This window comes from Acidovorax sp. (assembly GCF_021287135.1).
Taxonomy (GTDB): Bacteria; Pseudomonadota; Gammaproteobacteria; order Burkholderiales; family Burkholderiaceae_C; genus Acidovorax.
This window is the reverse complement of the sequence record NZ_JAJTBB010000031.1, coordinates 1-115343: the sequence shown is the minus strand read 5'-3', so window position 1 is coordinate 115343 and position 115343 is coordinate 1. Positions and strand designations below refer to the sequence as shown.

98 protein-coding genes and 1 tRNA gene (1 of these 99 running past the window's edge) are annotated in these 115343 nt (G+C 67.7%); 51 read left to right on the top strand and 48 right to left on the bottom strand.

Annotation, left to right across the window (positions count from 1 at the left end):
* On the top strand, positions 1-455 hold the 3' portion of the coding sequence (locus LWW96_RS08595) for an ankyrin repeat domain-containing protein (protein WP_291485960.1). It extends 172 nt beyond the left edge of the window; only the last 455 of its 627 coding nucleotides appear in the window; its start codon lies off the left edge, out of view; its stop codon occupies positions 453-455.
* Positions 456-474: 19 nt separating this feature from the next.
* Here LWW96_RS08595 and msbA read toward each other — a convergent pair whose 3' ends face one another.
* Positions 475-2280: a lipid A export permease/ATP-binding protein MsbA gene (gene msbA / locus LWW96_RS08590; RefSeq protein WP_291485958.1), complete on the bottom strand. Its 1806-nt coding sequence runs from the start codon at positions 2278-2280 to the stop codon at positions 475-477.
* A 240-nt stretch (positions 2281-2520) separates the two neighbouring features.
* Here msbA and tolB point away from each other — a divergent pair, with 240 nt between their 5' ends.
* The 6 genes from tolB to LWW96_RS08560 all read left to right on the top strand — a co-directional run bounded on the left by tolB (position 2521) and on the right by LWW96_RS08560 (position 7867).
* The gene (gene tolB, locus LWW96_RS08585; RefSeq protein ID WP_291485956.1) at positions 2521-3849 is read left to right on the top strand and encodes a Tol-Pal system beta propeller repeat protein TolB; all 1329 of its coding nucleotides are present in this window, start codon (positions 2521-2523) and stop codon (positions 3847-3849) included.
* A gap of 44 nt (positions 3850-3893) precedes the next feature.
* On the top strand, positions 3894-4430 hold the full coding sequence (gene pal, locus LWW96_RS08580; RefSeq protein ID WP_291485954.1) for a peptidoglycan-associated lipoprotein Pal: 537 nt from the start codon (positions 3894-3896) through the stop codon (positions 4428-4430).
* Positions 4430-5224 (top strand): tol-pal system protein YbgF, encoded by a 795-nt coding sequence (gene ybgF, locus LWW96_RS08575; protein WP_291485952.1) that lies wholly within the window; start codon positions 4430-4432, stop codon positions 5222-5224. The genes pal and ybgF overlap by 1 nt, the downstream gene beginning before the upstream one ends.
* Before the next feature lie 2 nt (positions 5225-5226).
* Entirely contained in the window at positions 5227-6012 is a 786-nt protein-coding gene (locus tag LWW96_RS08570; RefSeq protein ID WP_291485950.1) for a tRNA threonylcarbamoyladenosine dehydratase, read from the top strand.
* A gap of 42 nt (positions 6013-6054) precedes the next feature.
* A tRNA-Lys gene (locus LWW96_RS08565) sits at positions 6055-6130 on the top strand.
* A 387-nt stretch (positions 6131-6517) separates the two neighbouring features.
* Complete coding sequence (locus LWW96_RS08560) at positions 6518-7867, top strand: HD domain-containing protein (RefSeq protein ID WP_291485948.1); 1350 nt, start codon at positions 6518-6520, stop codon at positions 7865-7867.
* Positions 7868-8000: 133 nt separating this feature from the next.
* Here the strand turns inward: LWW96_RS08560 and LWW96_RS08555 are convergent, their stop codons facing one another.
* Positions 8001-9056, bottom strand: a complete 1056-nt coding sequence (locus LWW96_RS08555) for an AI-2E family transporter (RefSeq protein ID WP_291485946.1) — start codon at positions 9054-9056, stop codon at positions 8001-8003.
* Between the two features lie 257 nt (positions 9057-9313).
* On the opposite strand from LWW96_RS08555, the gene LWW96_RS08550 reads away from it, so the two are divergent.
* The 5 genes from LWW96_RS08550 to LWW96_RS08530 all read left to right on the top strand — a co-directional run bounded on the left by LWW96_RS08550 (position 9314) and on the right by LWW96_RS08530 (position 17012).
* Positions 9314-12193 carry a 2-oxoglutarate dehydrogenase E1 component gene (locus tag LWW96_RS08550; protein ID WP_291485944.1) on the top strand — a complete coding sequence of 960 codons (2880 nt, stop codon included), beginning with the start codon at positions 9314-9316 and terminating at the stop codon, positions 12191-12193.
* A 51-nt stretch (positions 12194-12244) separates the two neighbouring features.
* Positions 12245-13519 carry a 2-oxoglutarate dehydrogenase complex dihydrolipoyllysine-residue succinyltransferase gene (gene odhB, locus LWW96_RS08545; RefSeq protein ID WP_291485942.1) on the top strand — a complete coding sequence of 425 codons (1275 nt, stop codon included), beginning with the start codon at positions 12245-12247 and terminating at the stop codon, positions 13517-13519.
* A 90-nt stretch (positions 13520-13609) separates the two neighbouring features.
* Entirely contained in the window at positions 13610-15067 is a 1458-nt protein-coding gene (gene lpdA / locus LWW96_RS08540; protein ID WP_291485940.1) for a dihydrolipoyl dehydrogenase, read from the top strand.
* Positions 15068-15150: 83 nt separating this feature from the next.
* Complete coding sequence (gene zapE, locus LWW96_RS08535; protein WP_291485938.1) at positions 15151-16248, top strand: cell division protein ZapE; 1098 nt, start codon at positions 15151-15153, stop codon at positions 16246-16248.
* The gene (locus LWW96_RS08530) at positions 16245-17012 is read left to right on the top strand and encodes a hypothetical protein (protein ID WP_291485936.1); all 768 of its coding nucleotides are present in this window, start codon (positions 16245-16247) and stop codon (positions 17010-17012) included. The genes zapE and LWW96_RS08530 overlap by 4 nt, the downstream gene beginning before the upstream one ends.
* Positions 17013-17151: 139 nt before the next feature.
* Here the strand turns inward: LWW96_RS08530 and LWW96_RS08525 are convergent, their stop codons facing one another.
* Positions 17152-17958, bottom strand: a complete 807-nt coding sequence (locus LWW96_RS08525) for a protein phosphatase 2C domain-containing protein (RefSeq protein WP_291485935.1) — start codon at positions 17956-17958, stop codon at positions 17152-17154.
* Positions 17959-18155: 197 nt separating this feature from the next.
* Here LWW96_RS08525 and LWW96_RS08520 point away from each other — a divergent pair, with 197 nt between their 5' ends.
* On the top strand, positions 18156-20210 hold the full coding sequence (locus tag LWW96_RS08520) for an ATP-dependent DNA helicase (RefSeq protein WP_291485932.1): 2055 nt from the start codon (positions 18156-18158) through the stop codon (positions 20208-20210).
* Here LWW96_RS08520 and LWW96_RS08515 read toward each other — a convergent pair.
* Entirely contained in the window at positions 20173-20973 is an 801-nt protein-coding gene (locus LWW96_RS08515) for an outer membrane protein assembly factor BamD (protein ID WP_291485931.1), read from the bottom strand. The two genes, LWW96_RS08520 and LWW96_RS08515, sit on opposite strands and share 38 nt — an antisense overlap.
* A 193-nt stretch (positions 20974-21166) precedes the next feature.
* Here LWW96_RS08515 and dnaE point away from each other — a divergent pair, with 193 nt between their 5' ends.
* The 4 genes from dnaE to LWW96_RS08495 all read left to right on the top strand — a co-directional run bounded on the left by dnaE (position 21167) and on the right by LWW96_RS08495 (position 28213).
* Positions 21167-24706: a DNA polymerase III subunit alpha gene (gene dnaE / locus LWW96_RS08510; protein ID WP_291485929.1), complete on the top strand. Its 3540-nt coding sequence runs from the start codon at positions 21167-21169 to the stop codon at positions 24704-24706.
* A 122-nt stretch (positions 24707-24828) separates the two neighbouring features.
* Positions 24829-25197, top strand: a complete 369-nt coding sequence (gene clpS / locus LWW96_RS08505) for an ATP-dependent Clp protease adapter ClpS (RefSeq protein WP_291485927.1) — start codon at positions 24829-24831, stop codon at positions 25195-25197.
* A gap of 59 nt (positions 25198-25256) precedes the next feature.
* Entirely contained in the window at positions 25257-27608 is a 2352-nt protein-coding gene (clpA, locus tag LWW96_RS08500; protein WP_291485925.1) for an ATP-dependent Clp protease ATP-binding subunit ClpA, read from the top strand.
* Between the two features lie 347 nt (positions 27609-27955).
* Entirely contained in the window at positions 27956-28213 is a 258-nt protein-coding gene (locus LWW96_RS08495; protein WP_291485923.1) for a DUF2789 domain-containing protein, read from the top strand.
* A gap of 34 nt (positions 28214-28247) precedes the next feature.
* On the opposite strand, the gene LWW96_RS08490 is transcribed toward LWW96_RS08495, so the two are convergent.
* Positions 28248-29666 carry a lytic murein transglycosylase gene (locus LWW96_RS08490; RefSeq protein ID WP_291485921.1) on the bottom strand — a complete coding sequence of 473 codons (1419 nt, stop codon included), beginning with the start codon at positions 29664-29666 and terminating at the stop codon, positions 28248-28250.
* Positions 29667-29874: 208 nt separating this feature from the next.
* Here LWW96_RS08490 and sbcB point away from each other — a divergent pair, with 208 nt between their 5' ends.
* From sbcB to LWW96_RS08475, 3 genes are all read left to right on the top strand, one after another.
* On the top strand, positions 29875-31320 hold the full coding sequence (sbcB, locus tag LWW96_RS08485; protein ID WP_291485919.1) for an exodeoxyribonuclease I: 1446 nt from the start codon (positions 29875-29877) through the stop codon (positions 31318-31320).
* A gap of 234 nt (positions 31321-31554) precedes the next feature.
* A complete protein-coding gene (locus LWW96_RS08480; protein ID WP_291485918.1) occupies positions 31555-32802 on the top strand; it encodes a cystathionine gamma-synthase family protein in 1248 nt (415 codons plus the stop codon).
* A gap of 31 nt (positions 32803-32833) precedes the next feature.
* Positions 32834-34126 carry a serine/threonine-protein kinase gene (locus LWW96_RS08475; protein ID WP_291485916.1) on the top strand — a complete coding sequence of 431 codons (1293 nt, stop codon included), beginning with the start codon at positions 32834-32836 and terminating at the stop codon, positions 34124-34126.
* A 131-nt stretch (positions 34127-34257) separates the two neighbouring features.
* On the opposite strand, the gene LWW96_RS08470 is transcribed toward LWW96_RS08475, so the two are convergent.
* Positions 34258-35487 (bottom strand): spore maturation protein, encoded by a 1230-nt coding sequence (locus tag LWW96_RS08470; protein ID WP_291485914.1) that lies wholly within the window; start codon positions 35485-35487, stop codon positions 34258-34260.
* A gap of 119 nt (positions 35488-35606) precedes the next feature.
* Complete coding sequence (locus LWW96_RS08465) at positions 35607-35804, bottom strand: hypothetical protein (RefSeq protein ID WP_291485912.1); 198 nt, start codon at positions 35802-35804, stop codon at positions 35607-35609.
* A gap of 95 nt (positions 35805-35899) precedes the next feature.
* Here LWW96_RS08465 and LWW96_RS08460 point away from each other — a divergent pair, with 95 nt between their 5' ends.
* The 11 genes from LWW96_RS08460 (at position 35900) to LWW96_RS08410 (ending at position 49617) form a co-directional block, all read left to right on the top strand.
* Positions 35900-36739, top strand: coding sequence for a DUF1566 domain-containing protein (locus tag LWW96_RS08460; RefSeq protein WP_291485910.1), 840 nt, complete (start codon positions 35900-35902; stop codon positions 36737-36739).
* 292 nt (positions 36740-37031) lie between these two features.
* The gene (locus LWW96_RS08455; protein ID WP_291485908.1) at positions 37032-38480 is read left to right on the top strand and encodes an IPTL-CTERM sorting domain-containing protein; all 1449 of its coding nucleotides are present in this window, start codon (positions 37032-37034) and stop codon (positions 38478-38480) included.
* Between the two features lie 387 nt (positions 38481-38867).
* Positions 38868-39581 (top strand): YebC/PmpR family DNA-binding transcriptional regulator, encoded by a 714-nt coding sequence (locus LWW96_RS08450; RefSeq protein ID WP_291486007.1) that lies wholly within the window; start codon positions 38868-38870, stop codon positions 39579-39581.
* A 174-nt stretch (positions 39582-39755) separates the two neighbouring features.
* Complete coding sequence (locus LWW96_RS08445) at positions 39756-40055, top strand: DnaJ domain-containing protein (RefSeq protein WP_291485906.1); 300 nt, start codon at positions 39756-39758, stop codon at positions 40053-40055.
* Positions 40052-40627 (top strand): hypothetical protein, encoded by a 576-nt coding sequence (locus LWW96_RS08440; RefSeq protein ID WP_291485903.1) that lies wholly within the window; start codon positions 40052-40054, stop codon positions 40625-40627. The genes LWW96_RS08445 and LWW96_RS08440 overlap by 4 nt, the downstream gene beginning before the upstream one ends.
* 5 nt (positions 40628-40632) lie before the next feature.
* On the top strand, positions 40633-41400 hold the full coding sequence (locus LWW96_RS08435) for a hypothetical protein (RefSeq protein WP_291485901.1): 768 nt from the start codon (positions 40633-40635) through the stop codon (positions 41398-41400).
* Positions 41401-41644: 244 nt separating this feature from the next.
* Positions 41645-42937 (top strand): hypothetical protein, encoded by a 1293-nt coding sequence (locus LWW96_RS08430; RefSeq protein WP_291485900.1) that lies wholly within the window; start codon positions 41645-41647, stop codon positions 42935-42937.
* A gap of 202 nt (positions 42938-43139) precedes the next feature.
* Complete coding sequence (locus LWW96_RS08425) at positions 43140-44363, top strand: GGDEF domain-containing protein (RefSeq protein ID WP_291485898.1); 1224 nt, start codon at positions 43140-43142, stop codon at positions 44361-44363.
* Between the two features lie 271 nt (positions 44364-44634).
* The gene (locus tag LWW96_RS08420; RefSeq protein ID WP_291485896.1) at positions 44635-45744 is read left to right on the top strand and encodes an HlyD family efflux transporter periplasmic adaptor subunit; all 1110 of its coding nucleotides are present in this window, start codon (positions 44635-44637) and stop codon (positions 45742-45744) included.
* Complete coding sequence (gene rbbA / locus LWW96_RS08415; protein WP_291485895.1) at positions 45741-48482, top strand: ribosome-associated ATPase/putative transporter RbbA; 2742 nt, start codon at positions 45741-45743, stop codon at positions 48480-48482. Before LWW96_RS08420 ends, rbbA begins: the two co-directional genes overlap by 4 nt.
* A 1-nt stretch (position 48483) precedes the next feature.
* The gene (locus tag LWW96_RS08410; RefSeq protein ID WP_291485894.1) at positions 48484-49617 is read left to right on the top strand and encodes an ABC transporter permease; all 1134 of its coding nucleotides are present in this window, start codon (positions 48484-48486) and stop codon (positions 49615-49617) included.
* 418 nt (positions 49618-50035) lie between these two features.
* Here the strand turns inward: LWW96_RS08410 and LWW96_RS08405 are convergent, their stop codons facing one another.
* The gene (locus tag LWW96_RS08405; protein WP_291485893.1) at positions 50036-51304 is read right to left on the bottom strand and encodes an amidohydrolase family protein; all 1269 of its coding nucleotides are present in this window, start codon (positions 51302-51304) and stop codon (positions 50036-50038) included.
* Between the two features lie 76 nt (positions 51305-51380).
* Here LWW96_RS08405 and LWW96_RS08400 point away from each other — a divergent pair, with 76 nt between their 5' ends.
* Positions 51381-51740 carry a VOC family protein gene (locus LWW96_RS08400; RefSeq protein WP_291485892.1) on the top strand — a complete coding sequence of 120 codons (360 nt, stop codon included), beginning with the start codon at positions 51381-51383 and terminating at the stop codon, positions 51738-51740.
* Between the two features lie 34 nt (positions 51741-51774).
* Here the strand turns inward: LWW96_RS08400 and LWW96_RS08395 are convergent, their stop codons facing one another.
* The 10 genes from LWW96_RS08395 to LWW96_RS08350 form a co-directional block, all read right to left on the bottom strand.
* A complete protein-coding gene (locus LWW96_RS08395; RefSeq protein ID WP_291485890.1) occupies positions 51775-52698 on the bottom strand; it encodes an ABC transporter permease in 924 nt (307 codons plus the stop codon).
* A 114-nt stretch (positions 52699-52812) separates the two neighbouring features.
* Positions 52813-53874, bottom strand: coding sequence for an ABC transporter permease (locus LWW96_RS08390; protein WP_291485888.1), 1062 nt, complete (start codon positions 53872-53874; stop codon positions 52813-52815).
* A 118-nt stretch (positions 53875-53992) separates the two neighbouring features.
* Positions 53993-55540, bottom strand: coding sequence for an ABC transporter ATP-binding protein (locus tag LWW96_RS08385; RefSeq protein WP_291485887.1), 1548 nt, complete (start codon positions 55538-55540; stop codon positions 53993-53995).
* Positions 55541-55902: 362 nt separating this feature from the next.
* Positions 55903-56814 carry a 5'-methylthioadenosine/S-adenosylhomocysteine nucleosidase gene (locus LWW96_RS08380; RefSeq protein ID WP_291486006.1) on the bottom strand — a complete coding sequence of 304 codons (912 nt, stop codon included), beginning with the start codon at positions 56812-56814 and terminating at the stop codon, positions 55903-55905.
* Between the two features lie 174 nt (positions 56815-56988).
* The gene (locus LWW96_RS08375) at positions 56989-57999 is read right to left on the bottom strand and encodes a BMP family protein (protein ID WP_291485885.1); all 1011 of its coding nucleotides are present in this window, start codon (positions 57997-57999) and stop codon (positions 56989-56991) included.
* Between the two features lie 228 nt (positions 58000-58227).
* Positions 58228-58857 (bottom strand): uracil phosphoribosyltransferase, encoded by a 630-nt coding sequence (upp, locus tag LWW96_RS08370; protein WP_274113290.1) that lies wholly within the window; start codon positions 58855-58857, stop codon positions 58228-58230.
* Positions 58858-58935: 78 nt separating this feature from the next.
* Positions 58936-59910, bottom strand: coding sequence for a threo-3-hydroxy-L-aspartate ammonia-lyase (locus LWW96_RS08365; RefSeq protein WP_291485881.1), 975 nt, complete (start codon positions 59908-59910; stop codon positions 58936-58938).
* Positions 59911-60184: 274 nt separating this feature from the next.
* Positions 60185-61027, bottom strand: a complete 843-nt coding sequence (locus LWW96_RS08360) for an enoyl-CoA hydratase-related protein (RefSeq protein ID WP_291485879.1) — start codon at positions 61025-61027, stop codon at positions 60185-60187.
* 134 nt (positions 61028-61161) lie between these two features.
* On the bottom strand, positions 61162-61977 hold the full coding sequence (locus LWW96_RS08355; protein WP_291485877.1) for a hypothetical protein: 816 nt from the start codon (positions 61975-61977) through the stop codon (positions 61162-61164).
* 145 nt (positions 61978-62122) lie between these two features.
* Positions 62123-63661 carry a helicase HerA-like domain-containing protein gene (locus LWW96_RS08350; protein WP_291485875.1) on the bottom strand — a complete coding sequence of 513 codons (1539 nt, stop codon included), beginning with the start codon at positions 63659-63661 and terminating at the stop codon, positions 62123-62125.
* A gap of 286 nt (positions 63662-63947) precedes the next feature.
* On the opposite strand from LWW96_RS08350, the gene LWW96_RS08345 reads away from it, so the two are divergent.
* From LWW96_RS08345 to LWW96_RS08310, 8 genes are all read left to right on the top strand, one after another.
* Positions 63948-64667: a YebC/PmpR family DNA-binding transcriptional regulator gene (locus tag LWW96_RS08345; RefSeq protein WP_291485873.1), complete on the top strand. Its 720-nt coding sequence runs from the start codon at positions 63948-63950 to the stop codon at positions 64665-64667.
* Between the two features lie 220 nt (positions 64668-64887).
* Positions 64888-66168 carry a phosphoribosylamine--glycine ligase gene (gene purD, locus LWW96_RS08340; RefSeq protein ID WP_291485871.1) on the top strand — a complete coding sequence of 427 codons (1281 nt, stop codon included), beginning with the start codon at positions 64888-64890 and terminating at the stop codon, positions 66166-66168.
* Positions 66168-67139, top strand: coding sequence for an oxygen-dependent coproporphyrinogen oxidase (gene hemF, locus LWW96_RS08335; protein WP_291485869.1), 972 nt, complete (start codon positions 66168-66170; stop codon positions 67137-67139). The genes purD and hemF overlap by 1 nt, the downstream gene beginning before the upstream one ends.
* Positions 67140-67333: 194 nt before the next feature.
* On the top strand, positions 67334-68086 hold the full coding sequence (rsfS, locus tag LWW96_RS08330; protein WP_291485867.1) for a ribosome silencing factor: 753 nt from the start codon (positions 67334-67336) through the stop codon (positions 68084-68086).
* A gap of 79 nt (positions 68087-68165) precedes the next feature.
* Positions 68166-68633, top strand: coding sequence for a 23S rRNA (pseudouridine(1915)-N(3))-methyltransferase RlmH (rlmH, locus tag LWW96_RS08325; RefSeq protein ID WP_291485865.1), 468 nt, complete (start codon positions 68166-68168; stop codon positions 68631-68633).
* Positions 68634-68734: 101 nt separating this feature from the next.
* On the top strand, positions 68735-69349 hold the full coding sequence (locus LWW96_RS08320; protein ID WP_291485863.1) for a Maf family protein: 615 nt from the start codon (positions 68735-68737) through the stop codon (positions 69347-69349).
* Between the two features lie 112 nt (positions 69350-69461).
* Positions 69462-70949 carry a ribonuclease G gene (gene rng, locus LWW96_RS08315; protein WP_291485861.1) on the top strand — a complete coding sequence of 496 codons (1488 nt, stop codon included), beginning with the start codon at positions 69462-69464 and terminating at the stop codon, positions 70947-70949.
* 129 nt (positions 70950-71078) lie between these two features.
* Positions 71079-72338 (top strand): sodium:proton antiporter, encoded by a 1260-nt coding sequence (locus LWW96_RS08310; protein WP_291485859.1) that lies wholly within the window; start codon positions 71079-71081, stop codon positions 72336-72338.
* A gap of 69 nt (positions 72339-72407) precedes the next feature.
* On the opposite strand, the gene LWW96_RS08305 is transcribed toward LWW96_RS08310, so the two are convergent.
* The gene (locus tag LWW96_RS08305) at positions 72408-73016 is read right to left on the bottom strand and encodes a glutathione S-transferase family protein (protein ID WP_291485857.1); all 609 of its coding nucleotides are present in this window, start codon (positions 73014-73016) and stop codon (positions 72408-72410) included.
* Between the two features lie 93 nt (positions 73017-73109).
* Between LWW96_RS08305 and LWW96_RS08300 the strand changes: the two genes are divergently transcribed.
* A complete protein-coding gene (locus LWW96_RS08300) occupies positions 73110-74114 on the top strand; it encodes a YafY family protein (RefSeq protein WP_291485855.1) in 1005 nt (334 codons plus the stop codon).
* On the opposite strand, the gene LWW96_RS08295 is transcribed toward LWW96_RS08300, so the two are convergent.
* The 11 genes from LWW96_RS08295 to lptF form a co-directional block, all read right to left on the bottom strand.
* Complete coding sequence (locus tag LWW96_RS08295; protein ID WP_291486004.1) at positions 74096-74794, bottom strand: response regulator; 699 nt, start codon at positions 74792-74794, stop codon at positions 74096-74098. The genes LWW96_RS08300 and LWW96_RS08295 overlap by 19 nt on opposite strands.
* A 35-nt stretch (positions 74795-74829) precedes the next feature.
* The gene (locus LWW96_RS08290; RefSeq protein ID WP_291485853.1) at positions 74830-77550 is read right to left on the bottom strand and encodes a DUF4118 domain-containing protein; all 2721 of its coding nucleotides are present in this window, start codon (positions 77548-77550) and stop codon (positions 74830-74832) included.
* A 67-nt stretch (positions 77551-77617) separates the two neighbouring features.
* Entirely contained in the window at positions 77618-78235 is a 618-nt protein-coding gene (gene kdpC / locus LWW96_RS08285; RefSeq protein ID WP_291485851.1) for a potassium-transporting ATPase subunit KdpC, read from the bottom strand.
* Between the two features lie 57 nt (positions 78236-78292).
* Positions 78293-80374 (bottom strand): potassium-transporting ATPase subunit KdpB, encoded by a 2082-nt coding sequence (gene kdpB, locus LWW96_RS08280; RefSeq protein ID WP_291485849.1) that lies wholly within the window; start codon positions 80372-80374, stop codon positions 78293-78295.
* 21 nt (positions 80375-80395) lie between these two features.
* Positions 80396-82189, bottom strand: a complete 1794-nt coding sequence (kdpA, locus tag LWW96_RS08275; protein ID WP_291485847.1) for a potassium-transporting ATPase subunit KdpA — start codon at positions 82187-82189, stop codon at positions 80396-80398.
* Positions 82186-82266: a K(+)-transporting ATPase subunit F gene (gene kdpF / locus LWW96_RS08270; protein WP_291486002.1), complete on the bottom strand. Its 81-nt coding sequence runs from the start codon at positions 82264-82266 to the stop codon at positions 82186-82188. The genes kdpA and kdpF overlap by 4 nt, the downstream gene beginning before the upstream one ends.
* A gap of 336 nt (positions 82267-82602) precedes the next feature.
* Entirely contained in the window at positions 82603-83754 is a 1152-nt protein-coding gene (locus LWW96_RS08265; RefSeq protein WP_291485845.1) for a pyridoxal phosphate-dependent aminotransferase, read from the bottom strand.
* 47 nt (positions 83755-83801) lie between these two features.
* Positions 83802-84743, bottom strand: coding sequence for a CysB family HTH-type transcriptional regulator (locus tag LWW96_RS08260; RefSeq protein WP_291485843.1), 942 nt, complete (start codon positions 84741-84743; stop codon positions 83802-83804).
* 72 nt (positions 84744-84815) lie between these two features.
* Positions 84816-85220 carry a CbiX/SirB N-terminal domain-containing protein gene (locus tag LWW96_RS08255; protein ID WP_291485841.1) on the bottom strand — a complete coding sequence of 135 codons (405 nt, stop codon included), beginning with the start codon at positions 85218-85220 and terminating at the stop codon, positions 84816-84818.
* On the bottom strand, positions 85217-86323 hold the full coding sequence (lptG, locus tag LWW96_RS08250; protein ID WP_291485839.1) for an LPS export ABC transporter permease LptG: 1107 nt from the start codon (positions 86321-86323) through the stop codon (positions 85217-85219). The genes LWW96_RS08255 and lptG overlap by 4 nt, the downstream gene beginning before the upstream one ends.
* Entirely contained in the window at positions 86320-87423 is a 1104-nt protein-coding gene (gene lptF / locus LWW96_RS08245) for an LPS export ABC transporter permease LptF (protein ID WP_291485838.1), read from the bottom strand. Before lptF ends, lptG begins: the two co-directional genes overlap by 4 nt.
* Positions 87424-87446: 23 nt before the next feature.
* On the opposite strand from lptF, the gene LWW96_RS08240 reads away from it, so the two are divergent.
* The 4 genes from LWW96_RS08240 to LWW96_RS08225 all read left to right on the top strand — a co-directional run bounded on the left by LWW96_RS08240 (position 87447) and on the right by LWW96_RS08225 (position 91243).
* Positions 87447-88943 (top strand): leucyl aminopeptidase, encoded by a 1497-nt coding sequence (locus LWW96_RS08240; RefSeq protein ID WP_291485836.1) that lies wholly within the window; start codon positions 87447-87449, stop codon positions 88941-88943.
* 17 nt (positions 88944-88960) lie between these two features.
* Entirely contained in the window at positions 88961-89395 is a 435-nt protein-coding gene (locus LWW96_RS08235; RefSeq protein ID WP_291485833.1) for a DNA polymerase III subunit chi, read from the top strand.
* Positions 89395-89985, top strand: coding sequence for a hypothetical protein (locus tag LWW96_RS08230; RefSeq protein WP_291485831.1), 591 nt, complete (start codon positions 89395-89397; stop codon positions 89983-89985). The genes LWW96_RS08235 and LWW96_RS08230 overlap by 1 nt, the downstream gene beginning before the upstream one ends.
* A 130-nt stretch (positions 89986-90115) precedes the next feature.
* Positions 90116-91243, top strand: a complete 1128-nt coding sequence (locus tag LWW96_RS08225) for a branched-chain amino acid ABC transporter substrate-binding protein (protein WP_291485829.1) — start codon at positions 90116-90118, stop codon at positions 91241-91243.
* Between the two features lie 114 nt (positions 91244-91357).
* Here the strand turns inward: LWW96_RS08225 and LWW96_RS08220 are convergent, their stop codons facing one another.
* The 3 genes from LWW96_RS08220 to lexA form a co-directional block, all read right to left on the bottom strand.
* The gene (locus LWW96_RS08220) at positions 91358-92365 is read right to left on the bottom strand and encodes a D-2-hydroxyacid dehydrogenase family protein (RefSeq protein ID WP_291485827.1); all 1008 of its coding nucleotides are present in this window, start codon (positions 92363-92365) and stop codon (positions 91358-91360) included.
* Positions 92366-92639: 274 nt separating this feature from the next.
* On the bottom strand, positions 92640-93173 hold the full coding sequence (locus tag LWW96_RS08215; protein ID WP_291485825.1) for a hypothetical protein: 534 nt from the start codon (positions 93171-93173) through the stop codon (positions 92640-92642).
* Between the two features lie 172 nt (positions 93174-93345).
* Positions 93346-94020, bottom strand: coding sequence for a transcriptional repressor LexA (gene lexA / locus LWW96_RS08210; protein ID WP_291485823.1), 675 nt, complete (start codon positions 94018-94020; stop codon positions 93346-93348).
* Positions 94021-94109: 89 nt separating this feature from the next.
* Here lexA and LWW96_RS08205 point away from each other — a divergent pair, with 89 nt between their 5' ends.
* On the top strand, positions 94110-95069 hold the full coding sequence (locus tag LWW96_RS08205) for an asparaginase (RefSeq protein ID WP_291485821.1): 960 nt from the start codon (positions 94110-94112) through the stop codon (positions 95067-95069).
* Between the two features lie 92 nt (positions 95070-95161).
* Here the strand turns inward: LWW96_RS08205 and adk are convergent, their stop codons facing one another.
* The 6 genes from adk to LWW96_RS08175 form a co-directional block, all read right to left on the bottom strand.
* Positions 95162-95818, bottom strand: a complete 657-nt coding sequence (gene adk / locus LWW96_RS08200; protein ID WP_291485819.1) for an adenylate kinase — start codon at positions 95816-95818, stop codon at positions 95162-95164.
* A 208-nt stretch (positions 95819-96026) separates the two neighbouring features.
* Positions 96027-96848, bottom strand: a complete 822-nt coding sequence (kdsB, locus tag LWW96_RS08195) for a 3-deoxy-manno-octulosonate cytidylyltransferase (protein ID WP_291485817.1) — start codon at positions 96846-96848, stop codon at positions 96027-96029.
* Positions 96845-97027: a Trm112 family protein gene (locus LWW96_RS08190; RefSeq protein WP_291485815.1), complete on the bottom strand. Its 183-nt coding sequence runs from the start codon at positions 97025-97027 to the stop codon at positions 96845-96847. Before LWW96_RS08190 ends, kdsB begins: the two co-directional genes overlap by 4 nt.
* 75 nt (positions 97028-97102) lie before the next feature.
* A complete protein-coding gene (gene lpxK, locus LWW96_RS08185) occupies positions 97103-98170 on the bottom strand; it encodes a tetraacyldisaccharide 4'-kinase (RefSeq protein WP_291485814.1) in 1068 nt (355 codons plus the stop codon).
* 66 nt (positions 98171-98236) lie between these two features.
* Positions 98237-98671 carry a biopolymer transporter ExbD gene (locus LWW96_RS08180; protein WP_291485812.1) on the bottom strand — a complete coding sequence of 145 codons (435 nt, stop codon included), beginning with the start codon at positions 98669-98671 and terminating at the stop codon, positions 98237-98239.
* A 46-nt stretch (positions 98672-98717) separates the two neighbouring features.
* On the bottom strand, positions 98718-99350 hold the full coding sequence (locus tag LWW96_RS08175) for a MotA/TolQ/ExbB proton channel family protein (RefSeq protein WP_291485810.1): 633 nt from the start codon (positions 99348-99350) through the stop codon (positions 98718-98720).
* A 351-nt stretch (positions 99351-99701) separates the two neighbouring features.
* Between LWW96_RS08175 and xseA the strand changes: the two genes are divergently transcribed.
* Together xseA and LWW96_RS08165 are read left to right on the top strand one after the other, a co-directional pair.
* Positions 99702-101027, top strand: coding sequence for an exodeoxyribonuclease VII large subunit (gene xseA, locus LWW96_RS08170; RefSeq protein WP_291485808.1), 1326 nt, complete (start codon positions 99702-99704; stop codon positions 101025-101027).
* Positions 101028-101220: 193 nt separating this feature from the next.
* Positions 101221-101802: a Fe-Mn family superoxide dismutase gene (locus LWW96_RS08165; RefSeq protein ID WP_291485806.1), complete on the top strand. Its 582-nt coding sequence runs from the start codon at positions 101221-101223 to the stop codon at positions 101800-101802.
* A gap of 110 nt (positions 101803-101912) precedes the next feature.
* On the opposite strand, the gene LWW96_RS08160 is transcribed toward LWW96_RS08165, so the two are convergent.
* Together LWW96_RS08160 and LWW96_RS08155 are read right to left on the bottom strand one after the other, a co-directional pair.
* A complete protein-coding gene (locus tag LWW96_RS08160; RefSeq protein WP_291485804.1) occupies positions 101913-102416 on the bottom strand; it encodes a DUF192 domain-containing protein in 504 nt (167 codons plus the stop codon).
* A gap of 139 nt (positions 102417-102555) precedes the next feature.
* Positions 102556-102747: a hypothetical protein gene (locus LWW96_RS08155; RefSeq protein ID WP_291485802.1), complete on the bottom strand. Its 192-nt coding sequence runs from the start codon at positions 102745-102747 to the stop codon at positions 102556-102558.
* Between the two features lie 202 nt (positions 102748-102949).
* Between LWW96_RS08155 and icd the strand changes: the two genes are divergently transcribed.
* Entirely contained in the window at positions 102950-104209 is a 1260-nt protein-coding gene (gene icd / locus LWW96_RS08150) for an NADP-dependent isocitrate dehydrogenase (protein WP_291485800.1), read from the top strand.
* A 91-nt stretch (positions 104210-104300) separates the two neighbouring features.
* Here icd and chrA read toward each other — a convergent pair whose 3' ends face one another.
* Positions 104301-105665: a chromate efflux transporter gene (chrA, locus tag LWW96_RS08145; protein WP_291485798.1), complete on the bottom strand. Its 1365-nt coding sequence runs from the start codon at positions 105663-105665 to the stop codon at positions 104301-104303.
* 242 nt (positions 105666-105907) lie between these two features.
* Between chrA and LWW96_RS08140 the strand changes: the two genes are divergently transcribed.
* Positions 105908-107800, top strand: a complete 1893-nt coding sequence (locus LWW96_RS08140; protein WP_291485795.1) for a propionate--CoA ligase — start codon at positions 105908-105910, stop codon at positions 107798-107800.
* A gap of 60 nt (positions 107801-107860) precedes the next feature.
* Here LWW96_RS08140 and LWW96_RS08135 read toward each other — a convergent pair whose 3' ends face one another.
* On the bottom strand, positions 107861-108070 hold the full coding sequence (locus tag LWW96_RS08135; RefSeq protein WP_366117933.1) for a GNAT family N-acetyltransferase: 210 nt from the start codon (positions 108068-108070) through the stop codon (positions 107861-107863).
* Between the two features lie 8 nt (positions 108071-108078).
* On the opposite strand from LWW96_RS08135, the gene LWW96_RS08130 reads away from it, so the two are divergent.
* The gene (locus LWW96_RS08130) at positions 108079-108351 is read left to right on the top strand and encodes a hypothetical protein (protein ID WP_291485792.1); all 273 of its coding nucleotides are present in this window, start codon (positions 108079-108081) and stop codon (positions 108349-108351) included.
* Here the strand turns inward: LWW96_RS08130 and LWW96_RS08125 are convergent.
* The 5 genes from LWW96_RS08125 to LWW96_RS08105 all read right to left on the bottom strand — a co-directional run.
* Positions 108338-108577 (bottom strand): hypothetical protein, encoded by a 240-nt coding sequence (locus LWW96_RS08125; RefSeq protein ID WP_291485790.1) that lies wholly within the window; start codon positions 108575-108577, stop codon positions 108338-108340. The genes LWW96_RS08130 and LWW96_RS08125 overlap by 14 nt on opposite strands.
* 130 nt (positions 108578-108707) lie before the next feature.
* Positions 108708-112532: an EAL domain-containing protein gene (locus tag LWW96_RS08120; RefSeq protein ID WP_291485788.1), complete on the bottom strand. Its 3825-nt coding sequence runs from the start codon at positions 112530-112532 to the stop codon at positions 108708-108710.
* Positions 112533-112696: 164 nt separating this feature from the next.
* Positions 112697-113611 carry an EamA family transporter gene (locus LWW96_RS08115; RefSeq protein WP_291485785.1) on the bottom strand — a complete coding sequence of 305 codons (915 nt, stop codon included), beginning with the start codon at positions 113609-113611 and terminating at the stop codon, positions 112697-112699.
* The gene (locus LWW96_RS08110; RefSeq protein ID WP_291485784.1) at positions 113568-114221 is read right to left on the bottom strand and encodes a methylated-DNA--[protein]-cysteine S-methyltransferase; all 654 of its coding nucleotides are present in this window, start codon (positions 114219-114221) and stop codon (positions 113568-113570) included. Before LWW96_RS08110 ends, LWW96_RS08115 begins: the two co-directional genes overlap by 44 nt.
* Before the next feature lie 58 nt (positions 114222-114279).
* Positions 114280-115343 (bottom strand): AlkA N-terminal domain-containing protein (locus tag LWW96_RS08105; RefSeq protein ID WP_291485781.1); only part of this gene is annotated, 1064 nt, incomplete at its 5' end.

Sequence of the window (115343 nt, the reverse complement as noted above, 5' to 3'; positions counted from 1 at the left end):
TTGCCGCTTTGCTGGCATCGCGCGGCATCGACGTGAATGCGCGCAATTCAAAAGACGAGAGCCCGCTGATGATGGCCGCCATCAAAGGCAATGTGGAGGCGGTGAAGGCGCTGCTTGCGCGCGACGCAGACGTGAACAAGACCGGCTGGACGCCGCTGCACTACGCCGCATCGGCGGGGTCTCCCCAGCATGTGGCCATCATCGCCTTGCTGCTGGAGCACTATGCGTACATCGACGCGGCCTCCCCGAACGGAACCACGCCGCTCATGATGGCTGCGCACTACGGGTCCACGGAGGCGGTCCAGCTGTTGCTGGACGAAGGGGCCGACCCCACGCTCAAGAACCAGCTGGGCCTGACGGCGGCGGACTTTGCCCTGCGGGTGAGCCGCACGGAATCGGCCGAGAGAATCGCCGCAGCCATCCGCCGGCGCCAGCCCAACCGGGGCCGCTGGTAGCGCCGCGGCGGCTGGATCTTTAGTCCTGCACGGCCGTTTCACCGGCCGCCGGTCGCGCCTGAAGGCGTGCATACAGGCCGCCCTGCGCAAGCAGTTCCGCATGGGTGCCTTGCTCGGCAATGCGCCCGCGCTCCATCACCACCACCCGGTCCGCATGCTCGATGGTGGAGAGCCGGTGCGCGATGACCAGCGTGGTGCGCCCCTGCATCAGGCGCTGCAGCGCGTCCTGCACCAGGCGCTCGGATTCGGTGTCCAGCGCGGACGTGGCCTCGTCCAGGATGAGGATGGGCGCGTCCTTGTAGAGCGCCCGGGCAATCGCCAGACGCTGCCGCTGCCCGCCCGAGAGTTGTGCGGCGTTGTGCCCCACCACAGTGTGCATGCCCTTGGGCAGCGCCGCTACATGCTCCGCCAGATTCGCGGCGGTCAGGCAGGCTTGCACCCGGGGCTCGTCCACCGCCTGGCCCAGCGCGACATTGGCGGCGATGGTGTCGTTGAACATCACCACATCCTGGCTCACCATGGCGAACTGCGCGCGCAGCGACCCCAGTTCCCAGTCGCCCACGGGGTGACCGTCCACGAGCACATCGCCAGACGCTGGCGCCACGAACCGCGGCAGGAGATTGACCAGGGTCGTTTTGCCGGCGCCCGAAGGTCCGACCAGCGCCACCACTTCGCCAGGCGCCACCCGCAGGCTGACGCGGTCCAGCGCCGGTGCGTGATCGGAGCCAAAGGACACCGTCACCTCGCGGAGCTCCAGCGCGCCGCGCACGCGGTCGGCTTGGAATTGCCCGCCGGTTTCTGCGCCCGTGTCGCCCAACAGGGCCAGGCCGCGTTCCAGCGCGGCAACACCGCGCGTCACGGGGCTGGCCACGTCTGCCAGCCGGCGGATGGGCGCAATCAGCATGAGCATGGCGGTGATGAACGAGACGAAGCCGCCGACGGTGACGTCTTTTGCATCCACCGTGCCGCGGCTTTGCCACAGGGCAACGCAGATGACTGCGGACAAGGCTGCGGCCGCCAGCAGCTGGGTCAAAGGGGTCATCGCGGCGGACGCAATGGTCGACTTGATGGCCAGCCGGCGCAGGCTCTGGCTCAGGGTGGCAAAGCGGCCCGCCTGTCCGGCCTGCGCGCCGTGCAGCCGCACCATGCGGTGGGCCAGCACGTTTTCCTCCACCACGTAGGCCAGCTCGTCGGTGGCCTGCTGGCTGCTTTTGGTCAGGTGATACAGGCGGCGCGACAAGGTCTTCATGATCCAGGCCACACCGGGCACGACCACCGCCACGATCAACGTGAGCTGCCAGTTGAGGTACAGGAGGTATGCGAGCAGCGCCACCAGCGTGAACCCGTCGCGCGAGATGCCCAGCAGGGCCTGCACCAGCAAGGTCGCGCCCGTTTGCACCTCATAGACCACGGTGTTGGACAGCGCGCTGGCGGACTGCCGCGAAAACAGCCCCATCTCGGCCGCCAGCACCCTGTCGAACAGTGACTGCCGCAGGGTCAGCATCCCTTCGTTGGCGATGCGCGCCAGCGCGTACTGGCCCACGAATTGCGCGATCCCGCGCACAAAAAACACCCCCAGGATGGCCAGCGGCACCAGCCACAGCGGCAGCGTGCCCTGGGTGAAGCCACGGTCCAGCAGGGGCTGCAGGAGCGCAGGGATCAGCGGCTCCGTCACGGCCCCCACCAGCGTGGCGGTCACCGCCAGCGTCCACGCGGTTCTCTGGTTGCCAAAGTAGACGGACAGCCTGCGCAGCCGTGTGATCAGGCTCGCTGCAGGGGGGGCGGGGGAGGGGGCGGGCGGATTGCCCGGGTCGGTCGCATGCATGTGGCCGGGATTCTAAGAGCCTGCTTGCGGCCCCTGCGCGACCCCGGGGAGGTCGTCAACACGTTCTAAGGTCAGGACTGCCGTCTGGCTGGCGCGATTGGGGCCCCGCTGCTGCCATTGGGCTTAGAGAGCATCTATCTGAAATGGTCGACCATCGCACAGTTTGTCACAGGGGTATGCCCGCTGTGTGTAACATTCGGGGTTGCCGTTCGGCATTTGTTCGGCTACCGCTGGATGCCAATGACCAAAGACCCCATTCCAACACACGATCTTTCCTCTTCCCCCGCGGCCCCGCCGCATCCCTTGCGGCGCCATCTGTTGGCGGCGCTGCTCTCCACCCCCGCCATTCCTGCTCTGGCACAGTTCCGTGTCGAGGTGACCGGCGTCGGGCTCACCCAGCTCCCTGTTGCCATCGCGCCGTTTCGCGGCGAAGCGCAGTCCCCCCAGAAGATCTCCGCGATCGTCCAGGCCGATTTGGAACGCAGCGGGCAGTTTCGGGCGGTGGACGCTGCCGGGGCAGCGCTGGATGAAGGAACCCGGCCGGACGTGGCCCTGTGGCGCCAGAAGGGTGCCGACTCGCTGGCTGCAGGCAGCGTGACGCGCCTGCCGGACGGGCGCTACGACGTGCGCTTCCGTTTGTGGGACGTCGTCAAGGGCCAGGACCTGGGTGGCCAGAGCTTTGTGGTGTCGCAGGGCGACCTGCGGCTGGCGGCACACCGTATTGCCGACTTCATCTACGAGAAGCTCACGGGCGAGCGGGGCATCTTCTCGACGCGCATCGCCTACGTGACCAAGACCGGTCCGCGCTACAGCCTCTGGGTGGCGGACGCGGACGGAGAAAATGCGCAATCGGCCCTGTCGAGCCCGGAGCCCATCATTTCCCCGGCCTGGTCGCCCAACGGCGGCCAACTCGCCTACGTGTCGTTCGAGTCGCGCAAGCCGGTGGTGTACGTGCATGACGTTGCCTCCGGCCGGCGCCGGCTGATCGCCAACTTCCGCGGTTCCAACAGCGCGCCAGCCTGGGCCCCGGACGGGCGCACACTGGCCGTGACGCTCAGCCGGGACGGCGGATCGCAGCTCTACACCATCGACGCCAATGGCGGCGAGCCACGACGGCTCATGCAAAGTTCGGGAATCGATACCGAGCCGGTTTTTTCGGGCGACGGACGCAGCATCTACTTCGTCAGCGACCGTGGCGGCGCTCCGCAGATCTACAAGGTCCCCGCATCGGGCGGCAGTGCCGAGCGGGTCACGTTCACGGGCAGCTACAACATCTCCCCCAGCGTCAGCCCGGACGGCCGATGGCTGGCCTATATCTCGCGGGTCGGCGGCGCGTTCAAGCTCCACGTCATGGACCTTTCGTCAGGCACGGTGAACGCCGTGACCGACACGACCGCCGACGAGAACCCCAGCTTTGCACCCAACAGCCGGCTCATCGTGTACGCCACCCAGCAGCAGGGCCGCGAGGCGCTGATGACCACCACGCTGGACGGCAAGATCAAGGCCCGCCTGGCGGGCCAGGCCGGCGATATCCGCGAGCCGGATTGGGGCCCCTTCCAAAAGCAATGAACTTTCAACCCATTTCAGTGATCCAGTTTTCAGGAGAATTTCGGATGTTCAAACGCATTACCCTTGCCATTACCGTTGCAGCCCTGGTCGCAGGCTGCAGTTCCGGCGTGAAACTTGACGACGTCCCCGTCGAAGACAAAAACGCCACCTCCACGATGGGCGGCAACGGCGCCAACTCCGGCAACACCGCGCAAAGCGGCGTGGCAGGCGTGGATCTCGGCCAATCGGGCCGTGACGCAGCAGGCCCTGTGGGCGTGAGCCGCATCGTGTACTTCGACTACGACAGCTATGTCATCAAGCCGGAGTTCCAGTCGCTGATCGAAGCCCACTCCCGTTTCCTCAAGTCCAGCAACGGCCGCAAGGTGATGATCGAAGGCCACACGGATGACCGCGGCGGCCGCGAATACAACCTGGCCCTGGGCCAGAAGCGCGCCGAAGCCGTGCGCCGTTCCCTGGCCCTGCTGGGGGTGCCGGACAGCCAGATGGAGGCGGTGAGCTTTGGCAAGGAAAAGCCGGCCGTGCAGGGCAACACTGAAGACGCCCACGCCCAGAACCGCCGCGCCGAGCTGTCCTACCGTTGATGCGCGCAATGGCTCTGCACCTGACGCCCAAGGCGCTGGCGGCGGCCTTGCTGCTGTCGGCGACCCTGGTACCGGCCAGCCATGCTGCCCTGTTCGAGGACAGTGAAGCCCGGCGTGCCATCATCGAGATTCGCCAGCGTGTGGACGGACTGCAGCAGTCGCAGCAGCGGTCGGCGGAGGAGGCGCGGCGGCTGACGGAAGAAAACAGCCAGTTGCGCCGCAGCCTGCTCGACCTGCAAGGTGAAATCGACACCTTGAAGGCCGAACAGTCCAAGCTGCGCGGGCAGAATGAACAATTGCTGCGCGACGCCGCCGACCTGCAGAAGCGCCAGAAAGACATTGCCCAGGGCGTTGATGAGCGCCTCAAGCAGTTCGAGCCGGTCAAGGTCACGCTGGATGGCCAGGAATTCCAGGCCGACCCCGCCGAGAAAAAAGATTTCGAAGCCGCCTTGGCGGTGTTCCGCTCCGGCAAGTTCGGTGATGCCAGCACGGCTTTCGCAGCGTTCGTTCGGCAGTATCCGCGCAGTGGATTCGTTCCTTCTGCCCGGTTCTGGCTTGGCAACGCGCAGTATGCAACGCGTGACTACAAGGAAGCCATCGGCAACTTCAAGTCGATGCTCGCCGAGGCGCCGGGCCATGCCCGCGCGCCCGAGGCGGCCTTGTCGATCGCCAACTGCCAGATCGAGCTGAAAGATACGCGCGCCGCCCGCAAGACGCTGGAGGACCTGGTGCGCGCTTATCCGCATGCCGAAGCGGCCAGCGCGGCCAAAGAGCGGCTGTCTCGCTTGAAGTAGCAATGCCGGATGCGTTGGCGCTCGAGCGCCGTTTTGGCGGCCTGGAGCGGTTGTACGGGGTGACAGGGGCGCAGCGTATCCGCAGCGCCCGGGTCGCCGTCATCGGGATCGGGGGTGTGGGCTCCTGGGCTGCCGAGGCGCTCGCGCGCAGCGGCGTCGGCGAACTGACGCTGGTGGATCTGGACCACGTTGCCGAGTCCAACATCAATCGGCAGATTCACGCCCTGGAGGGCACGGTGGGCCAGGCCAAGGTGGTGGCGATGCGGGACCGCATTGCCCAGATCCACCCCGGATGCACCGTCCACTGCGTGGATGACTTTGCCGGCCCCGACAATTGGCCGGGCCTGCTGCCCCAGCCCGTGGACGCCGTGATCGATGCTTGCGACCAGGTTGCGGCCAAGACCGCGATCGCGGCGTGGGCACATGCCGCCAAAGTGCTGCACATCGCCGTGGGGGCTGCAGGTGGCAAGCGCCACGCGCACAAGGTGGATGTGGACGATCTTGCCCTGACAACGCACGATCCGCTCCTGGCGCAATTGCGCTACCGCCTTCGCAAGCACCACAAGGCAGCACGTGGGGGCAGCAAGATAGGCATCACCTGCGTCTTCAGCCGCGAAGCGGTGGCGCCGCCCGACGCGTCCTGCAACGTCTCCGGCGATGGAACGCTGAACTGCCATGGGTATGGTTCCGTGGTGGCGGTGACGGCCGCGTTCGGAATGTGTGCCGCAGGCTGGGTGTTGGATAAACTGGCATCTGCACCCCAAAAGGCTACAAAAAACACGCTATAATCCAAGGCTTTGCAGCAATCGGAATGCTTGCTGCATTAGGCCGGGACGTTAGCTCAGTTGGTAGAGCAGCGGACTTTTAATCCGTTGGTCACAAGTTCGAATCTTGTACGTCCTACCAAGCTATTGCAAAGAAACCCCGCTATCGAAAAGATAGCGGGGTTTTTCTTTTGGTGTTGCTTGTAGGCAATCTGCGGGCAGTAGCCGTAATTGCCTCGTTTTCTTTGAGGAATGAACGGCGCAAGACCCGGCGGCAAAAGCCCCACGATGGTGGAAGCGGTGCGTGTTCGATTCAATTGCAGGTCGTGAACACGCTTGCGGCCGCGGGCCAAGACACGCAGTTCATGCGCGGAGTCATCAAAAAGGTTTGTGCCCGGTTGTGGGCGCACCGCCTGCAGGGGCAACAGGCCGTTCATCGCATCGCTCTGGGCTTGTACAAGCCGTTTCGCTCCGGCATCAATTTGAGCAACCGGTTAAATTAGCTTCCCAACGTCTTCACCCCTCAGAAATGCACCGCTTGCGCCTGTCCCAGCTGATTTCGGCGTTAAGCCACGCTTTGGACCTCACTGAGGGCCAGCCTGAAGGACATTGCATACGCTGCTGCTGGATTGGCATGCACGTCGGGAAGCGCTTGGGTTTGGCCGAGGAGGAGCTTTGGGGGCTGTACTACACCCTTCTGCTCAAGGATCTCGGCTGCAGCAGCAATGCGGCTCGCATCTGCCAGCTTTATCTCACGGACGACTTGTCGTTCAAGCATGACTTCAAGACGGTCGGCGATGGCGTCCCCCAGGTTCTTAATTTTGTGTTGTCGCACACAGGCCTGAGGGCGCCACTGGTGGAGCGATTTCGGGCAGTCATGAACATCATCCGCAACGGAAGGGAGCTGGCCGACGAGCTCATCCAAACCCGATGCCAGCGCGGCGCAGAAATTGCGCGGCTTCTGCGATTTCCTGAGCCCGTCGCAACCGGTATCTACCACCTGGATGAGCATCACAACGGCAGAGGGCGGCCAGACGCCCTGGCGGGCGGAGCGATCCCGCTTTACTCCCGGATCGCATTGCTTTCGCAGGTAGTCGATGTCTTTTATACGAGTGGCGGTCGGCAGGCAGCGATGGATGAAGTGGCACGCCGGCGCGGGCAGTGGTTCGACCCGGAGGTGGTCGATGCGTTCACCGCTGCGGCGGATGACGCGTTTTGGCGTCATCTGGCGAGCGCCAACATTTCCGCTTCAGTCCTCGCATTGGAGCCAGCCTCGCAAACGGTTTCACTGGACGAGGACTACCTGGACGACATTGCGACCGCCTTCGGGCAAATCGTGGATTCAAAAAGCCCGTACACCAGCGGGCACAGCGCTCGTGTGGCGCTGTACGTGGATTTGACGGCGGAAACCATGGGTCTTGAGCCCAGCCAACGGCGCTGGCTCAAGAGAGGTGCGCTTTTGCACGATATTGGAAAGCTCGGGGTCAGCAACAGCATCCTGGACAAGCCGGGCCAGCTCGACGAGGACGAGTGGGCCGCAGTTCGCAGCCATGCGGTGTTCACCGAGAACATTCTCTCGCGCATTGACGCCTTTTCTGAGCTGGCGCGTGTAGCCGGAGCCCATCATGAAAGGCTGGACGGCAATGGCTATCCCCGGGGGCTGAAAGCAGAAGAAATCAGCATTGAAACGCGCATCATCACTTGCGCAGACATCTTTGATGCCATCACCGCGGCAAGACCGTACCGCGGAGCGGTTCCCGTTGACCGCACGCTGGAAATCATGGCCGACAGCGTCGGGAAGGCCATCGATGGCGCGTGCTTCGAGGCGCTCAAGGAAACCGTGCGGCGCATTCCCGGGTTCAGCAGTCCCACGGCGTGAGGGTGCAGGACAGCTCGCCACGCCCGGCAGCAGTCCTGGAACCGGGAGCGCGCTGCCAAAAAGGCGGCCTGCCAGCCGCACCCGCGGAATACAAGGTGCCTCACTTGCAAGTCGCGAGGCTGGCGGGAGCGCCTCAAGGATTTTGCGCAGGGCCGGGCGAAAACAGGTCCCAGCTGGCGATGAACAGTGCCGCGATGACCGGGCCAATCACGAAACCGGTGAGCCCGAACAGCGCCATGCCGCCCAGGGTGGAGATGAGCACGATGTAGTCCGGCATCTTGGTGTCCTTGCCCACCAGAATCGGCCGCAGGATGTTGTCGACCAGGCCGATGACTCCCACGCCGAAGGCGATGAGGACGGTGCCTTGCCACACCGAGCCGGTGGCCAGAAAGTAGATGGCCACGGGTAGCCAGATCAATCCTGCGCCGACCGCGGGCAGCAGCGACAGAAAGGCCATCAAGACCCCCCACAGCACAGGGCCCTGGATGCCGAGGATCCAGAAGATGAGGCCGCCCAGTGCACCTTGGGAGGCCGCTACGACGATGTTGCCCTTGACGGTGGCGCGGATCACGGTGGTGAACTTGCTGACCAGTTGGCGTTTGTGCTCTGCATCCAGGGGGGTGGCCTGGCCGATGCGAGCGGCGAGGTCGGCGCCATCGCGCAGCAGGAAGAACAGCAGGTACAGCATGATGCCGAAGCTGACCAGGAACTCCAGTGTGTTCTGTCCGATGTTCAGGGCCTGGGTGGCCACGATCTGGCTGGCCTGCACGGCGACGGACGATAGTTTTTGTTGCAGCTCGGCAATGGAGGTCAGGTTCAGCCGTTCCAGAAGGTTGGTGGCCCAGCCTGGCAGGGCGGCCATGACTTGTTGGAAATACAGCCCGAAATTCAATTGGCCGGACCGCATCCGTTCGTAGGCGACGGTGGCTTCCTGCACGAGGGAGACGGCGATGGCCGTCATGGGCAGGATGACCACGACCAGGCACAAACCCAATGTGCACAGTGCCGCGAGATTGCGCCGACGGGGCATGCGCCGCAGCAACTGGCGGTGCAGGGGGGCGAACAGAATGGCCAGCACGACGCCCCAGAAGACGGCCCCATGGAACTGCCAGAGGATGGCGCCAAAGGCGACCGTGACCAAGGCCAGCAGCAGCAGGAAGACTTTGTTCTGGGGAGTGGGCTGTGTCATGTGGGGCAGGCTGTGTTGCAGTACCTCGCACTGTACGCGAGGCGCGCCCCGTCTTTGCAGTGCGCATGGCGCTGCCGGCCCGTCGGGAGGGCTCGATCCCGCTTTCGTTGGGTGGTTGGCCGATCAGTGGCACAATGACGCCCGCAACCCCAGGCCCTTCCCCAGCCACAGTCGCATCCGCCAATCGGTTCAGCCGTGTCGCGGAAGGTTTCTCAACCAGCTAATGCTTTCCCAAGGAAAGCGGAGGTCAGCGGAATATGAGCGATACGACGTCCGTCTATCAAGCCTACCAAGGCAACACCTACCTCTTCGGCGGCAACGCGCCCTATGTCGAAGAGATGTACGAGAACTACCTTGCCAACCCAGGCAGCGTGCCAGACAACTGGCGCGAGTACTTTGACGCACTTCAACATGTGCCGGCGGTGGATGGCTCCAACGCCAAGGACGTTCCCCACCTGCCCGTCATCAATGCATTTGCCGAGCGTGCCAAGCAGGGCGGCACCAAGGTCGTCGTGGCCAGTGGCGCCGACTCCGAACTGGGTCGCAAGCGCACCGCCGTCCAGCAACTGATTGCCGCCTACCGCAACGTGGGCCAGCGCTGGGCCGATCTGGATCCGCTCAAGCGCACCGAGCGCCCCGCAATTCCCGAGCTGGAGCCTTCTTTCTACGGCTTCACCGACGCCGACCAGGAAACCGTGTTCAACACCAGCAACACGTTCTTCGGCAAAGAGAGCATGACGCTGCGCGAGCTGATCAACGCGCTGCGCGAGACCTACTGCAGCTCCATCGGCGCGGAGTACATGTATGCCACCGAGCAGAACCAGAAGCGCTGGTGGCAGCAAAAGCTCGAAGCGATCCGCAGCAAGCCCAATTTCGGTGCCGAAAAGAAAAAGCACATCCTGGACCGCCTGACGGCCGCTGAAGGCCTGGAGCGCTTCCTGCACACCAAATACGTCGGCCAGAAGCGCTTCTCGCTCGAAGGCGGCGAGAGCTTCATCGCCGCCATGGATGAACTCATTCAGCAGGCCGGTGCCAAGGGCGTTCAGGAAATCGTCATCGGCATGGCCCACCGCGGCCGCCTGAACGTTCTGGTGAACTCCCTGGGCAAGATGCCCAAGGACCTGTTTGCCGAGTTTGACCACACCGCGCCGGAAGACCTGCCCTCGGGCGACGTGAAGTACCACCAGGGCTTCAGCTCCGACGTGACCACCGTCGGCGGCCCGGTGCACCTGTCGCTGGCGTTCAACCCCTCCCACCTGGAAATCGTCAACCCCGTGGTGGAAGGCTCGGTGCGTGCCCGCATGGACCGCCGCGCCGACCCGCACGGCAAGCAGGTGCTGCCCGTGCTGGTGCACGGCGACGCGGCCTTTGCCGGCCAGGGCGTGAACCAGGAAACGCTGGCGCTGGCCCAGACCCGTGGCTATTCCACGGGCGGCACGGTGCACATCATCATCAACAACCAGATCGGTTTCACCACGTCCGACCCGCGCGATGCACGCTCTACGCTGTATTGCACCGATATCGTGAAGATGGTCGAGTCGCCGGTGCTGCACGTGAATGGTGACGATCCCGAAGCCGTGGTGCTGGCTACCCAACTCGCTCTGGAATTCCGCATGGAGTTCCAGAAGGACGTGGTCGTGGACATCATCTGCTTCCGCAAGCTGGGCCACAACGAGCAAGACACCCCCGCGCTGACCCAGCCGCTGATGTACAAGAAGATCGGTGCCCACCCCGGTACGCGCAAGCTGTACGCTGACAAGCTGGCCGCGCAGGGCCTGGGCGAGTCGCTGGGCGACGACATGGTCAAGGCCTACCGAGCCGCCATGGACGCCGGCAAGCACACGGTGGACCCGGTGCTGACCAACTTCAAGAGCAAGTACGCCGTGGACTGGAGCCCGTTCCTGGGCAAGAAGTGGACGGACGCCGGCGACACGGCCATCCCCCTGGCCGAGTGGAAGCGCCTGGCCGAGAAGATCACGACCATCCCCGAAAGCGTCACGCCGCACCAGCTGGTGAAGAAGGTGTACGACGACCGTGCCGCCATGGGCCGCGGCGAAATCCCCGTGGACTGGGGCATGGGCGAGCACATGGCGTTCGCCTCGCTGGTGGCCAGCGGCTACCCCGTGCGCCTGTCGGGTGAAGACTGCGGCCGCGGCACGTTCACCCACCGGCACGCCGTGGTGCACGACCAGAAGCGCGAGAAGTGGGATACCGGCACCTATGTGCCGCTGCAGAACGTGGCCGACAACCAGGCTCCGTTCGTCGTGATCGACTCCATCCTGTCTGAAGAGGCGGTGCTGGGCTTTGAATACGGCTACGCGTCCAACGACCCCAACACCCTGGTGATCTGGGAAGCCCAGTTCGGCGACTTCGCCAACGGCGCCCAGGTGGTGATCGACCAGTTCATCGCCTCCGGCGAAGTGAAGTGGGGCCGTGTCAACGGCATCACCCTGATGCTGCCGCACGGCTACGAAGGCCAGGGCCCCGAGCACAGCTCGGCACGCCTGGAGCGCTTCATGCAGCTGGCGGCCGACGCCAACATGCAGATCGTGCAGCCCACCACGGCCAGCCAGATCTTCCACGTGCTGCGCCGCCAGATGGTGCGCGACCTGCGCAAGCCGCTGATCATCATGACGCCCAAGTCGCTGCTGCGCAACAAGGACGCCACCTCGCCGCTGTCCGAGTTCACCAAGGGCGGCTTCCAGACGGTGATCCCCGAGCAGGACGAGGCCATCGTGAAGAAGGCCGCCAAGGTCAAGCGCGTGATCGCCTGCTCCGGCAAGGTGTACTACGACCTGGTGAAGAAGCGCACGGAGCGTGAGGACGACGACGTGGCCATCCTCCGCGTGGAGCAGCTGTATCCGTTCCCGCACAAGGCTTTTGCGGCCGAACTGAAGAAGTTCCCCAATGCCACCGACATCGTGTGGTGCCAGGACGAGCCGCAGAACCAGGGCGCCTGGTTCTTCATCCAGCACAACATCCACGAGAACATGCTCGAAGGCCAGAAGCTCGGCTATGCCGGCCGTGCGGCGTCTGCGTCGCCTGCCGTGGGCTATGCCCACCTGCACCAGGAGCAGCAAAAGGCGCTGGTGGATGCGGCATTCGCCAAGCTCAAGGGGTTTGTCCTGACCAAGTAAGGCCAGCTACCCGAACGAATACAGAACAGAACCCTACTGAAAGAACACAAAATGGCTATCGTAGAAGTCAAAGTCCCCCAGCTGTCCGAATCCGTGGCCGAGGCCACCATGCTCACCTGGAAGAAAAAGGCCGGTGAGGCCGTGGCCGTGGACGAGATCCTGATCGAGATCGAGACCGACAAGGTCGTGCTGGAAGTGCCCGCGCCTGCGGCCGGCGTGCTGTCCGAAATCGTGCAAGGCGACGGCGCCACCGTGGTGGCCGAACAGCTCATCGCCAAGATCGATACCGAAGGCAAGGCCGGCGCAGCAGCGCCTGCCGCAGCGCCCGCTGCAGCCCCTGCCGCCGCCGCAGCGCCCGTTGCTGCAGCAGCGCCTGCCGCCGCGGGCGGCTCCAAGGGCGATGTGGCCATGCCGGCCGCTGCCAAGCTGCTGGCCGAGAACAACCTGTCCGCATCGGCCGTGGCCGGCTCGGGCAAGGACGGCCGCGTGACCAAGGGCGATGTGCTGGCCGCCGTGGCCGGTGGCGCCGCCAAGGCCGCCGTGGCCCCCAGCGTGATCCCCACGGGTGTGCCCACCAAGGCACTGCCTCAGGTGGCTGCCCCCGCAGGCAAGGAAGACCTGAGCGGCCGCCCCGAGCAACGCGTGCCCATGAGCCGCCTGCGTGCCCGCGTGGCCGAGCGCCTGTTGCAATCGCAAGCCACCAACGCCATCCTGACCACGTTCAACGAAGTGAACATGGCCCCCGTGATGGACCTGCGCAAGAAGTTCCAGGACAGCTTCACCAAGGAACACGGCACCAAGCTGGGCTTCATGTCCTTCTTCGTGAAGGCCGCCGTGCACGCCCTCAAGAAGTACCCGGTGCTGAACGCCTCGGTGGACGGCAACGACATCGTCTACCACGGCTACTTCGACATCGGCATCGCCGTGGGTTCGCCCCGCGGCCTGGTGGTGCCCATCCTGCGCAATGCGGACCAGATGAGCTTCGCCGACATCGAGAAGAAGATTGCCGAGTTCGGCAAGAAGGCTGCCGAAGGCAAGCTGGGCATTGAGGAAATGACCGGCGGCACGTTCTCGATCTCCAACGGCGGCACGTTCGGCTCCATGCTGTCCACGCCCATCATCAACCCGCCGCAGTCGGCCATCCTGGGCGTGCACGCTACCAAGGACCGCGCGGTGGTGGAGAACGGCCAGATCGTCATCCGCCCGATGAACTACCTGGCCATGTCGTATGACCACCGCATCATCGACGGCCGCGAAGCCGTGCTGGGCCTGGTCGCAATGAAGGACGCGCTGGAAGACCCGTCGCGCCTGCTTTTCGACATCTGATCCCCTGACTGCATCGACCCACCCGCGTGGCCCGGCCTATGGTCCGGCCCGCCGGTGGGTCTTTCTCCAACAGACTGAACGAGATTTCCCATGAGCAAACAATTTGATGTGATCGTCATCGGCGGGGGCCCCGGTGGCTACATTGCCGCCATCCGTGCCGCCCAACTGGGCAAGAACGTCGCCTGCATCGACGAGTGGAAGAACGACAAGGGTGGCCCCGCGCCAGGCGGCACCTGCACCAACGTGGGTTGCATTCCCTCCAAGGCGCTGCTGCAATCGTCTGAGCACTTCGAGCACGCCAACCACCACTTCGCCGACCACGGCATCTCGGCCAAGGACATCAAGATCGATGTGGCCAAGATGATCGGCCGCAAGGATGCGGTGGTGAAGCAGAACAACGACGGCATCCTGTACCTGTTCAAGAAGAACAAGGTCAGCTTCTTCCATGGCCGCGGTTCCTTTGTGAAGGCCGTTCCACCCGGCGAGGGTGGAACCTCCGGTTCCACGGGCGGCTACGAGATCAAGGTGTCGGGCGCCGCCGAAGAGACGCTGACGGGCCAACAGATCATCGTGGCCACCGGCTCCAATGCCCGTGCGCTGCCCGGCGTGCCCTTCGATGAAGAGAACATCCTCTCCAACGACGGCGCGCTGCGCATCGGCGCCGTGCCCAAGAAGCTGGCGCTGATTGGGTCCGGCGTGATCGGCCTGGAAATGGGCTCCGTCTGGCGCCGCCTGGGCGCGGACGTCACCATCCTGGAAGGCCTGCCGACCTTCCTGGGCGCGGTGGACGAGCAGATCGCCAAGGAGGCCAAGAAGGCCTTCGACAAGCAGGGCCTGAAGGTCGAGCTGGGCGTGAAGGTCGGCGAGATCAAGTCCGGCAAGAAGGGCGTCTCCATCGCCTACACCAACGCCAAGGGCGAAGCCCAGGCGCTGGAAGCCGACAAGCTCATCGTCTCCATCGGCCGCGTGCCCAACACCATCGGCCTGAACACCGAAGCCGTGGGCCTGCAGCTGGACGAGCGCGGTGCCATCGTGGTGGACGGTGACTGCAAGACCAACCTGCCCGGCGTGTGGGCGGTGGGCGACGTGGTGCGCGGCCCCATGCTGGCGCACAAGGCCGAGGAAGAGGGCGTGGCCGTGGCCGAGCGCATTGCCGGCCAGCACGGCCATGTCAACTTCAACACCATCCCCTGGGTCATCTACACCAGCCCCGAGATCGCGTGGGTCGGCCGCACCGAGCAGCAGCTCAAGGCCGATGGCGTGAAGTACAAGGCCGGCACGTTCCCGTTCCTGGCCAACGGCCGCGCGCGCGCCCTGGGCGACACGACCGGCATGGTGAAGTTCTTGGCCGACGCCGCTACCGACGAAATCCTGGGCGTGCACATCGTGGGCCCGATGGCCTCCGAGCTGATCTCCGAAGCCGTGGTGGCCATGGAGTTCAAGGCCAGCGCCGAAGACATTGCGCGCATCTGCCATGCGCACCCGAGCCTGAGCGAGGCCACCAAGGAAGCTGCCCTGGCGGTGGACAAGCGCACACTCAACTTCTGATAGTTTGAGGTAAAAATGGCTGCTCGCGCTTGCTGGATAAGCGCGAGCAGCTATTGTTTTTATAGCATTGTGGGTGAAGCGCGGTGAACGTCAGACAGGCATATGAAGCAGAGCTGCAGGCCAAGGGGTTTCGCAGCGACCCCGCCCAGCTGCGCGCGGTCGATGCGCTGGAGCGCTGCGCCAACGAATGGGCTGCGTACAAGCACAGCCGTTCCAATGCGCTCAAGAAGCTCATCAACCGCCCGGACGTGCCGCGCGGCGTCTACATGTATGGCGGGGTGGGGCGAGGCAAGAGTTTCCTCATGGAGTGCTTTTTCAACGCCGTGCCGCTGCGGCGCAAGGTGCGCCTGCATTTCCACGAATTCATGCGCGAGGTGCACCGAGAGCTGGCGATCCTGCAAGGCACGGTGAACCCGCTGGATGTGCTGGGCGCGCGCATTGCCAAGCGCTACAAGCTCATCTGCTTCGACGAGTTCCACGTGGCCGATATCACCGATGCCATGATCCTGCACCGGCTGCTGGTGGCGCTGTTTGAGAACGGCGTGGGATTCGTGACCACTTCCAACTTCAAGCCCGACGACCTGTACCCGGGCGGTCTGCACCGCGACCGCATCCTGCCGGCCATTGCGCTGCTGAACGAAAGGCTGGAAGTCATCAATGTCGACAACGGCACCGACTACCGCCGCCGCACGCTGGAGCATGTGAAGCTCTACCACACGCCGCTGGGCCCCGAGGCAGACGCCGAAATGAACCACGCCTTCGACCAGTTGGCCGAGGTGCATGACGAAGACCCGGTGCTGCACATCGAACAGCGCGAAATCCGTGCGCGGCGCAAGGCCGGCGGGGTGGTGTGGTTCGACTTCCGGACACTGTGCGGCGGTCCGCGCTCGCAGAACGACTATCTGGAGATCGCGACGCAGTTCCACACGGTGCTGCTGTCCGACGTACCGTACATGCCGGTGAGCATGGCGTCGCCGGCGCGGCGGTTCACCTGGCTGGTGGATGTGCTCTACGACCGCCGCGTCAAGCTGATTCTGTCCGCGGCCGTGCCGCCCGAACAGCTGTACACGGAAGGTCCGCTGGCGCACGAGTTCCCGCGCACCATCTCGCGGCTCAACGAAATGCAGTCCAAGGAATTCCTGTCGCTGGAACGCCGGACTGTCGATACAGGACTGACATGAACTTGCACACCCGCCTGGGAGCCTGCTGCCTTGCCCTGGCGGCGTGGACGTTGGGGCCGGCCGCCTGGGCACAGCCGCAGCCGCAGCCACAGACGGAGGCGCCAGCGCAGCCGGCGGTGGAAGGCGCGCTGTCGAATGCGCCCGGCACAGACCGCACCGACTCCCCGCGCGGCAAGGCGGAGCACGAGCGTATCCGCCATGAGCGCGAGGCATTGCGCGCGAAGCAGCTGCAGGACGAGGCGGCGTGCTACCAGCGCTTTGCCGTCGAGGACTGCTTGCGCAAGGTGCGCGCGGGCGTGCGCGATGCCGAGTTGCGCCTGCGTGCCCGCGAGATCGAACTCAACGACGCGGAGCGCAAGGAAAAGGCGGCCGAGCGCCGCAAGGCCATTGAAGAGAAGCAGCAGCAGGCTGTTCCGCCGTCTGCCACCGCATCGGCAGACGGTACGGCGCCGTCCGCGGTACTGCGCCACGGTGGCCGGGCTGCGCCGCCGCCGGCGCACTCCGCCGCGGATGCCGTCCAGCGGGATCGGGAGGCTGCCCAGCGCGCCCAGGAACAGCGCACGCGGGTGCAGACGCACGCCCGCGAAACGGCCGCTCGCACAGCCGCGAGCAATGAACGCGCCGCACAGGCGCGCGCGCAGCACGAGCGGGCCTTGCAGGCAGCGCAGGAGCGCCGTGAACGCGTGGAAAAATCGCGCGCGGAGGCGGCGGCCCGGGGGCATGTGCCTGCGGCACCGCTACCGCCGGCGTCCGCCGCGCGTTGAGTCGCCGCGCCCAACCGGGCGCGGGGGGCGCGGGGTCATTGGGGTTGGAAGGCTGTTGCGGCGCGGCGGCTCCGTGCCGGTTACCGCGGGGCTTCTGCCGCCGCAGGCGCACGGTGCGCGCCGCAACCCGGGCGCCGGCTTAGCCGCGGTCTGCGTCGGCGGCGATCAGGCGGGCCACCTTCTTCTCTTCCACCAGCGCCTCAATCTTCACGATCACCAGCGACAGGTTGTCGCCGCCGCCACGGGCACGGGTGCGCGCCTTTTCCACCAGAAACTCGGTGGCCTCGCGGGGAGACAGGGCGTCCACCACCGAACCCAGCTCGGTCGGGGAGAAGTAGTGCCACACGCCATCGCTGCACGCCATCAGCACATCGCCCGGCTGCAGCTGCGGGATCACGTGGGTGGTGATGGGCGGATCGCTCTCGGTGCCCAGGCACCCCACCAGGATGTTGGAGTGCGGGTGGTTGTTGGCTTCGGCCTCCGTGAGTTCCCCACGGTCCACCAGCGCCTGCACGTACGAATGGTCGCTGGTGCGGAACACCATCCGGGCGCCCTGGAAATGGTAGATGCGCGAATCCCCGGCGTGCACCCAGTGGCAGTCGCCGCGCGGGTTGATGAGAAAGGCCGCGATCGTGCTGTGGGGCTCCTGCTCCGCGGAAATGGCGGTGAGGCGGATGACGATGTGGGCCTCCTCCACCATGCTCTTGAGCATGGTGACCGGGTCGTCGGCGTCGGGCGAATACCGCTCGAACAGCTGGCGAGCGGTCATCATGACCTGGTCGGACGCCTTGCGGCCGCCGCTGCGCCCCCCCATGCCATCTGCCACAACGCCCAGCACGCAGCCGTTGTAGCGCGGGTGCGAGATCAAGGCCACCTGGTCTTGCTGGTACTCCCGGTCTCCCTTGTGGATGCCGGTGGACGCGATGAGGCGAAACGCTTTGGTCATGCTGGTGATTGTGGGGCGGGCGCGGGGCCAACGGAGCGCGCGCAAAGGGCCAAGCCTTTATTATCTGCTGGCCTGTCGGCTTTTTGCCATTCCATCGCCCCTGCCTTGACCTTCCGCCCTTGTCCATCCTTTTCTGGCCCGCTTGAAATGCGCTACCGGCCGTGGTCTGCCGGCGTTGCACCGCAAGGGGCCGGCTGATGTCGCTGGTGGCCATGGTGCAGGAGGCGTTTGCGCCCGATGGCGTGCTGGCGCGGGCGGACACGCACTTCCAGCCCCGCGCCGGGCAGACCGAGATGGCCGAGGCGGTGGCGCAGACCATCGAGGCGGGCGGCGTGCTGGTGGTGGAAGCGGGCACGGGCGTGGGCAAGACGTTTTCTTACCTGGTGCCGGCGTTGCTGAGCGCGGAGCGGGTGCTGCTGTCGACGGCCACCAAGGCCTTGCAGGACCAGCTGTTTGCGCGGGACCTGCCACGCCTGGTGCAGACCCTGGGCGTGCCGGTGCGCACGGCACTGCTCAAGGGCCGGGGCAGCTATTTGTGCCTGTACCGCCTGGAGCGGGCGCGCCACGCTGAAGGCGGTGCGGAACCCGCCGTGGCCCGCGTGCTGGCCAAGGTGGAGCAATGGGCGCAGAGTACCCGTTCGGGGGATCTGGCCGAGCTGGCCGGGCTGGACGAGCGATCGCCGGTCATCCCGCTGGTCACGTCGACGCGCGAAAACTGCCTGGGCGCGCAGTGCCCGCGCTTCAAGGAATGCCATGTGCATCTGGCGCGGCGGGAGGCCCTGGCGGCGGACATCGTGGTCGTCAACCACCACTTGTTCTTTGCTGACATGGCCGTGCGCGAATCGGGCATGGCCGAACTGCTGCCCACCGTGCGCGTGGTGGTGTTCGACGAAGCGCACCAGATCAATGAAACCGGCGTGCAATTTCTGGGAGTGGGGCTGTCCACGGGGCAGCTGGCGGACTTCGGCCGCGACCTGCTCGCCAGCGGGCTGCAGCTGGCCCGCGGCCTGGCGGACTGGGCGGGCCTGGCGGGCGGGGTGGACCTGGCGGCCAAAGACCTGCGGCTGGCCGCCGGCGCCGCGCGAGGCAGCGCGCGCCTGCGGTGGACCGGCGAGGCCCCCGAGGGCCTGGAGCCGCAAGCGTGGACCACGGCGCTGCGCCGGACGGCCCTGGCCGTGGCCCAGGCCCAGGAGGCGCTCGATACCGTCAGCGAGATTGCGCCCGACTTCGTGCGTCTGTACGAACGTGCCGGCGACCTGCTGGCGCGCCTGGCCCGGTTTGCCGGGCCCGGCCGCCCCGACGCGGTGCGCTGGCTGGAGGTCGGCCTGCAGCTGCGCCTGGCGGAGTCGCCGCTGGACATTGCAGAGGCTTTGCGCACACGGCTGCTGCAGGCGCCGGACGCCCCCGCCGACGCAGACGGGTGGCCCGCGCAACTCCCGTCGGGGCAGGCGCCGGGCCGGGCCTGGGTCTTCACCTCTGCCACCCTGGGCCATGACGAGCGCCTGACCTGGTTCACCCAGCGGGCCGGGCTCACGGACGCGCAAATCCTGCGCGTGGCCAGCCCGTTCGACTACCCCGCCCAGGCCGCGCTGTATGTGCCCCGCCACCTGCCGTCGCCGGCGGACCCGTCGCACAGTGCCGTGCTGGCGCAATGGGTGGGGGAAGCCGCGCTGCAGTTGGGCGGGCGCACCCTGGTGCTGACGACCACGCTCAAGGCGCTGCGCACCCTGGGCGACCTGCTGAAGGAGCGCCTCGGCGCCCCGGGCCTGCTGGACGTGCTGGTGCAGGGCGAGTGGCCCAAGCGCCACCTCATGGAGCGCTTTCGCGAGGGGGGCGACCAAGGTGGCCGCGGGTGCGTGCTGGTGGCGTCCGCCACCTTCTGGGAGGGGTTTGATGTGCCGGGCGACGCGCTGCAGCTGCTAGTGATCGACAAGCTGCCGTTTCCGCCGCCGGGCGATCCGCTGGTGGAGGCGCGCACGCAGCAGATCGAGCAGTCGGGCGGCAGTGCCTTCAAAGACTACGCCTTGCCCGAAGCCGCCGTGGCGCTCAAGCAGGGCGCGGGGCGGTTGATCCGGCGCGAAACCGACCAGGGCATTCTGGTGGTGGGGGACGTCCGGCTGGTGCGTATGGGGTACGGCAAACGCCTGCTGGCGGCGCTGCCCCCGATGCGGCGCCTGGAGTCTGAAGCCGACTTCCAGGCAGCTCTTCAGGCGCTTACCAGAACTTCCACCACGGATCCGACTTTTCCTTGAAGCCGCCGTGCAGGTAGGCACTCTGGGGGTAGGACGCGTCCATGACGCGGCGCGCGTCGTCGCGCAGCTGGGTCATGCCCAGCGCGTCGTAGGACTGGATCAGGATGTACAGCGCTTCTTCCAATGCGGGCACGCCCTGGTAGTCGGCCAGCGCCACCTGCGCGCGGCTGATGGCCGCGACATAGGCGCCGCGCTGGTAGTAGTACCGCGCCACATGCACTTCGTACTGCGCCAGGGAATTGACGATGTACGTCATGCGCTGGCGGGAATCCTGCGCGTAGCGCGAATCCGGGAAGCGGGTGACAAGTTCGCTGAAGGACTCGAACGAATCCTTGGCGGCCTTCTGGTCGCGCTCGGAGAGGTCCTGGCGCGAGATGAAGGAGAACAGCCCCAGGTTGTCGTTGAAGTTCACCAGGCCCTTCAGGTACAGCGCGTAGTCCAGGGCGGGACTGGCGGGATGCAGCTTCATGAAGCGGTCCAGCGTCGCGATGGCCTGGGCCTTTTCGCCGCCCTTGTATTGCGCGTAGGCCTTGTCGAGCTGAGCCTGCTGCGCCAGCGGCGTGCCGGCGGCACGCCCTTCCAGCTTTTCCAGCAGCGGAACCGCCTTGTCGTAGGCACCGCTGTTGAGTTCGTCCTTGGCCTCCGAATGGATACGGTTGGGGCTCCAGTTGGCCGTTTTGTCTTCGGTGGTGCCGGCGCAGCCAGCCAGCAGACCGGCCGCCAGCAGGGCGGAAACGAGGGGCAATGATGGGGCACGCAGCATCGCAGGCAGCTTTCAGCAAAAAAGGGAAACAGGAGTGCGAGATGACTCCGCACCTGTTCGAAGGCCTGTGCAACAGGGCACGGCAGGCTTCCGGGCGCAAAGGGGCATTGTAGCGGCGGCCTTCGGGTGGCAGGAGGTGCCGGCGTAGCGCCCGACGCCGGCCGGAGGCGCCGGGGTTTCTACAATGCCCGGCATGTTTGTTCACTTGCGCCTGCACACCGAATTTTCCGTCGTGGACGGTACCACCCGCATCGACGAGGTCGCCAAGGCGGCCGCCAAGGACGGGCAGCCCGCCCTGGCCATCACCGATCTCAACAACCTGTTTGGCGGCATCAAGTTCTACAAGGAAGCGCGGGGCAAGGGCGTCAAGCCGATCCTCGGCGCGGAAATCTACCTGGAGCCCGAGGAAGCCGGCGGCACCCCGTCACGCCTGCTGGTCCTGGTGCAGAACCGGCAGGGCTACCTGAACCTGTCGGAACTGCTCGCGCGCGCCTGGACGCGCAATATCGTCAAGAACCTGGCGCTGTGCACCTGGGCGTGGCTGCAGGAGCTGTCCGAAGGGCTGATCGTGCTGGCCGGCGCCCAGGCCGGGCCGGTGGGGCAGGCCTTGCTCAAGGGCGACGAGGCAGGCGCCGCAACGGTGGCCTTGCGCTTGGCGGGCATGTTTCCGCACCGCTTTTACATCGAATTGCAGCGTGCCGGACGCGCTGAAGATGAGAGCCACGTGGTTGCGGCCACCCAGCTGGCGGCGCGCTTGGCCCTGCCGGTGGTGGCCACGCATCCGGTGCAGTTTGCCACCGCCGACGACTACGAGGCCCACGAGGCGCGCGTGTGCATTGCCGAGGGTGAGATCCTGGCCAACCCGCGCCGCGTGCGCAAGTTCACCCGCGACCAGTATTTCAAGTCGTCGGCGGAAATGCAGGCCCTGTTCGCCGATGTGCCGTCGGCCATCGAAAACACGGTCGAAATCGCGCAGCGCTGCAATCTGACGCTGGTGCTGGGCAAACCGCGGCTGCCCGACTTTCCCACGCCCAACGGCATGCCCATTGAAGAGTATTTCCGGGTGGCGTCCTTTGAGGGGCTGGAGGAGCGGCTGGCGCACCTGTTCCCCGACGCAGCGGAGCGTGACAAGCAGCGCCCCCGCTACGTGGAGCGGCTGGAATTCGAGCTGGGCACCATCCTCAAGATGGGGTTCCCGGGCTATTTCCTCATCGTGGGGGACTTCATCCAGTGGGCCAAGACCCACGGCTGCCCGGTGGGGCCGGGCCGGGGCTCCGGCGCGGGCTCGCTGGTGGCGTACGCGCTCAAGATCACCGACCTGGACCCGCTGCAGTACAACCTGCTGTTCGAGCGCTTCCTGAACCCGGAGCGGGTGTCCATGCCCGACTTCGACATCGATTTCTGCCAGAGCAACCGCGACCGCGTTATCGACTATGTGAAGGAGAAATACGGCAAGAACGCCGTGAGCCAGATCGCCACCTTCGGCACCATGGCGGCCAAGGCTGCGATCCGCGACGTTGGCCGCGTCATGGACATGAGCTACACCTTTTGCGACGGCATCTCCAAGCTGGTGCCGGGCAAGCCCGGCATGTCGTACACCCTGGCCTATCCGCCCGAGGTGAAGAAAGAGGGTGACAAGAACAACTACGCGCTGGAGCTGGAGCCCATGCTCTACGAGCGCGTGCAGAAGGAAGAAGACGTTAAGACCATCATCGAGATGGCGCAAAAGCTCGAAGGCATGACGCGCAACATCGGCATGCACGCCGGGGGCGTGCTGATTGCGCCGGGCAAGCTCACCGACTTCTGCCCGCTGTACCAGCAGCCCGGCAGCGAATCGGCCGTGAGCCAGTACGACAAGGACGACGTGGAAGCCATCGGCCTGGTGAAGTTCGACTTTCTGGGGCTGGCCACGCTCACCATCCTGGAGATTGCGCGCGAATTCATCATGAAGCGCCACAAGGGCCAGGAGAACTTCGCGTTCGAGAACATTCCGCTGGACGACGGCCCCACCTACCGGCTGTTCTCCGAGGGAAAGACCGAAGCCGTGTTCCAGTTTGAAAGCCGCGGCATGCAAGGCATGCTGAAAGAGGCGCGCCCGAGCCGGCTGGAGGACCTGATCGCCCTGAACGCGTTGTACCGCCCGGGCCCCATGGACCTGATCCCCAGCTTCGTGAACCGCAAGCACGGCAAGGAGGAGGTGATCTACCCCCACCCGCTGGTGGAGCCGGTGCTCTCCGAGACCTACGGCATCATGGTCTACCAGGAGCAGGTGATGCAGACCGCGCAGGTCCTGGGCGGCTACAGCCTGGGCGGCGCCGACATGCTGCGCCGGGCCATGGGCAAGAAGAAGGCCGAGGAAATGGCCGAGCACCGCGCCATCTTCCGCAAGGGGGCTGCCGAGAAGGGCATCAGCCAGGAGAAGGCCGACGAGGTGTTCGACCTGATGGAGAAGTTCGCGGGCTACGGCTTCAACAAATCGCACGCGGCGGCCTACTCGCTCCTGGCGTACCACACCGGCTGGCTCAAGGTGCACTACACCGCCGAGTTCTACTGCGCGAACATGACGGTGGAAATGGACGACACCGACAAGCTCAAGGTGCTGTACGAAGACGCGGTGAAGCATTTCGGCATGACCTTCGAGCCGCCGGACATCAACCGCGGCAACTACCGCTTCGAGCCAGTGACGGACAAGGTGATCCGTTATGGGCTGGGTGCCATCAAGGGCACCGGCCAACAGGCCATCGAGGCCATGGTGGCGGCGCGCGAGGGGCGGGGCGAGGGGCCGCAGGGTTCCACCAAGGGGCCGTTCAAGAGCCTGTTCGACTTCTGCGTGCGGGTGGACAAGGCCCGCATGAACAAGCGCACCGTGGAGGCCCTGATCAAGGCGGGCGCTTTCGACGCCATCCACCTCAACCGGGCCGCGCTGGTGGCGTCCATCGACCGCGCGTTCGACTTTGCCGCAGCCACGCTGGCCAACGTGAACCAGGGCGGGCTGTTCGACATGATGGGCGAAGACGCCCACGGCTCCAGCACCCAGGAGCCCGATCTGGTGGACGTGCTCCCGTGGGGGATCAAGGAGCGGCTCACCCAGGAGAAGACGGCCATCGGGTTCTACCTGTCCGGCCACCTGTTCGATGAAGTGGCGACCGAGGTGCGGCGCTTCGTGCGCACCTCCATCGATGAGTTGCTCGACAGCCGCGAGCCGCAGGTGCTTGCCGGCATCGTCAGCGACTTCCGGGTGATCAACGGCCAGCGCGGCAAGCTCGGGCTGTTCCGCCTGGACGACAAGTCCGGCGTCATCGAAGCATCCGCGGACGAGGCGCTGCTCAACACCTACCGCAACCAACTCAAGGAGGACGAGTTCATCGTGGTGATGGGCCGGCTGCAGATGGACCATTTCAGCGGCGGTCTGCGGGTCAAGGTGCAGCAGGTGTGGGATCTGGCCGGGGCGCGCTGCCGTTTCGGCAAGTACCTGCACATCGCCGTCCAGGACAAGGGCCCGGACGTGCAGCGGCTGGTCAAGGAATTTCCGCCGCGCCGCGAGGAGGTGGCCGAGGGTGAGCTGGTGCATGGGCTGCGGGTGCGCATGGGGGTGCGCTGCACCGCCGACGACGCTGCGGCCGTGGCAGAACTGCAACTGGGCGAAAGCGCCCGCTTTTACCCCAGCGATGCCGCCCTGGCCGCCTGGACGGCCCAGGCGGGCAGCGGCTCGGCCACGGTGGTGTACGAGTGACGCGGCCCTGGTGCGGCCCCTGGCGAGGACGCTGATTCGCCCGCACAGCAGGCCGGCGACTTGAATAAATGCCGATCGACGCCAGTTTTCTTCCTCGGCAGCACGCTGCGCGGATCGCTAGAATGATTTTCATGGCAACAAAACCACCTTCGCCCCCCACCGCGCTGCCCGTGACCCGGCCCGCGCAGGATGACGGCGGTTCGGTCGTGCTCGAAAGGCGCACCCGGAAGACCCAGCCGCCGCAGATGTACCAGGTGGTCATGCTCAACGACGACTACACGCCCATGGAGTTCGTCATCGTGGTGCTGCAGGAGTTTTTCAGCAAGGACCGCGAAACCGCCACCCAGATCATGTTGAAGATCCACCTGGACGGCAAAGGCGTGTGCGGGGTGTATTCCCGCGACGTGGCCGCCACCAAGGTGGAGCAGGTGCTTGACGCCGCCGTCAAGGCGGGCCACCCACTGCAATGTGTCAGTGAGCCTGTTGAATAACAGGTCTTTGATCCCGATCTAGAGTTATCCCTTCCACGCAAGCACAAAGGAGTTCTCAAATGATTGCCCAGGAACTGGAAGTCAGCTTGCACATGGCCTTTGTTGAGGCCCGTCAGCAGCGCCACGAGTTCATCACCGTGGAGCATCTGTTGCTTGCATTGCTCGATAACCCCAGCGCAGCGGAGGTGCTGCGCGCATGTTCGGCCAATATCGATGATCTGCGTTCATCGCTGTCGAACTTCATCAAGGACAACACCCCCCAGGTCGCTGGAACCGACGAGGTGGACACGCAACCCACGCTGGGCTTCCAGCGGGTGATCCAGCGCGCCATCATGCACGTGCAGTCCACGGGCAATGGCAAGAAGGAAGTGACCGGCGCCAACGTGCTGGTGGCCATCTTTGGCGAGAAGGATTCGCATGCCGTGTACTACCTGCACCAGCAGGGCGTCACGCGCCTGGACGTGGTCAACTTCATTGCCCATGGCATCAAGAAAGGTGAGCCGCCGGAGCCCGCCAAGGCTGAAGGCCAGGCGGAAGGCGAAGAGGGTGGCGGCGGCGGCGAGCGCAGCGAAAAGGCCTCCCCGCTGGAGCAGTTCACCCAGAACCTCAACCAGGCCGCCAAGGACGGCAAGATCGACCCGCTCATCGGCCGCCACTACGAGGTCGAGCGCACGATCCAGATCCTGTGCCGCCGCCGCAAGAACAACCCGCTGCTGGTGGGTGAGGCGGGCGTGGGCAAGACCGCGATTGCCGAAGGCCTGGCCTGGCGCATCACCCAGAACGACGTGCCCGAGATCCTGGCCGAGGCCACGGTGTACTCGCTGGACATGGGCGCGCTGCTGGCGGGCACCAAGTACCGCGGCGATTTCGAGCAGCGCCTCAAGGGCGTGCTCAAGTCGCTCAAGGACAAGCCCAACGCCATCCTGTTCATTGACGAGATCCACACGCTGATCGGTGCGGGCGCCGCGTCGGGCGGCACGCTCGATGCATCCAACCTGCTCAAGCCGGCGCTGTCCAGCGGCCAGCTCAAGTGCATTGGCGCGACCACGTTCACGGAATACCGCGGCATCTTCGAGAAGGATGCGGCCCTGTCGCGCCGTTTCCAGAAGGTGGACGTGGTCGAGCCCAGCGTAGCCGAGACCGTGGACATCTTGAAGGGCCTCAAGAGCCGCTTCGAGGAGCACCACAGCGTGAAGTACGCCGCGGCCGCGCTGCAGGCCGCTGCCGAGCTGAGCGCCAAGTACATCAACGACCGCCACCTGCCCGACAAGGCCATCGACGTGATCGATGAGGCGGGTGCTGCCCAGCGCATCCTGGTGCCCAGCAAGCGCAAGAAGACCATCGGCAAGGCCGAGATCGAGGAGATCGTGGCCAAGATCGCGCGCATTCCGCCCGCGAACGTGTCCAACGACGACCGCGGCAAGCTGCAGACGCTGGAGCGCGACCTCAAGAGCGTGGTGTTCGGCCAGGACAAGGCGCTGGAGGTGCTGGCCTCGGCCGTCAAGATGGCGCGGTCCGGCCTGGGCAAGGGCGACAAGCCCATCGGCTCGTTCCTGTTCAGCGGCCCCACGGGCGTGGGCAAGACCGAGGCGGCCAAGCAGCTGGCGTTCATCCTGGGCATTGAGCTGATCCGCTTCGACATGTCCGAGTACATGGAGCGCCACGCCGTGAGCCGCCTGATCGGTGCGCCCCCGGGCTACGTGGGCTTTGACCAGGGTGGCCTGCTGACCGAGGCCATCACCAAGAAGCCGCACGCGGTGCTGCTGCTCGACGAAATCGAGAAGGCGCACCCGGACATCTTCAACGTGCTGCTGCAGGTCATGGACCACGGCACGCTGACGGACAACAACGGGCGCAAGGCCGACTTCCGCAACGTCATCATCATCATGACGACGAACGCGGGCGCCGAGACCATGAACAAGGCCACGATCGGCTTCACCAACCCGCGGCAGGCGGGCGACGAGATGGGCGACATCAAGCGCCTGTTCACGCCCGAGTTCCGCAACCGGCTGGACGCCATCGTGAACTTCAAGGCGCTCGACGAGCAGATCATCCTGCGCGTGGTGGACAAGTTCCTGCTGCAGCTGGAGACGCAACTGGCCGAGAAGAAGGTGGAAGTCACCTTTACCGACACGCTGCGCAAGCACCTGGCGAAGAAGGGCTTCGATCCGCTGATGGGCGCGCGCCCGATGCAGCGCCTGATCCAGGACACCATCCGCCGTGCGCTGGCCGACGAGCTGCTGTTCGGCCGCCTGACCGAGGGTGGCCGCCTGACGGTGGACATCGAGGTGAAGAAGGACGACAAGGGGGTGGAAACGCCCGAGGTGCTGCTGGACATCCAGCCGCTGCCGAAGAAGGACCGGGCCGCCAAGTCCGAGCCTGCAGAGCCGGAAGAAGCCACGGCGGATTGAACCCGCGGGCGGCATGCCCCCCAGGCAAGAGGCCTGGCGGTGTTGCCAGCCAGGGCGCCGGTCCCAAAAGCCAGCCATCCCAAGATGGCTGGCTTTTTTTGCGCTGGGCTTTCTGTGGGAGTCCGCCGCGCAGCGGCGCACGCGGCTGTCAGCCAATGCCCCGACTGCAGGCCGGAGCCCGGCGCGATATGCCCTGCGGCGAACGCGCAACTTGCGGCAAAAGTGCCTTGCGGAGGCTATTGGCCCGGGTTTGCCGTGTGCAAGCTGGTATGTTTCCGGCACCGGCCCTGCAGGCATTTGCGCTTGCCGTGGCCCCTCCCTACATTTCGTTCCAAGGAGCTTCTGCCATGATCACCGTGGACCCCACCATGACCAATCTCTTCCTGCAACTGGGCCTGGATGCCAGCGAGCAGGGCATTGCGCAGTTCATCAAGAGCCACCAGCTGCCCACGGAAGTGGCGCTGGGGGACGCGCCCTACTGGTCTGACGCCCAGCGCACGTTCCTGGTCGAACAGCTCAAGGCCGACGCGCCCTGGGCCATGGTGGTGGACCAGTTCAGCGAAGCGCTGCATTCCGACGCCGAGCACGGCGGCGCGCGGGGGTAAGCGGTCCCTGCGTCAACAAAGGACGAGGGCGCCGTCAGCGGACTAGCGGCGCGGGCGGTTCTGCAGGCAGCGCGGCGGCCGGCGTGCCCCGCAGCCGGGCCAGCAGCTCCGCCGTTGGATAGCCGTCGGCGGGGAGCCCCTCGCTTTGTTGGTAACGCCGCAGGCCGGCACGCGTGGCCGGGCCGAGCACGCCGTCGGGAGCGCCGGTGTCGAACCCGCGGGCGTTCAAGGCGGCTTGCAACTCCCTGATTTGCGCGGTGGACAGCGCCGGTAGATCCCGCGGCCAGGCGCCGACGATGGGCGCGCCGCCTTCGATCTGCTGCGCCAGCTGCGCCACGCCCAGCGCGTAGGTCACGGCGTTGTTGTAGCGCAGCAGGGTGCGGAAGTTGTGCCCCACCAGAAATGCGGGGCCGCGGACGCCGGCCGGCGTCAGGATGGAGGCGCCGTCCAGTGCCGGCAGGGCGCCGCTACCGACGGGCTGCACCCCTTGCGCCGCCCATTGTTCGGGGCTTTGCCGCACAGTGAGTTCGGTCCGCGCGTAGTCGAAATCGGCGGGCAGGCGGACTTCGGTGCCCCAGGGTTCGCCCTTGCGCCAGCCTTCGCCTGCCAGAAACGCCGCGGTCGATGCCGCCACGTCGGGCACGCTGCCCCAGATGTCCCGGTGCCCGTCGCCGTCACCGTCCACCGCGTGCCGCAGGAAGACCGAGGGCAGAAACTGCGTGTGCCCCATGGCGCCAGCCCACGAGCCCATCATCCGGTCGGCCGCGATGTCGCCCTGGTCAATGATGCGCAGCGCGGCCAGCAGCTCGCTTTGTGCCCAGGCGCGGCGCCGGCCTTCGTAAGCCAGCGTGGCCAGTGCGTCCACCGTGCGGAACGAGCCAAAGTTCTGTCCGTAGTTGCTTTCCATGCCCCAGATGGCGGTAATGATCGCCGCGGGCACCCCGTAGCGGTCTGACGCAGCCTGCAGCGTGGCCGCATGCTCGGCCAATTTGGCGCGGCCTTGCGCCACCCGCTGCGGCGAGACGGCACTGTCCAGATAGGCCCAGGGGGTGCGGGTGAATTCGGGCTGGGCGCGATCCAGCTCGACCACGCGGGGCTGCCACTGGGCACGGCCGAGCACGCCGCGCACGGTGTCCGGGCGGATGCCCGCCTGCAGCGCCTGGGCCTGGAAGGCCTCCTTCCAGCGGTCGAAACCCTGCCGGTGCGCAGCGGTTTGCGGTGGCTCGGCAAGTTCCGCAGCGGGGGGCGTGGCGGTGGCCGGGTGTTCTGCCTGGGGAGCCGGCGCCGGCAGCGGGGCCCGCGCGGCGGGCGCAACGGTGGGAGGCGGCGTGGCGCAGCCGGCCAGGGCCAGCGCGGCGGCCCATGGGAGGATGCGGCGGCGGAATGCGGCCGGGGTCAGGGCCGGGGTCAGGGCCGGAGTCAGGGCCGGAGTCAGGGCAGGGAGGCAAAACATGCCCGATTGTCCCGCGCCAGCGCGCTGGCGCCGGCGCGCAGGTGTATCACGGCGTGAACAATGCGCGGCCTGCGCGAGGCCACTCCTTTTTTGATAGCTGCTTGCGCTTGCCATGCAAGCGCTGGAGGCCAAAAGTGCTTCAAATGGGGTACCATTTGCCCGCTTGGTTCTGCCCAGCCGGCCTGGCTGGGCTTTTCTTCTTTTGCCCATGCCCGCCCACACCTTCCTCTGGCACGACTACGAGACTTTTGGCGCCAACCCGCGCCGCGACCGGCCCGCGCAGTTCGCTGCCATCCGCACGGATGCCGAGCTCAACGAGATCGGCGAGCCGCTGATGCTCTATTGCCAGCCGGCCAACGACTATCTGCCCGACCCGCAGTCCTGCCTCATCACCGGCATCACGCCCCAGCTGTGCCTGGAGCAGGGCGTGCCCGAGCACCAGTTCGCGGCGCGCATCGAGGCGGAGTTTGCCCAGCCCGGCACCATCGGCGTGGGCTACAACACCATCCGCTTTGATGACGAGGTCACGCGCTTCCTGTTCTGGCGCAACCTCATTGACCCGTATGCGCGCGAGTGGCAGAACCAGTGCGGCCGCTGGGACCTGCTGGATGTGGTGCGCATGACGTACGCGCTGCGGCCCGACGGCATCCAGTGGCCCCGGAAGGAAGACGGCGCACCCAGCTTCAAGCTGGAGCACCTGTCCAAGGTCAACGGCCTGCTGCACGAGGCCGCGCACGATGCGCTGTCCGACGTGCGCGCCACCATCGCGCTGGCCCGGCTGATCCGCCAGCTCCACCCCAAGCTGTTCGACTTTGCGCTGTCGCTGCACAAGAAGGACCGTGTGGCCGCCGAGCTGCGCCTGCCGGCCACGGCCGCCAGTGCGCGCGCCTTCCTGCACGTTTCGGGCATGTTCCCGGCCGAGCGCGGCTGCCTGGCCGTGATGTGGCCGCTGGCCAGCCACCCCACCAACAAGAACGAACTCATCGCGTGGGACCTGGCCCAGGACCCCGCGCCGCTGGCGACGATGGGCGTGGACGAGATCCGCCTGCGCATGTTCACCCGGGCCGATGCGCTGCCCGAGGGCACCACGCGCCTGCCCATCAAGACCATCCACCTCAACAAGTCGCCCATGGTGGTGGGCAACGTGAACACGCTCACGCCCGCCCTGGCGCAGCGCTGGGGCATCGACCTGGCGCAGGCGGCGCAACATGCCGAAGTAGCCCGCTCGCTGCCGGACATGAGCGGCATCTGGCCCACCGTGTTTGCCCGGCCTGCCGAGCCGGCACCTGACGTGGACCAGGACTTGTACGGCGGCTTCGTGGGCAACAACGACCGCCGCCGGCTGAACGACCTGCGTGGCCTGGGCGGCGAGCCGCTGGCCAAGGCGCGCGCGGCGTTTGACGACCCGCGGCTGGACGAGCTGCTGTGGCGCTACCGGGCACGCAACTTCCCGGCCACGCTCTCGCTCGAGGAGCGGGAGCGCTGGGAAGCACACCGCGCCGCCTGCCTTTTCGACGGGCAGGGCGGGGCGCGGACCGTGGAGCAGCTGTTCACCGAAATCGATGAACTCTCGGAGACCGCCGACGACGAGCGCACGCAGGACATTCTGGGCGCCTTGTACGATTACGCCGAACACATTGCACCGGAACGGTAGCCCCCCTAACACCAGTCAGCATTCAAAAAAGATTGATATCCGTTCACGCTGAGCTTGTCGAAGCGCTGCGCAAGGCTTCGACAAGCTCAGCCCGAACGGTTTTAATGGATCGAACGTGAATCCGCATGAGGGGCTGCACGCCTTTCTCTGACGCGCGGCGGTGGCATCGGGGCGCGTCAGTGCTGATTGCCACGCTTTGCACGCCGACCCGCCGAAAAACAGCCGCAGATTTTTATGACGACACCGCAGAACCCCCGCTTCACCACCCAGATCGTTCACGCCGACCGCCGGGGCGGCGCCGAGCAGGGGGCCATCCACCAGCCCATCCACACCTCGGTGCAGTACGGCTACGACAAGGTCGAGGACCTGATCGCCGTCTTCCAGGGCACCGCCAAGGGCGGCTTCAACTATGCGCGGCAGGGCACGCCGACCACGGCGGCGCTCGAGTCCATGGTCACGCAGATGGAAAACGGCCGGGGCACCATCGTCTTTGCCACCGGCATGGCGGGCATCTGCGCCATCTTCCTCACGCTGCTGAAGGCCGGCGACCACCTGGTGGCCAGCCAGTTCGTGTTCGGCAACACCAACAGCGTGTTTGGCACGCTGGCCGACCTGGGCATTGAAGTGACCCTGGTGGACGTGACCGACGCCGCCAACGTGGCCGCCGCACTGCGCCCCCACACGCGCATGGTGTTTGTGGAGACCATCGCCAATCCCGGCACGCAGATCCCGGACCTGCAGGGCATCGGGGCGGTGTGCCAGGAGCACGGCCTGCTCTACGTGGTGGACAACACCGTGGCGTCGCCGTACCTGTTCCGTGCCGAAAGCGTGGGCGCCGGCCTGGTGCTCAACTCGCTGACCAAAAGCATCGGCGGGCAGGGCGCAGCGCTGGGCGGCGCGGTCACCGACACCGGGCGCTACGACTGGAGCCGCTACCCGAACATTTTCGCCGCCTACCGCAAGGGCGACCCCAAGGGCTGGGGCCTGCAGCAGCTGCGCAAGAAGGGGTTGCGCGACATGGGGGCCACCTTGTCGTCCCAGGCGGCGCACCAGCTGGCGCTGGGCGCCGAGACGCTGGCGCTGCGCATGGACCGCACCAGCGCCACCGCGCTGGCGCTGGCGCAATGGCTGGAGCAGCACCCGGCCGTCTCGCGCGTGCTCTACCCCATGCTGCCATCGCACCCGCAGCATGCCTTCGCGCAAAAGCACCTGAAGGCGGGCTCCTGGCTGCTGTCGTTTGAGCTGCGCGACCCGGGCCAATGCCTGGCCGTGTGCAACCGGCTGCAACTGCCCATCAAGGCGACAGGGCTGGCGGACACCCGCACCCTCATCATCCCCGTGGCGCACACCATCTTCTGGGAAGCCGGCCCGCAAGTGCGTGCCGCCATGGGCATCGCCGACGGGATGATCCGCCTGTCGGTCGGGCTGGAAGAGCCCGAGGACCTGCTCGCCGACTTCGCGCAGGCCCTGCAGGGCGCCTGAGCGCCCGCGACACCACCGCAGCAGCCCGGCCATGGCCACCGCCACCTCTGCACCGCCCGCCAGCATCGGCAAGTACCGCATCGAGCGCGAGCTGGGGCGGGGCGCCAGCGGCATCGTGTACCTGGGGCTGGACGGTTTCCGGGGGCGCAAGGTGGCCATCAAGCAGACCCACGCCCACCTGCTGCGCCAGCCCGAGCAGGCCCAGCGCTACCGCAAGCTGCTGCGCAACGAGGCCGCCCTGTCGGGGCGCCTGCGCCATCCCAACATCGTGCGGCTGCTGGACGCCGACGAAGAAGCCCTGCCGCCCTACCTGGTGCTGGAATACGTGGACGGGCGGCCGCTCTCGGCCTATGCCACGCCCGACACGCTGTTGCCCGTGTCCCAGGTACTGGACATTGCGTTCAAGTGCTGCAACGCCCTGGAATACGCCTGCCGCGAAGGGCTGGTGCACCGGGACATCAAACCTGCCAACCTGATGCTGACGCAGGCGGGCGAGCTCAAGCTGACCGACTTCGGCGCGGCGCTGTCGCTGCGCAGCGATGCCACCCAGCTCTCGGGCCTGGTGGGGTCGCCCTCGTACATGTCGCCCGAGCAGGTGCGCGAGCAGGACCTCACCCACCACAGCGACATGTTTTCGCTGGGCGTGGTGGTGTACGAACTGCTCACGGGCCGGCGCCCGTTTGAGGGCGAGACCGACTTCGCCACGCTGTACAAGATCAGCCACGACGCCCCCACGCCTCCCAGCCTGCTGCGCGCCTCGCTGCCCGAAGCGGTGGACGCCGTGCTGCTGCGGGCGCTGGCCAAGCAGCCGGCCGATCGGTTTGCCACCTGGGACGCCTTTGCCCAGGCGCTGCTGTCGGCGCACCGCGGCCTGCCCCGCCAGAAATCGCAGGACACGGAAGCCGAGCGATTCGCCCGCCTGCGGGCGCTGCCGTTCTTTGCAGGCTTCCACGACGTGGCGCTGTGGGAACTGATGCGCCTGGGCCACTGGCGCCGGCTGGAGCAAGGCACGGTGCTCATGCGCGAGGACCGGCCCGGGGATTCGTTTTGCATCCTCATCGAGGGGCAGGTTGCGGTCAGCCGCCAGGGGCGCCTGCTGAGCACCCTGGGCCCCGGCGTCACGCTGGGCGAAATGACCTACCTGCGCCCCGAGCGCCGCGTGCGCACCGCGACGGCGGTGGCCGATTCCGAGGTGCTGGTGCTCAAGGTGCGCAACCCCGCGTTGCGCGGCGCCTCGGACGATCTGCAGTCCTGCTTTGACAAGGCCTTCATCAAGCTGCTGGTGGGGCGGCTGATCGCGGCCAACGAGCAGTTGGCGGAGTAGCGCCGCTCCGGCGGCGTCCCAGCGCAGCGTGGGTGCTATCCCAGCGCGGCGCGGAAATTTGCTGCAAATAGGATAGCTGGCCGCGCTTTTCTGGCAAGCGCTAGAGCCTGTTTTGGCTGCATTTTTATCCGCTAACCGAAGAACGCGTAGCACGCCACGATCGCCGCCACCACGCCCGCCAGCTCTGCCAGCAGCGCGCAGCCGATGGCGTGTCGCGCCCGCTGGATGCCCACTGCGCCGAAGTACACCGCCAGCACGTAGAAGGTGGTTTCCGTGCTGCCCTGCACGGTGGCCGCCGCCAGCGCGGCAAAGCTGTCCACGCCCTGGGACTGCATGGTCTCGATCAGCATGGCGCGCGCTGCACTGCCTGAAAACGGCTTGACCAGCGCGGTCGGCAGGGCATCCACAAAACGCGCGTCGATGCCCCCGGCCTCCACGCACCAGCGGATGCCGTCCAGCACGTAGCCCAGCGCCCCCGAGGCGCGGAACACGCCCACGGCGCTGAGCATGGCCACCAGGTAGGGCAGCAGGCCCTTGGCCACGTCAAAGCCCTCGCGGGCGCCGTCGATGAAGGCCTCGTACACCGGCACCTTGCGCCACGCCCCCACGGCAACGAACAGCACGACCAGCGCAAACAGCGTGAGGTTGCCCAGGAGCGAGGACAGCGAGGCCAGGGCCGCGGCGCTGAGGGAGGAGAGCAGGGCCATGAAGGCCCCCAGCAGCAGGGCCACGGGCAGCAGGTAGGCCAGCACCACCGGCCGCCACAGCGGCAGGCGCTGCACCACCGCCACGCTCAACAGCCCCACGAGCGTGGACGCCGAGGTGGCCAGCAGGATGGGCAGGAACACCAGCGTGGGGTCGGCCGCGCCCTGCTGCAGGCGGTACATGAAGATAGTGACCGGCAGCAGCGTGAGCGACGAGGCGTTGAGCACCAGGAACAAAATCTGCGCATTGGTGGCGGTGCCGGGCTCGGGGTTCAGCTCCTGCAGCGCCCGCATGGCCTTCAGGCCAATGGGCGTGGCCGCGTTGTCCAGGCCCAGGGCGTTGGCGGCAAAGTTCATCGTCATCAGGCCCAGGGCCGGGTGGCCGCTGGGCACGCCCGGCATCAGGTGGCGAAACAGCGGGGCCAGCCAGCGGGCCAGGGCGTCCACGATGCCGGCCCGCTCGGCAATGCGCAGGAAGCCCAGCCACAGCGTGAGCGTGCCAAACAGCAGCACCATCACCTCCACCGACAGCTTCGCCATCTGGAACAGCGCCTGCACCATGGCGGCGAAGATCTCGCCATGGCCGCCCACCAGCCACTGAACAAGCGCGGCGACGGCCGCCGTCAGGAAAAAGCCCAGCCACAAAGTATTGAGCATCAAGGTACCGGTCGAAAAGCATCCCGTGAATTGACCCATGAGGTGGGTCGAAAAGCACAGGGAAGAGGACGCATTATCCCGCCGAGATGAATTGCCCCGCGGCCCTGCGGGCGCCTGATTCAAATAGCAGGCGTGTGGCAGTAATCACCCGGATTTGGCGGCGTCACCACCTTGGCAATAGTTTGACAATAAATGACGATCGCCATCAAAAATCGGCGGCGTTCATCAGGAAAATCATGCCCATCGAGCTGATTTTTTATCCATTCATGGCACGCCTTGCTTGTCTTGCCATGGGGTAGCGCTCGTGCTTGCGCCATCTTTTTCGCCCCGTTTTTCCGCACCCCAGCCGCCCTACATTGTTTAGCGTCAGGTGGTTTGTGTCGGGCGGTATTTACTGATTGGAGTCCTGTCCATGCACCACCTGCCTGCCTTTGCACGCCTGCAAACCCCTGTGTTTGCACACCTGCAAATCGTGCGCCCCTTGATGGTTTTGACCCTTGCGGGCCTGTGCGGCGCCAATGCCGTGCATGCGGCCCCCTCCGGCTTGCTCAACGACACCGGCCAAACCCAGTGCGCCAATGCTGCTGACACGCTGGTCGCCTGCGATGCCGCCACCACTGGCGACACCGGCGAACGCCCCCGCCAAGACGGCCGCTTTGGCCGTGACGCGGCCAACCCCGCCAAAGTGGGCGGTGGTCCGGCGGGATTTGACTTCACCCCCCTGGATGCCAGTGGCAATGCCATCGCACTCACCGGCTCGCCCGCTGTGCCCGCATCCACTCCTGCGTGCATTCACGACAACGTCACCAACCTGGACTGGGAAGTGAAGACCGATACCCCCGGTTTGCACTACATATTCGACACCTACAGCTGGCACAACAGCAACCCCGCCACCAATGGCGGTGATGCTGGGGCAGCCAACGGGGGGACTTGCTATACCAGCGGGCACTGCGATACAGAAAATTTTGCGGCTGATGTCAATGCGGCCACACTTTGCGGCACCAGCAACCCCAACCCCTGGCGCCTGCCCACCCGGCGGGAGTTGTTGTCCATCGTGCACAACGGCTTGTCTGCCGCCCCTGCGGTCGATGTGGCGTATTTCCCAAACACCCTGCTTAGTGCGTACTTGTCTAGCGACACCTATGCGTCTTTCCCAAGTCTCGCGTGGGTCGTCATCTTCAACGCCGGCGCTTCCACCGCCGGAGTCAAGAGTTCCCCAGTGGGTGCTCGCCTTGTGCGAAGTGGACCTTGATTTGTTTTTTGACGGCATTGCGCGCGCCGCCGCCATGGCCCGTTACCGCCAGCGGCCCGTCTGGAAGCCGCCGTCGATTTGGCGCTGCACATGGAGCGCGCCGTGCGGCGCTTTCGTGCCAGCGCCTCAGGAGCCAGGCCCTCAGCCACCAGGGGGTTGGCCAAACGGGCCATTGCAGAACCGGCTTCCAGCAGCGCAGGCATGACCACGATGGGGATGGCTCGCACCCGTGAACGGTTTCCTTCGTGCCCCACGTTATTGCCTTGAACCGCCTTCAATCACCGCCTTCACCATGACCAGAAAGCCCACCATGGCCACCGCCTTTACATACCCCCTTGTTCCCCACGCCCTGCGCCGCTGGGTTACGACCTCGCTGGTGCTGGCAGGCACGCTGCTGGCCTGGCCTGCCTGGAGCGCCCACACCGTCAGCGGCGGCATCGTCACTGACACCGTCACCGGGCTGGCCTGGGACCAATGTGTGCTGGGCTTGGGCACCACCGCCACGGCGTGCGACACCGGCGCGGCGCAAACTTACACCTGGCCCGATGCCCTGACGGCCGCGGTGACGGCCAACAACGCCAATTACAAGGGCTACAACGACTGGCGCTTGCCCAACAAGAATGAGCTGGAATCCATTGTCAAACTTGACACCAATGCCATCGGACAGGGTGCCATTGACGGCGCGGCGTTTCCTAACACGCCCATTACTGGGGACTCTGGCGCGAGTGGCTTCGCCTGGACATCCACGGCCTATGCGGCTATCCCGGGTTACGCGTGGATCGTCGCCTTCTCCAACGGCTCAGTCTTTCCTGACTTCAGGGGCTCCACCAACTATGTGCGCCTCGTGCGAAGCGGGCAGCCTTTGGCGCCTATTGACACGTTGGGCAGCTACACCATTGGCGGCACGGTCACAGGCCTCACCGGCAGCGTGGTGCTGCAAAACAATGCGGGTGATGACCTGAGCGTTGGCGCCAACGGTGTCTTCACGTTCGGCACCGCCATCCCTGCCGGCGGCGCCTACGCCGTCTCGATCAAAACTCAGCCCGCCGGCCAAACCTGCACCGTGAGCAGCGGCAGCGGCACGGCCAGCGCCAACGTGACCGATGTGGCGGTGAATTGCACGGCCGTTGTGACGGGCAGTTACACCATTGGCGGCACGGTCACGGGCCTGACCGGTAGCGTGGTGCTGCAAAACAATGCGGGTGATGACCTGAGCGTTGGCGCCAACGGTGTCTTCACCTTCGGCACCGCCATGCCTGCCGGTGGCACGTACGCCGTTACGGTCAAAACCCAGCCCGCCGGCCAAACCTGCACGGTGAGCCGCAGCAGCGGTACGGCCAACGCCAACGTGACCGATGTGGCGGTGAGCTGCGCGGCTGGTGTGACGGGCAGCTACACCATTGGGGGCACGGTCACGGGTCTGACCGGCAGCGTGGTGCTGCAAAACAATGCGGGTGATGACCTGAGCGTTGGCGCCAACGGTGCCTTCACCTTCGGCTCCGCCATCCCTGCCGGTGGCACGTACGCCGTCTCAGTCAAAAGCCAGCCCGCTGGCCAAACCTGCACGGTGAGCCGCGGCAGCGGCGCAGCCACCGCTAACGTGACCGACGTGACGGTGAGCTGCACAGCCACCGCCACGGCCGGTGTGACCGCCGTGCCCACACTTTCCGAGTGGGCCATGCTGCTGCTGGTGGGGCTGCTGGCAGGCATTGGCCTGGCCACCCAGCGCAAGCGCGGGTGAGGCCCAACGGGCTCGCACACGGCACGAGGCCCTGCGGGGCCGCCGCCCAGCCTGGCAGCACTGTGCTGCCAGGTTTTTTTCTTTGGCCGGGTGAAATGCGCCCGCGCTTCAGGCGCATGCCTTGTAGGACAAGGCTCACAGCAGGCGCCCGGCAGGCCATGGATAGCGACCGATGGCCACGCATGGCTCCGGTGGTACCCTTGAGGGTTCGGCCGCTGGCGTAGCCCCTTTGGGGGCCAGGTTTGGCGGCGACACGGAAGCTTTTGCACCCCGCAGGGCCCTTGCGCGCCTGTGCGCCCAAGACGAGAGCGGGGCCGTGCAGAGGGTTTCGTGCAATACACCGACCGGCGCCAAGCGCGCCACAACACCAACGAAGAGAGAACCAACATGGGTGCGCAGTGGAAAGCAAAAGGCAAGGCCCTGGTGGCCGATGCCAAGGGCAAGCTGTTTGGCAAGCTGGTCAAGGAAATCACCGTGGCCGCACGCGGCGGCGCCGACCCGGCCACCAACGCGCGCCTGCGTCTGGTGGTGGAGCAGGCCCGCAAGGTCTCCATGCCCAAGGACACGCTGGAGCGCGCCATCAAGAAGGGCTCCGGCACTGGCGCCGACGCCGTGAACTATGAGCGCGTGATCTACGAAGGCTTTGCGCCGCACCAGGTGGCGGTGATGGTCGAATGCCTGACCGACAACGTGAACCGCACCGCGCCCGAGATGCGCGTGCTGTTCCGCAAGGGGCAGCTGGGCACGTCGGGCTCGGTGGCGTGGGACTTCAACCACGTCGGCATGATCGAAGCCGAGCCGGCCACGCCGGGTGCCGACCCGGAGCTGGCCGCCATTGAGGCCGGCGCGCAGGACTTCGAAGCCGGTGACGAAGAGGGCACCACCATGTTCTGGACCGACCCGACCGACCTGGACCTGGTCAGCCGCGCATTGCCGGCCCAGGGCTTCACGGTGCTCACAGCCAAGCTGGGCTACAAGCCCAAGAACCCCGTGAATCCCGCCAACCTGACGGCCGAGCAGCTGGAAGAGGTGGAGAGCTTCCTGGCCGCCATCGACGCCAACGACGACGTGCAGAACGTCTTTGTGAGCCTGGCCGGCTGATCGCCAGAGATCGCCGCCCGGGCGGCCGCGCGACCCACCTCGCGCAGCGCCGGCTCTTGTTTTTTGGGGCGTCGTGCCCCATCTCCGCTGTCGGCGCCGATGCGCCGGCGGCCCGGAAGGCGGCTTCCCGGCCGCTGCGCCGGTGCTCCTCAACGACCTGTTCGCTATTCCCGCATGACGACTGCAGACCATTACGCCGCGCTGGGCGTGCCGGCCAACGCCACGCTGGCGGACATCAAGAAGGCGTTCCGGCAAAAGGCCGCCTTCTACCACCCCGACCGCAACGCGGCGGCCGATGCCGCGCAGCGCTTCCAGGCCGTGCAAAAGGCCTACGAGGTGCTGTCCCATGAGGAGGCCCGCCAGGCCTATGACGACAACCGCCGCCGCAACCTGCTGGACGACCCGCTGCAAACGGCCCAGGAGATCTGGCAGGCCTACAGCGCGCGCATTCTTTCCCATCCTTCTGCCCTGTGAAACTCTCTCCCTTTTTTTATGACCTGCGCTCGGCCTACCAGGCTGAGCTGGACGATCTGGTGTCCGACTCCGAGGGCAAAGACGTGCTGCGCAAGCGCCTGGCCGAAAAGCGTGCCGAAATGGGCTTTCTGGTGCAGATGATGGACCTGGCCCCCGAGATGGTGGCCGTGGCCTTCCACAAGGCCTTCCGCTTTGTGCAGGCCGACGCCATGGAGCGCCTGCTGGCCCAGGGCCGCGACGAGCTGCCCGACTGGCACAGCCTGGGCCACGCCGTGGCGCTGGAGCCCTGGGCGCAGAGCCTGGCCCAGACCGTGCTGCGCGAGCCCCAGGGCGCACGGTTTCTGGCGGTGGCCGCGGGCCTCGAATACCTGCAGCAGCACGCCCGCTTGGCCCCCGCCGCCGCCCTGCACGACGACGACGATGCTGAGGACGAAGGCGCAGACACGGCCGAGCACGATGACGACTACAACGCCTTGAGTGCCGACGATGCGGTGGAGCCGCAAAACAGCCGTACACGCGAAGAAGCCGGCGCCGAATGGCTGGCCGACGCAGGCTTTGACCGCAAGGAATGACGACCATGAGCAGCAGCAGCAACCAACACCTGGCCCTCATCACCAAGACCACCAGCCTGATCGCCGCCGGGGACATCGTGGGGGCCGAGGCGGCCCTGGCCGACCTGGCCGATGCCGAAGGCGACAACGCGCTGATGGTGGTGCTGGACCAACTGGCGCCCAAGGACATCCTGGCGGTGATGCGCGAGTACGACGACTCCAAGGCGTCGGTTGTGAACCTGCTCGTCACGCCCGAGCAATTCGCCCGCGCCATGGTGCTGGAGAAGCAGTACAAGGACCTCACCCACACCCACCTGCGCAACATGGTGAACGCCGTGGTCTTCCGCGACGGCGCCGATCCGGTGGAGTTCCTCACCGCCATCGGCGACCTGGAGGGCGGCGCCGAGGCCCTGGCCAACTACTTTGCCGAGAAGTGGAGCCGCATCGAGGCCTTCGCGCGCACCGGCACGTTTGACGCCACCGAGGACTACGGCCCCACGCTCAGCGACGACGAACTGCTGGCCTCGGGCTACGTGCAACCCCGCGTGGACCTGGACGAGGTGGCCGACGGCGACTGGATGCAGATGGCCTGGCTGCTGCGCTACGAGTGCCGCGACCTGTTCATCGAGATGCTGCTGGTGCTGCGGGCCAAGGCGCGGGCGTTCGAGCTGGGCGGTGGCGAAGAAGCCGAGGAAGCGGCCGAAGAGGACGACGGCAAAGTGGAGACCAGCGATACCGATCGCGGCAAGGCCACCCCGGCGGCGCGCACCTCTGACGAAGAGTCGGCGATCTAGAGAACAACCCCCTGAGTCGCTGCGCGCCTCGGTGCCGCCGCCAGAGGCTGCGGCTCTTCGGGCACGTCCAAGCCTGCGCAGGCAGGCCCGGAGCCGCGGCCCTCAGCCCCTTCTCTCGAATCACTGCGTGATTCGGGAAGGGGGACACCGCCCTCGCTGCGGGGCGGCCCTTGCTCGGCGGTCCTGGCCTGGGCTGCGCCAGTTGCAGGGACCGTGAGCAACACCTAGCGTGATGGATACCTACATGACCCTGCCCGATATGTCTCCCCCTGATGCCCAGCCGGTTGCAGCCGCGAATGCCCTGCAACTCCACGACGCGCGCCCGTTCTTCGAGAAGGCGCTGGTCTACGGCGTGCAGCACGGCATCCTGGGGGCGGAGCGGCTGGCGGCCATCCATGCCGATGCGCCCAAGGGCATGGTGCAGATTGCGCGGTACTTTGGCACCGAGTTCTTGCGGCCCGAGCTGGAGAAGGCGCGGGACCGCATGGTCAACCTCATCAGCCTGTACCTGCTGGAGACCACGGGCGGCGATCTGGCCCAGGCGGCCGTGTCGCTGCGCGACCACTCCTTGTTGTCGCGCTCCAAGGGCGGGTCGGACCTGCTGCGCCGGCTGATTGCCCTGCCCGAGAGCAGCAATTTCGGCATGGCCGGCTATGCCGATGCCGAGACGGCGCTGCTGGCCGCCTGGTCGCTGCGCAGCCATGCCGAATACCGCGCCGAGCTGGCCCGCCGCAGCCAGATTGCGCAGGCCATTGCCGCCGCCGAGTGGCTGGCCGAGCAGTACGACCTGGACACGGACGAGCTGGAGTCCGCCGGGGCCGATGCCGAAGCCGTGATCCGCACCGGCCTGTTGATGCAGGCCCTGGCCCCGCAAGCCGCAGCGGCGGGCGATTGGCCCAGTGCACCATCGTTTGAAAAGCTGGTGACGGGCTTGCGCAAGAAGAAAGTGCCCGTGCCCACGGCGCTGCGCCTGCCGCCCGGGCTGCCCCAGCCGCTGCACGATGCCGTGGCGGCGCACTGCAGCGCCGTGCTGGCCGACCTGCCCAAGCTGCTGCAGTCCAGCACGCCGCTGCGCAACCTGTTGCGGCCCATGGCGGCGTTTCGCGCACGCTATTTCTTGCTGGACGACCCGCTGGCCGAGGTGGAGGCCCTGCACCACAGCCTGGACGCGCTGGAGGAAGATGCCGAGCCGCCCCAGCCCGCCAGCAAGACCTGGACGAAGGCTGTCGAGGCCAATGACGATGAGCATTCGCTACTGACCCTGTTCCTCTGCCTGGCGGCCGGTGTGCCCAAGAAGACCTTGCTGACCGAAAAGGCCGCCGCCAGCCTGGTGCGCAAGGCGCGCAAGTCCGGCCTGCAGCCTGCGCTGGCAGCCGACTTCATCCGCGCCCACGCACCCGGCGTGCACCAGCAGGACTACTTGGCGTTGTGGGCGGGCTTTGTGCAGGACGCGGAAAAAACCTTGCTCAGCGACATGGACTACCAGATGCACGACGCCCTGGCGCTGCTGCGCCGGGAATGCAACGTGCAGGGGTGACCCGCGCCGCGGCGCTCCGCAACCCCGGGGCCGCCGCCGCGGCTTTTTCGCGGCGCGGGCGCAACAGCCGCCCCGTCGGCAGCCCATGGGCTGGGTTACCATCCTTGCCCACCTTGCCCACCTTGCCCACCTTGTCCCCGCCGCGCCCCTGATGTTCCGCGCGCGCCCTTGCTGAAGACCCTGCTTTTCCGGCGTACGCGTTGTGCACAGTCCCACCCTGATCATCCTTGCGGCGATGCTGTCGATGCTCATCACCGCGCTGCTGTTCGCGGTGTGGTACTTCAACCGCCACATTCCCGGCTTGCGCCTGTGGGTGCTGGCGTTTCTCAGCAGTTCGGTGTTCGGCACCTGCCTGCTGGTGCGCGACGGGTTGCCCGAACCCCTCTCGGTGGCTGTGGCGCAGATCAGCATCAGCCTGACCGGCTACCTGTGCTGGATGGGAAGCCGCGTCTACATGGGCCGCAAGCCCCTGCGGCACGGGTGGGCGGTGCTGGCCGTGGGGCTGCTGACGGCGGTCGCGCTGTACTTCACCGTGGTCCGGCCCCATACCGGGGCGCGGTTCGTGCTGGCGGGCCTGATGTCCGGCGTGTGCTTTGTGCTGACGGCGCGGACCCTGGCGCATGGCGGCTTCCACCGGGTGCCCGCGCGCTATCTGTTCTCCGCCATGGTGGGCGCCCACGGGCTGTTCGTGCTGCTGCGGCCCGTGGCCTTCGCCCTGGCCGTGCCGCGGGACGCGGGTGACGGGGCGCTGGTGGCGGCCCTGTCGCAGTTCGTGGTGCTGGAGTCCAACGCGGCGCTGGTGCTGATCGGCTTTGGCGCGCTGATGCTGACCAACGAGTTCATCACCAACGAACTGCGCCACTTGGCCGAAGTGGATCCGTTGACCAATGTGTTCAACCGGCGGGCCTTCCTGACCTTGCTGGACAAGGCCTTGAGCGGCGCCCAGCGGGCGCAGAGCGGGCTGGCGGTGCTGGTGCTGGACCTGGACCATTTCAAGCAGATCAACGACACCTGGGGGCACCAGGGCGGGGACGAGGCGCTGCGCCATTTCGTGCAGGTGGCGCAGCGCTGCCTGCGCAACGAAGACGTGATGGGCCGCCTGGGGGGCGAGGAGTTCAGCATCTTTCTGCCCAACGCCGACGGCACAGGGGGCGCCGCCGTGGCCGAGCGCCTGCGGGCCCTGCTGGAAGGCACCCCCGTGCCAGTGGGGGGCGGCGCCAGCGCGGCCTTGACGGTGAGCATCGGCGTGGCACCGGCCGGCCCGGCAGACGCACCGGACACCGTGCTGCAGCGGGCGGATGAGGCCATGTACCAGGCCAAGCAGCGGGGGCGCAACCGGGTGGAAGTGTTGCTCGCGCCCAGCTCCGCGCCACCGTCCGCTCCGGACTCCGCCGGGGCGCGCGCAGTGCCGTTGGTGATGGGTTGATTGCTATCGAAAGCATAGCTTCCAGCGCTTATCCATCAACCGCTGGCGGCCCATTTGGCCAAAATCCCCGGAACCGCAGCCGCTGACGGAGCTTGCCGCTCGTCCGCCTGCGCCCCCTCGCGCACGAACCTGCCCAGCCGCAAGAATGGGTTGACGCAAGTCAAGCGGGCGCGCCGTGCCGCTTGGGACAGCGCGGGCGCAAAGCTACCATGCCTGGGGTCCTCTGGAGCAGAGGTCTTCGGCCGCCGCTGGGGCCGACACAGGGAGCACCATGGGCATTCAAACTATCAGCAGCCGAGCCAAGATCATCGCCGTGGTGGCGGTGGTGCTGGCGGGCGCGGCGCTCGCGTGGCGCCTGGCGCCCTGGCGCGACGCGGGGCCGGGGCCGGGTTTTGTCAGCGGCAATGGCCGGATCGAGGCCACCGAGGTGGCCGTGGCCACCAAGCTGGCCGGGCGGGTGCAGGAGATCCTGGTGGGCGAGGGCGATTTCGTGCAGGCCGGCCAGCCCGTGGCCCGCATGCAGATCGACAGCCTGCAGGCCCAGCGCGCCGAGGCCGTGGCACGGCTGCAGCAGGCCCAGGTGGCCATCGACAGCGCCCGCGTGCAGGTGGCCCAGCGTGAGAGCGACCACCAGGCCGCGCTGGCCGTGGTGGCCCAGCGCGAGAGCGACCTGGATACCGCAGAGCGGCGCCTGCCGCGCTCGGAAAAGCTGGCGCGCGAGGGCTTCTTCTCCAGCCAGCTGCTGGACGACGACCGCGCCAAGGTGCACAGCCTGCAGGCGGCATTGACCGCCGCACGCTCGCAGGCCAAGGCCGCGCAGGCCGGCATTGGCGCCGCCCGCACCCAGGTGACCAGCGCCGAGGCCAACGTCCGCGCGCTGGAGGCCACGCTGGCGCGCATCGACGTGGAGCTGGCCGACAGCGAGCTCAAGGCACCGCGCGACGGGCGCGTGCAGTTCCGCGTGGTGCAGCCGGGCGAGGTGGTGGGCGCCGGGGCGCGCGTGCTGCAGCTGGCCGACCTGACCGATGTGTACATGACCTTCTTTTTGCCCGAGACCGTGGCGGGCCGCGTGGCGCTGGGCAGCGAGGTGCGCATCGTGCTGGACGCCGCGCCGGACTTCGTGATCCCCGCGGCCGTGTCGTTTGTGGCCAGCACCGCGCAGTTCACGCCCAAGACGGTCGAGACGGCCAGCGAGCGGCAAAAGCTCATGTTCCGCGTGCGGGCGCAGATTCCCAAGGAGCTGCTGCAGCGCCACCGCGAGCAGGTCAAGACCGGGCTGCCCGGCGTGGCCTGGCTGCGCGTGGATGCCAGCGTCCCTTGGCCGCCGCAACTGGCGGTGAAGGAAAGCCTGCGGACCGCAGCCCCCCAGGCCGCACAGTGAACCCACCGGTTGTCACCCTCGCGGGCGTGGGCCAGCGCTATGGCGCCACCGTGGCGCTGGCCGGCGTGGACCTGCAGGTGCCCGCCGCCTGCATGGTGGGCCTGATCGGGCCGGACGGCGTGGGCAAGTCCAGCCTGCTGGCGCTGGCGGCGGGGGCCCGGGCGGTGCAGCAGGGGCGCGTGATGGTGCTGGGCGGCGACATGGCCGACGGCCGCCACCGCGACGCGGTGTGCCCGCGCATTGCCTACATGCCCCAGGGCCTGGGCAAGAACCTGTACCCCACGCTGTCGGTGGAAGAAAACCTGCAGTTCTTCGGCCGCCTGTTCGGCCACGACGCGGCCGAGCGCCGGCGCCGCATTGACGACCTCACGCACAGTACCGGGCTGCACCCCTTTCTGGCGCGGCCCGCGGGCAAGCTCTCGGGCGGCATGAAGCAAAAGCTGGCCCTGTGCTGCGCGCTCATCCACGACCCGGACCTGCTCATCCTGGACGAGCCCACCACGGGCGTGGACCCGCTGGCGCGTGCCCAGTTCTGGGATCTGATCGCCCGCATCCGCGCCGGCCGCCCGGGCATGAGCGTGCTGGTGGCCACGGCCTACATGGAGGAAGCGCAACGCTTTGACTGGCTGGTGGCCATGGACGAAGGCCGCATCCTGGCCACGGGCACGCCCGCCGAGCTGATGCGGCGCACGGGCCACGCCAGCCTGGAGGCCGCCTTCGTGGCCCTGCTGCCCGAGGCCAAGCGGCGCGGCCACCAGCCGGTGGTCATCACGCCACTGCAGACGGACTCTGCCGCCGCGATCGCCATCGAGGCCCAGGGCCTGACCATGCAGTTTGGCGACTTCGTGGCGGTGGACCATGTGAGCTTTCGCATCCAGCGCGGCGAGATTTTTGGCTTTCTGGGCAGCAACGGTTGCGGCAAGTCCACCACCATGAAGATGCTGACCGGCCTGCTGCCCGCCACGGACGGCAAGGCCTGGCTGTTCGGCCAGCCGGTGGACCCCAAGGACATGGCCACGCGCCGTCGCGTGGGCTACATGTCGCAGGCGTTCTCGCTGTACAGCGAGCTGTCGGTGGAGCAGAACCTGGTGCTGCACGCCCGCCTGTTCCATGTGCCCGAGGCCGAGGTGCCCCGGCGCGTGCAGGCCATGCTGGAGCGCTTTGACCTGCAGGGCGCGCGCGGCACGCTGCCCCTGCAGCTGCCGCTGGGCATGCGCCAGCGCCTGTCGCTGGCCGTGGCCATGGTGCATGAGCCGGAGCTGTTGATCCTGGACGAGCCCACCTCGGGCGTGGACCCGATTGCGCGCGACAACTTCTGGCGGCTGATGGTGGAGCTGGCGCGGCGCGACAAGGTGACCATCTTCATCTCCACCCACTTCATGAACGAGGCCGAGCGCTGTGACCGCATCTCGCTCATGCACGCGGGCCGGGTGCTGGCCAGCGCGGCCCCGGCCGACATCGTGGCCCAGCGCGGTGCTGCCACGCTGGAAGAGGCCTTCATCGGCCACCTGGTGGATGCCGGCGGCGGCTCGGCGGGGCCGGCACCGGCAGAGCCCGCGCCGGCGGTGCCGGTGGACGCAGCCCGGGCGCGCCCGACCTGGGGGCTGCGCCTGCGCCAGAGCCTGGCGCGCATCCACAGCACCCAGTGGCGCGAGGCGCTGGAGCTGCGGCGCGACCCGGTGCGCGGCGCGCTGGCGCTGCTGGGCTCGCTGATCCTGATGTTCGTGATGGGCTACGGCATCAGCATGGATGTGGAGAAGCTGCGCTTTGCGGTGCTGGACCGCGACGATTCGGCGGCCAGCCGCGCCTACACGCTGAACCTGGCGGGCTCGCGCTACTTTGTGGAGCGCCCGCCCATCACCAGCTACGCGGAGCTGGACCAGCGCATGCGCTCGGGCGAACTCTCGCTGGCGCTGGAGATCCCGCCCGGCTTTGCGCGCGACCTGGAGCGCGGCCAGTCCGTGCAGATCGGCGCCTGGGTGGACGGCGCCATGCCCCAGCGCGCCGAGACGGCCATGGGCTACGCGCTGGGCATGCACCAGGACTGGCTGGCGCAGGCCCTCCAGAGCCGCACCGGCGTGGCGCCCCAAAGCCTGGTGGCGGTGGAAACCCGCTACCGCTACAACCCCGATGTGCGCAGCCTGCCGGCCATGGTGCCCGCCGTGATCCCGCTGCTGCTGCTCATGCTGCCCGCCATGCTCACGGCGCTGGCCGTGGTGCGCGAGAAGGAGCTGGGCTCCATCATCAACCTGTACGTCACGCCCACCACGCGCACCGAGTTCATGCTGGGCAAGCAGATGCCTTACGTGCTGCTGGCGCTGTTCAACTTCGTGCTCATGTGCCTGGCCGCCGTGACGGTGTTTGGCGTGCCCATGACGGGCAGCTTTGGCGCACTGGCGCTGGCGGCGCTGGTGTTCAGCCTGTGCTCCACGGGCATGGGGCTGCTGGCGTCCACCGTCACGCGCAGCCAGATTGCGGCCATGTTCTTTGCCATGGTGGGCACGCTCATCCCGGCCGTGCAGTTTGCAGGCCTGATCAACCCCGTCTCGGCCATGACGGGCTTTGCCCGCTGGGTGGGCGAGGTGTACCCGGCCAGCCACATGTTCACCATCAGCCGAGGCGTGTTCAACAAGGCACTCACGCTGCAAGACCTGCGGGGCGAGTTCTGGCCCATGCTGGTGGCGGCACCGGTGATCATTGGTGCGGCGATCTTGCTGCTGCGCAAGCAGGAGTCTTGACATGGCACTGCGTGGCCGGTGGGCCAACATTTTCAGGCTGGGTATCAAGGAGTTGTGGAGCCTGTGGCGCGACCCGGCCATGCTGTTCCTCATCGTCTACACCACCACGCTGGCGGTGTATTCCGCCGGCAAGGCACAGCCCGAGACGCTGTACCACGTGCCCATCGCCATCGTGGACGAGGACGGCTCGGCGCTGTCGCAGCGCATTGCCAGCGCCTTCTACCCGCCGCAGTTCACCCGCCCGGCCATGATCGGCCAGCGCGAGGTGGACCCGGGCCTGGACGCCGGCCGTTTCACGCTGGTGCTGCACATCCCTGCGCACTTTCAGCGCGACGTGCTGGCGGGCAGGGCGCCGCAGGCACAGCTCAACGTGGACGCGACGCGCATGGGGCAGGCTTTTACGGCCAACGGCGCGGTGCAGCAGATCGTGCAGCTGGAGGCGGCGGAATTCGTGCAGCGCGACCGCAGCGTGCCCACCCAGCCGGTGGAGCTGGCGGTGCGGGCGCGCTTTAACCCGGCGCTGACCCCGGCGTGGTTTGGCTCGCTCATGGAGCTGATCAACATCGTGACCATGCTGTCCATCATCCTGACCGGCGCCGCGCTGATCCGCGAGCGCGAGCACGGCACGGTGGAGCACCTGCTGGTCATGCCCGTCACGCCCGGCGAAATCATGCTGGCCAAGGTCTGGGCCATGGCCCTGGTGGTGCTGGCGGCCACGTGGGTGTCGCTCACCGTGGTGATCCGCGGCGCCATCGGCGTGCCCATCGAAGGCTCGGTGCCCTTGTTCCTGCTGGGCACCACGCTGCACCTGTTTGCCACCACGTCCATGGGCATCTTCATGGCCACGGTGGCGCGCAGCATGCCGCAGTTCGGGCTGCTGATGGTGCTGACCATGATGCCGCTGCAGATGCTGTCCGGTGGCGTGACCCCGCGCGAGAGCATGCCCCTGTGGGTGCAGTACGTGATGGCACTGGCGCCCACCACGCACTTCACTGAGCTGTCGCAGGCCATCCTGTACCGGGGCGCGGGGCTGTCGGTGGTGTGGCCGTCGCTGGTGTGGCTGCTGGGGATTGGCAGCGTGCTGTTCATGCTGGCGCTGGCGCGCTTTCGCAAGACCATCGCACGGATGGCGTGAGCTGGTTTGCTCTGTTTTTTATAGCTGCCCGCGCTTGTGCAGTAAGCGCTGGAGCCCAATTTTCCAATGATTCGTAGGTCGGGTTAGCGCAGCGTAACCCGACAAGCAGCTGGCGATGCGGAGGACGTCGGGTTACGCCCTGCGGGCTAACCCGACCTACGGGGCAGCGCTTTCTGCGGTCGGTGCAGATTCGTAGGCCGGGTTAGCGCAGCGTAACCCGACAAGCAGCTGGCGATGTGCAGGCGTCGGGTTACGCCCTGCGGGCTAACCCGACCTACGGGCCAGCGCTTTCTGCGGTCGGTGCAGATTCGTAGGTCGGGTTAGCGCAGCGTAACCCGACGTGTTGTACCGCGAAAGATGCCGGGTTACGCCCCTGCGGGCTAACCCGACTTACGGGGCTGTGGTTGGGTGCAGCCGGCTACAAAAAGCTCACACTCCCTGGCCGCCCGGGCAGGCGCAGCTCCGCCGTGGGCGCGGGCTGGCCGGCCACGCGCTGGCCGCGCCGCCACACGCCCAGGCGCGCCGCGCGCAGCCGGATGGCGTCCACCGGATTGCGGGCGTGCAGCAGCACAAAGTCGGCATGGCAGCCCGGGGCAATGCCGTAGCCTTCCAGCCCCAGCAGGCGCGCGGGGTTCGCCGTCACCGCGTCAAAGCACTGGCGCATGGCGGCTTGGCTGGTCATCTGGCCTACGTGCAGCCCCATGTGCGCGGCCTCCAGCATGTCTGCACTGCCGCCGCTGTACCAGGGGTCCAGCACGCAGTCGTGGCCAAACGCCACCGTCAGGCCCGCGGCCATCAGCTCGGGCACGCGGGTCATGCCGCGGCGCTTGGGGTAGGTGTCGTGGCGGCCTTGCAGCGTGATGTTGATGAGCGGGTTGGCCACCACGCCCAGGTCGGCCTCGCGCATCAGGGGGATGAGCTTGCTTACGTAGTAGTTGTCCATGCTGTGCATGGAGGTGAGGTGCGAGCCCGTCACGCGGCCGTGCAGGCCTAGGCGCTGGGTTTCGTATGCCAGGGTCTCGACATGGCGCGAGTGCGGGTCGTCGCTCTCGTCGCAGTGCATGTCCACGCGTTTGCCGCGTTCGGCGGCCAGCTCGCACAGGAGCTTCACGCTCTCGGTGCCGTCGGCGTACGTGCGCTCGAAGTGGGGAATGCCGCCCACCACGTCCACGCCCAGGTCCAGGGCGCGTTTCAGGTTGGCCAGCCCGCCCGGGCTGCGCAGCACGCCGTCTTGCGGAAAGGCCACCAGCTGCAGGTCCAGGTAGGGTGCGACGCGCTGCTTCACCTCCAGCAGTGCCTGCACGGGCAGCAGGCTGCCGTGGCTGGTGTCCACGTGGCTGCGCACCGCCAGCAGGCCCCGCGCCACGGCGATGTCGCAGTACTGCAGCGCGCGCTGCACGATGGCCTCGTGCGTCAGCGTGGGCTTGAGCTCGCCCCACAGCGCAATGCCTTCCAGCAGCGTGCCGCTCTCGTTCACGCGCGGCTGGCCGTAGCTCAGGGTCGAATCCATGTGGAAATGCGCGTCCACGAACGGCGGGCTCACCAGCAGGCCGTCCGCGTCCACCGTCTCGTGCGCAGGGGCCTGCAGGCCCTCGGTCACTTCGGTGATGCGGCCCGCTTGCACGGCGATGGACATGTTCTGGCGCCCGTCGGGCAGCGTGGCGTGGGTGATGAGCAGGTCGAGCATGGGGTGGGAGTGTAGAGAGTCGGCGGGCCGCGCGGGCGCGGCACACTACGCAGTCTTATGCAGAAAGGTTCAACCGATGAATGTGCACGAAAAGCTGAACTACGTGGAGTTTGCGGCGCGCGATCTGCCCGCCACCAAGGCGTTTTTTGAGAAAGCGTTTGCCTGGGCCTTTGTGGACTACGGCCCGGCATACACGGCATTCTCGGGCCAGGGGCTGGACGGTGGCTTCTTTCAGGCCAGCCTGTGTTCCACGCAGGCCGCGGGCGGCGCCTTGCTGGTGTTCTACAGCGCAGACCTCGAAGCCACCCTGGCCAAGGTGGAGCAGGCCGGTGGGTGCATCACGAAGCCGGTATTTGACTTTCCAGGCGGGCGGCGCTTTCACTTCACCGAGCCCAGTGGCAACGAGTTTGCGGTGTGGTCGGACCAGAAGGGGTGAGGCAATCGGGCGTGGCGGGTTCGTTCGCACCGCGTCACCGCTCCCCTTTGCGATAGGGCTTCATCAGCGCCTGCGGATACGCCGCCTTGCGCGCCACCAGCACCAGCGCCAGGATGGACAGCAGGTAGGGCAGCATCAAATACACCTGGTACGGCAGCCACGCGTCGCCCGCCTGCTGCAGGCGCAGCTGCAGCGCATCGAAAAAGGCGAAGAGCAGGGCGCCCAGCAGTGCCTTGCCCGGCCGCCATGAGGCAAACACCACCAGCGCCACGCAGATCCAGCCGCGGCCGTTGATCATGTTGAAGAAGAACGCGTTGAAGGCCGACAGCGTGAGGAACGACCCCGCCACGCCCATCACCGCCGACCCTGCCACGATGGCGCCCGTGCGCGTGGCCGCCACCGAGATGCCCTGGCCCTCCGCGGCCTGCGGGTTCTCGCCCACCATGCGCACGGCCAGGCCCAGCGGGGTTCGCATCAGCACCCAGGCCAAGAGCGGCACCAGCAGCAGCGCCAGCAGCGTGAGCGGCGTCTGTGCGGACAGGATGGGAATGCCCAGCCATTCCATGGGCGCAAAGGGCTCGATGGTGGGCGGCGTGTTCACCTTGGGGAAGCTCACGCGGTAGCCGTAATAGCTGAGCGCCGTGGCCAGCAGCGTGATGCCCAGCCCCGACACGTGCTGCGACAGCGCCAGGCCCACGGTGAGCCAAGCGTGCAATAGGCCAAAGGCAGCGCCCGTGAGCGCCGCCACCAGCACCCCCGTCCACAGCCCATGGCCGGCATACACCGTGAGCCAGCCGGTGAAGGCCCCGGCCACCATGATCCCTTCAATGCCCAGGTTGAGCACGCCTGCGCGCTCACACAGCAGCACCCCCAGCGTGCCCAGGATGAGCGGGGTGGCCACGCGCAGCGTGGCAATCCAGAACGCGGGGTTGGCGAGGATGTCGAGCAGTTCGGTCATGCGGCTGCTCCGTGGAGTTTTGCTTCTATTTCGATAGCTGCTAGCGCTTTATTCACTAGCGCTAAAGGCCGATTTGGCTTGAAATTATGGTGTGCACGGCTTGTCATGGCTGCCTCACTTCCAGCGCACGCGGTATTGGGTGAGCAGCCCGGCCACCAGCACCGCAATCAGCGATGTCGCCACGATCACATCCGCGATGTAGGTGGGCACGCCCACCGCACGGCTCATGCTGTCGGCCCCCACCAGCACGCCCGCCACAAAGGTGCCCGCCGCGATCACGCCCAGCGGGTGCAGCCCGGCCAGCATGGCGATCACGATGCCGCTGTAGCCGTAGCCGGGCGACATGTCGAGCGTCACATAGCTGGTGCGGCCCGCCACCTCAATGGCGCCGGCCAGCCCGGCCAGCCCGCCGGAGAGCAGGGCCACCAGCACCACCGTGCGGGTGATGGGCACGCCCGCAAAGGCCGCCGCCCGCGCATTGGCGCCGGCGGCGCGGATGTCAAAGCCCGGCACCGTGCGCGCCAGCAGCGCCCACAGCATCACCGCCAGCGACACGGCCCACAGCAGGCCCGTGTGCAGCCGCGTCTGCGGCACCAGCTTGGAGAGTTCCAGGTCGCCCTGCAGCGCCACACTCTGCGGCCAGCCCATGGAGAGCGGGTCTTTCATCGGCCCGTCGAGCAGGGCCGAAACGAGCAGCAGCATGATGAAGTTGAGCAGCAGCGTGGTGACCACCTCGTCCACCCCCAGCCGCGCCTTCATCAGCGCCGGGCCCAGCAGCAGCGCGGCGCCCGCCAGTGCGGCCGCCAGCATCATCAGCGGAAAGAGCACATACGGCGACCATTCCAGCCCCGTGCCCCCATGCATGCCGCCCACGGCCACGGCGGCCAGCGCCCCGGCGTAGAGCTGCCCCTCGGCCCCGATGTTGAACAGCCGCGCGCGGAAGGCCACGGCGGCCGCCAGCCCGGTCAGGATCAGCGGCGTGGCGCGGGTGAGGGTTTCGGTCAGCGCAAACACCGAGCCAAAGGCGCCTTGCAGCAGCAGTGCATAGGTCTGCCCCACGGGCGCGCCAGCCCACAGCACCAGCAGGGCGCTGATGAGCAACGTGAAGGCCACAGCCCCCACCGGCGCCAGCACGTAGGCGGCGGGGGAGGTGTGGTTGCGTTTTTCGAGTCTCATGAAGGATCGTTGTTGTTGTGTGGCTTCTCTAAATCCGTTCACGCTGAGCTTGTCGAAGCGCCGCGCAAGGCTTCGACACGCTCAGCCCGAACAGTTGGGGGAGACGGCGGTCCATGGCTCACTCATGAACAGCGCCCGCCATCGCCAGGCCGATGGCTTCGCGCGTCCAGTCTTCAGCGCGTCGCGCCTCGCTCAGTTGCCCGTCGTGCATCACTGCCACGCGGTCGCCCAGCGCCAGCACTTCGTCCAGGTCGTCGGAGATCAGCAGCACGGCGGCTCCAGCATCGCGTGCATTGATGAGCTGCTGCTGCACAAACATCACCGCGCCAATGTCCAGGCCCCAGGTGGGTTGGTGCGCGATGATGAGCTGCGGAGGTGCAGCGTGCGCGCCATCGGCATCCTGCGGCGGCATCAGCGCCCGCCCCAGGATGAGCTTTTGCATGTTGCCGCCCGACAGCGATCGCGCCGGCGCATCGGCCCCGCCGCCGCGCACGTCAAAGGTCTCGGCCACGCGCTGCGCATGCTGGCGGGCGGCGCGGCGCTTGACCCAGAAGGCGCGGAACCACGGGTGCGCAAACCAGGGGCCGCGCAGGCGCTCGGACACCGCGTTCTCCCACACAGGCAGGTCGCCCACCACGCCCACGGCGTGGCGGTCTTCGGGGATGCGGGCCACGCCCTGGCCCACCAGCCAGGCAGGGCGGGGCTGCAGGGGGGCGCCCCGCAACGTGACCTCACCCGCGGTGGCTGGGCGTGTGCCGCACAGCAGGTCGGCCAGCGCCACCTGGCCGTTGCCGCTGACGCCCGCGATCGCCACGATCTCGCCGGCGCGCAGGGTGAGGGAGACGTCGTGCAGCCGATCGCGCCCCGTGGGCGCGGTGCTCACGTGGCTGAGCGTGCAGACGGGCTCGCCCACGTTCTGCGCGGGGCGGCGCTCGGCGGCTTCGATGGCGTGGCCCACCATCCACTGCGCGAGCTGCCCTTGCGTGGCGCCCTGCGCGGGCGCCTCGGCCACCAGCTTGCCCTGGCGCAGCACGGCCACGCGGTGCGATACGCGCAGCACCTCGCCCAGCTTGTGGCTGATGAAGATGATGGACAGGCCCTGCGCCACCATCTGCGCCAGGGTGCCGAACAGCGCCTCGCTCTCCTGCGGGGTGAGCACGGCGGTGGGTTCGTCCAGGATGAGGATGCGGGCGCCCCGGTAGAGCGCTTTCAGGATTTCCACGCGCTGGCGCTCGCCCACCGACAGGCTGCCGACCTTCGCATCGGGGCTGACGGGCAGGCCGAACTGCTGCGACACGGCCAGCAGCCTGGCGCGTGCCTCGCCGCGGCGCGAGAAGGGCTGCCACAGCGGCTCGCTGCCCAGCAGCACGTTGTCCAGCACCGTCAGGTTGTCGGCCAGCGTGAAGTGCTGGTGCACCATGCCAATGCCCGCCGCCAGCGCCGCACGCGGCTGGCCGGGCGGCAGGGGCTGGCCGAAGACCTCGATGCTGCCTTCGTCGGCCACGTAGTGCCCGAACAGGATGGACATCAGCGTGGACTTGCCCGCGCCGTTCTCACCCAGCAGGGCCAGCACCTCGCCACGGGCCAGGGTCAGGCTGATGTGGTCGTTGGCGACGAGCTTGCCGAAGCGTTTGGTGATGCCCGACAGGCGCAGTACGTTGGACATATCAGCGGTCCATCAGCCGCGCACTGCCGACCATCGGCTGTCACTCCCTCTCCCCTCGCGGGAGAGGGCGGAGGAGAGGGGGCTCTGCACTAAGGTCAGGCACTGCGCTGGTTTCCACGCACCCCCTCTCCCCAACCTCTCCCCCGCGAGGGGGGAGGGGCTATGGGGGCGTAGCGCACTCCTCGCTGTCTGCAGTGGCCCAGCACTCCCTCTCCCCTCGCGGGAGAGGGTGGGGGAGAGGGGGCTCTGCACTAAGGTCAGGCACTGCGCTGGTTTCCACGCACCCCCTCTCCCCAACCCCTCCCCCGCGAGGGGGGAGGGGGTCGTTGCGCACGTCCAAGTCCGTTGCGGCGTCATCACGCTCATTTCCACGCGGCCAGGAACGCCCGCAGCACCTTGGCCGAATTGGCCGCAGCCAGCCCCATGAAGGTGCCCATTTCGTTCTCTCCCTCGCCGCCGCCCGCCAGGTCGCTCAGCGAGCGGAACGCGATGTACGGCACGCCGTTGCTGTGCGCCACCATGGCGGTGGCGGCGGTTTCCATGTCGAGCACGTTGGCCTCGAAGGTCTTGAACGCGTATTCGCGGAAGGCCTTGTTGTCCACAAAGGCCTGGCCCGACACGCCGTTGCCGCCCACCACCAGCTGCGGGCGCTGCTTCAGGCAGGTGGCGGCCAAGCAGTGCTCCAGGCCCACGTTCTGCAGGCTGCGGGCGGTGGCCAGCATCTTGGGGTCGGCCTCGAACCAGAATTTCTTGGTGAGCTGCGGCTGGGCGGCCGAGCGCACCTCCACCGGGCGCGGGTGCATCATGCCGAAGGCGGGCAGGGTCAGCTCGCTTTTCATCCACGCGGGGGCGCTGTACTGGCCGGGCTGGTCCTCGCGCGCCATCAGCCATTCCAGGTACTGGCCCCACTGGGCGGGCACCGTCACGTCCCCAATGTGCAGGCCGGGGTTCACGCCGCCCGCGATGCCGCTGAAGACCACGTGGCTGACATTGAAGCGGTCCAGCACCAGCTGCGTGTTCATGGCCGCGTTGGTCATGCTGATGCCCGAGAGGAAGACCACCACGGGCTTGCCCTCCAGCGTGCCGGTGGTGAACTCCACGCCGTTGATGTTGTGCCTGGCGGGCTGCTGAACCTGGGGCAGCAGCACGGTCAGCTCGGGCGCGAAGGCGGAGATGACGGCGATGCGGGGTGTGTCGTCCAGCCGCACGGCCGTCTTGCCAGGCGCGGTGGCGGCGCAGCCTGCGACCACGGCAGCCAGGGCCAGAGCGCCCATAAGACGTGAACAGCGGGTCGCCAGCGAGGCTTTTGCAGCGGTGAGTGAGGTCATGGGGGCCGTGTCAGCGGTTCATTCCGGTGGGCGTCCAGCAAACAGGCCACTGCGTTGAGGGGGTGGCCTGTTCACGCAATAGAAATGGCAAGCGGGCAGGGCGCCCGCCGCACGCTGTGCTTACTTGGCCGTGGACTTGGGCTGGCTGTCGTCCACCTTGACGGTGAACTTGCCGGCCAGGATGTCGGCTTCCTTGGCCTTGACCTTGGCCACGATGTCGGCCGGCACCTTCTTCTCGAACGTGCCCAGCGGCGCCAGTTCGGAGCCCTTGTGCTTCATCATCGAATACGGGCCGTAGTCCTCGGCGGTGAACTTGCCCTCCTTGACCAGCTTGAGCGCGCGGTCGATGCTGGGCTCCATGTGCCACAGGGCCGATGCCACCACGGTGTCGGGGTACTGCTCCTGCGTGTTGATCACGTTGCCGATGGCGAGCTTGCCTTTCTCCTTGGCGGCGTCGCTCACGCCAAAGCGCTCGGCGTAGAGCACGTCGGCGCCCTTGTCGATCATGGCGAAGGTGGCTTCCTTGGCCTTGGGCGGGTCGAACCAGCTGTTGATGAAGGTGATGGTGAACTCCACCTTGGGGTTCGTCTCCTTGGCGCCCGCCATGAAGGCGTGCATCAGGCGGTTGACCTCGGGGATGGGGAAGCCGCCCACCATGCCGATCTTGTTCGTCTTGGTCATGCCGCCCGCGACCATGCCGCTCAGGTAGGCGGGCTCCTGGATGTAGTTGTCAAACACGCTGAAGTTGGGCGCCTGCGGCTTGCCCGACGAGCCGAGCAGGAAGGAAGTCTTGGGGAAATCCTTGGCCACCTTGCGGGCCGCGGCTTCCACGGCAAAGGCCTCGCCCAGGATCAGCTGGTTGCCGCCGGTGGCGTACTCGCGCATCACGCGTTCGTAGTCGGCATTGCTCACGTTTTCGCTGGCCTTGTATTCGATCTCGCCGCGCGCTTCGGCGGCCTTGAGGGCCTTGTGGATGCGGCTGACCCACTGCTGCTCGAACGGCACCGTGTACACCGCCGCCACCTTGAGCTTGGACTGCGCCGACGCCAGCGAGGGGGCCAGCCCCAGTGCGGCAGAAAGGGCCATGGAGGTGCAGAGCAAGCGTCCGGTGAAGATGCGGCGGGTGGTCATGGTGGGGGTCCTTCGGTCAAGCAAACAAAAACGGAAAAATGATTTGCACGTTCAAGCAAGGAGTGCGCCAGGGTGCGGGCAGAACGGGGTGGTGCCCTGGCAGGCCAGTCTGCCAGAGGAAAGCCACCAAGTGGTAAAAAAGTGGCGCCCACAAGGTCCGGGCAAGAAAAAGCCACCTCAGGCGGCAGGCCGCCGGGGTGGCTGTCAGGGGCGCTGGAGCGCATGCGCCTATTTGGTGCCAAAGATCCGATCGCCCGCGTCGCCCAGGCCCGGCAGGATGTAGCCGTGGTCGTTCAGCTCGCGGTCGATAGCGGCGGTGAAGATGGGCACGTCGGGGTGCGCCTTTTGCAGCGTGGCGATGCCCTCGGGCGCGGCCAGCAGGCAGACGAACTTGATGGAGCGGGGGTTGAGCTTTTTCAGCCGGTCCACGCAGGCGGCGGCCGAGTTGCCGGTGGCGAGCATGGGGTCCACCACGATGATGTCGCGCTCGTCCATCTCGGAAGGCATCTTGAAGTAATACTCCACCGGCTGCAGCGTGGCCGGGTCGCGGTACAGGCCGATGTGGCCCACGCGGGCGCCGGGCACCACGTTGAGCATGCCGTCCAGGAAGCCGTTGCCCGCCCGCAGGATGGAGACCAGCACCAGCTTCTTGCCATCGATCATCTTGCCGGTCATGGTCTCCAGCGGGGTTTCGATCTGCACGTCCTGCAGCGGCATGTCGCGCGTGACTTCATAGGCCATCAGCGTGGACAGCTCGCCCAACAGGCGGCGAAAGCTGTTGGTGCTGGCGTCCTTTTTGCGCATCAGCGTGAGCTTGTGCTGGACGAGGGGGTGGGTGATGACGGTGACGTTGCTCATGGGGGGGCCTGGAAATGCAGGCACAGCGCGCGAGGGGAAGGCTCGGGCTGCACCAGACGGTAAAACTTTGAATGGGGGCTAGTCTGCCAGAAAGCGCGCGTAGCGCGACAGGTCTACGTTGCCGCCGCTGATCATGATGCCCACGCGGGCGCCGCGCACGTCCACGGTGCCGTGCCGGGCGCCGGCAAACGCCAATGCGCCGGTGGGCTCGACCACGATCTTCATGCGCTCGGCAAAGAAGCGCAGCGCCTCGACCAGCGCTTCATCGGTGGCGGTGACCATGTCGTCGGCCAGGCGCTGGATGATGGGAAACGTGAGGTCGCCCAGCGCCTGCGTTTGCGCGCCGTCGGCAATGGTGTGCGGCGTGGGAATGCGCACCACATGGCCGGCGCGCACCGACTGCTGCCCGTCGTTACCCGCGGCGGGCTCCACGCCCACCACGCGGCATTGGGGCGCGCGCGCCTCGGCGGCCAGCAGGCTGCCGGCCAGCAGGCCGCCGCCGCCCACGCAGACGAAGAGGTAGTCGAGGTCGGGAACGTCTTCAAAGAACTCCAGGGCCGAGGTGCCCTGGCCCGCGATGACGTGCGGGTGGTCAAACGGCGGCACCAGCGTCATGCCGCGCTCCAGTGCCAGGCGGCGGCTGATGGCCTCGCGGTCTTCGGTGTAGCGGTTGTAAGTGACCACCTGGGCGCCGTACTCGCGCGTGGCGGCCATCTTGGAGGCGGGAGCGTCCTCGGGCATGACGATCAGGGCGGGCATGTCCAGCAGCCGCGCCGACAGGGCAATGGCCTGCGCATGGTTGCCGGCCGAAAACGCCAGCACGCCGCGTTCGCGCTGCTCGTCGGTGAACTGGGCCAGCGCATTGAAGGCGCCGCGGAATTTGAAGGCGCCGGTGCGCTGCAGGTTCTCGCACTTGAAGAACAGCTGCGCGCCCAGCATTTCGTCGGCACTGGTGGATCGCAGCACGGGCGTGCGGTGCGCCATGCCGTGCAGGCGATGGGCGGCGGCGGCCACATCGTCGAAGGTGGGCGGGGTGAGGCTGGGCAGGGTCATGGCGGCGTCCTCTGGAATGGCTGAAGCGGAGCGGCGGTGTGCCCCGGTGCGCCACATGATAGCCCGCCAGCATGCCTTTTTGAGCAAAAAGGGCCGCCAGCGCTTACGGAGAAAGCGCGGGCAGCTATGAATTTTGATGGTGAGGGGGTCTCCAAGGGCTCGGGGCTTCCTCTGCGCCCCGGCTTCGACAGGCTCAGCCCGAACGGGCGGCGGGGGGGCGGGGCGTGTGGCCTCGGCAGGCGCCCCGCCTGAACGGCCCGGGGTCCCTCGCGTGTCAGCCCAGGTCGCTGAACCGCTGCAGCGCGGGCAGGTCGGGGAAGTCGCCTGCGCGCTTTTGCTTCATGGCCGTGACGGATTCCATCACGTGCCGGTTGCTCCAGATGGCGCCTTGCAGCCAGCCCATCTGGCGCAGGCTGTCTTCCACGCTGTGGTCGCGGGCGTAGTTCACGGCCTGCTTGGTGCCCCAGATGGCCACGGGCGGCTTGGATGCGATCTCTTTGGCGCACTGCAGCGCGGCGGCGACGCAGGCTTCCTGCGTGTCGAACACCGCGTTGACCAGGCCGTGCTCCCGGGCCTTGTCCGCGCCCAGGCGCCGGCCGGTGTAGGCCAGCTCCTTGACCACGCCCAGAGGGATGAGCTTGGGCAGGCGCTGCAGCGTGCCCACGTCGGCCACCATGCCGATGTTGATCTCCTGGATGCAGAAGAAGGCATCCGCCGTGGCGTAGCGCACGCAGGCGGTGGTCACCAGGTCCACCGCGCCGCCAATGCAGCCGCCGTGGATGGCCATGATGACGGGAATGCGCAGGCTTTCAACGCGGGTGAAGGTGGCCTGCATGTCGGTCAGCAGGTCGAAGATGGCGGCGCGGCCTTCGGGGCTGCGGTCGTCCAGCGTGATGGCACCGCCAAAGGTCTCCAGCGCCATGCCCGCGCTGAAATGCTTGCCCGTGCTGCTCACCACCAGCGCGCGGGCAGCGCCCGTGGTGTTCAGGTGGGCCAGCACCTGGTCCAGCTCGCGCCAGAACGTGGGGTGCATGGTGTTCATGGCCTCGGGCTTGTTCAGCACCAGATGGGCCACGTGGTCGGTGATGCTGAGGGAAAAGCAGGTGAGAGAGTTCATGGCCGCCACTGTAGACGGGCCTGCCCGGGCCACGTCGTCGCCTGGGTGACTTGGGGTGTTTTTGGCCTGTAGCGCTTGTCTGGCAAGCGCTGGAAGCTATAAAAATGAGAGTACGTTGCGGCCTGGGCGGGTGCTCAGTCGCCTCCGCCGCCGCCGCAGCCGCCGCCATCTCCCCCTCCATCACCGCCGCCGTCGCTGCCCCCGTCGGCACTTTCGGCGCCGCCAAAGTCGCCGGCGTCACCGCCGTAGCTGGCGTCGGAAAAGCTGGTGCCGCAGTAGGTGTCGCCGCCGCTGCCGCCCGCGTCGCTCTTGCGGGCGATGTCGGTGCAGTCCGGCACGTAGGTGAAGCCGCCGGGGATGGCGAACTTGCCGTCCAGCGCAAACAGCAGCGGCAGGCGGCTGGGGGCGCGCGGATCGATGGATTCCTCCTTGCACGTCCAGTACCAGCAGCGGCGCAGCCCGTCGTTGTGGCGGCTGCGCGCGCCCAGGGTTTCGGCCGGCGTGTGGTGCAGGAAGAAGCCCAGCGCCTGCTCGCACCAGCTTTGATAGGCCTGGGTGTGCAGGATGAATTCGTGCCACAGCGCGTCCACCGCCCGCGAGGGCATGGCGACAAAAGCCTTGTTGCTGCGCAGGCAGGCCAGGAAGAACTGCCGCAGGCCGCGCTCCACCAGGTCGCAGTCGCGCGGGCTCAGGTGGGGGTACGTTTCGCGCAGCTTGCGCTGCAGAAAGCGGGGCAGGGGCGCCTCGCGGATGAAGCGCTGGCGCACTGCGCTGGTCCACTGGGTCGTGAGGGCCACCCCGATGACCGTGGCGATGAAATAAAACGCCCACACGCCCCGCACGCGCCAGGCGCCAGCCAGTGCGCCGCAGAGGGCGATGGTCCATGCAGCAATCGCCAGCAGCATCGCTTGGCTGCCCACGCGCAGCATGGCGCGCTGGAGTCCTGTCATCGCGGTTCCCTCCTTGTCTTTTTTTGTTGTGCTGTGCAGGGTCTGCCCTGTGATTGCAGGGCAGGCACGTGACAGATGGGTGACAGGGCTGTTGCGCGCTCGCCACCGCCAGCCGCCGGGGGGCCGGCCTGCGCGGCCGGTCGGCTCAGCGCCGCTTGCTGCCGCCGCCGAAGATGCCCCCCAGCACGCCGCGCAGAATCTCCTTGCCCACGCTGGTGCCCACCGTGCGCACGGCCGACTTGGCCATCGTCTGCACCAGGCCGTCGCGGCGGCCGCCCCGTGGGCCGGTCGTGCCGAACAAGAGGTCGTTGAGAAAGCCGCCCCCCAGGCCGCCGCCTTCGCTGCCCGTCGGGGTGTCGGCACTGCCGCTGGCGGGGGCGGTGGTTGCGTCGGGGGCGGCGGGCGCGGCCTCGGCCCGGCCCCGGAGCTTCTCGTAGGCGGATTCGCGGTCCACCACCTTCTCGTACACGCCGGCCACCAGGGACTGGGCCATCAACGCCTGGCGCTGCTGCGGGGTGATGGGGCCGAGCTGGCTGCCCGGGGGCAGCACGAACACGCGCTCCGTGACGCTGGGCCGGCCCTTGGCGTCCAGGAAGCTCACCAGCGCCTCGCCCACGGCCAGCTCGGTGATGGCCGTTTCAATGTCGAGGCCCGGCTTTTGCCGCATGGTGGTGGCAGTGGCCTTCACGGCCTTCTGGTCGCGGGGGGTGAAGGCGCGCAGCGCGTGCTGCACGCGGTTGCCCAGCTGGGCCAGCACGCTGTCGGGGATATCGAGCGGGTTCTGCGTGACGAAATACACCCCCACGCCCTTGGAGCGCACCAGCCGCACCACCAGCTCGATGCGCTCGACCAGCACCTTGGGCGCCTCGTTGAACAGCAGGTGGGCCTCGTCAAAGAAGAACACCAGCTTGGGCTGGTCCGGGTCGCCGATCTCAGGCAGCTGCTCGAACAGCTCCGACAGCATCCACAGGAGGAAGGTGGCATACAGGCGGGGCGAGTTCATGAGCTTGTCGGCGGCCAGGATGTTCACCACCCCCTTGCCGTCCACCGTCTGCATGAAATCCTGGATGTCGAGCATCGGCTCGCCAAAGAACTTGTCGCCGCCTTGCTGTTCGATCTGCAGCAGCCCGCGCTGGATGGCACCCACGCTGGCCGCGCTGACGTTGCCGTATTCGGTGGTGAACTCCTTGGCGTTGTCACCCACGTAGGTGAGCATGGCGCGCAGGTCCTTCAGGTCCAGCAGCAGCAGGCCGCGGTCGTCGGCAATCTTGAAGACGATGTTGAGCACGCCCAGCTGCGTCTCGTTCAGGCCCAGCATGCGGCCCAGCAGCAGCGGGCCCATGTCGGAAATGGTGGCCCGCACCGGGTGGCCCTGCTCGCCAAACACGTCCCACAGCGTGGTGGGGCAGGCCACGGGCTGGGGCAGGGCCAGGCCCCGCTCCTGCAGCACCGCCGCCAGCTTGTCGCCGATCTTGCCCGGCTGGCTGGCGCCGGTCAGGTCGCCCTTCACGTCGGCCATGAACACCGGCACGCCGATGCGCGAGAATTTTTCGGCCAGCGTCTGCAGCGTCACGGTCTTGCCCGTGCCGGTGGCGCCGGTGATGAGCCCGTGGCGGTTGGCCAGGCCGGGCAGCAGATAGCATTCGGTGGTGTTGTGTTGGGCGATCAGAAGGGGTTCGGCCATGTCGGGTGTCCTTGGAAGGCGGGAGCCAGCTGCCTGCCCGGCGCGCCGTGTGCTGCTGCGGTGTCGAAAAGGGGCCGTTGCGTAACAAATGTTGGCAATCTCGCGCTCTTTGCGCAACATTTGCACGGCATAACAGCGCCCTGGCAGACGCTTGCAGCGCTTGCACAGGCCGGCTCCCTCCCGGTTCGCAGCGCACACGGACCCGCGCCACACCTGCAGCGGCTCCCTGTGTTCGGCAAAAAGTAAAATCTGCGCAGTAGATTAAATCAAGACCAAAGGACTTCCCGTGGCAGGACACAGTAAATGGGCGAACATCCAGCACCGCAAGGGGCGGCAGGATGAGAAACGCGGCAAGATCTGGACCCGCATCATTCGCGAAATCACCGTGGCCGCCCGTGCTGGCGGCGGCGACCTGTCTGCCAACCCCCGCCTGCGCCTGGCGGTGGACAAGGCCAAGGCGGCCAACATGCCCGCCGACCGCATCAAGTACAACATCGACAAGGCCACCGGCAACGCCGAGGGCCTGACGTACGAGGAAATCCGCTACGAGGGCTACGGCATCGGCGGTGCGGCCATCATGATCGACACCATGACCGACAACCGCGTGCGCACCGTGGCCGAAGTGCGCCATGCGTTCAGCAAATACGGCGGCAACATGGGGACCGAGGGCTCGGTGGTTTTCCAGTTCAAGCACTGCGGGCAGCTCATCTTTGCGCCGGGCACCAGCGAGGACAAGGTGATGGAAGTGGCCCTGGAGGCCGGCGCTGACGACGTCATCACCGATGACGACGGCGCCGTCGAAGTGCTGACCAGCCCTGCGGACTTCGAGGCCGTGAAGAACGCCCTGGAGGCCGCGGGCCTCACGCCCGAAGTGGCTGGCGTGACCATGCGCCCCGAGAACACCATCGAGCTGGAAGGCGACGACGCCGCCCGCATGCAAAAGCTGCTGGATGTGCTGGAAGACCTGGACGATACGCAAGAGGTCTATCACAACGCGGCGCTGTGAGAAGCTTCCCCTGAGCGGCTTTGCCGCTTCCCCTCTCTCTCGCTGCGCGGGAGGGGGACGCACCCGGTGGCTTGGCAAAGCCAGTTCCATGGGCGCACGGGTCTGGGCCCCCCGGTATCGGAGGCCGCGGCCGGCGCGCAGCGCAGCAATGGGCTGCTGAATTTTTCCCCAGAACCTCTGGGCCGCAGACTTTGCGGGCAGAGGTTCACCAAAGGTTCCTATGAAAGTACTTGTGATTGGTGGCGGCGGCCGTGAACACGCAATGGCGTGGAAGCTGAGCCAGTCTCCCAAGGCGACCAAGGTGTACGTGGCCCCCGGCAACGGCGGCACGGCGCTGAACCCGAAGCTGGAGAACGTGCCCATCACCGACGTGCAGGCCCTGCGCGCCTGGGCACAGGAGCAGAAGATCGGCCTGACGGTGGTCGGACCGGAAGCGCCCCTGGCGGCCGGCGTGGTGGACGAGTTCCGGGCCCACGGCCTGAAGATCTTCGGCCCCACGCAGGCCGCCGCGCAGCTGGAAAGCTCCAAGGCGTTCAGCAAGGCCTTCATGCGCCGCCACGGCATTCCCACGGCCGACTACGACACCTTCACCGACCCGGCCGCGGCCCACGCCTTCGTGGACCGCCTGGGCGCGCCCATTGTCATCAAGGCCGACGGCCTGGCCGCCGGCAAGGGCGTGGTGGTGGCCATGACGCTGCAGGAAGCCCATGACGCCGTGGACTTCATGCTGGTGGACAACAAATACGGCGTGCAGCACAACGAAGGTGGCGCGCGTGTGGTGATCGAGGCCTTCCTGGAAGGCGAGGAAGCCTCCTTCATCGTGCTGTGCGATGGCAAGAACGTGCTGGCCCTGGCCACCAGCCAGGACCACAAGCGCCTCAAAGACGGCGACCAGGGCCCCAACACCGGCGGCATGGGCGCGTATTCGCCCGCGCCGGTGGTCACGGCCGACGTGCATGCCCGCGCCATGCGCGAGATCATCCTGCCCACCATCCGCGGCATGGAAAAGGACGGCATTCCCTACACCGGCTTCCTGTACGCGGGGCTGATGATCGACGCCAAGGGCCACCCCAAGACGCTCGAATTCAACTGCCGCATGGGCGACCCCGAGACGCAGCCCATCCTGATGCGGCTCAAGAGCGACATGATGGACGTGCTCACGGCCGCCGTGGACGGCAAGCTCGACCAGATGGAACTGCAATGGCACCGCCGCCCCGCGCTGGGCGTGGTGATGGCCGCGCACGGCTACCCGGAGAACCCGCGCAAGGGCGACAAGATCACCGGCCTGCCGCAGGATGCGGACGACGCCGTGGTCTTCCATGCCGGCACGCAGCTGCAGGACGGGGTGGTGAGCGTGACCGGCGGCCGCGTGCTGTGCGTCACGGTGCTGGCCGACAGCGTGAAGCTGGCGCAGCAGCGCGCCTACGACGTGGCGCGGGGCATTCACTTTGACGGCATGCAGTACCGCCACGACATCGGCTTCCGGGCCCTGAAGAACTGATGGCCGGCGCGCAGAGCCTGAACACCGCAGACACGGTGGCCCGCGTGCGCGGCTACCTGCAGGGCCTGCAGGCGCGCATCACCGGCGCGCTGGAAGCCGTGGAAGGCGAGGGCGGCGCCCGTTTCCTGGCCGATGCCTGGAGCAAGGCGCCCGGCGAGCCGCTGCAGGGCGACGGCCTCACCAAGATCCTGGAAAACGGCCGCGTGTTCGAGCGCGCGGGCTGCGGCTTCAGCCACGTGCGCGGCCCGCAGCTGCCGCCCTCGGCCACGCAGCACCGGCCGGAGCTGGCTGGCGCGCCGTTCGAGGCCATGGGGGTGTCGCTGGTTTTCCACCCCCGCAACCCGTATGTGCCCACGGTGCACATGAACGTGCGCATGATCGCGGCCGGCCACCCCGGGCAGGCGCCCACCTGCTGGTTTGGCGGCGGCATGGACCTCACGCCGTACTACGGGTTTGAAGAGGACGCGGTGCACTTCCACCGCACCTGCCGCGACGCGCTCAGCGCCTTCGGCGACGACAAGTACCCGCGCTTCAAGCAGTGGTGCGATGAGTACTTCTTCCTCAAGCACCGCAACGAGCAGCGTGGCGTGGGTGGGGTGTTCTTTGACGACTTTTCGGAACTGGGCTTCGAACAGAGCCTGGCCATGACGCAGTCGGTGGGCGACGCGTTCCTTCCGGCCTACCTGCCCGTGGTGGAAAAGCGCCAGGCCCTGGCCTACGGCGAGCGCGAGCGCAGTTTCCAGCTCTACCGGCGCGGCCGCTATGTGGAGTTCAACCTGGTGTGGGACCGGGGCACACACTTCGGCTTGCAGTCGGGCGGGCGCACCGAGTCCATCCTGCTGTCCATGCCGCCCCTGGCGGCGTGGTCGTACCAGCGCACCGACCCCGCGGATTCGGCCGAGGCCGAGCTGCTGCAGCGCTTTCTGGTGCGCCGCGACTGGCTGGGTACGGGGCCTCAGCCCACGGCCTGATGCCTCCCAAAAGTGCAAAAGCTATAATTTCAATAGCTGTCCGCGCTTTTTACATGGGCGCCAGAGGCTTAAAACACCTGAAATCGCCGCTGGTCCAGCACACGGCACCCGCGCAACACCCCAGGCGCCGCCCTATTGGTTGCGCGCCGGGTTGCGCGCTATATTGATTCCATTCCCTCTTTGACCACCCCCTGATGACCACCTCCACCAAATCGGAAACCGCGGCCAAGAAAGATGTCACCAAGCTCCAGCGCGCCATCGTCGATGGCCTGGAGGATGTCAAGGCGCAAGACATCCAGGTTTTCAACACCGAGCATCTCTCGCCGCTGTTTGAGAGGGTGATCGTGGCATCGGGCACCTCCAACCGCCAGACCAAGGCCCTGGCCGCCAGCGTGCGCGAGGCCGTCAAGGAAGCCGGCTTCAGCAAGCCGCGCGTCGAGGGTGAGGACAACGGCGAATGGATCATCGTGGACTGCGGCCCGGCCGTGGCGCACATCATGCAGCCCGCCATCCGCCAGTACTACCGCCTGGAAGAGCTGTGGGGCGACACCCCTGTGCGCCTGAAGCTGGGCGCCGCCAAGCCCGAAGGTGCGGCCCAGAAGAAGGCCCCGGCCAAGAAGGCTGCCACCGAGCAGGCTGCCGTGCCCGCGCGCAAGCCCGGCAAGCCCAAGGCCGCGGCAGCGGCACCGGCGGCCGAAGCTAAGCCCAAGGCCGCCGCCAAGAAGGCTCCGGCCAAGAAAGCTCCGGCGGGCAAGACGTCCGCCGGCACTGCCGCCGCCCAGAAGCCTGCCGCCAAGAAGGCGCCGGTCAAGACGGTGGTTGTCAAGCCCGCCGCCAAGAAGCCTGCTGCAAAGAAGGCTGCGGCCAAACCGGTCGCCAAACCGGCAGCGAAGGCGGTGTCCAAGCCCGCCGCCAAAAAAGCTCCGGTGCGCGCCAAGAAGGCCTGATCCCGCCTGCTCACCTCAGCCCGCCCGGCGTTGCCGGGCGGGCGTTTTTCTGAACTGAACTCCACAGCGTGCCACTTCCATGAAGCTCCTGATCGTGGCAGTCGGGCTGCGGGTGCCCGACTGGGCCCAGACCGCGTACGACGACTATGCCAAGCGCTTTCCGCCCGAGCTGAAGGTGGAGCTCAAGGCCGTCAAGACCGAGCCGCGCGGCTCCAAGACGCTGGAAACCCTCTATGCCGCCGAGCGCGAGCGCATCGAGGCCGCCATTCCGCGCGGCACCCGGGTGGTGGTGCTGGACGAGCGTGGCACCAACCTCACCACCAAGGCCCTGGCGCAGCGCCTGAAGGACTGGCAGCTGGGCGGTGACGACGTGGCCCTGGTCATCGGCGGGCCGGACGGCCTGGACCCCGCCTTCCGCCAGGCCGCGCACGAACGCATCCGCCTGTCGGACCTGACCCTGCCGCACGCCATGGTGCGCGTGCTGCTGATCGAGCAGCTCTACCGCGCCTGGTCCGTCAACGCGGGCCATCCGTACCACCGCGAATAGGCGCAGCCGCCGCGCCCGCTGCGGTGGATGCTATTTGTTTGATAGCTGCTTGCGCTTGCTGGACAAGCGCTGCAGGTCGATTTGGTTCAAAATTCCACGCCATGCCCGATTTTGTCTACCTTGCCTCGCAAAGTCCCCGCCGCCGCCAGTTGCTGGAGCAGCTGGGCATCGCCCATGTCCTGCTGCTGCCCAATGTGGACGGCGACACCGAAGAGGATGCCGAGGCACTCGAAGCCGTGCTGCCCGGCGAGGCGCGTGCGAGCTACGTGGAGCGCGTGACGGGCCTGAAGCTGGACGCCGCCGTGGCGCGGCGCGCGCGCCGGGGCCTGGCGGACGCGCCCATCCTGTGCTCCGACACCACCGTGGCCCTGGGCCGCACCCTCTATGGCAAGCCCGACGACGCCGCGCATGCCGCCCGCATGCTGGCCGAGCTGGCCGGGCACGAGCACCGCGTGCTCACGGCCGTGGCGCTGCAGGTGGGGGCCAAGCGGTTGTCGGCGCTGTCGGTGTCGCGGGTGCAATTCGCGCCCATGACGGCCGCGCAGATCGATGCCTACGTGGCCACCGGCGAGCCGCTGGGCAAGGCCGGGGCCTATGGCATCCAGGGCCGGGCGGCGGCGTATGTGGAGCACCTGGCGGGCAGTTATTCGGGCATCATGGGGCTTCCCATGTACGAGACAGCGCAGCTGTTGCGTGCCGCCGGCTTCGAAATATGACCCCCCTTGAGCCGCCTGGGGCTCGGCAAAGCCAGTTCCCCGGCGGCCAGGCGGGCGCCCAGGTCGTTCAGAGGCCGCGACCCAAGCGACCGATTCGAGAGACAAAGACACCATGCAACAAGACATCCTGATCAACTGGTCGCCCCAGGAAACCCGCGTGGCCATCGTCGAGCATGGCGCCGTGCAGGAGCTGCACGTGGAGCGCACGCTGGAGCGCGGGCTGGTGGGCAATGTGTACCTGGGCAAGGTGTCGCGCGTGCTGCCGGGCATGCAATCGGCGTTCATCGACATCGGGCTGGAGCGCGCGGCCTTCCTGCATGTGGCCGACGTGTGGCAGCGCCAGGAGGGCGGCGAACCGCCCGCGTTCGCGCGCAAGGGCGAGCCGCTGGTGCCCATCGAGAAGCAGGTGTTCGAAGGCCAGGCGCTGATGGTGCAGGTCATCAAGGACCCGATTGGCACCAAGGGCGCGCGGCTGTCCACGCAGATCAGCATTGCCGGCCGCCTGCTGGTCTTCCTGCCGCAGGACGACCATGTGGGCGTGTCGCAAAAGATTCCGGCCGCCGAGCGCGATGCGCTGCGCGCGCGGCTGCAGGCGCTGGTGGGCGACAAGGCCAGCGGCGGGGGCGGTGGCTTCATCCTGCGCACCAACGGCGAAGACGCCACCGATGCCGAACTGGCCGAGGACATTGCCTACCTGCGCAAGACCTGGGCGCGCATCAAGGAAGCGGCCCTGCGCCAGCCGTCCATGTCGCTGCTGCACCAGGACCTGGACCTGCTGCAGCGCGTGCTGCGCGACTTGGTGGGCGACTACACGCAGACCATCCGCATCGATTCCATGGAGCAGTTCCAGCGCCTGCGCGCCTTCGGCCAGGAATTCATGCCCGCCGCTGTGGGCAAGCTGCAGCACTACAAGGGCGAGCGGCCGATTTTCGACCTGTACTCGATCGACGAGGAGGTGGCCAAGGCGCTGGGCCGGCGCGTGGACCTGAAGTCCGGCGGCTACCTGATCGTGGACCAGACCGAGGCGCTCACCACCGTGGACGTGAACACCGGTGGCTACGTGGGTGCGCGCAACTTCGACGACACCATCTTCAAGACCAACCTGGAGGCCGCGCAGGCCATTGCGCGCCAGCTGCGCCTGCGCAACCTGGGCGGCATCATCATCGTGGACTTCATCGACATGGCCCGCGAGGACCACCAGCAAGCCGTGCTGGCGGAGTTCCGCAAACAGCTCGCGCGCGACCGCGTGAAGACCATGGCGGGCGGCTTCTCGCACCTGGGCCTGGTGGAGATGACGCGCAAGCGCACCCGCGAATCGCTGGCCCACATGCTGTGCGAGCCCTGCGAGGCCTGCCAGGGCAAGGGCAGCGTGAAGACGGCGCGCAGCGTGTGCTACGACATCCTGCGCGAGATCCTGCGCGAAGCCCGCCAGTTCAACCCGCGCGAGTTCCGCGTGGTGGCCTCGCCCCGGGTGGTCGAGCTCTTCCTGGACGAGGAAAGCCAGCACCTGGCCGGGCTCTCGGACTTCATCAAGAAGCCCATTTCCCTGCAGTCCGAAAGCGCCATGGGGCAGGAGCAGTACGACATCGTGCTGCTGTAGGCTCGGCACCGCGGCTCGTCGTGGGCCGGAGGTGCAGGGCGCGCGTCCACGCGGTGCCGTTTGGCAACGGCGTTCGGGTTCCGGCTTGCCGTTTTCCACACACACTCTCTCTCCAAGACTGAACCACCCATGCTCGATATCGCGGCCATCTGCCTTGTTGTCACGGCGCTGCTGTCGTATGTGAACTTCCGGTTCGTGCGCCTGCCGACCACCATCGGGGTCATGGTCATTGCCATGGGCTTGTCGCTGATGCTGGTGGCGTTGAGCGCGGTGGGGTGGGACTACGGGTTGCTGGGGCGCGAGCAGGCGTTTCTGCGCTCGCTGGATTTTTCCGAAGTGCTGATGCAGGGCATGTTGTCGTTTCTGCTGTTCGCGGGGGCTTTGCATGTCGATCTGTCGGCGCTGCGCAAATACCGCTACACGGTGGCTGGGCTCGCGCTGCTGGGCACCACCTTGTCCACCGTGGTGGTGGGCCTGGGCATGTGGTGGGTGCTGCCGTGGCTGGGCGTGCCGCTGCCGCTGCTGTACTGCCTGCTGTTTGGCGCGTTGATTTCGCCCACGGACCCCATCGCGGTGATGGGCATCCTCAAGTCCGCGGGCGCGCCCAAGTCGCTGGAGCTGGTGATTGCGGGCGAATCGTTGTTCAACGACGGGGTGGGCGTGGTGCTGTTCTCGTTGCTGCTGGGCGTGCTGGCCAGCGGTGGGCTGCCGACGGCGGGCGAGGGCGCGGCCTTGCTCGTTCATGAAGCTGGCGGCGGCATCGGGCTGGGGCTGGTGCTGGGCTGGGGCACGGTATGGCTGCTCAAGACCATCGACCAGTACCAGATCGAAGTGCTGTTGACCCTGGCCGCCGTGGTGGGCGGCTATGCCCTGGCGGCGCATTTGCATGTGTCGGGGCCGCTCGCCATGGTGGTGGTGGGCCTGATGGTGGGCAATGGCGGGCGGGCCCGCGCCATGTCGGACACCACGCGCCGCTACGTGGACATGTTCTGGGAGCTGATCGACGAGATCCTCAATGCCGTGCTGTTCGTGCTCATCGGCATGGAGGTGCTGGTGATTTCGTTTTCGCTGCCGCTGGCAGCGGCGGGCGCTGCCGCCGTGGTGGTGGCGCTGGTGGCCCGCTGGCTCACGGTGGGCCTGCCGGTGCGCGCCACGTCGCGCTGGCTCGACTTGGCGCCTGGGGCCGACCGGGTGCTGGTGTGGGGCGGCTTGCGCGGCGGCATCTCGGTCGCCTTGGCGCTGTCGCTGCCCAGCGGACCAGCGCGCGACATGGTCCTTACCCTCACCTATTGCGTGGTGGTGTTCTCGATCCTGGTGCAGGGCCTCAGCATCGGCCGCCTGGTGCGCACGGCGGTGCGCGGCGCTGCAGACACAGGCGCTTCGCACTGAACCGGCCGCCCGCCCGGCGGGCGCCGCGCCGGCGGGCGGCAGCGGTTTCCCGCCGCAGGCCGCCGCTTTTCAGGCCTCGATCTGCAGGGCAGGCCGCGCCTGCACACGCGCCAGCCATGCCTGCACATGCGGGTGGGACGGCACCGGCGCGCCCAGGTACACGCTGTAGCCCATGACCGAGCCCACCACCAGGTCCACCAGCGAATAGTCGTCGCCCAGCATCCAGGGCTGGGCGGCCAGGCGCGCGTCCAGCACGGCCAGCAGTTCGTTCAGCCCGCGCAGGGCGGCCTCGGCATGGACGGGGCTGCGCAACGCCTCCTCGCCCTTGGTGGCGACCTGCAGGCGCACCAGCACGGCCCCGTAGGTCACGTAGGCCCAGGTGCACCACGACAGGGCCTGCAGCGCCGCGGGCGTGCCGGCGGCGGGCCACAGGCCGCGCTCCACGCCGAAGCGGTGGCCCAGCCACAGGTGGATGGCCAGGGCCTCGAACATCGGCGCGCCGTCCACCGTCAGCGTGGGCACCTTGCCGTTGGGGTTCAGGGCCAGGTAGTCGGCCCGGCGCTGCTCGCCGGCCAGGATGTCGATCTTGACGCGCTCATGGGGCACGCCCAGCTCGGCCAGCGCGCAGGCAATGGGGGTGGCGCTGGATTCGGGATACCAGTACAGGACGATGGACATGAAGAACTCCTTGGTGGGTTGACGAAAAATGTGCGGCCACTGTAGGTGTCATTGCGGACAGTTTTCGCCCTCGATGCGCGGTACAGTGCGCGCATGCTGACCTCATCCACCCGCCTGCTGCGCCTGCTGTCGCTGCTGCAAACGCGCAGCCACTGGGCCGGGCAGGACCTGGCCGAGCGCCTGGAGGTCCACCCCCGCACGCTGCGGCGCGATGTGGACCGGCTGCGCCAGCTGGGCTACCCGGTGGAGGCGAGCAGCGGCGTGGCCGGGGGCTATGCCTTCCGGGCGGGGCAGGCGCTGCCGCCGCTGCTGCTGGACGACGGCGAGGCGCTAGCGGTGTCCATTGCGCTGCGCACCGCCACGGCCGGGGCCGTGGGCGGCATTGAAGAGCCCGCCCTGCGCGCCCTGGTCAAGCTGGAGCAGGCCATGCCGGCGCGGCTGCGCCAGCAGGTGGATGCGCTGCGCTCCACCATCCTGCCGCTGGACCGCGCAGGCCCCGTGGTGGAGGCCGCGGTGCTGGCCACGCTGGCATCGGCCTGCCGCGACCAGTTGCGCGCCGAGTTCACCTACGAGGACAGCCAGGGCCGCAGCGCGCAGCGCGTGGTGGAGCCCCAGGGCGTGGTGCACACGGGCCAGCGCTGGTACCTGGTGGCGTGGGACCGGGGCCGGGGCGACTGGCGCACCTTCCGCATTGACCGGATCGTGGGCGAACCCCGGCTGGGCGCGCACTTTGCGCCCCGCGCATCGCCGGACGGGGGCGATTTGAAGGCCTATGTGGCCCGCTCGATCTCCGTGCCGCAGCATGCCGGGCAGGCGCGCGTGGTGCTGAACGCGCCGCATGCGCAGATGGCCCGCCGCATACCGCCCTCGGCCGCCGTGCTCACGCCCCTGGAGAACGGGCAACGCTGCCTGATGGAGTGCGGTGCTGGCGATTCGCTGGTGTACTGGCTGATGGCGCTCGACGTGGAGTTTGAGGTGCTGGGACCCGTGTCGCTGTCAGATCGCTTGCGCGTGGCGGGGGAGCGGGCGTTGCGCTGCGCCACCGCAGTCCGCACCACTGCCGATTCGTTCACGCCTTCTCAGGGCACAAACCGGTAGCCCACCCCGGCCTCGGTCCGCAGGTGCCGGGGCATGGAAGCGTTGTCCTCCACCTTCTTGCGCAGGTTGGCCAGGTGCACACGCACGTAGTGCGTGTCTTCGGCGTGGCCGGGGCCCCACACGGCCTTGAGCAGCTGCTGGTGGGTGATGACGCGGTCCGGCTGCGACGCCAGGTGCGTGAGCAGGCGGTACTCGATGGGTGTCAGGTGCAGCGGCTGGCCCTGGCGCTCCACCGTGCGGCGGACCAGATCCACGGTGATGTCGCCAAACTGGATGACCGGTTGCGGGGCACCATTGCCCGCCAGGGTCTGGCTGCGGCGCAGCTGGGCGCGCACGCGGGCCAGCAGTTCGCCCGCGCCGAAGGGCTTGACGAGGTAGTCGTCTGCGCCAGCGTCCAGCGCCGCGATCTTGCTGGCCTCGGCGCTGCGGGCCGAGAGCACGATGACGGGCATGGCCGACCAGGTGCGCAGCTCGCGGATCAGGTCGACACCGTCGCCGTCGGGCAGGCCCAGGTCCAGCACCACCAGATCCGGGCGGCGGGTGCCGGCCTCGATCAGGCCGCGCTGCAGGGTGGCGGCCTCGTGCACGGTGTGGCCTTCGGTCTCCAGCGTCAGGCGCACAAAGCGGCGGATGTCGGCTTCGTCCTCGACGATGAGGATGTGGGTGGGCAGGTCGGTCATGCGGTCGGGCATCAGGACACTCGGGCGTTCAGGTCTCAGGCGTTTGCAGGGGATGGCGGCACATCATCGCCCAGGTCGGTGGGGGGCGTGCCGCGCGGCAGCAGCACGGTAAAGCGCGCTCCGGCTGGCCGGCCCTGCGGGTCCAGCAGGGTATCGCCGCGGATGCTGCCGCCATGGGCCTGCACGATGGCGCGGCAGATGGCCAGGCCCAGCCCCACGCCGGGCGTGGCGCTTTCGCGCGCGCCGCGCTCGAACTTTTCAAACAGCAGCTCTTCGCGGCCCGAGGGCAGGCCGGGGCCTTCGTCGCTCACGGCCAGGGCCACGGTGTCGCTCCGGGCCTGGGCGGCGATGTGAATGGCGGTGCCCGCGGGCGTGTACTTGGCCGCGTTCTCCAGCAGGTTGACCAGCACCCGCTCCATCAGCACGGCATCGATCTGCAGCAGGGGCAACCCGTCGGGCAGCTGCACGTCCACGCGGTGGGCGGCCAGGGCCGGGGCGCAGGCCGCCAGGGCGCTGCCCACCACTTCCTCCAGCGGCAGCCAGGCCTTGTTGAGCTGCACGGCCCCGGCCTCCAGCCGCGCCATGTCCAGCAGGTTGTTGACCAGGGCGCTCATGCGCCGCGCCGACTGCCCGATGGAGGCCGCCAGCGCCTGCTGCGGCGCGGGCAGCGGCGGCTGCACCAGGGCCAGCGATTCGGCCAGGCCCACCAGCGAGGCCAGCGGCGTGCGCAAATCGTGCGAGATGGCTGACAGCAGCGAGTTGCGCAGGCGCTCGGACTCGATCTGCACGGTGCTCTTTTGCGCCACATCGATGTAGTGGATGCGCTCCAGCGAGATGGCGAGCAGCGAGGCGCAGGTCTGCAGCAGGCGGCGCTGCTCCACCCCCGGCGGCCGGCCGGGCGGCAGCGCCACCACCAGCACGCCGCGGGTGCGCATGGGGGCCTTGAGCGGCAGCACCAGCGTGGGGCTGGAGTGCAGCGTGTCGGTGCCGCGGCCGGCGGGCTCGCCGCGTTCAAAGGCCCATTGGGCCACGGCCATGTCCACCGGGGCACCGCCGCCGGGCAGCGTTTGCAGGCGGTTGTCGTCGCCCGCCACCACCAGCGTGCTGCCGGCGCTGAACTCGCCCGTGATGAAGCGCGCGCCGATCTCCGCCACCTGCTCGGGCAGCAACGCGGCCGAGAGGTCGCGCGCCATGTCGTACAGGCCGCGCACGCGGTGCTCACGGTCGGTGGCGGCCTCGGCCTGCACCTTGAGGCCGGCGGTGAGCTGCCCCACCACCAGGGCCACGACCAGCATCACGGCGAAGGTGACGAGGTACTGCGCATCGCTCACCGCAAACGTGAAATGCGGCGGCACGAAGAAAAAGTCAAAGAACCCCACGCCCAGAAAGGCGGCCAGGATGGCCGGCCCGCGCCCGTACTTGAGGGCCACGCCCACCACCACCAGCAGGAACAGCATGACGATGTTGGTGAGCTCCAGCACGCTGGCCAGCGGCGTGGCCAGCACGGCGGCCACGCAGCAGGCCAGCGCTGCGGCGATGTAGCCGGGCCAGAACGGAGCGCGCGGCGCGGGTGCCGGGGCTTGGCTGCCCGGGCTGCCGGCCTGCGAGGGCACGGCGCCCACCTGGAGCAGGTCCAGGTCGTCGGCGCGCCGGCCGATCTGATCGGCCAGGGTGTCTTGCCAGGGCCAGCGCCGGGCGCCGCGTCCCATCACCACGCGCACCAGGTTGTGCTCGCGCGCATAGCGCACCAGGGCCTGGGCGGGCTGCGGCGCGGGCAGCACGGCGCAGGCGGCCGCGCCCAGCTGCTGCGCCAGCTTCAGGGTGCGCTCCACCTGGGGGAGCAGGCTGGCGGACCGGCCCGCCTGCTCGGGCGTTTCCACATGCACGGCGTGCCAGGGCAGGCCCAGCTGCGCGGCCAGACGGGCGCAGCTGCGCACCACCTTTTCGGCGTTGTCGCCGGGGCCCACGCAGGCCAGCAGGGCTTCACGGTTGGGCCACACGGCCGAGGGCGCGGTGCTGCTGGCGCGGCGGTAGGCGCGCATCTCGCCGTCCACCCGGTCGGCCGTGCGGCGCAGGGCCAGCTCGCGCAGGGCCAGCAGATTGCCCTTGCGGAAAAAGTTGGCGGCGGCGCGCTCGGCCTGCTGGGGCAGGTAGACCTTGCCGGCTTTCATGCGCGCCAGCAGCTCGTCGGGCGGCAGGTCCACCACCACCACTTCGTCGGCGGTGTCAAAAAAATGGTCGGGCACCGTCTCCCACACGCGAATGCCGGTAATGCCGCTCACCACGTCGTTCAGGCTCTCCAGGTGCTGCACGTTCAGGGTGGACCACACGTCGACGCCCGCGGCCAGCAGCTCTTCGGCGTCCTGCCAGCGCTTGGGGTGGCGCGAGCCCGGCACGTTGCTGTGGGCCAGCTCGTCCAGCAGCACCAGGCCCCCGGGGTGCTCCGCGCCCCAGGCCAGGGCGGCGTCCAGGTCGAACTCGGGCAGGGTGCGGTCCTTGTAGGGCAGGGCGCGCAGCGGCAGGCGGGGCAGGTGGGTGGTCAGCGCTTCGGTGTCGGTGCGGCCGTGTGTCTCGACCACGCCGATGGTGACCGGCGTGCCTTGCGCCAGCGCCGCGGCGGCGGCTGACAGCATGGCAAAAGTCTTGCCCACGCCCGCGCTGGCGCCAAAGAAGACCTTGAGCCGGCCCCGGCGGGCCTGGGCTTCTTCGGTTTGCAGGCGCTGCAGCAGCGCGTCGGGGTCGGGGCGGTCCTGCATGGCCACAGTGTAGTCGCAAAATTTGAATCAAAAAGGCCTCTGGCGCTTGCGTATCAAGCGCAGGCAGCTATTGTTTTGGTAGCGATTCCAGCGCCAGGTTCAAGGCCAGCACGTTCACGCGCGGCTCGCCCAGCCAGCCCAGCCAGGGGCTTTCGGTGTGCTGCTGTACCAGGGCTTGCACCTGCGTAAGCGGCAGGCCCCGGGCGCGGGCCACGCGGGGCGCCTGGTAGGCCGCGGCGGCCGGGCTGATGTGTGGGTCGAGCCCGCTGGCGGATGCAGTGACCAGGTCCACCGGCACGGGCTGTAGGTTGCCCGGGTCGGCGGCGCGCAGGGCCGCGATGCGGGCCTGGACGACTTGCGCCAGCGCCGGGTGGGTGGGCCCCAGGTTGGAGCCGCCCGAGGCTGCAGCGTTGTAGGGCATGGGCGCCGTGGCCGAGGGGCGGCCCCAGAAGTGGCCGGGCTCCGTGAACGACTGGCCGATGAGCTGGGAGCCCACCGCCGTGCCGTCCCGCGTGATGAGGCTGCCGTTGGCCTGGTGCGGGAAGACGGTCTGCGCCACGCCCGTGACGGCCAGCGGATACAGCAGGCCGGTGACGAGGGACAGCACGACAAAGAGCGTGAGGGCCGGACGCAGCAGGCCGCTTGTACTCGCGGGCAGGTCGTCGCGGGGAATGAGAATGGGCATACGGTTTCCTTTCTGTGGTTCGGTGCGCGGGCAATCGGGCAATCGGGCAACCGGTCCTCAAGTGAGGTGGGCCGCCGCCAGCACCATGTCAATCAGCTTGATGCCGATGAACGGCACCACCATGCCCCCCAGCCCGTAGATGGCCAGGTTGCGGCGCAGCAGCGCGGCGGCGCCCACGGCGCGGTAGGCCACGCCCGTCAAGGCCAGCGGGATCAGGAAGACGATGATCAGCGCGTTGAACACCACGGCCGACAGGATGGCCGACGAGGGGCTGGCCAGGTGCATGAAGTTCAGCGCCGACAGCTGCGGGTACGTGGTGACGAACGCTGCCGGGATGATGGCGAAGTACTTGGCAATGTCGTTGGCGATGCTGAAGGTGGTGAGCGAGCCGCGCGTCATCAGCATCTGCTTGCCGGTCTCCACGATCTCGATGAGCTTGGTGGGGTTGCTGTCCAGGTCCACCATGTTGCCGGCCTCCTTGGCGGCCTGGGTGCCGGTGTTCATGGCCACGGCCACGTCGGCCTGGGCGAGGGCGGGGGCGTCGTTGGTGCCGTCGCCCGTCATCGCCACCAGCTGGCCGGCGGCCTGGTAGCTGCGGATGAGCTGCAGTTTCGCCTCGGGCGTGGCCTCGGCCAGGAAGTCGTCCACACCCGCCTCGGCGGCGATGGCGGCGGCTGTCAGGCGGTTATCGCCCGTCACCATCACGGTCTTGATGCCCATGCGGCGCAGCTCGGCAAAGCGCTCCTTGATGCCGCCTTTGACCACGTCTTTCAGCTCCACCACGCCCAGCACGCGGGGGCCATCGGCCACCACCAGCGGCGTGCTGCCGCGGCGCGAGACATCGTCCACCGCCGTCTGCACCGCCGTGGGAAAGCGCCCGCCCAGCGCCTCCACATGGCGGCGGATGGCGTCGGCTGCGCCCTTGCGCAGCTGGCGCGGCGCTTGGCTGCCCGTGCCTTGCAGGTCCACCCCGCTCATGCGGGTTTGCGCGGTGAAGTGCACGAACTGCGCCCCCAGGGCTGCAATGTCCCGCTCGCGCAGGTTGAATTTCTGCTTGGCCAGCACCACGATGCTGCGGCCCTCGGGCGTTTCGTCGGCCAGCGACGCCAACTGGGCGGCGTCGGCCAGGTCGGCATCGCTCACGCCCGGTGCGGGCACGAACTGGCTGGCTTGCCGGTTGCCCAGGGTGATGGTGCCGGTCTTGTCCAGCAGCAGCACGTCCACATCGCCCGCAGCTTCCACGGCGCGGCCCGAGGTCGCAATCACATTGGCCTGCATCATGCGGCTCATGCCCGCCACGCCAATGGCACTCAGCAGGCCGGCTATTGTTGTGGGAATCAGGCACACCAGCAGGGCCACCAGAACCACCAGGCTCACCGGCTCGCCCGCGCCGCTGGCCTGCACGCTGAAGAGCGAGAAGGGCAGCAGCGTGACCACCACGCCCAGGAACACGATGGTGAGCGCCACCAGCAAGATGGTCAGCGCGATCTCGTTGGGCGTCTTGTGGCGCTTGGCGTTCTCGACCATGGCGATCATGCGGTCCACAAAGGTCTCGCCAGGGTTCACGGCCACGCGCACCACGATCCAGTCCGACAGCACGCGGGTGCCGCCGGTGACGGCCGAGAAGTCGCCGCCGGACTCGCGGATCACCGGGGCGGATTCGCCCGTGATGGCGCTTTCGTCCACCGAGGCCACGCCGTCGATCACCTCGCCATCGGCGGGAATGGTGTCGCCCGCCTCCACCAGAACGACGTCGCCCTTGCGCAGGTGGGCGGCCTCCAGGGGCAGCCAGGTCATTGCCGTGCGCGGGGTGGTGCGGTCAAACTCGCCGTCCAGCTTCTTCGCCCAGGTTTGCTTCTTGAGGCCGCGCAGCGAGGCCGCCTGGGCCTTGCTGCGGCCTTCGGCCATGGCTTCGGCAAAGTTGGCGAACAGCACGGTGAACCACAGCCACAAAGCGACTGCGGCGGTGAAGCCCTCGGGTTTGGCGGCCGCCAGCGCAGTGGTGAAGGCACTGCCCACATACACCACGAACATCACCGGGTTGCGCCATTGCACGCGCGGGTCTAGCTTCTTGAACGCCTCCAGCAACGCGGGGCGCGCCAGGGCGGGATCGAACAGGGTCAAGGTTTTGCGAGTCATCACAATCTCCGTGCCATTTCTTTAGCGTGTGGTCAGCACCAGTTGCTCAACCACCGGGCCCAGCGCCAGCGCGGGCACATAGTTCAGCAAGCCCACCAGCAGCACCACGCCCGCCAGCAGCGCCACAAACAGCGGGCCGTGCGTGGGCAAGGTGCCGTCGGTGGCGGTGGCGCGCTTCTTGGTGGCCAGGGACCCGGCCATGGCCAGCACCGGCACGATCACGCCAAAGCGGCCCAGCCCCATGGCCACGGCCAGCAGCAGGTTGTAGAACGGGGTGTTGGCGGACAGCCCGGCAAAGGCGCTGCCGTTGTTGTTGGCGGCGGAGGACAGCGCATACAGCACCTCGCTGAACCCGTGGGCACCGGGGTTGGCCAGGCCCGCGCGGCCTGCGTCGCTCATCACCGCCACGGCCGTGCCCAGCAGCACCAGCAACGGCGTGACGAGGATGGCGATGGACACGAGCTTCATCTCGTGCGTCTCGATCTTCTTGCCCAGGTATTCGGGCGTGCGGCCAATCATCAGCCCGGCAATGAACACAGCCAGGATGGCGAACACCAGCATGCCGTACAGGCCAGAACCCACGCCGCCAAACACCACCTCGCCCATCTGCATCAGCACCATGGGCACCATGCCGCCCAGGGGGGTGAAGCTGTCGTGCATCGCGATCACCGCGCCGCAGCTGGCCGCCGTGGTGATCACGGCGAACAGGGCCGAGGTGGCGATGCCAAAGCGCGTTTCCTTGCCTTCCATGTTGCCGCCCGCCTGCAAGGCGCTGGCAGCCTGGTCCACGCCCAGCGAGGCCAGCAGCGGGTTGCCCTGCTGCTCAAAGGTGGTGGCCGCCACGACGGCCACCACGAAGAGCAGGCTCATCGTCGCCAGAATCGTCCAGCCCTGGCGCTCGTCGCCCACCATGCGGCCGAACACCAGGCACAGGGCGGCAGGGATCGCAAAGATCGCCAGCATTTGCAGCAGGTTGCTGGCGGCCGAGGGGTTCTCGAACGGGTGGGCCGAGTTGGCGTTGAAGAAGCCGCCGCCATTGGTGCCCAGCATCTTGATGGCCAGCTGCGAGGCGACGGGCCCCATGGCCAGGGTCTGGGTGGTTTGCGTGGCGGGCTCGGTGACCGGGGCGCCCTGGGCATCCAGCACCGGCTGGCCCGCGCCATCAAGCCGGGGCGCGTCGTAGTGCACGGGCTCCAGCGTCTGCACTGGCGTGTAGGGCGACAGGTTCTGGATCACGCCCTGGCCTGCAAACACCACGGCCAGCACCAGCGACAGGGGCAGCAGCACCCACAGCGTGGCGCGGGTCAGGTCGGCCCACACATTGCCGATGCTTTGTGCGGAATGCCGCGCAAACCCGCGCACCAGCGCGATGACGACGACCAGGCCCGTGGCGGCCGACAGGAAGTTCTGCACCGTGAGCGCCAGCATCTGCGTGAGGTAGCTCATGGTGCTTTCCCCGCCATAGCCCTGCCAGTTGGTATTGGTGACAAAGCTGACAGCGGTGTTGAAGGCCGAATCGGGCGCCACGGCAGGCAGGCCCTGTGGGTTGAGCGGCAGCACGGCCTGCCAGCGCTGCAGCGCATACACGGCCAGCACGCCCAGGCCGTTGAACACCAGCAGGCCCAGCGCGTAGCGCCGCCAGCCGGTTTCCTCGTCAGGCCGCACGCCTGCCAGCTTGAACAGCGGGCCTTCCAGCCGCCGCCCGAGGGCAAAGCGGCCCGCCATCACGGCGTCGATATAGCGCGCCAGCGGCCAGGCCAGCGCCAGCAGCAGTGCCATGAACACCGCCAGTTGCAGCCAGGCGGTGGTGCTCATGAGAAGTCCTCCGGCCGCAGCAACGCTGCGACCAAGTACACGAGCAGGCCGGCGGCGAGAACAGCCGCCAGGATCATCCAGCCGCTGCTCATGACCGGCCCCCTTCGCTGCGTGCCTGCAGCAGCGCGAGGCGCTTGGCTACACCGTTGGCGGTGGGCAGCGCGCCGCCCGTTCCTCTGAAAACCCAGTCCATGTGCATCTCCTTGAGACATGGACCGATGCTAGGAATGTGCGCATCAAGATGCGCGCAAGAGGTGGGGGCGGGGTATCAAGAAGGCATCAAGAACGTCGTCAGAACGGCGCTGCCACCGCGCTGCGGCGGTGGGCAATGCATCAAATTTGATAGCTGCCAGCGCTTGCTGCATCAGCGCTGGAGGCCAATTTTGCTTAAAAAATCGGGTCCAGCGACCGTGTCACAGCTTGCGCAGCCGCTCCAGCGCCGCCCGCAGGGTTTCGTCCTTCTTGGCGAAGCAGAACCGCACCACGCGCTGGTCAAAGCCATCGGCGTAGAAGGCCGACAGCGGGATGGCGGCCACGCCCACTTCGCGGGTGAGCCATTGGCAGAAATCGGATTCGCTCAGGTCGCTCACGGCCGAGATGTCCACGCACTGGAAGTAGCTGCCGGTGCTGGGCAGCAGCTTCAGGCGCGAATCCTTCAGGCCCTCGCGGAACAGGTCGCGCTTGGCCTGGTAGAAGGCGGGCAGCTGCAAATAGGGCGCAGGGTCTTGCAGGTAGGCCGCCAGGCCGTGCTGCATGGGCGTGTTGACGGTGAACACGTTGAACTGGTGCACCTTGCGGAACTCGGCCGTCAGGGCCGCGGGCGCGGCCACCGTGCCGACCTTCCAGCCCGTGACGTGGAAGGTCTTGCCAAAGCTGGAGACGATGAACGCCCGCTCGGCCAGGCCGGGGAAGCGCGCGGCGCTCTGGTGCTCGGCACCATCGAACACCATGTGCTCGTACACCTCGTCGCTGATGAGCAGGATGTGGGTGGGCGCGAGCAGGGCTTCGAGCTGGCGCATCTCTTCGGCCGTCCAGATGGTGGCGCTGGGATTGTGCGGGCTGTTGATGATGAGGGCACGCGTGCGCGGCGTGATGGCCGCGCTGATCTTGGCGAAGTCGGGGCGGAAGGTGCCGGGCGTGAGCGGCACGCGCACGGCCTTGCCGCCGGCCAGGTCGATGTTGGGCACGTAGCTGTCGTAGCAGGGGTCGAGCACGATCACTTCGTCGCCCGGGTGCACGATGGCCAGGATGGCGGTGATGATGGCCTGCGTGGCCCCGGCGGTGATGGTGATTTCGGTGCCAGGGTTGTAGGCGCGGCCGTGCAGCGCCTCGATCTTGCGGGCCACGGCCTCGCGCAGCACGGGCACGCCGGGCATGGGTGGGTACTGGTTGTGGCCGGCCTGCATGGCCCGGGTGACGGCGTTCACCAGTTCGGGCGCACATTCAAAGTCCGGGAAGCCCTGGCCCAGGTTCACGGCCTGGTGCTCGGTGGCCAGGGCCGACATGACGGTGAAGATCGTGGTGCCGACGGTGGGCAGCTTGCTGGGGAAGGTCGGGGTGGTCATGGCAAGGAGGAGAAAGACGCGTTGTTCATCAGAGCTCGGTGATCCGGCTACAGCTCGTAATCATTCACATGGCCCGTCATCGCGCGGGCGATCAGCTCGCGGCTCAGGCGGTCGCTGAGCAGTTCGGCAAAACGGTACACAAAGTTGCGCAGGTAGGCACCGCGCTTGAAGGCGACCCGCGCCACGCTCTGGCCGAAGAGGTGGCCCACCGGGCGCACGGCCAAGTCGCCCACGGGGTCGTCGCGCATGGCCATCTCGGCCACGATCCCGATGCCCAGGCCCAGGCGCACGTAGGTCTTGATCACGTCCGAGTCGATGGCCTCCAGCACGATGCGCGGCTGCAGTTTGCGCGCCGCAAAGGCGTGGTCGATCTTGCCGCGGCCGGTGAAGGACGGGTGGTAGGTGATGAGCGACTCGTGCGCCAGGTCGTCCAGGCCGATGCGCTCCTTCTGCGCCAGCGGGTGGTCGTTGGGCACCACCAGCACGTGCTGCCATTCATAGCAGGGCAGGGTGACCAGATCGGGGTAGTCGGCCAGGGACTCGGTCGCCATGCCGATCTCGGCCACTTCGTCGATCACCATGCGGGCCACCTCGTGCGGGGTGGCCTGGTGCAGGCTGATGTTGACCTTGGGATAGGCCTCGCGCAGGCGGGCCACGGGCACGGGCAGCACGTAGCGGGCCTGCGTGTGGGTGGTGGCGATGCTGAGGGTGCCGCTGTCCTGCGCGCTGAACTGCTCGCCGATCCGCTTGAGGTTGCCCACCTCGCGCATGATGACCTCGATGCTCTTGAGCACATGCTGGCCGGGTTCGGTGATGCGCTTGAGGCGCTTGCCGTGCCGGGCAAAGATGTCCACGCCCAGCTCTTCTTCCAGTTCGATGATGGCCTTGGACACCCCCGGCTGCGAGGTGTGGAGGGCCTTGGCGGCCTCGGTGAGGTTGAGGTTGCGCCGCGCGGCCTCTTGCACAAAGCGGAACTGATGCAGATTCATATCTGATATCGCCTAAAGAATTGCATCATTATGCTGCAATCGTCTAAGTGAATCAGGCGGGCGCCACGACTTTTAGCTGGGCGGCAACTCGCAGGCAATCTCGGCCATCAAGGCGGTGATGCGCGGGTCTTCGCCCACGGCGGGCTGGACGTGCAGGCGAACGGCAGGGTGCGCGGCGCGCAATTGCTCCACCAGCACCGGCAGGTCGGCCCGCGCATGTTTGCCCGTGCCCAGGAACATGGGCACCACGGTGACGCCGGCGGCGCCTTGCTGCACCAGCTGATCGACGGCCTGGGGCAGGGAAGGCTCGCTGAGTTCCAGATAGGCGCACACCACCGGGCGCTCGGGGTGCTGCGCGGCAATGCGGGCCGCCACGGCCTCGATGGGCGCGCGCCACAGCGGATCGCGGGAGCCGTGGGAGAACAGCACCACGGCCTGTTGCGCCTTGGGCGCCAGGGAAGGGGCAGCACCGGTCATCGCCGCAGCACCAGCCAGCCAAACGCCGCCAGCGACAGCAATGAATAGATCAGCCCCGGCGCCGCCGCCGTGAGCATGGGCGACCAGTTTTGCAGGTTGCCGGCATAGCCGAACACGTTGTTCAGCAGGAAGAAACTGATGCCCGCCATCACGCCGCCAAACACATACCCCGCAATGCCGCCCGAGCGGAAATGCAGGTAGGCAAAGGGCAGGGCCAGCACCACCATCACCAGGCAGGACAGCGGGTAGAACACCTTGCGCCAGAACTCGATCTCGTAGCGCTGGGCGGACTGCCCGTTGGCATCCAGGTGGCGGATGTACTGGAAGAGGTCGATGGTGGCCATGCGGTCGGGCTTGAGCAGCGAGGCCGCCACCATGTCCGCGCTGATGCGGGTCGGCCATTCAAAGGTGGGGGCGTCCAGGCGCTCCACCCGGGCCTCGTCGGCCCCCCGCTGTTCAAACCGGCTGCGCTGCACCTGCTCCAGCGTCCAGGCTCCCTCCCGTCCAAAATGGCCCGACGCCGCACGCGTCTGCGACGCCAGGCGGCCCTTGGCATCGAACTCGAAGATGCGCACGTCCACCATGCCGCCCTGGGCCGTGAGTGCGCGCACGTTCACGGCATACGACCGGTCCTCCTGGCGTTCCTTGAGCCAGGCGCCGGTGGCACCCGTGGTCAGGCGCCCCAGGTAGCGGGTCTTCACCAGCTGGGCGGCGCGGTCGGCCAGCGGCGCCACATAGTCGCCCACGGCGAATGTCAGCAGCACAAAGAAGCCCCCCAGCGTCACCAGCGTTCGCAGTGCGCGCCAGGGACCCAGGCCGCTGGTGCGCATGATGGTGAATTCCGAACTCTGGGCCAGCCGCGCCATCACGAAGATGGTGCCGATGAGCACGGTGATGGGCAGCAGCTCGTACAGGTGGCTGGGCACGCTCAGCGCCACAAACAGCAGCGCGTGGGACAACTGGTATCCCCCGGGCCCGGAGCTGCCCACCCAGCGCAGTTCGTCCACCAGGTCGAAAAAGAAGAACAGGGCCAAAAAGCCCGCGGTGACAAAGGCGACCGCGAACAGGGCTTCGCGGTGGATGAGGCGGCGCAGGGTTTTCATGCGGTTCCCCCGGCGCTGCGCGCGGTCCACAGCCGCCGCAGCGACCACTGGTTGTGCCGAATGCCCAGCACCGCCAGCGAGGCCAGCAGCATGCCGCCGTGCAGCAGCACCATGAATGGGGTCAGCCCCAGGCGGCCTGCACCCACCCAGCTCTGTCCGAGGGTCATCAGGTTGTAGTAGACGACGAAGGCGAACAGCGCAAACACCAGACTGGTGCTGCGCGCCGCGCGCGGGTTGACGCTGGCCACGGCCAGGCCCAGCACCACGAAATTGACGGCGGCCAGCGCCAGCCCCAGGCGCCATCCCAGTTCGGCGCGGTAGGCCGGCAGCGGCTGCATCATCAGCTCATGGGTCGGCCGCATCTTTGCGGACGCTTCTTCGGCCGAGCCTGCGGCCGCCGAGCCGATGCGCGTGCCGTACTCGGAGAACTCGCTGATCTTGACGCCCGGCCGAGCGCGCGATGTCTCCAGGCGCTGGCCGTCGGTCAGCAGGGCCATGCGCTCGCCGTTGCGCGTCTCCAGCCGCGCGCTGCGCGCGGAAGTGACGGATTCCTTGTCGCCATCGGTGGCGGCAATGAAGATGTTGTTGCCGACCTGCGTGTCCGGGCTGTCCTTGTCAATGAAGAACACCCGGCTGCCGTTGGAGGACTCCTGGAACTCCCCCGGGGCGATGCGGTCGATGTCGCTGCGCTGCTCGTAGCGGGTCTTGAGCTCCTGCACCTGCGAATTGGCCCAGGGCCACACCAGCAGGGACAGCACAGCGATCACCACCATGACCGGCCACGCAAACCGCAGCAGCGGCCGCAGCAGGGAGACCAGCCCCCGCCCGCTGGCAAACCAGATGACCATTTCGCTGTCGCGGTACATGCGCGACAGCGTGCCGACCACGGCGATGAACAGGCTCAGGCTGAGAATGGTGGGCAACTGCCCCAGCACGGTAAAGCCCATGACCAGCATCACGTCGGACGGACTCACGCTGCCCCGCGACGCCTGGCCCAGCGTGCGGATGAGCATCATGGTCATCACCACCGTGACCAGCACCACCAGCGTCGCGCCGAAGCTGCGCGCCAGCTCCTTGCGAATGGATGAATCGAATAACATTGGCTCGAAGGAAAACACTGATTATGAACTTTGATCTCAAGACCCTTGACCTTGCTGCCGCAGCGTCGGAGAAATGCGACCTGCTGGTCGTCCTGCTGCCCGAAGGCTTCAAGCCGGGCAAGGACGCGCTGTCCGTCCTGGCGGCCCTGGCGCTCAAGAACGGAGATCTCCTGACCAAAGCGGGCAAGCATCTGCAGCTGTACCAGGCGCCCGCCATCGCCGCGCGCCGGGTGGTGCTGGTGGGGCAGGGCGACGGTTCGGCGCGTGCCACCCGTCAGGCCGTGCAGGCCGTGGCTGGTGCGCTGAAGGCGCCGCAGACCAAGCGGGCCGTGCTGTGCTTTGCCGCAGAACCCGCGGCCGGCGCGGTCAGTGCCGCCGTGCTAGCCGTGGCCGACGCCAGCTACGTGTACACCGCCACCAAGACCAAGGTCGAGGCCCGCAGCCTGGGCCGCTGCGTGGTGGGCGTGCCCGGGGCAACGGCGGTGCGCACCGATTTCGACACGGGCGTGGCCCTGGTGGCCGGCGTGGAGTTTGCCCGCGAATGGGGCAACCGCCCCGCCAACCACGCCACCCCCACCTTGCTGGCCAATGCGGCCAAGACGCTGGCCAAGCTGCCCGGCATCCAGTGCAAGATCCACGGCCCTGCCGAGGTTGCGCGCCTGGGCATGGGGGCGTTCCTGGCCGTGGCGCGTGGTTCCGAAGAACCGCTGCGCTTCATCGAGCTGCGCTACAACGGCGCCAGCAAGGACCAGGCGCCCGTGGTGCTGGTGGGCAAGGGCATCACGTTCGACACGGGCGGCATTTCCATCAAGCCCGCGGCCGAGATGGACGAGATGAAGTTCGACATGGGCGGTGCCGCGAGCGTGCTGGGCACGTTCCGCGCGCTGGCGGAACTGCAACCGGCAATCAACGTGGTAGGGCTGGTGCCGGCCTGCGAGAACATGCCCGACGGCCGCGCGGTCAAGCCGGGCGACGTGGTCACCAGCATGAGCGGCCAGACCGTTGAAATCCTGAACACCGACGCCGAGGGCCGGCTGGTGCTGTGCGATGCGCTGACCTATGCGGCGCGGTTCAAGCCGGCCGCCGTGGTGGACATTGCCACGCTGACCGGCGCCTGCGTGATTGCGCTGGGCGGCGTGCGCAGCGGCCTCTTTGCCAACAATGAGGCGCTGGCCTCGGCCTTGCACCAGGCGGGCGAGGCGGCGCAGGACCCGTGCTGGCGGATGCCGCTGGATGATGAGTATGCGGACGGCCTCAAGAGCAATTTTGCGGACATGGGCAACGTGGCCGGCCGCGCCGGGGGCTCCATCACCGCGGCCAAGTTTTTGCAGAAGTTCGTGGGCGAGCTTCCATGGGCGCACCTGGACATCGCCGGCACGGCCTGGAAGGGCGGAGCCGCCAAGGGGGCCACGGGCCGGCCGGTGGGCTTGCTGGTGCATTACCTGCTCGAGCAGTCGCGCGCCTTGCCGGCGGCCAAGGCCGCAACGCCCCGGCGTACGGCCCGGGCCCGCGCGGCCTGACTGCGGGCGATGCGCCGATGACCGAGGTGGCCTTCCACTTCAATGCGCCGGACAAGCTGGCGTATGCCTGCCGCTTTGCGCGCAAAGTGCAGCGCAGCGGAAGCCGGCTGGTGATTGCGGCGCCGCCGCAGGCGCTGGCTGCGCTGGACCGGATGCTCTGGAACCTGGGGCCGCAGGATTTCGTGGCGCACTGCACGCAGGATGCGGACGAGAGCCTGCTGCGGGTGTCGCCGGTGGTGCTGGCGGTCGAACCAGCGGCCGCCCCGCACCAGGACGTGCTGCTGAACCTGCACGCCGAGGTCCCGCAGGGGTTTGAGCGCTTTGAACGGGTGGTGGAAGTGGTCAGCGCGCAGGACGAGGCGGACCGCAGCGGCGCGCGGGTGCGCTGGCGCTTCTATGCATCGCAGGGCTACGCCATCGTCCGCCATGACCTTGTACTGAAAGCAGGCTGATGGCTTCTCTTCCCCCCAGGACACCGCCGCGCTTCGTCCCCACGCTCACCGAAGTGGTGCAGGTGCCCGCATCCACGCCCCTGCAAGCCCCCGTCGCTCCGGCGGTACGCACCACGGTCGTGCCTCCTGCTGCAGCGGGTGCGGCCCGTGGGGGCGCGGATGCCGCCGCGCCGACAGCGCTGGGGCGCCCGCCGCTGCCCAGCGCCCGCCCACCCGCGGTGATGGTGCCGCGCCCGGCGGCCCCGGGTCCCGCCCAGGTGCCGGCGCCAAGGCCGGCCGCAGCGCCCGTGCCCTTGGCCGCGCAGCCTGCCGCTACGGCTGCTACCACTGCCGCGAAGACCGTTCGGCCCGTGCCGCACCGGCCATTGCCCGAAGGCATGGAGGAGTACATGGTGCACCGCGTGATGCAGCGCGTGGACGTTGTTCTGGATCAACGTTTGCGCGAAGCCATCGCCACGGTGGTGCAAGAACAGACACGATCCGTGCTGCCGCGCCTGCGTGAAGAAATCGAATCCGTGGTGCGGCATGCTGTGTACGAAGCGGTGGCGGACGAACTGGCCAGCGGCACGTCTTCTGCGCCGAGGGGATGACAGGGTATTCCCTTGTGGTTTCTCTCGCGCTTTATCGTGTTCCCTAATGATCTGGCCCGTAAATTGCGATATGTTCGCCTGCGTTGAGACACAAGAACATTCTCAGCGTTTATCTTTACTGGAGATTGATATGCAATTGAAGTTGAAACTGACCGTGGTTGCCGCTATCGCGGCTGTTGCCGGTGTGGCCTCTGCACAAGAGCAGGTGGTCAAGATCGGCCACGTGGCTCCGGTTTCCGGCGCCCAAGCTCACTACGGCAAGGACAACGAAAACGGCGCCCGCATGGCCATTGAAGAGCTGAACGCTCAGGGCGTCACCATCGGTGGCAAGAAGATCAAGTTCGAACTGGTCGCAGAAGACGACGCTGCCGATCCCAAGCAAGGCACCGCCGCTGCACAGAAACTGTGCGACGCCAAGGTTGCAGGCGTGGTGGGCCACCTCAACTCCGGTACTACCATCCCTGCTTCCAAGGTCTACAACGACTGCGGCATCCCCCACGTCACGGGCGCGGCAACCAACCCCAACCTGACCAAGCCCGGCTACAAGACCACCTTCCGCATCATCGCCAACGACAACGCCCTGGGCGCTGGCCTGGCGTTCTACGCTGCCGACACGCTGAAGCTCAAGACTGTCGCCATCGTGGACGACCGTACGGCTTACGGCCAAGGCGTTGCCGCCGTGTTCAAGAAGGTCGCTGCCGAGAAGGGCATGAAGGTGGTGGACGAGCAGTTCACGACCGACAAGGCCACCGACTTCATGGCCATTCTGACGGCCATCAAGTCCAAGAACCCCGATGCCATCTTCTACGGCGGCATGGACCCCCAAGCCGGCCCGATGCTGCGCCAGATGGAACAGCTGGGCATGGGCAACGTGAAGTATTTCGGTGGCGACGGCGTGTGCACGTCTGAAATCGCCAAGCTGGCTGCCGGCGCCAAGACCCTGGAAAACGTGGTCTGCGCGGAAGGCGGCTCTTCGCTGGCCAAGATGCCTGGCGGCACGGCCTGGAAGGCCAAGTACGACGCCAAGTACCCCGGCCAGTTCCAGGTGTACAGCCCCTACACCTACGACGCCACGTTCCTGCTGGTGGACGCCATGAAGCGTGCCAACTCGGTGGATCCCAAGGTCTACACGCCTGAGCTGGCCAAGGCCAACTTCAAGGGCGTGACTTCCACGATCGCCTTCGAACCCAACGGCGAAATGAAGAACCCCGCGATCACGCTGTACGTCTACAAGGACGGCAAGAAGACGCCCCTGTAATTGGAGCGAACCCGGCACGGCAGCGGCTGGGTTCAGCCCCTGCCGGCTTGTGTCCAATAAGGCTTCCCGAGGGAAGCCTTATTCTTTTTTGCGGCCAGAACAACCGCAAGAGGTTCAGCGCCGCACCTGCAAAGCGCCAGGGTTCACGATATTGGTGGGCGTGCCTTTGATGAAATTCACCACGTTATCGAAAGCCGCACCAAAATAAAGCTCGTAACTGTCTTGCTCCACATAACCGATATGGGGCGTACAAATGCAGTTTTCGAGCCGCAGCAGCGCATGGCCTTGCAGGATGGGCTCGCTTTCAAACACATCCACGGCCGCCATTCCGGGGCGGCCGCGGTTCAGCGCCGCGATGAGCGCATCGGGCTCAATCAGCTCTGCCCGGGAGGTATTGACCAGCAGCGACGTGGGCTTCATGCACGACAGGTCTTCCAGCGAGACAATGCCGCGCGTTTCGTCGTTCAGGCGCAGGTGCAGCGAAATCACGTCGCATTGCGAGAAGAATTCCTCGCGCGTGGCCGCGGCCTGGTAGCCGTCCGTCAAGGCTTGTGCCCGGGAGGCCTCGCGGCCCCAGACGCGCACATTCATCCCGAAGGCCCGGCCGTAGCCGGCTACCAGCTGGCCGATGCGCCCGTAGCCCCAGATGCCCAGTGTCTTGCCGCGCAGCACGTTGCCCAGGCCGAAATTGGGCGGCATGGATGCTGCCTTCAGCCCGGACTGCTGCCAGGCACCGTGCTTGAGGTTGGCAATGTACTGCGGAAGCCTGCGCATCGCGGCCATCACCAAGGCCCAGGTCAGTTCCGCCGGAGCCACGGGCGAACCGATGCCCTCCGCCACGGCAATCCCGCGCTCGGTGCAGGCCGCCACGTCGACATGGCTGCCCACCTTGCCTGTCTGGGCAATGAGCTTGAGGCGCGGGAGTTTTTCGACCAGCTGCCGGGTGATCTGGGTGCGCTCACGCACCAGCACGATGATGTCCGCGTCCTTCAAACGCACCGAAAGCTGGCCCAGACCCTTGACCGTGTTGGTGTAGACCTTGGCGGTGTAAGCATCGAGCCGTGCGGCGCAGTGGAGCTTGCGGACTGCGTCCTGGTAGTCGTCGAGAATCACGATGTTCATCCCGACATTGTGCCTTGGCAAAACGCCCCGCCTAACGCCGGCGCAGGCTGCAGGGCCCGGTTGCAGCGGTGTTTTGGTGACAGGGTGTCAGGCGATGCTGTGCATTGGCCCCGGCCCTGCGGGCCTCACGGCCGTCGTGCCCCGCTGGCCGCTTGGCTTCTGTTGCGGGGTCACCGTCAGCGGCGCGCGGCAGGCCAGGAAGAAAGGCAAAGGCACGCCGCGAGGATGCCACGCACGGGGGGCGGCCTGCATGCAGCCGCGCAGAGCAGGGGTGTCAGGAGGCCTGCAATGCCGCTTCCAGCGCCACCATGCGGTCCAGTTCGGCACAGACATCGGCCATTCGGCCGGCAATCACCAGCCTGCCTGGGGCGCCTGTGCCGTGCGGACCCTTGCGCACCACCCGCAGCGTCCCGCCCGCCGTGTTGCCTTTGCTGGTCGTGTTGCCCTTGGGCCACCGGCCGCGCACGGTGGTGGCGGAACGGGCCTGGGAGGGCGCAGTGGTCCAGGAAGCGGCCTGCGGAGGGGCAGACGCTGGCCCGGGCGCAGGTCGCGACGCGGGAGGATTCACCGTGAAGGGCCAGTTGCCGCGCAAGGGCCGCTGCGTGGCGGGCTCTGGCGGGCGGGGGCGGGTCGTGGCTGCAGGGCTGTCCTGACCGGTCGCGGGGGCCGCCGAAGGCTCGGCAGCGGCGGTGCGGGCTGCATCGGCCATGGCGCCTGCTGACGGGTATGCAGCAGAACGCAGCCAGGTGGCCAACACGCGCAAGGGCGCCAGGATCGCGGTGCAAGAGGGTGAGGCAATGGTTCCCATGTGAAAGCTCCGAAGGTCGGGGATTGAACACAGGCAGGATTGCGAGACGAACCCGCGCCCCAGGGCTGGCCTGCCAGCTTTCATTGCCGGAAGACCCAACGCCCGCCACCTGGGGTGCAGTAAAAAAGAGGGCAGGGCTGAACGCAACCAGCGCGGCGTTCGCCCGCGGCCGCTACATCAGCATGGTGTTGCGGATAAGACCTACGGCCAGGCCTTCGATCTCGAAAGGCTCGCCCGGCTGGACCACGATCACCGGGTAATCGGGGTTTTCGGGCAGCAGCTCGATGGAGCTGGCGGTGCGCCGCAGCCGCTTGACGGTGACGTCGTCTCCCAGCCGGGCCACGATGATCTGGCCGTTGCGCGCGTCGCGGGTGGACTGCACCGCCAGGAGGTCTCCGTCCATGATGCCGGCATCGCGCATAGACATGCCGCGCACCTTGAGCAGGTAATCCGGCTTGTGCTGGAACAGGCTGTTTTCCACACTGTAGGTCTGATCGACGTGTTCCTGCGCGAGAATCGGCGAGCCTGCGGCAACACGGCCCACCAGCGGCAGCACCAGCTGGGACAGGCCCGGAATGGGCAGGTGGAACTGGGTGCCCCGGGCCGCATTGATGGACCGCACCGTCTCGCTGCGCAAGCGGATGCCGCGCGAAGTGCCGCTGACCAGTTCGATCACGCCTTTGCGCGCCAGGGCCTGCAAGTGCTCTTCGGCAGCATTGGCGGACTTGAAGCCCAGCTCTGCGGCAATTTCGGCGCGGGTCGGCGGCGCCCCGGTGCGGGCGATGGCGGTCTGGATGAGATCCAGAATCTGCTGTTGGCGGGCGGTCAGTTTGGGGCTGTCGAGCATGGTGGTTCCCGTTGAAGACGGCGGCAAGGAAGGCCAACTGTTTTTTAATCCAGTAACTGTATTTTTCACCAGTTTTTCGGAGCGCGCAAGTGAGTGAGCAAAAAATCGTGGTTTTGGGCACGGGCGGGACGATCGCCGGCACCTCGGCCCAGGCCGGCGACAACATTGGCTATACGGCAGCCCAGGTCGGCGTCGGGCAGCTGCTGGCCGCCGTGCCGGGCTTGCAGGCTGCGGCGCGAGGGGCGCTGTGGGCGGAGCAGGTGGCCCAGATCGACAGCAAGGACATGGACGCCGCGGTGTGGCTGGCGCTGGCGCAGCGCTGCGCGCAGCATCTGGCGCAGCCGGACGTGCGCGGCGTGGTGGTCACCCATGGCACCGACACGCTGGAGGAGACCGCGTGGTTCCTGCACGAGGTGCTGCCGTCCGCCGCCAAGCCCGTGGTGCTGACCTGCGCCATGCGCCCGGCCACGGCGCTGGCGCCGGACGGCCCCCAGAACCTGCTGGATGCGGTGGCCGTTGCGGCGGCCGAGGGTGCCCGCGGCGTGCTGGCCGTGGCGTCCGGCAAGATCTACGGTGCCCGGGACGTCCAGAAGGTGCACCCTTATCGCGTCGATGCCTTCCATGCGGGCGAGGCGGGGCCGCTAGGCTGGGTGGAGGAGGGCCGGGTGCGCTTGGCGCAGGATTGGCCGCCCGCGGCCGACCTGCCTGCGCAAGGCGCTATTGAAAGCATAGCGCCTGCTGCACTGTGGCCGCGCGTGGAAATCGTGGTCAGCCATGCGGGTGCGTCTGGTGCGCTGGTGAACGCGCTGGTGCGCGACGGGGTGGACGGGTTGGTGGTGGCCTGCACGGGCAACGGCACGGTGCACCGCGACCTGGAGGCCGCGCTGCTGCAGGCACAGAGCCGCGGCGTGCGGGTGGTTCGGTCCACCCGCTGCGCCGAAGGGCGCGTGCTGCCCAAGCCGGGCGATGCGCTGCCCGATTCGCAGGGGCTTTCGCCGGTCAAGGCCCGCATCTCCCTGGTGCTGGACCTGCTGCGCCAGCGGGGTTGAACGCTCCAGCAAAACGGCCTGCACGTGGGCAGGCCGTCTTGTGGGGCCACCCGGCCCGGCGCAGGCGGGCGGGTGCCAGGGTGTTCGGGCAATCAGCTGGCCAGAGCCTGCAAGGCGCGGGCGGTGATCTCTTCCACGCTGCCGGTGCCGCTGATGGCACGGTACTTCGGGGCGGCGGCCGGGTCGGCCTTGGCCCAGCTGCTGTAGTAGTCCACCAGGGGACGGGTCTGGTCGCTGTACACCTGCAGGCGCTTCTTGACGGTTTCTTCCTTGTCGTCCTCGCGCTGGATCAGGTCTTCGCCGGTCACGTCGTCCTTGCCTTCCACCTTGGGCGGATTGAACTTGACGTGGTAGGTGCGGCCGCTGGCGGGGTGCGAGCGGCGGCCGCTCATGCGTTCAATGATGGCCTCGAACGGCACGTCGATTTCCAGCACATAGTCGAGCTTGACGCCCGCGGCCTTCATGGCGTCGGCTTGCGGAATGGTGCGGGGAAAACCGTCGAACAGGAATCCGTTGGCGCAATCCGCCTGGGCGATGCGTTCCTTCACCAGGCCGATGATGATGTCGTCGCTGACCAGGGCGCCCGAGTCCATCACAGCCTTGGCCTGCAGGCCGAGGGGGGTGCCGGCCTTGACGGCGGCGCGCAGCATGTCACCCGTGGAGATTTGCGGGATGCCGTACTTCTGGCAGATGAACGTGGCTTGCGTGCCCTTTCCGGCGCCAGGCGCGCCCAACAGAATCAGTCTCATGGAGGTCCTCGAAGGTTAGAAATCGTTGGCGCCGCTGGCGGGGACGCTGCTACCCCGCCTGGTTGCGGTGCTGCGCCCGGATGCGATGCTCTCGTTGCGGTCGAGGATAGCATGCGACCACCCCGTCCAGACTTACACCCCGGCCCGGGTTTCCCTGGGGCCGCGGGGCGCTGCCAGGGGGCCCGGCGGGGCCGCGCCACCGGGCCGCTCAGGCCAGCAGGCGGCGCACGCGTTCCAGGTCTTGGGGCGTGTCCACGCCCGGGCCGGGGGCATGCTCGGTCACATGCACGGCGATGCGGTGGCCGTGCCACAGCGCCCGCAGCTGCTCCAGGGCCTCCAGCACCTCGGTCGGGGCAGGCGCCAGGGCCGGAAAGGCGCGCAGAAACGCAGCGCGGTAGCTGTAGATGCCCACATGCCGCAACGGCGCGAACCCGGCCAGGCCCGCCACGCCGGGCGCGGCGGCTTGCTGCCGGCCGCCCTCCCACCAGGCCACGCCGGCGTGGTCGCGCGCAAACGGAATGGGGGCGCGGCTGAAATAGTGGGCGAAGCCCTGCGCATCCCGCACGACCTTCACCACATTGGGGTTGTTGTAGTCGTCCAGCGATCCGACGGGGTGGGCAGCCGTCCCCATGCTGGCGCCGGGACGCGCCGGCAGCAGGCCGGCCACGGCATCGATCAGGGCGGGGTCGATCAGCGGTTCATCGCCTTGCACGTTGACCACCACGTCGTCCCCGTCCAGGCCCAGCTGCACGCAGGCCTCGGCCAGGCGGTCGCTGCCGCTGGCGTGGTCGGCACGGGTCAGGATGGCTTCGACGCCGTGGCCTGCGCAGGCCTGCTGGATGCGGGGCGCGTCCGTGGCCACCACCACACGGGTGGCGGCACTGGCGGCCGCGCGCTGCGCCACCCGCACCACCATGGGCAGGCCGGCAATGTCGGCCAGCGGCTTGTCGGGCAGGCGGCTCGATGCCAGGCGTGCCGGAATCAGCACGGTGAAGCGGTGGCGCGGCGGTGCGTCCGCGGTACGGCTCACTGCTCCAGCTCCTCGTCGGTCAGCGGCCGGGCCTCGTTTTCCAGCAGGATGGGAATCCCGTCGCGCACGGGGTAGGCCAGCCGGGCGCTGCGGGAGACAAGTTCCTGCGCCTCGCGGTTGTAGGTCAGGGGGCCTTTGGTGACGGGGCAGACCAGCAGTTCAAGCAGTTTGGGGTCCATGGCGGTGAGAGCGCTTTCAGAGAAGGGTTCGGCAGGCTGCGGGGATGATAGCGGCCTGCCACGGGTGGCTGCCGTTCAAGGGGGGCCGTGCACGCGGACCCGGGGCTGTGGCGCCAGGGCCGCCAGGCGGGCGTCCAGCGCCGCAAAGAAGGCCGGGTCGATGTGCAGCTGCAAGGGGACGGCCAGCGCCTCCGGAAACCGGGGCCAGAGCTTGACGGCGTCTTTTTCGGTGCAAATCAGCGTGTAGCGCCCGTCAGTTGAACGCTGCCAGCTATCAAAATCATAGTGGTCCGGCAGGGCTTCGGCCTGTTCGAGCGCAAGCCCCTGGGCGCGCAGCATGCCAAAGAAGTCGCCGGGCCGCGCAATGGCCGCCACGGCATGCACGGGCTGGCCTTGCAGCGCGCTCAGCGGCACCTGGCTGCCGTTGCGGCGCACCGCGTGCGGCGCAAGGCCTCGCTGCAGGGCAAAGGCGCGCAGGGGCGGGCGGAGGCCGGGCGCCGCCCCCTGCGGGGAGAGAACCCAGTCCACGGCACGGGGCCAGGGCTCGCGCAGCGGGCCCGCCGGAAGCAGGAAGCCGTTGCCGACGCCTTCGTCGTTGAAGACGCAGATTTCCAGGTCGCGCGCCAGGGCCAGGTGCTGCAGGCCGTCGTCGCACACCAGCACATCGGTCTGGGGATGGGCGGCCAGCAGGGCCCGGGCTGCGTCCAGGCGGCGGGGGGCCACAAAGACGGGCACCTGGCTGCTGCGGGCGATCAGCAGGGGTTCGTCGCCCACGGACTGAGCCGGGCTGTCGGGCGCCACGGCGCGGCAGTCGTGCGTGCTACGGCCGTAGCCGCGGGAGATGACGCCGGGGCGCAGACCCCGGCTTTGCAGGTGGCGCACCAGCGCCAGGGTAACGGGGGTTTTGCCGGCGCCGCCAGCGACCACGTTGCCCACCACGATGACGGGGCGCCCCGGGTGGCCGGACGGGAGCAGGCCGGCTGCGTAGAGCCCGCGGCGCAGCGCCACCAGCGCCCGGTATGGCAGCGACAGCGGCCACAGCAGCCAGGCGCCCAGCCCCCGCGTCTGCCACAGCGCCCGCAACCGGGCGCCGGCGTGCGCGGTGCCCTGGCGGGAAGTCGGCGGTGCCCCGGTGGCAGGCATGTGATGCGTCGGCCGTCGTGAAGGGCCACCGCCCCAAGGGGCTGCGAGGCCGGGTAGCTGGCCCGGTCAGCCGCCCGCGGCGCGCGAAGACGCCGAGGACTGGGTGGCAAAGGTGATCTGCGTGAGCCCGACGCGCCGCGCGGCTTCCATCACGGAGATGACCGACTGGTGCGGCGCCATGGCATCGGCGCTGATGATGACCACGCTGCCCGTACCCGCGCCGGCGGCGGCGCGCAGGGCCTGCGCGATGGCATCGACGTTCTTGCCGTCCACGCTGGTCTTGTTGATGGCGTAGCGCCCGTCCGCGGCCACGGACACGATGATTTCCTTCGGGTGGTCGCGCTGCTGCTCGGCATCGGCCACGGGCAGGGTCAGCTGCAGTTCGGTGAACTTGCTGTATGTGGTGGTCAGCATCAGGAAGATGAGGATGACCAGCAGCACGTCGATGAACGGGATCAGGTTGATCTCGGGCTCTTCCTTGGCGCGGGGGCGGAAGTTCATGTCAGCGGTCCCAGGGGCGGCTCGCGGTGGCGGCGTTGCAAACGGCTCACTTCCTGCGCACGCGCAGGAGGTGGCGGACAAACTGCTCGGACGCCAGTTCCAGCGCCAGCAGGTAGGCGTCGACCCGGGCGCGGAAGTAGCGCCAGAAGATCAGGGTGGGGATGGCGACGATCAGGCCGAACGCCGTGTTGTACAGCGCCACCGAGATCCCGTGCGCCAGCTGAGCGGGGTTGCCGCCACCCACGCCGCCGGTGCCGGACTGCGAGCCGAAGATCTCGATCATGCCGATCACGGTGCCCAGCAGGCCCAGCAGTGGCGCCGCCGAGGCAATGGTGGCCAGCGCCGCCAGGTACTTCTCCAGCCGGTGGGCCACCGTGCGGCCGGTGCCTTCCATGGCCGAGCGCAGGTCGGCCTCGGTGCATTGGGGGTTGCTGTTGAGGGTGCGCAGGCCGCTGGCCAGCACCTCACCCAGGGCAGAGTTCTGGGCCAGCTGGTTCACCACATCGGGCGTGGGCAGGGCCTTGGAGGAGACGGTGATCGCTTCGTCCAGCAGCTTCGGGGGCGCGACGCGGGCGGTCTTGAGGGCCACGAAGCGTTCAAAAATCAGCGCCAATCCCAGGACGGAACACGCGACCAGGGGCCAGATCGGCCAGCCTGCGGCTTGTATGATGGACAGCAAATCTCTCTCCGCACAGATGAAGCAACGGGCGATTATGACCCAGCTTGCCACCGGGTCTTGGTGTTGCGCGTTGCGGTGGCTCAGCCGCCGGTGCGCTTTTCGTCTCACCCACAAAAACTGTGGATAACTTTGTGGGAAACCCGGATCTGAACCCCGGCAAAGCGGCGCCACGCCGTGGTTGCAACAGATTGATGAAAAATTGCGCAGTGAAAAATCCTTTGAAATCAACAAGTTGCACGTACGTGCTGGGTTTGCCGGCGATTGCCACGGCGCACCTCGCCACAGCCCCCGCACGCCAGTTTCTGTGGAGTACTTCGCAGCGGCGCCCGGCGCCAAGGCCCGCCAAATCTCATGGTTGACCGTCCAAACCCCGCAGCGGCGCCGCGCATCTGGGAAGTTGGCGCGCTGTGCCGCGCCATTGCTGATGCGCTGGAGGCGCGGTTCAATCCTGTCGCGGTGCGCGGCGAGATCACGGGCTTCTCGCGCGCGTCCAGCGGGCATTGCTATTTCTCGGTCAAGGACGCCACCGGGCAGTTGCGTTGCGCCATGTTCCGGCGGGCGGCCAGCCTGCTGGACTTTTCGCCGCGGGACGGCGAACTGGTGGAGTTGCGCGGGCGCCTGGGCGTGTACGAGGCGCGGGGCGACCTGCAGTTCATCGTGGAGAGCATGCAGCGCGCGGGGCAGGGCGCGCTGTTCGAGCAGTTCCTGCGGCTGAAGGCCCAGCTGGAGGCCGAGGGGCTGTTCGACAGCGGGCGCAAGCGTCCGCTGCCCCTGCAGCCCCGCGGCATCGGCCTGGTCACCTCGCTGGGCGCTGCCGCGCTGCACGACGTCGTCACGGCGCTGCGCCGGCGGGTGCCCCACATCCCGGTGGTGCTGGCGCCAGCGCAGGTGCAAGGGGCTGCGGCGCCGGCATCGCTGGTGGCAGCGCTATCAAAACTGTATCGGCTGGCGCAGGGTGGGCCAGCGCTGGAGGCAGATTTGCCTGCAAGTCCGCCCATCGACGTCATTCTGCTGGTGCGCGGCGGAGGGTCCATCGAGGACCTGTGGGCCTTCAACGACGAGCAACTGGCGCGCACCATCGTGCAAAGCCCGGTGCCGCTGGTGTGCGGCGTGGGGCATGAAACCGATTTTTCCATTGCCGACTTCTGTGCCGACCTGCGCGCCCCCACCCCCACGGCCGCGGCCGAGCTGGTGGCTCAGCCGCGGGACGTGTGGCTGGGCGCGCTGGGCTTGCTGTCCGACCGGCTGGGCGATGCCGTGCAGCGCCAGCTGGACCTGCGCCACCAGCGGCTCGACCAGGCGGCCGCGCGCCTGGGCCGGCCTTCGGGGCTGGTGGGACGCCAGCAGGTGCAACTGGCCCGCCTGGCCCAGCAGATGCAGCACGGGGCGCTATTGAAATTGGAGCGCCTTGCGCAATCCCAGAAAGCGCTGGAGGCCAATTTGACTCAAAAAATCGACCAGGCCCTGTCGCTGCAACGGGAGCGGCTGGACCGCGCCGCCCTCCGGCTGGACCTGCTGGACCCCCGGCTGGTGCTGCAGCGCGGCTACGCGCTGCTGACCGACACGCAGGGCGGGGCGGTGTCCAGCGTGCGCCAGGCCCACCCCGGCGATGCACTGCGGGCCCTGCTGGCAGATGGCGTGGTGGATGTGACGGTGGAGCAACCCCGCCTGCTGTAGGCCCTGCACGGGCCTCATCGCCCAGGCGCTAGGCCCGTGCGCACTGCTGTCCCTGCGCGGTCAGTGGCCTCACGCTGCACAGGTCGCCCGATCTTCCTACAATGCCCCCTTCGTGCCGTGCCCTACCGCATTGCTCAGGCAATTTGCGTTGCCAAGAGCCTCCCGGAATTTCAAACCACAAGGAAACACCACCATGGAACATACCCTGCCTCCGCTGCCTTACGCCATCGACGCCCTGGCGCCCCACTACAGCCAGGAAACCCTGGAGTACCACCATGGCAAGCACCACAACGCCTATGTGGTGAACCTGAACAATCTGCAAAAGGGCACCGAGTTCGAGAACATGGCGCTCGAAGAGATCGTCAAGAAATCCAGCGGCGGCATCTACAACAACGCAGCCCAGATCTGGAACCACACCTTCTTCTGGAACTGCATGGCCCCCCAAGGCGGCGGCGAGCCCACGGGCGCGCTGGCCGCGGCCATCAATGCCAAGTGGGGCAGCTACGCCGCCTTCAAGGAAGCCTTTGTGAAGAGTGCCGTAGGCAACTTCGGCTCCGGCTGGACCTGGCTGGTGAAGAAGGCCGACGGCAGCGTGGACATCGTGAACACCGGCGCGGCCGGCACGCCCCTGACCACCGCTGACAAGGCGCTGCTGACGGTGGACGTGTGGGAGCACGCGTACTACATCGACTACCGCAACCTGCGTCCCAAGTTCGTGGAAACCTTCCTGGACAAGCTGGTCAACTGGAAGTTCGCCGAAGCCAACTTCGCCTGACGCCCGCGCCGCACCCCGGTGCGGCCCGGCCCCCCGCAAGCCCTGGCGCTTGCAAAGCACAACGGCCCCGCGGGGCCGTTTTTCATGGGGCTGCAACGTGGAGCGGAGCGCTATTTGCGGCGGAACGGCACCCCCGCCAACTTCGTGCCCGCCTTGAGGCCCTTCTTGGCGAACCAGCCCTGGTTCATCTCCAGCACGTAGCGCACGGGCTTGGCCGAGCAGTGCGAATCCAGCGTCTGCGGCTTCATGTCCTCCAGGTTCACGATGGTGCCGTCGTCGTCCACGAACGCCGCCGTCAGGGGCAGCAACGTGTTCTTCATCCAGAAGCACTGCGCGGCCGGTTGTTCGAACACGAACAGCATGCCCTCGTGGGCGGGCATCTCCTTGCGGAACATGAGGCCTGTCTGCCGCTCCTGGGGCGTGGCCGCCACCTGGGCATCAATGCGATGCATGCCCGCCGTCAGTTCCACCCGGGGCAGGTCCAGCTGAGGGGCTTCCTGGGCGGCAGCAGTGCCGAACAAGGCAGCAAGAAGGGCTGCGGCGGCGGCGCGCGCAGCGATGGATGCGCGCAGCGGGCGCGCACGGGCAACAAGGGCAGGGGCAAAAGCGGACATGGGAGCTTTCAGGACAACGAAAGGGAAGGGTACGCCGGCGGTTGGCGAAGCGCTCGCGCCAATAAAAAACGCCCGCGGCTGCGGGCGATTTTGTACCAGCGGGCGGCACACCGGCGAGCGGTGCGCACACCGGCTGCGATCACATGGTCTTGTGAGCGGCCTTCTTCTTGTGGACCTTCTTGGAAGCCTTTTTCTTGTGGACCTTGGTGGTCTTGGCCTTGGGGGCAGGAGATGCCATGGGGGCGGAGGGGGCAGGCGCCGTGGCAGGTGCTTGTGCAAACGCACCCGCAGCGAACAGGCCGGCCACCAGGACAGCGAGGAGTTTTTTCATATATGCCGTTTCCAGTGTGAGGAGTTGAACAATCGATGGGTCGAAGCAATGCGCGACGCGGCACCGCTCCACCCGCAACGATAGCAGCGGAGCGAGCGTTGACAGGGGCATCTTCGAAAATTTTTGTCATTAGAATTGATCGGCATCGCATCGTTTGCCCATTTGCTGACACCCCCGCAGCGCCCACAGGAGATCCGCCCCCATGACCAGTTACCAGCACATCAAGGTGCCCGCCGAAGGCCAGAAGATCACGGTCAACGCCGACATGTCCCTGAATGTGCCCGCCCAGCCCATCATTCCTTACATCGAAGGCGATGGCACGGGCCTGGACATCACGCCCGTGATGATCAAGGTGGTGGACGCGGCCGTGGCCAAGGCCTATGGCGGCCAGCGAAAGATCCACTGGATGGAGGTGTACGCCGGCGAGAAATCCACCAAGGTCTACGGGCCGGACGTGTGGCTGCCGGACGAGACGCTGCAGGCGCTGCGCGAATATGTGGTGTCCATCAAGGGGCCGCTGACCACGCCCGTGGGCGGCGGCATCCGCTCGCTGAACGTGGCCCTGCGCCAGGAGCTGGACCTCTACGTCTGCCTGCGCCCGGTGCAATATTTCCGCGGCGTCCCTTCGCCGCTGAAGGAGCCCGAGAAGACCAACATGGTGATCTTCCGCGAGAACTCGGAAGACATCTACGCCGGCATCGAGTTCGAAGCCGAGTCCGACAAGGCGAAAAAGCTCATCAAGTTCCTGCAGGACGAGATGGGCGTCAAGAAGATCCGCTTCCCCAACACCTCCGGCCTGGGGGTCAAGCCCGTCTCGCGGGAGGGCACGGAGCGCCTGGTGCGCAAGGCCATCCAGTACGCCATCGACAACGACAAGCCCAGCGTGACCATCGTGCACAAGGGCAACATCATGAAGTACACCGAAGGCAGCTTCCGCGACTGGGCCTATGCCCTGGCGCAGAAGGAATTCGGTGCCCAGCCCATTGACGGCGGCCCGTGGTGCCGCCTCAAGAACCCCAAGAACGGCAAGGACATCACCATCAAGGACAGCATTGCCGACGCCTTCCTGCAGCAGATCCTGCTGCGCCCGGCCGAGTATTCGGTGGTGGCCACGCTCAACCTCAACGGCGACTACATCTCGGACGCGCTCGCAGCCCAGGTGGGGGGCATCGGCATCGCGCCGGGCGCCAACATGTCCGATTCCGTGGCCTGCTTCGAGGCCACCCACGGCACTGCACCCAAGTACGCGGGCAAGGACTACGTGAACCCAGGCTCCGAAATCCTCTCGGCCGAGATGATGCTGCGGCACATGGGCTGGGTCGAAGCGGCCAACCTCATCATCAGCGCACTGGAAAAGTCCATTGCCTCCAAGAAGGTGACCTACGACTTCGCCCGTCTCATGGAGGGCGCGACGCAGGTGAGCTGCTCCGGCTTCGGCCAGGTCATGATCGACCATATGTGAACGTTCGCCCGGCAGGGCGCAACGGCCGCAGGCCCCGTGCTCTGATGTGGAGCCGGGGCTTTCCTTTTGGGCGTTGCGCAACACCAGCCAGTTAGCGCGCCAGCCACTGCACGGCCAGCCCCGCCGCCGCGCAGACGCCCAGCAGCGGCAGCACGCCGGCCTTCAGGCGCAGCAGGGCCAGCAGTGCGCCCAAGGTGATCGCGGCGGCCGCCCAGTCCATGCGGCCGCCCAGGCCCTGCGGCCACAGCAGGTGGTAGGCAAAAAACAGGGCCAGGTTCAGGATCACGCCCACCACGGCCGCCGTGATGGCCGACAGCGGTGCCGTGAAGCCCAGCTTGCCGTGCGTGGCTTCCACCAGCGGGCCGCCTGCCAGGATGAAGACAAATGACGGCAGGAAGGTGAAAAACGTCACCACGGCCGCAGCCGCCGCGGCGCCCGCGAACAAGGCGTCGGGGCCACCCACCTGGTGGAGCCAGCCGCCGAGGAAGCCGACAAAGGCCACCACCATGATCAGCGGCCCGGGGGTCGTTTCGCCCAGCGCCAGGCCGTCGATCATCTGCGCCGCCGAGAGCCAGTGGTAGTGTTCCACCGCCCCCTGGAACACATACGGCAGCACGGCATAGGCGCCGCCGAACGTCAGCAGGGCTGCCTTGGAGAAGAACCAGCCCATCTGCGTGAGCGTGCCCTGCCAGCCCTGCGTGGCCGCCAGCGCGCCCAGGGCCAGCAGCCACAGCGCCACGCCGCAGCCCACCACCGCCAGCAGGTGGCGGCGCGAAAAGCGCGCATGCGGCGGCGTCGGGGTGTCGTCGTCGATGAGTGCCGGGCCGTAGTGCTGGCACCCTGCCGCCGGGCCGCCGCCCAGCGCAAACACGGCGGGCCAGCGCCGTGCGCCCAGGGCGCCGATGAGGCCGGCGGCCAGGACGATGGCCGGAAACGGCACGCTGAACGCAAAAATGGCCACAAACGAAGCGGCGGCAATGGCCCACATCCATCCGTTCTTGAGCGCACGGGTGCCCACCCGGTGGGCCGCCTGCAGCACCAGCGCCGTCACGGCGGGCTTCACGCCGTAGAAGATGCCGGCGACGACGGGCACATCGCCAAACCGCACGTACACCCAGGACAGGCCGATCAGGATGAACAGCGACGGCAGCACAAACAGCCCCCCGGCCACGATGCCGCCCCAGCTGCGGTGCATGAGCCAGCCGATGTAGGTGGCGAGCTGCTGGGCCTCGGGGCCGGGCAGCACCATGCAGTAGTTCAGCGCATGCAGAAAGCGGGCTTCGCTGATCCAGCGGCGGCGCTCCACCAATTCGGCGTGCATGATGGCAATCTGCCCGGCAGGCCCGCCGAAGCTGATGAAGCCGAGTTGGAGCCAGAACCGGAACGCCTCCTGAAAGCGCACGGGCGCAGGCCGCTCGGCGGGTGGGGGCGCAGTATCTGGTGGGGCAGGGGGCATGCGGTGGCTCAGAAAGGATTGCAGGGTCCGGCGCCACCTGGCGCGGGTTGCCGGGGCAGCGAAAAACTGCCGCGCAGTCTAACAACCCAGGATGACACCGCACGCCGCAGCGCCAGGAAGGTGGCGACCGCCGGGCGGCCCGTCCCGGCACGGCCGTCAGTTTGCCGCAAGCCCGTCATGAATAATTATGAATTCAAAACCTGCTTGCAGCAGGGCGCGAGAGAGATGCAGAGGAGACTTTCATGACCGAGTACGCCGACTTCTACCGCCAGTCCATCGACCACCGCGATGCGTTCTGGAACGAGCAAGCCCAGCTCATTGACTGGCACACCCCGCCCCAACAGGTCTGCGACTACAGCAATCCGCCCTTTGCCAAGTGGTTCGTGGGCGGCACCACCAACCTCTGCCACAACGCCGTGGACCGCCATCTGGCGGCGCGCGCAGGGCAGAGCGCGCTGGTGGCGATCTCCACCGAGACCCACACGGAACGCAGCTACAGCTTTGCCGAACTGCACGCGGAAGTGCAGCGCATGGCGGCGGTGTTGCAGTCGCTGGGCGTCAAGAAGGGCGACCGGGTCCTGATCTACATGCCCATGATTGCCGAGGCGGCCTTCGCCATGCTCGCCTGCGTGCGCATCGGGGCCCTGCACTCGGTGGTGTTTGGCGGGTTCGCCTCGGGTTCGCTGGCCTCGCGCATCGAAGACGCGGAGCCCACCGCCGTGGTGAGTGCGGACGCAGGCTCCCGCGGCGGCAAGGTCGTGCCCTACAAGCCGCTGCTGGACGAAGCCATCGCGTTGTCAAAACACAAGCCGTCGGCCGTACTGATGGTCAACCGGGGCTTGGCCCCCATGCACCTGCAGCCGGGGCGCGACCACGAATGGGCCGCCCTGCGCGAGCAGCACCTGAACACCCAGGTGCCCTGCGAATGGGTGGATTCCACCCATCCCAGCTACACCCTCTACACCAGCGGCACCACCGGCAAGCCCAAGGGCGTGCAGCGCGACACGGGCGGCTACACGGTGGCGCTGGCGGCCAGCATGAAGCACATCTTCGACGCGAAGGCGGGCGACGTGTATTTCGCCACCAGCGACATCGGCTGGGTGGTGGGCCACAGCTACATCATCTACGGCCCGCTGATCGCGGGCCTCACGACCATCATGTACGAAGGCCTGCCCACGCGGCCCGACGCGGGCGTGTGGTGGAGCATCGTGCAGAAGTACCAGGTCACGCACATGTTCTCGGCCCCCACGGCCGTGCGCGTGCTTAAGAAGCAGGACCCCGCCTACCTGGCCAAGTACAACGTGAAGAGCCTCAAGGCGCTGTGGCTGGCCGGCGAACCGCTGGACGAACCCACGGCCCAATGGATCAGCGATGCGCTGCAGGTCCCCATCATCGACAACTACTGGCAGACCGAGACCGGCTGGCCCATCCTCACCCTGGCCAATGGGGTGCAGCAGCAGTCCACCCGCTTCGGCAGCCCCGGCAAGGCCATGTACGGCTATGACGTGAAGCTGATTGACGAGGCCACCGGCCAGGAGCTGACAGGCGCCAACCAGAAAGGCGTGGTCGCCATTGAAGGCCCCCTGCCGCCGGGCTGCATGCAGACCGTGTGGCGCGACGACGCGCGCTTTGTGAACACCTACTGGAAGAGCATTCCCGGGCGCCTGATCTACAGCACCTTCGACTGGGGCATCCGCGACGCCGACGGCTACCACTTCATCCTGGGCCGCACGGACGACGTGATCAACGTGGCGGGCCACCGCCTGGGCACCCGCGAGATCGAGGAAAGCATCGCGTCCCACCCCAACATCGCCGAGGTGGCCGTGGTGGGCGTGGCCGACAGCCTGAAGGGGCAGGTGGCCATGGCCTTTGCCGTGGTGCGCGACGCCTCGGTGCTGACGGACGACGCCGCGCGCCTGAAGCTCGAAGGCGATGTCATGAAACAGGTGGACAGCCAGCTGGGTGCCGTGGCGCGGCCATCGCGCGTGCATTTCGTCACCGTGCTGCCCAAGACACGCAGCGGCAAGCTGCTACGCCGCGCGCTGCAGGCCGTGGCCGAACGGCGCGACCCCGGCGACCTGACGACCATGGAAGACCCCGCCGCGCTGCAGCAGGTGAAGGAACTGGTCGGCTGAGGCCGGCCGTCCCGCCGCGCGCGAAACGGCGCCGGCGGGCTCTGTTTTGCGGCCCCCCGCTCAGTGCGGGGGCCTCGCCACGAAGGCTTGCTTGCCGTGGCGGTTGAAGCCGGCGTTCTCGTAGAACCGCAGGGTGTCCGGGTCCTTGCGGCCGGTCATCAGCATGACCTTGTAGCATCCGCGGCTCCAGGCATGCGCGAGTGCGTGCACCAGCAGGGCCCGCCCCCATCCGCGGCCACGGTAGTCAGCGTGGGTCACCACGTTCTCGATCAGGCCGTATGAACGTGTTGGCGATCTCGCAGGGGATCGCGTTGGAGCGCAATCGGGAGGAGTGGATGCTGCGGGTGCGCCGCATGGGCCTCATGCCCATGCAAGCAGCCGGGGCGTCCAATCACCCGATTTCGCTCCAACCCTTCGGGCAGTGGTCTTTGCGGGCGGTCTGCGGCGTTGCGGCGCTTGTGGATAGCGCGCTATCCACTGCGCACCGCGCCTGGCATCCCATCCCGCAAAGACCGCTGCGCGACCCCTGGGAGATCGTCAACACGTTCTGAGCCTGCAGCCCCGGGTGAGATTCGGAACGATCGCGATGTGGCAGGTGCTCACCAGCACGCCATCGACGAAACCTCCGAAGTAGCGCAGGCCCGGATGGGCCAGTGCCTCGGTCCACACCGCCTGCACTTCGGCATCGCCCGGCAGGGGGAGGTCCTGCGGATGCAGCTGGGTGTACAAGCCCAGCAGCAGCGTCAAGTCCTGCGGGCCGAGTGCGCGGATGTCCATGGCGGGTCTTTCAGGCGAGTCCAAAATTTGCTACTAAAACAGTAGCTTCTAGCGCTTGACTGGCAAGGGATTTTGGCGAATTCTGCTAAAAATCCCCTGCACGAATCGTGCAGCGGCCCCGGGGCGCGCCTCACGCCGGCCGGCCCCGTTGCCAGCCCTGCGGCGGCTTCCAGCCCGGCACCCATTCCACGAAGTCCGCCTCCGGCATGGGCCGCGCCACGCAGTAGCCCTGGGCCAGGCTGCACCCCAGCTGCAGCAGCATCTGGCCTTGCTCGACGGTTTCCACGCCCTCGGCAATCACGCGGTAGCCAAACGAGCGGGCCAGCCCGATCACGCCCTGCACGATGGCCAGATCGCCGGGGTCGCCCATCATGCCGTGCACGAAGCTTTGGTCGATCTTGAGCGTGTCCACCGGCAGCCGCCGCAGGTACGTGAGCGATGAATAGCCCGTGCCAAAGTCGTCCAGAGACACGCCCATGCCCACGGCCCGCAGCGCCGTCAGCGTCTGGGCCACGGCGGCCAGGTCGTACAGCGCCGCGCTTTCGGTGATCTCGATTTCCAGCAGGTGGGGCGGCACGCCGGGATGGCGCGCAGCGCACCGCACCATCCAGTCGGCGAAATCCGGCCGTTGCAGGTGCTGGGCGGCGATGTTCACGCTCACCGGCAACTGCGCGCCGCGGGCCTGCAACTGATCGAGCACGCCGAACGCGGCCTCCACCACCCATTCGCCGAAGGTCACCTCCAGCTCGGTGCCCTCCAGCAGCGGCAGAAATTCGCCCGGCGGCACCAGTCCCCGCGCGGGATGCAGCCAGCGGGCCAGCGCCTCGGCCCCCACCACCGCGCCGGATTTCATGTCCACCTTGGGCTGCAGGAACAGCGTGAACTGCGATGCCGTCAGTGCCTCGCGCAGGTGGCGCCCTTGCTCGCGCTGCAACTGCAGCGCCCGCTCCTGGGCTGCGTCGAACTGGTGGAAGCGGTTGCGGCCGGCCTGCTTGGCGGCGTACATGGCCTGGTCGGCGTGGCGCAGCAGGGCATCCGCATCGGCGTCGTCCTGCGGGAACATGGTGTAGCCGATGCTGGCGGTCACCACCACGCGCTCGCCGTCCAGGGTATAGGGGGCGGAAATGCTCTCCATCACCTGGTTCATCAGGCGCTCGCAGTCGCCCACGGCACCCAGGTCGGGCAGGAGGATGACGAACTCGTCGCCGCCGAGCCGCGCCACCGTGTCCGCGGGGCGCAGCGCGCGGGTGAGGCGCCCGGCCACCACCACCAGCAGGCGATCGCCCGCGCCGTGGCCCAGGCGGTCGTTCACGGGCTTGAAACCGTCCAGGTCCAGATAGGCTACGCCCAGCTGCCGCCCGCTCCGGCGCGCCTGGTCCATGCTTTCCTGCAGCTTGCGCGCCAGCAGCACGCGGTTGGGCAGCCCGGTCAGGGCGTCGAACAAGGCCAGGCGCTGCAGCAGGACCTCTTGCTCCCGCTGCGGCGTCACGTCGATCGCCACGCCCAGCATGCGTTCCGGGCGGCCCTGGGCGTCGAACCCGACGATCTTGCCCAGGTTGCGCACCCACCGCGCCACCGCGCCCGCAGCATTGACGCGCCAGGTGGCGTCGAACGGCGTTGCGGGGTGGGCGGCATGCCGCGCGAGTTCGGCGGCGATGCGGTCGATGTCCTCCGCGGCAATGCCGGCGGTCCAGGGCGTGGGGGCCGACAGGTCCTCCGGGGCCGGTGCGCCGCGCAGCGACCACCAGCGGTCATCGCCGGTCACGGTGCCAGTACCCAGGTTCCAGTCCCACAGGCCCAGCGATGCGGCCGAGAGGGTGAGCGACAGCAGTTCCTCGCGTTCGCGCACCCGCTCTTCGTTGCGCTTGCGGTCGGTGATGTCGTGCACCGAGAACAGCCAGCAGGGTTCTCCGTCGAACTCGGTGGCGCGCATGGACTGCAGCACCGTGCGTGGCGGGCCGCCCCGCACGTTCAGGCTGACCTCGTAACTGCTCAGGTGGCCTGCGCGCTCGACTTCCTCCAGCAGCTTCTCCCGGTCTTGCGCGGTGAAGATGCCCAGTTCCACGGCCGTGTGGCCAATGGCCTCCTCGCGGGGAATGCCCAGCATCTCCACCCAGGCCGGGTTGATGTCCACATAGCGTCCGTCCTTGCGGTGCGACAGGCCCATGGGGTAGGGCATGAGCTGGAAGATGCGCGAGAAGCGCTCCTCCGACTGGCGCAGGCGCTGCTCGGCGCGCTTGGCCTCGTCGATGTCCTGCATCACGCCCCGCACGCGGGTCACCCGGTCGTTTTCGATCACCGGCTCGCCGCGGGCGCGCACCCAGACCAGGCGGCCATCGGCGTGCTGGACTTCCAGCTCCATGCTCCAGTCGCGGCGCTCCAGGATGCTGCGGCGGAAGTTCTGGCGCAGCGGCTCGCGGTAGGCGGGCGCAACGTGGCGGTCGATGTAGTCGCGCGGCAGGGGGGAGCCGGGCGGCAGGCCGTGGATGTCAAAGCACACGTCCGACCAGTAGACCAGGCCCTGGCCGCGCGCGTCTTCCCAGGCCCCCAGCCGCGCCAGGCGGCCGGCCTGCTGCAGCAGGCCGTTGAGGGCGCGCAGCTCGTCGCTGGCGCGCACCGATTCCGACATGTCGTGGAACACGAAGACGAAACACGGCTCGCCCTCCACGAGCACGGAGCGGGCCGACATCAGCCCCGGGATGCGCACCCCGTCGCGCTGCGCCACCAGCGGCAGCCGGTCCACCTTGCCGTCGCGGCGAAAAGCCTCCACCAGCCGGGTGCGCTCCTGTTCCGAAGCCCAGATCCGCAGGTCCATGGACGTGCGCCCGAGGATCTCCTCGCGCGGGCGGCCCAGCACCTCGCAGAACGCGGGGTTCACGTCCACGTAGCGCCCGTCGGCGATGCGCGAGATGCCCGCCGGGTCCGGGAGGGTCTGGTAGAAGGTGGTGTACTTGGCTTCCGACGAGCGCAGGGCGTTCTGGACCTCGCGGTGGTCGGTGATGTCCACGTCCATGCCGATCAGGCTCGTGGGGCGCTGCTGGGCGTCGCGGCTGGCCACGGTGCCGCGCGACATGATCCAGCGCCAGCGGCCCTGGGTGTCCTGCACGCGGAACTCGGCCTCATAGGCCTCTTCGAGCCCGTCCATGGTCCGCGCCAGCCGGGCGGCGTTGCGGTCGGCATCCGCCGGATGGCGCAGGGCGTACCAGCGCTGCCACAAGTCGCCGGCATCCTGCTCGGCCGCGCTGATGCCGAACGCTTCATAGAAACGGCCGTGGCAGCGGAACTGCCGCCGCACCACATCCCACTGCCACTGGCCGCCGCCCATGGAGTCCACGGTCAGCCGCAACTGCTTTTCCTGCTGGGACAGCGTTTGCTGGATGTCCTGGCGCGCCAATTCGGAGCGGGCCTTGCCGGCCAGCAGCAGCCGCCCGACCCCCAGCATGAACACGCCGGCTCCGTGGTACCACGGCAGGCCGCTGGCGGCCCCGGCTGCGCCCCATACGGCCCACAGGCTGGCCGCCACCGACAATGGCAGCGTCAGCGTCAGCCCCGCCAGCACCACCCATTCCTTGTTGCGCAGCCGCAGGTGCTGCTCGCACAGGCGCCACAGCAGCCCCGTGGCCACGGCGGTGCCCAGCACGGCCACCGCGGCGATGGCCGCGGAGGGGTCCGCGCGCAGCACCGCCAGCAGGGCGATCAGCGCCGCCAGCGTGGCGGGGACGGCACCAAAGCAAAGCGCCAGGAAGGCTGCTGCGGTGGGGTAGGCCACGACGCGCAGCTCCGGCGCATTCCACTGCAGCGCCTGGAACGACGCCACCGACACCACGCCGCCTGCCAGTCCCAGCAGCAGCGCGGTGCGAGGGGAGGGGTGCAGGGATTCTTGCGGCGGCAGCCAGGCCAGCACCAGCAACAGCAGCATCAGGGCCGTGCCCGCCAGCAGGGTGTTGTTACCCATGGGCGGTCATCCTGTTGCTGTTGTGGGCGCGCGCAGGGGCGCGGGGCGGGCCGGGTGGGTCAAAGCAGGCGGTGAACCGTCCAGCGCCGCCCGCGGGCGGGGTCAGACAGCAAAAGCCCGGAAAAACACCCATAGGGCGAGTTTAGAGCCTCTGCGCGGCCTTTCTAAGCAGCTTTTGCGCGCCCCAGCGTCCTGACAAGCCCGGTTGACAGCAAGGTGCCGCACACGATCACCAGCGCGCAGCCCGCCATCCACGGCGTGACCCGCTCCCCCAGGAACACGGTGCCGTACAGCACCGCAAACACCGGCGCGATGAAGGTGACGGCCAGCGCCCGGCTGGGGCCGGCGCTTTCAATGAGGCGGAAATACAGGATGTAGGCAATGCCCGTGCACAGCACCGCAATGGCGGCGATGGCACCCCAGGCCCTGAGGCCCGGCAGCTGGGCGGGCCAGAACCACACCGTGGGCACGGCCAGGGCCAGTGCCGCGCCCAGCTGGCTGCCGGTGGCCGTGGCCAGCGGCGGGATGCCCGCCAGGTAGCGCCGGGCAAAGCTGGCCGACAGGCCGTAGAACGCCGAGGCCAGCAGACAGGCCGCAAGCGCCCAGTGCGCCTGGCCGGTCTTGAAGCCTGTGCCCGCCGGCGCACGCCAGGCCAGCAGCGCCACCCCCGCGAAGCCCAGCGCCAGGCCCGTCCAGCGCAGGGCGCTGATGCGGTCGCCCAGCCACATCCAGGCCACCAGGGCGCCAAACAGGGGCACCGTGGCGTTCAGGATGGATGTGACCCCGGTGGCAATGTGCAGCACGGCCCACGCGAACAGCGCAAACGGAATGGCCGAATTGAGAACCCCCGCGAGCAGGATGGGCCGCCAATGCCGGCGCAGCGCCGCGCTGTGCCCCTGGCGCACCATGATGGGCCAGAGGAACGCGGCAGCCAGCGCCACCCGCAACCCCACCAGCGGCAGCGGGCCGAATTCCGATGCGCCCAGGCGCATGAAGAGGAAGGAGGCTCCCCAAAGCGCTGCCAGCAGGATGAATTCAGCAATCCAGTGCGATGCCGGCTGCTGGGCGGGAGTGGTCATGCGTGTCTTTCGGTGAAGAAGAGGAAGAGGGCGACGAAGGAGGAAATGGCGTGGGGCGGGCCGCGGCGCTGCCGGGCCGCGCCCGGGAAGCGCGGGTCGGCAGGGCATTTTCAAGACTCAGCAAAACCGTTTTGCGATCCAGGCCTCCCGCGTAGCCCGTGAGGCTTCCGTCTGCCCCCAGCACCCGGTGGCAGGGCACCACCACGCTGAGCGGATTGCGCCCGACGGCTGCCCCCACGGCCCGCACCGCCAGCGGGCGGCCCAGCTGCCGGCTCAGGGCGCCATAGGTGGTCGTGGCGCCGCGGCCCACGGCCAGCAACGCCCGCCAGACCTCTTGCTGGAACGCGGTGCCGCCCGACAGGTCCAGCGGCAGGTCGAAGTCCGTGCGCTCGCCTTGCAGGTACTGCTGCAGCTGGCGCGCTGCGGCGGCCAGCACCGGGTGGTCGCTGGCCGCCAGGGCCCAGGCGGCCGAGCCCGCCAGCAACGCCACGGGCGCGTGCCGCTGGCCTTCGAACCAGACGCCCGCAAGCCCGACGGGCGAAGCCGCCAGGCGCACGGGCCCCAGGGCGGTGATGGTGCGCAGCTGCACCGTGAGGGGATGGAATTGCATGGCGGTCGAAATTTTGAATAAAAATGGGATCTAGCGCTTGATACACAAGCGCGGGCAGCTATTGTTTTGATAGTAAAGTTGTGGCGGGCACGACCGTGCCTGCCGCCCAGGCGCGCAGCACGCCGTAGCTGCGCCACGGCCGCCAGGCCTGCGAGGCCGCCTCGGCGGCCCGCGCCGGGTGGCGCTGCCCCTGCACCCCCAGCGCCTTGTGCAGCGCCACGTCCCCGGCGGGAAAGGCGTCCGGCCAGCGCAGCACCCGCATGGCGATGTATTGCGCGGTCCAGTCGCCGATGCCGGGCAGGGCGCACAGCGCGGCGGTGGTGCGGGCGACGTCCGCGCCCGCGTGCAGGGCCAAGGCGCCGCTGTCCACCGCGCGGGCCAGGGCCACGATGGCGGCCTGGCGCTGGCGCACGATGCCCAGCTGCCCCAGCGTGTCGCCGTCGGCCGCGGCCAGCACGGCGGCCGTGGGGAACAGGCGGTTCAGCTCCGGCCACGGCGTGGCCAGGGGCTCGCCCAGGCGCTCCACCAGCCGCTGGCCCAGCGTGCGGGCGGCCGCCACGGTGATCTGCTGGCCCAGCACGGCGCGCACGGCCAGTTCGAAGCCATCAAAGGCACCCGGCACACGCAGGCCCTCGGTGCCCGGAAAGGCCGCGCCCAGCACCGCATGGATGGCGGCAGGGTCTGCGTCCAGGTCGAGCATGGCGCGCACCCGTGCAATCACCTGGGCCAGTGCGGGGGCCAGGTGTTCGCTGGTCTGCAGCCACACCTGGTGGCGTGCGGTGTCAAAGCGTGCCGCCATCCAGCCGGTCAGCTCCCGGGAACCGGCCTGCAGCCGCACGGTGCGCCGCAAGGTGCCGTTGGCGGGGTCGGCGCATTCCACGCCGGTGAACTGGCGCTGCGCAAAAAAGGTCAGCAGCGCTGGCACATCCAGCGGTGGCCGGTACGCCAGGCGGATGCTGCCGCACAGCCCTGCATCGCCAGGGGCTGCTGGCGCGCCCGCGCGGCGCAATTGGCTGGGGTTGAGGCCGTAATGCGTCGCAAACGCCGCGTTGAAGCGACGCACGCTGCCAAATCCGCTGGACAGCGCCACCTGGGTGACGGGCAAGCGGGTGTCGGTCAGCA

Bases quoted from the DNA above. Each gene is read 5' to 3' on its own strand.
- msbA (WP_291485958.1), bottom strand. From the start codon at position 2,280: ATGCATGCGACCGACCCGGGCAATCCGCCCGCCCCCTCCCCCGCCCCC.
- tolB (WP_291485956.1), top strand. From the start codon at position 2,521: ATGACCAAAGACCCCATTCCAACACACGATCTTTCCTCTTCCCCCGCG.
- pal (WP_291485954.1), top strand. From the start codon at position 3,894: ATGTTCAAACGCATTACCCTTGCCATTACCGTTGCAGCCCTGGTCGCA.
- ybgF (WP_291485952.1), top strand. From the start codon at position 4,430: ATGCGCGCAATGGCTCTGCACCTGACGCCCAAGGCGCTGGCGGCGGCC.
- LWW96_RS08570 (WP_291485950.1), top strand. From the start codon at position 5,227: ATGCCGGATGCGTTGGCGCTCGAGCGCCGTTTTGGCGGCCTGGAGCGG.
- LWW96_RS08560 (WP_291485948.1), top strand. From the start codon at position 6,518: ATGCACCGCTTGCGCCTGTCCCAGCTGATTTCGGCGTTAAGCCACGCT.
- LWW96_RS08555 (WP_291485946.1), bottom strand. From the start codon at position 9,056: ATGACACAGCCCACTCCCCAGAACAAAGTCTTCCTGCTGCTGCTGGCC.
- LWW96_RS08550 (WP_291485944.1), top strand. From the start codon at position 9,314: ATGAGCGATACGACGTCCGTCTATCAAGCCTACCAAGGCAACACCTAC.
- odhB (WP_291485942.1), top strand. From the start codon at position 12,245: ATGGCTATCGTAGAAGTCAAAGTCCCCCAGCTGTCCGAATCCGTGGCC.
- lpdA (WP_291485940.1), top strand. From the start codon at position 13,610: ATGAGCAAACAATTTGATGTGATCGTCATCGGCGGGGGCCCCGGTGGC.
- LWW96_RS08530 (WP_291485936.1), top strand. From the start codon at position 16,245: ATGAACTTGCACACCCGCCTGGGAGCCTGCTGCCTTGCCCTGGCGGCG.
- LWW96_RS08525 (WP_291485935.1), bottom strand. From the start codon at position 17,958: ATGACCAAAGCGTTTCGCCTCATCGCGTCCACCGGCATCCACAAGGGA.
- LWW96_RS08520 (WP_291485932.1), top strand. From the start codon at position 18,156: ATGTCGCTGGTGGCCATGGTGCAGGAGGCGTTTGCGCCCGATGGCGTG.
- LWW96_RS08515 (WP_291485931.1), bottom strand. From the start codon at position 20,973: ATGCTGCGTGCCCCATCATTGCCCCTCGTTTCCGCCCTGCTGGCGGCC.
- dnaE (WP_291485929.1), top strand. From the start codon at position 21,167: ATGTTTGTTCACTTGCGCCTGCACACCGAATTTTCCGTCGTGGACGGT.
- clpS (WP_291485927.1), top strand. From the start codon at position 24,829: ATGATTTTCATGGCAACAAAACCACCTTCGCCCCCCACCGCGCTGCCC.
- clpA (WP_291485925.1), top strand. From the start codon at position 25,257: ATGATTGCCCAGGAACTGGAAGTCAGCTTGCACATGGCCTTTGTTGAG.
- LWW96_RS08495 (WP_291485923.1), top strand. From the start codon at position 27,956: ATGATCACCGTGGACCCCACCATGACCAATCTCTTCCTGCAACTGGGC.
- LWW96_RS08490 (WP_291485921.1), bottom strand. From the start codon at position 29,666: ATGTTTTGCCTCCCTGCCCTGACTCCGGCCCTGACTCCGGCCCTGACC.
- sbcB (WP_291485919.1), top strand. From the start codon at position 29,875: ATGCCCGCCCACACCTTCCTCTGGCACGACTACGAGACTTTTGGCGCC.
- LWW96_RS08480 (WP_291485918.1), top strand. From the start codon at position 31,555: ATGACGACACCGCAGAACCCCCGCTTCACCACCCAGATCGTTCACGCC.
- LWW96_RS08475 (WP_291485916.1), top strand. From the start codon at position 32,834: ATGGCCACCGCCACCTCTGCACCGCCCGCCAGCATCGGCAAGTACCGC.
- LWW96_RS08470 (WP_291485914.1), bottom strand. From the start codon at position 35,487: ATGCTCAATACTTTGTGGCTGGGCTTTTTCCTGACGGCGGCCGTCGCC.
- LWW96_RS08465 (WP_291485912.1), bottom strand. From the start codon at position 35,804: ATGGCGCAAGCACGAGCGCTACCCCATGGCAAGACAAGCAAGGCGTGC.
- LWW96_RS08460 (WP_291485910.1), top strand. From the start codon at position 35,900: ATGCACCACCTGCCTGCCTTTGCACGCCTGCAAACCCCTGTGTTTGCA.
- LWW96_RS08455 (WP_291485908.1), top strand. From the start codon at position 37,032: ATGACCAGAAAGCCCACCATGGCCACCGCCTTTACATACCCCCTTGTT.
- LWW96_RS08450 (WP_291486007.1), top strand. From the start codon at position 38,868: ATGGGTGCGCAGTGGAAAGCAAAAGGCAAGGCCCTGGTGGCCGATGCC.
- LWW96_RS08445 (WP_291485906.1), top strand. From the start codon at position 39,756: ATGACGACTGCAGACCATTACGCCGCGCTGGGCGTGCCGGCCAACGCC.
- LWW96_RS08435 (WP_291485901.1), top strand. From the start codon at position 40,633: ATGAGCAGCAGCAGCAACCAACACCTGGCCCTCATCACCAAGACCACC.
- LWW96_RS08430 (WP_291485900.1), top strand. From the start codon at position 41,645: ATGACCCTGCCCGATATGTCTCCCCCTGATGCCCAGCCGGTTGCAGCC.
- LWW96_RS08420 (WP_291485896.1), top strand. From the start codon at position 44,635: ATGGGCATTCAAACTATCAGCAGCCGAGCCAAGATCATCGCCGTGGTG.
- LWW96_RS08410 (WP_291485894.1), top strand. From the start codon at position 48,484: ATGGCACTGCGTGGCCGGTGGGCCAACATTTTCAGGCTGGGTATCAAG.
- LWW96_RS08405 (WP_291485893.1), bottom strand. From the start codon at position 51,304: ATGCTCGACCTGCTCATCACCCACGCCACGCTGCCCGACGGGCGCCAG.
- LWW96_RS08400 (WP_291485892.1), top strand. From the start codon at position 51,381: ATGAATGTGCACGAAAAGCTGAACTACGTGGAGTTTGCGGCGCGCGAT.
- LWW96_RS08395 (WP_291485890.1), bottom strand. From the start codon at position 52,698: ATGACCGAACTGCTCGACATCCTCGCCAACCCCGCGTTCTGGATTGCC.
- LWW96_RS08390 (WP_291485888.1), bottom strand. From the start codon at position 53,874: ATGAGACTCGAAAAACGCAACCACACCTCCCCCGCCGCCTACGTGCTG.
- LWW96_RS08385 (WP_291485887.1), bottom strand. From the start codon at position 55,540: ATGTCCAACGTACTGCGCCTGTCGGGCATCACCAAACGCTTCGGCAAG.
- LWW96_RS08380 (WP_291486006.1), bottom strand. From the start codon at position 56,814: ATGGGCGCTCTGGCCCTGGCTGCCGTGGTCGCAGGCTGCGCCGCCACC.
- LWW96_RS08375 (WP_291485885.1), bottom strand. From the start codon at position 57,999: ATGACCACCCGCCGCATCTTCACCGGACGCTTGCTCTGCACCTCCATG.
- upp (WP_274113290.1), bottom strand. From the start codon at position 58,857: ATGAGCAACGTCACCGTCATCACCCACCCCCTCGTCCAGCACAAGCTC.
- LWW96_RS08365 (WP_291485881.1), bottom strand. From the start codon at position 59,910: ATGACCCTGCCCAGCCTCACCCCGCCCACCTTCGACGATGTGGCCGCC.
- LWW96_RS08360 (WP_291485879.1), bottom strand. From the start codon at position 61,027: ATGAACTCTCTCACCTGCTTTTCCCTCAGCATCACCGACCACGTGGCC.
- LWW96_RS08355 (WP_291485877.1), bottom strand. From the start codon at position 61,977: ATGACAGGACTCCAGCGCGCCATGCTGCGCGTGGGCAGCCAAGCGATG.
- LWW96_RS08350 (WP_291485875.1), bottom strand. From the start codon at position 63,661: ATGGCCGAACCCCTTCTGATCGCCCAACACAACACCACCGAATGCTAT.
- purD (WP_291485871.1), top strand. From the start codon at position 64,888: ATGAAAGTACTTGTGATTGGTGGCGGCGGCCGTGAACACGCAATGGCG.
- hemF (WP_291485869.1), top strand. From the start codon at position 66,168: ATGGCCGGCGCGCAGAGCCTGAACACCGCAGACACGGTGGCCCGCGTG.
- rsfS (WP_291485867.1), top strand. From the start codon at position 67,334: ATGACCACCTCCACCAAATCGGAAACCGCGGCCAAGAAAGATGTCACC.
- rlmH (WP_291485865.1), top strand. From the start codon at position 68,166: ATGAAGCTCCTGATCGTGGCAGTCGGGCTGCGGGTGCCCGACTGGGCC.
- LWW96_RS08320 (WP_291485863.1), top strand. From the start codon at position 68,735: ATGCCCGATTTTGTCTACCTTGCCTCGCAAAGTCCCCGCCGCCGCCAG.
- rng (WP_291485861.1), top strand. From the start codon at position 69,462: ATGCAACAAGACATCCTGATCAACTGGTCGCCCCAGGAAACCCGCGTG.
- LWW96_RS08310 (WP_291485859.1), top strand. From the start codon at position 71,079: ATGCTCGATATCGCGGCCATCTGCCTTGTTGTCACGGCGCTGCTGTCG.
- LWW96_RS08305 (WP_291485857.1), bottom strand. From the start codon at position 73,016: ATGTCCATCGTCCTGTACTGGTATCCCGAATCCAGCGCCACCCCCATT.
- LWW96_RS08300 (WP_291485855.1), top strand. From the start codon at position 73,110: ATGCTGACCTCATCCACCCGCCTGCTGCGCCTGCTGTCGCTGCTGCAA.
- LWW96_RS08295 (WP_291486004.1), bottom strand. From the start codon at position 74,794: ATGACCGACCTGCCCACCCACATCCTCATCGTCGAGGACGAAGCCGAC.
- LWW96_RS08290 (WP_291485853.1), bottom strand. From the start codon at position 77,550: ATGCAGGACCGCCCCGACCCCGACGCGCTGCTGCAGCGCCTGCAAACC.
- kdpC (WP_291485851.1), bottom strand. From the start codon at position 78,235: ATGCCCATTCTCATTCCCCGCGACGACCTGCCCGCGAGTACAAGCGGC.
- kdpB (WP_291485849.1), bottom strand. From the start codon at position 80,374: ATGACTCGCAAAACCTTGACCCTGTTCGATCCCGCCCTGGCGCGCCCC.
- kdpA (WP_291485847.1), bottom strand. From the start codon at position 82,189: ATGAGCACCACCGCCTGGCTGCAACTGGCGGTGTTCATGGCACTGCTG.
- kdpF (WP_291486002.1), bottom strand. From the start codon at position 82,266: ATGATCCTGGCGGCTGTTCTCGCCGCCGGCCTGCTCGTGTACTTGGTC.
- LWW96_RS08265 (WP_291485845.1), bottom strand. From the start codon at position 83,754: ATGACCACCCCGACCTTCCCCAGCAAGCTGCCCACCGTCGGCACCACG.
- LWW96_RS08260 (WP_291485843.1), bottom strand. From the start codon at position 84,743: ATGAATCTGCATCAGTTCCGCTTTGTGCAAGAGGCCGCGCGGCGCAAC.
- LWW96_RS08255 (WP_291485841.1), bottom strand. From the start codon at position 85,220: ATGACCGGTGCTGCCCCTTCCCTGGCGCCCAAGGCGCAACAGGCCGTG.
- lptG (WP_291485839.1), bottom strand. From the start codon at position 86,323: ATGAAAACCCTGCGCCGCCTCATCCACCGCGAAGCCCTGTTCGCGGTC.
- lptF (WP_291485838.1), bottom strand. From the start codon at position 87,423: ATGTTATTCGATTCATCCATTCGCAAGGAGCTGGCGCGCAGCTTCGGC.
- LWW96_RS08240 (WP_291485836.1), top strand. From the start codon at position 87,447: ATGAACTTTGATCTCAAGACCCTTGACCTTGCTGCCGCAGCGTCGGAG.
- LWW96_RS08235 (WP_291485833.1), top strand. From the start codon at position 88,961: ATGACCGAGGTGGCCTTCCACTTCAATGCGCCGGACAAGCTGGCGTAT.
- LWW96_RS08230 (WP_291485831.1), top strand. From the start codon at position 89,395: ATGGCTTCTCTTCCCCCCAGGACACCGCCGCGCTTCGTCCCCACGCTC.
- LWW96_RS08225 (WP_291485829.1), top strand. From the start codon at position 90,116: ATGCAATTGAAGTTGAAACTGACCGTGGTTGCCGCTATCGCGGCTGTT.
- LWW96_RS08220 (WP_291485827.1), bottom strand. From the start codon at position 92,365: ATGAACATCGTGATTCTCGACGACTACCAGGACGCAGTCCGCAAGCTC.
- LWW96_RS08215 (WP_291485825.1), bottom strand. From the start codon at position 93,173: ATGGGAACCATTGCCTCACCCTCTTGCACCGCGATCCTGGCGCCCTTG.
- lexA (WP_291485823.1), bottom strand. From the start codon at position 94,020: ATGCTCGACAGCCCCAAACTGACCGCCCGCCAACAGCAGATTCTGGAT.
- adk (WP_291485819.1), bottom strand. From the start codon at position 95,818: ATGAGACTGATTCTGTTGGGCGCGCCTGGCGCCGGAAAGGGCACGCAA.
- LWW96_RS08190 (WP_291485815.1), bottom strand. From the start codon at position 97,027: ATGGACCCCAAACTGCTTGAACTGCTGGTCTGCCCCGTCACCAAAGGC.
- lpxK (WP_291485814.1), bottom strand. From the start codon at position 98,170: ATGCCTGCCACCGGGGCACCGCCGACTTCCCGCCAGGGCACCGCGCAC.
- LWW96_RS08180 (WP_291485812.1), bottom strand. From the start codon at position 98,671: ATGAACTTCCGCCCCCGCGCCAAGGAAGAGCCCGAGATCAACCTGATC.
- xseA (WP_291485808.1), top strand. From the start codon at position 99,702: ATGGTTGACCGTCCAAACCCCGCAGCGGCGCCGCGCATCTGGGAAGTT.
- LWW96_RS08165 (WP_291485806.1), top strand. From the start codon at position 101,221: ATGGAACATACCCTGCCTCCGCTGCCTTACGCCATCGACGCCCTGGCG.
- LWW96_RS08160 (WP_291485804.1), bottom strand. From the start codon at position 102,416: ATGTCCGCTTTTGCCCCTGCCCTTGTTGCCCGTGCGCGCCCGCTGCGC.
- LWW96_RS08155 (WP_291485802.1), bottom strand. From the start codon at position 102,747: ATGAAAAAACTCCTCGCTGTCCTGGTGGCCGGCCTGTTCGCTGCGGGT.
- icd (WP_291485800.1), top strand. From the start codon at position 102,950: ATGACCAGTTACCAGCACATCAAGGTGCCCGCCGAAGGCCAGAAGATC.
- chrA (WP_291485798.1), bottom strand. From the start codon at position 105,665: ATGCCCCCTGCCCCACCAGATACTGCGCCCCCACCCGCCGAGCGGCCT.
- LWW96_RS08140 (WP_291485795.1), top strand. From the start codon at position 105,908: ATGACCGAGTACGCCGACTTCTACCGCCAGTCCATCGACCACCGCGAT.
- LWW96_RS08130 (WP_291485792.1), top strand. From the start codon at position 108,079: ATGAACGTGTTGGCGATCTCGCAGGGGATCGCGTTGGAGCGCAATCGG.
- LWW96_RS08125 (WP_291485790.1), bottom strand. From the start codon at position 108,577: ATGGACATCCGCGCACTCGGCCCGCAGGACTTGACGCTGCTGCTGGGC.
- LWW96_RS08120 (WP_291485788.1), bottom strand. From the start codon at position 112,532: ATGGGTAACAACACCCTGCTGGCGGGCACGGCCCTGATGCTGCTGTTG.
- LWW96_RS08115 (WP_291485785.1), bottom strand. From the start codon at position 113,611: ATGACCACTCCCGCCCAGCAGCCGGCATCGCACTGGATTGCTGAATTC.
- LWW96_RS08110 (WP_291485784.1), bottom strand. From the start codon at position 114,221: ATGCAATTCCATCCCCTCACGGTGCAGCTGCGCACCATCACCGCCCTG.